Annotated in this window: 99 protein-coding genes (2 of these 99 cut by a window edge); 64 read left to right on the plus strand and 35 right to left on the minus strand. The window is 60.5% G+C overall.

What is annotated here, in order from left to right:
• The 4 genes in view from ACMUVN_RS21655 to ACMUVN_RS21670 are tightly spaced (at most 12 nt apart) and all read left to right on the plus strand, a layout consistent with a single transcriptional unit that may run on beyond the window.
• A protein-coding gene (locus ACMUVN_RS21655) for an ABC transporter permease (RefSeq protein WP_063473729.1) crosses the window boundary here: on the plus strand, nt 1-909 show its 3' portion. Its footprint begins 213 nt before the window's first position; only the last 909 of its 1,122 coding nucleotides appear in the window; its start codon lies off the left edge, out of view; it ends in the stop codon at nt 907-909.
• A 7-nt stretch (nt 910-916) separates the two neighbouring features.
• A complete protein-coding gene (locus tag ACMUVN_RS21660) occupies nt 917-2,638 on the plus strand; it encodes an ABC transporter ATP-binding protein (protein WP_063473728.1) in 1,722 nt (573 codons plus the stop codon).
• Complete coding sequence (locus ACMUVN_RS21665; RefSeq protein WP_063473727.1) at nt 2,635-3,852, plus strand: mandelate racemase/muconate lactonizing enzyme family protein; 1,218 nt, start codon at nt 2,635-2,637, stop codon at nt 3,850-3,852. Before ACMUVN_RS21660 ends, ACMUVN_RS21665 begins: the two co-directional genes overlap by 4 nt.
• Nucleotides 3,853-3,864: 12 nt before the next feature.
• Entirely contained in the window at nt 3,865-5,052 is a 1,188-nt protein-coding gene (locus tag ACMUVN_RS21670; protein ID WP_047619090.1) for a galactarate dehydratase, read from the plus strand.
• A gap of 95 nt (nt 5,053-5,147) precedes the next feature.
• Here the strand turns inward: ACMUVN_RS21670 and ACMUVN_RS21675 are convergent, their stop codons facing one another.
• The 7 genes from ACMUVN_RS21675 to ACMUVN_RS21705 all read right to left on the minus strand — a co-directional run bounded on the left by ACMUVN_RS21675 (nt 5,148) and on the right by ACMUVN_RS21705 (nt 12,779).
• Nucleotides 5,148-5,720, minus strand: coding sequence for an NADPH-dependent FMN reductase (locus ACMUVN_RS21675; RefSeq protein ID WP_047619086.1), 573 nt, complete (start codon nt 5,718-5,720; stop codon nt 5,148-5,150).
• Nucleotides 5,721-5,754: 34 nt separating this feature from the next.
• Nucleotides 5,755-6,420 (minus strand): nitroreductase, encoded by a 666-nt coding sequence (locus ACMUVN_RS21680; protein WP_063473766.1) that lies wholly within the window; start codon nt 6,418-6,420, stop codon nt 5,755-5,757.
• Nucleotides 6,421-6,814: 394 nt separating this feature from the next.
• The gene (locus ACMUVN_RS21685) at nt 6,815-7,168 is read right to left on the minus strand and encodes an ArsR/SmtB family transcription factor (RefSeq protein WP_047619082.1); all 354 of its coding nucleotides are present in this window, start codon (nt 7,166-7,168) and stop codon (nt 6,815-6,817) included.
• 263 nt (nt 7,169-7,431) lie between these two features.
• Nucleotides 7,432-8,124: a response regulator transcription factor gene (locus ACMUVN_RS21690; RefSeq protein WP_063473726.1), complete on the minus strand. Its 693-nt coding sequence runs from the start codon at nt 8,122-8,124 to the stop codon at nt 7,432-7,434.
• 1 nt (nt 8,125) lies between these two features.
• Nucleotides 8,126-8,503 carry a response regulator gene (locus tag ACMUVN_RS21695; protein ID WP_063473725.1) on the minus strand — a complete coding sequence of 126 codons (378 nt, stop codon included), beginning with the start codon at nt 8,501-8,503 and terminating at the stop codon, nt 8,126-8,128.
• Nucleotides 8,504-8,505: 2 nt separating this feature from the next.
• Complete coding sequence (locus tag ACMUVN_RS21700; RefSeq protein ID WP_132575478.1) at nt 8,506-9,147, minus strand: response regulator; 642 nt, start codon at nt 9,145-9,147, stop codon at nt 8,506-8,508.
• Nucleotides 9,144-12,779: a PAS domain-containing protein gene (locus tag ACMUVN_RS21705; RefSeq protein ID WP_132575502.1), complete on the minus strand. Its 3,636-nt coding sequence runs from the start codon at nt 12,777-12,779 to the stop codon at nt 9,144-9,146. The genes ACMUVN_RS21700 and ACMUVN_RS21705 overlap by 4 nt, the downstream gene beginning before the upstream one ends.
• A 406-nt stretch (nt 12,780-13,185) precedes the next feature.
• Between ACMUVN_RS21705 and ACMUVN_RS21710 the strand changes: the two genes are divergently transcribed.
• The 6 genes from ACMUVN_RS21710 (at nt 13,186) to repC (ending at nt 21,317) form a co-directional block, all read left to right on the plus strand.
• Complete coding sequence (locus tag ACMUVN_RS21710; RefSeq protein ID WP_132575476.1) at nt 13,186-13,938, plus strand: SDR family oxidoreductase; 753 nt, start codon at nt 13,186-13,188, stop codon at nt 13,936-13,938.
• 813 nt (nt 13,939-14,751) lie between these two features.
• Nucleotides 14,752-15,741, plus strand: coding sequence for a potassium channel beta subunit family protein (locus ACMUVN_RS21715; protein ID WP_183906016.1), 990 nt, complete (start codon nt 14,752-14,754; stop codon nt 15,739-15,741).
• Nucleotides 15,742-16,072: 331 nt separating this feature from the next.
• Entirely contained in the window at nt 16,073-17,386 is a 1,314-nt protein-coding gene (locus ACMUVN_RS21720; RefSeq protein ID WP_063473721.1) for a hypothetical protein, read from the plus strand.
• A gap of 273 nt (nt 17,387-17,659) precedes the next feature.
• Entirely contained in the window at nt 17,660-18,853 is a 1,194-nt protein-coding gene (gene repA / locus ACMUVN_RS21725) for a plasmid partitioning protein RepA (RefSeq protein WP_047619065.1), read from the plus strand.
• Between the two features lie 3 nt (nt 18,854-18,856).
• The gene (gene repB / locus ACMUVN_RS21730) at nt 18,857-19,858 is read left to right on the plus strand and encodes a plasmid partitioning protein RepB (protein ID WP_063473720.1); all 1,002 of its coding nucleotides are present in this window, start codon (nt 18,857-18,859) and stop codon (nt 19,856-19,858) included.
• Nucleotides 19,859-20,012: 154 nt separating this feature from the next.
• The gene (repC, locus tag ACMUVN_RS21735; RefSeq protein ID WP_132575474.1) at nt 20,013-21,317 is read left to right on the plus strand and encodes a plasmid replication protein RepC; all 1,305 of its coding nucleotides are present in this window, start codon (nt 20,013-20,015) and stop codon (nt 21,315-21,317) included.
• 177 nt (nt 21,318-21,494) lie between these two features.
• Here the strand turns inward: repC and ACMUVN_RS21740 are convergent, their stop codons facing one another.
• Nucleotides 21,495-23,489 carry a glycosyltransferase gene (locus tag ACMUVN_RS21740; protein ID WP_047619057.1) on the minus strand — a complete coding sequence of 665 codons (1,995 nt, stop codon included), beginning with the start codon at nt 23,487-23,489 and terminating at the stop codon, nt 21,495-21,497.
• Nucleotides 23,471-24,703, minus strand: coding sequence for an HlyD family secretion protein (locus ACMUVN_RS21745; RefSeq protein ID WP_047619055.1), 1,233 nt, complete (start codon nt 24,701-24,703; stop codon nt 23,471-23,473). The genes ACMUVN_RS21740 and ACMUVN_RS21745 overlap by 19 nt, the downstream gene beginning before the upstream one ends.
• A gap of 297 nt (nt 24,704-25,000) precedes the next feature.
• Between ACMUVN_RS21745 and ACMUVN_RS21750 the strand changes: the two genes are divergently transcribed.
• The 14 genes from ACMUVN_RS21750 (at nt 25,001) to ACMUVN_RS21815 (ending at nt 39,981) form a co-directional block, all read left to right on the plus strand.
• Nucleotides 25,001-27,298: a PBP1A family penicillin-binding protein gene (locus ACMUVN_RS21750; protein ID WP_132575472.1), complete on the plus strand. Its 2,298-nt coding sequence runs from the start codon at nt 25,001-25,003 to the stop codon at nt 27,296-27,298.
• 93 nt (nt 27,299-27,391) lie between these two features.
• The gene (locus ACMUVN_RS21755) at nt 27,392-28,276 is read left to right on the plus strand and encodes a dihydrodipicolinate synthase family protein (protein WP_414815442.1); all 885 of its coding nucleotides are present in this window, start codon (nt 27,392-27,394) and stop codon (nt 28,274-28,276) included.
• Nucleotides 28,277-28,283: 7 nt separating this feature from the next.
• Nucleotides 28,284-28,961 carry a GntR family transcriptional regulator gene (locus tag ACMUVN_RS21760; protein WP_174824481.1) on the plus strand — a complete coding sequence of 226 codons (678 nt, stop codon included), beginning with the start codon at nt 28,284-28,286 and terminating at the stop codon, nt 28,959-28,961.
• Nucleotides 28,962-29,016: 55 nt separating this feature from the next.
• Nucleotides 29,017-30,345 carry an ABC transporter substrate-binding protein gene (locus ACMUVN_RS21765; RefSeq protein WP_132575468.1) on the plus strand — a complete coding sequence of 443 codons (1,329 nt, stop codon included), beginning with the start codon at nt 29,017-29,019 and terminating at the stop codon, nt 30,343-30,345.
• Entirely contained in the window at nt 30,345-31,283 is a 939-nt protein-coding gene (locus ACMUVN_RS21770; RefSeq protein ID WP_132575466.1) for a carbohydrate ABC transporter permease, read from the plus strand. The genes ACMUVN_RS21765 and ACMUVN_RS21770 overlap by 1 nt, the downstream gene beginning before the upstream one ends.
• Entirely contained in the window at nt 31,283-32,098 is an 816-nt protein-coding gene (locus ACMUVN_RS21775) for a carbohydrate ABC transporter permease (RefSeq protein ID WP_027664817.1), read from the plus strand. The genes ACMUVN_RS21770 and ACMUVN_RS21775 overlap by 1 nt, the downstream gene beginning before the upstream one ends.
• Before the next feature lie 18 nt (nt 32,099-32,116).
• The gene (locus ACMUVN_RS21780; protein WP_047619043.1) at nt 32,117-33,103 is read left to right on the plus strand and encodes a sugar kinase; all 987 of its coding nucleotides are present in this window, start codon (nt 32,117-32,119) and stop codon (nt 33,101-33,103) included.
• A 305-nt stretch (nt 33,104-33,408) separates the two neighbouring features.
• Nucleotides 33,409-34,731, plus strand: coding sequence for a sn-glycerol-3-phosphate ABC transporter substrate-binding protein UgpB (gene ugpB, locus ACMUVN_RS21785; protein ID WP_028758677.1), 1,323 nt, complete (start codon nt 33,409-33,411; stop codon nt 34,729-34,731).
• A 65-nt stretch (nt 34,732-34,796) separates the two neighbouring features.
• Nucleotides 34,797-35,681 (plus strand): sn-glycerol-3-phosphate ABC transporter permease UgpA, encoded by an 885-nt coding sequence (gene ugpA / locus ACMUVN_RS21790; protein WP_048338469.1) that lies wholly within the window; start codon nt 34,797-34,799, stop codon nt 35,679-35,681.
• Nucleotides 35,682-35,693: 12 nt separating this feature from the next.
• Nucleotides 35,694-36,542: a sn-glycerol-3-phosphate ABC transporter permease UgpE gene (gene ugpE / locus ACMUVN_RS21795; protein WP_132575464.1), complete on the plus strand. Its 849-nt coding sequence runs from the start codon at nt 35,694-35,696 to the stop codon at nt 36,540-36,542.
• 1 nt (nt 36,543) lies between these two features.
• On the plus strand, nt 36,544-37,590 hold the full coding sequence (locus tag ACMUVN_RS21800; RefSeq protein ID WP_047619035.1) for a sn-glycerol-3-phosphate import ATP-binding protein UgpC: 1,047 nt from the start codon (nt 36,544-36,546) through the stop codon (nt 37,588-37,590).
• 55 nt (nt 37,591-37,645) lie between these two features.
• Nucleotides 37,646-38,395, plus strand: coding sequence for a glycerophosphoryl diester phosphodiesterase (locus ACMUVN_RS21805; protein WP_414815443.1), 750 nt, complete (start codon nt 37,646-37,648; stop codon nt 38,393-38,395).
• Nucleotides 38,396-38,404: 9 nt separating this feature from the next.
• The gene (locus ACMUVN_RS21810; protein ID WP_183906010.1) at nt 38,405-39,190 is read left to right on the plus strand and encodes a DeoR/GlpR family DNA-binding transcription regulator; all 786 of its coding nucleotides are present in this window, start codon (nt 38,405-38,407) and stop codon (nt 39,188-39,190) included.
• On the plus strand, nt 39,187-39,981 hold the full coding sequence (locus ACMUVN_RS21815) for an HAD-IIB family hydrolase (protein WP_414815444.1): 795 nt from the start codon (nt 39,187-39,189) through the stop codon (nt 39,979-39,981). Before ACMUVN_RS21810 ends, ACMUVN_RS21815 begins: the two co-directional genes overlap by 4 nt.
• A gap of 88 nt (nt 39,982-40,069) precedes the next feature.
• Here the strand turns inward: ACMUVN_RS21815 and ACMUVN_RS21820 are convergent, their stop codons facing one another.
• From ACMUVN_RS21820 to ACMUVN_RS21830, 3 genes are all read right to left on the minus strand, one after another.
• Nucleotides 40,070-40,915, minus strand: coding sequence for a carbohydrate ABC transporter permease (locus ACMUVN_RS21820; protein ID WP_028758670.1), 846 nt, complete (start codon nt 40,913-40,915; stop codon nt 40,070-40,072).
• A gap of 5 nt (nt 40,916-40,920) precedes the next feature.
• Nucleotides 40,921-41,859: a carbohydrate ABC transporter permease gene (locus ACMUVN_RS21825; protein WP_028758669.1), complete on the minus strand. Its 939-nt coding sequence runs from the start codon at nt 41,857-41,859 to the stop codon at nt 40,921-40,923.
• 89 nt (nt 41,860-41,948) lie between these two features.
• On the minus strand, nt 41,949-43,196 hold the full coding sequence (locus ACMUVN_RS21830; RefSeq protein ID WP_063473714.1) for an ABC transporter substrate-binding protein: 1,248 nt from the start codon (nt 43,194-43,196) through the stop codon (nt 41,949-41,951).
• Nucleotides 43,197-43,741: 545 nt separating this feature from the next.
• Between ACMUVN_RS21830 and ACMUVN_RS21835 the strand changes: the two genes are divergently transcribed.
• On the plus strand, nt 43,742-44,776 hold the full coding sequence (locus ACMUVN_RS21835) for a LacI family DNA-binding transcriptional regulator (RefSeq protein WP_414815445.1): 1,035 nt from the start codon (nt 43,742-43,744) through the stop codon (nt 44,774-44,776).
• 37 nt (nt 44,777-44,813) lie between these two features.
• Here the strand turns inward: ACMUVN_RS21835 and ACMUVN_RS21840 are convergent, their stop codons facing one another.
• Both ACMUVN_RS21840 and ACMUVN_RS21845 read right to left on the minus strand, forming a co-directional pair.
• Nucleotides 44,814-45,749 (minus strand): alpha/beta hydrolase, encoded by a 936-nt coding sequence (locus ACMUVN_RS21840; RefSeq protein ID WP_047619017.1) that lies wholly within the window; start codon nt 45,747-45,749, stop codon nt 44,814-44,816.
• The gene (locus tag ACMUVN_RS21845; protein ID WP_097543799.1) at nt 45,746-46,894 is read right to left on the minus strand and encodes a Gfo/Idh/MocA family protein; all 1,149 of its coding nucleotides are present in this window, start codon (nt 46,892-46,894) and stop codon (nt 45,746-45,748) included. The genes ACMUVN_RS21840 and ACMUVN_RS21845 overlap by 4 nt, the downstream gene beginning before the upstream one ends.
• A gap of 259 nt (nt 46,895-47,153) precedes the next feature.
• Here ACMUVN_RS21845 and ACMUVN_RS21850 point away from each other — a divergent pair, with 259 nt between their 5' ends.
• On the plus strand, nt 47,154-47,972 hold the full coding sequence (locus tag ACMUVN_RS21850; RefSeq protein ID WP_063473713.1) for a sugar phosphate isomerase/epimerase family protein: 819 nt from the start codon (nt 47,154-47,156) through the stop codon (nt 47,970-47,972).
• Nucleotides 47,973-48,064: 92 nt separating this feature from the next.
• On the opposite strand, the gene ACMUVN_RS21855 is transcribed toward ACMUVN_RS21850, so the two are convergent.
• On the minus strand, nt 48,065-48,826 hold the full coding sequence (locus ACMUVN_RS21855; protein ID WP_028758619.1) for a DeoR/GlpR family DNA-binding transcription regulator: 762 nt from the start codon (nt 48,824-48,826) through the stop codon (nt 48,065-48,067).
• 231 nt (nt 48,827-49,057) lie between these two features.
• On the opposite strand from ACMUVN_RS21855, the gene ACMUVN_RS21860 reads away from it, so the two are divergent.
• The 8 genes from ACMUVN_RS21860 (at nt 49,058) to ACMUVN_RS21895 (ending at nt 56,712) form a co-directional block, all read left to right on the plus strand.
• Nucleotides 49,058-49,858, plus strand: a complete 801-nt coding sequence (locus tag ACMUVN_RS21860) for a class I fructose-bisphosphate aldolase (RefSeq protein WP_047619009.1) — start codon at nt 49,058-49,060, stop codon at nt 49,856-49,858.
• Between the two features lie 3 nt (nt 49,859-49,861).
• The gene (locus ACMUVN_RS21865) at nt 49,862-50,803 is read left to right on the plus strand and encodes a PfkB family carbohydrate kinase (RefSeq protein ID WP_132575457.1); all 942 of its coding nucleotides are present in this window, start codon (nt 49,862-49,864) and stop codon (nt 50,801-50,803) included.
• 322 nt (nt 50,804-51,125) lie between these two features.
• Nucleotides 51,126-52,271 (plus strand): ABC transporter ATP-binding protein, encoded by a 1,146-nt coding sequence (locus tag ACMUVN_RS21870; RefSeq protein WP_063473711.1) that lies wholly within the window; start codon nt 51,126-51,128, stop codon nt 52,269-52,271.
• 27 nt (nt 52,272-52,298) lie between these two features.
• Entirely contained in the window at nt 52,299-53,375 is a 1,077-nt protein-coding gene (locus ACMUVN_RS21875; protein ID WP_097596094.1) for a Gfo/Idh/MocA family protein, read from the plus strand.
• On the plus strand, nt 53,375-54,220 hold the full coding sequence (locus ACMUVN_RS21880) for a sugar phosphate isomerase/epimerase family protein (RefSeq protein ID WP_063473709.1): 846 nt from the start codon (nt 53,375-53,377) through the stop codon (nt 54,218-54,220). The genes ACMUVN_RS21875 and ACMUVN_RS21880 overlap by 1 nt, the downstream gene beginning before the upstream one ends.
• Nucleotides 54,217-55,026 carry an alpha/beta fold hydrolase gene (locus ACMUVN_RS21885; protein ID WP_097543801.1) on the plus strand — a complete coding sequence of 270 codons (810 nt, stop codon included), beginning with the start codon at nt 54,217-54,219 and terminating at the stop codon, nt 55,024-55,026. Before ACMUVN_RS21880 ends, ACMUVN_RS21885 begins: the two co-directional genes overlap by 4 nt.
• Nucleotides 55,027-55,030: 4 nt before the next feature.
• Nucleotides 55,031-55,732: a ribulose-phosphate 3-epimerase gene (locus ACMUVN_RS21890; protein ID WP_097596093.1), complete on the plus strand. Its 702-nt coding sequence runs from the start codon at nt 55,031-55,033 to the stop codon at nt 55,730-55,732.
• A gap of 14 nt (nt 55,733-55,746) precedes the next feature.
• Entirely contained in the window at nt 55,747-56,712 is a 966-nt protein-coding gene (locus ACMUVN_RS21895; protein WP_097543803.1) for an ROK family protein, read from the plus strand.
• A 30-nt stretch (nt 56,713-56,742) separates the two neighbouring features.
• Here the strand turns inward: ACMUVN_RS21895 and ACMUVN_RS21900 are convergent, their stop codons facing one another.
• Nucleotides 56,743-57,756 (minus strand): substrate-binding domain-containing protein, encoded by a 1,014-nt coding sequence (locus tag ACMUVN_RS21900; protein WP_028758610.1) that lies wholly within the window; start codon nt 57,754-57,756, stop codon nt 56,743-56,745.
• Nucleotides 57,757-58,024: 268 nt separating this feature from the next.
• On the opposite strand from ACMUVN_RS21900, the gene ACMUVN_RS21905 reads away from it, so the two are divergent.
• The 6 genes from ACMUVN_RS21905 (at nt 58,025) to ACMUVN_RS21930 (ending at nt 64,259) form a co-directional block, all read left to right on the plus strand.
• A complete protein-coding gene (locus tag ACMUVN_RS21905; protein ID WP_028758609.1) occupies nt 58,025-59,287 on the plus strand; it encodes an ABC transporter substrate-binding protein in 1,263 nt (420 codons plus the stop codon).
• 69 nt (nt 59,288-59,356) lie between these two features.
• Nucleotides 59,357-60,343, plus strand: coding sequence for a carbohydrate ABC transporter permease (locus ACMUVN_RS21910; protein ID WP_028758608.1), 987 nt, complete (start codon nt 59,357-59,359; stop codon nt 60,341-60,343).
• Nucleotides 60,343-61,173: a carbohydrate ABC transporter permease gene (locus ACMUVN_RS21915; RefSeq protein ID WP_047618991.1), complete on the plus strand. Its 831-nt coding sequence runs from the start codon at nt 60,343-60,345 to the stop codon at nt 61,171-61,173. The genes ACMUVN_RS21910 and ACMUVN_RS21915 overlap by 1 nt, the downstream gene beginning before the upstream one ends.
• Before the next feature lie 11 nt (nt 61,174-61,184).
• A complete protein-coding gene (locus ACMUVN_RS21920) occupies nt 61,185-62,210 on the plus strand; it encodes an ABC transporter ATP-binding protein (protein WP_047618987.1) in 1,026 nt (341 codons plus the stop codon).
• A gap of 64 nt (nt 62,211-62,274) precedes the next feature.
• Complete coding sequence (locus ACMUVN_RS21925) at nt 62,275-63,060, plus strand: ThuA domain-containing protein (RefSeq protein ID WP_132575455.1); 786 nt, start codon at nt 62,275-62,277, stop codon at nt 63,058-63,060.
• Nucleotides 63,061-63,221: 161 nt separating this feature from the next.
• A complete protein-coding gene (locus ACMUVN_RS21930; protein ID WP_047619775.1) occupies nt 63,222-64,259 on the plus strand; it encodes a Gfo/Idh/MocA family protein in 1,038 nt (345 codons plus the stop codon).
• A gap of 142 nt (nt 64,260-64,401) precedes the next feature.
• On the opposite strand, the gene ACMUVN_RS21935 is transcribed toward ACMUVN_RS21930, so the two are convergent.
• The 5 genes from ACMUVN_RS21935 to ACMUVN_RS21955 all read right to left on the minus strand — a co-directional run bounded on the left by ACMUVN_RS21935 (nt 64,402) and on the right by ACMUVN_RS21955 (nt 69,577).
• Nucleotides 64,402-64,797, minus strand: a complete 396-nt coding sequence (locus ACMUVN_RS21935) for a DUF4112 domain-containing protein (protein ID WP_028758816.1) — start codon at nt 64,795-64,797, stop codon at nt 64,402-64,404.
• 171 nt (nt 64,798-64,968) lie between these two features.
• The gene (locus ACMUVN_RS21940; RefSeq protein WP_097545043.1) at nt 64,969-66,042 is read right to left on the minus strand and encodes an alcohol dehydrogenase family protein; all 1,074 of its coding nucleotides are present in this window, start codon (nt 66,040-66,042) and stop codon (nt 64,969-64,971) included.
• A gap of 13 nt (nt 66,043-66,055) precedes the next feature.
• Nucleotides 66,056-67,435, minus strand: a complete 1,380-nt coding sequence (locus ACMUVN_RS21945; RefSeq protein WP_097596209.1) for an aspartate aminotransferase family protein — start codon at nt 67,433-67,435, stop codon at nt 66,056-66,058.
• A 30-nt stretch (nt 67,436-67,465) separates the two neighbouring features.
• Complete coding sequence (locus ACMUVN_RS21950) at nt 67,466-68,962, minus strand: NAD-dependent succinate-semialdehyde dehydrogenase (RefSeq protein WP_097596210.1); 1,497 nt, start codon at nt 68,960-68,962, stop codon at nt 67,466-67,468.
• A 120-nt stretch (nt 68,963-69,082) separates the two neighbouring features.
• Nucleotides 69,083-69,577: an Lrp/AsnC family transcriptional regulator gene (locus tag ACMUVN_RS21955; RefSeq protein WP_063473700.1), complete on the minus strand. Its 495-nt coding sequence runs from the start codon at nt 69,575-69,577 to the stop codon at nt 69,083-69,085.
• Between the two features lie 101 nt (nt 69,578-69,678).
• Here ACMUVN_RS21955 and ACMUVN_RS21960 point away from each other — a divergent pair, with 101 nt between their 5' ends.
• The 10 genes from ACMUVN_RS21960 to doeB all read left to right on the plus strand — a co-directional run bounded on the left by ACMUVN_RS21960 (nt 69,679) and on the right by doeB (nt 79,358).
• The gene (locus ACMUVN_RS21960) at nt 69,679-71,064 is read left to right on the plus strand and encodes a PLP-dependent aminotransferase family protein (protein ID WP_063473764.1); all 1,386 of its coding nucleotides are present in this window, start codon (nt 69,679-69,681) and stop codon (nt 71,062-71,064) included.
• Nucleotides 71,065-71,186: 122 nt separating this feature from the next.
• Nucleotides 71,187-71,972, plus strand: coding sequence for an ectoine/hydroxyectoine ABC transporter ATP-binding protein EhuA (ehuA, locus tag ACMUVN_RS21965; RefSeq protein ID WP_047619687.1), 786 nt, complete (start codon nt 71,187-71,189; stop codon nt 71,970-71,972).
• Nucleotides 71,973-72,027: 55 nt separating this feature from the next.
• On the plus strand, nt 72,028-72,876 hold the full coding sequence (gene ehuB, locus ACMUVN_RS21970) for an ectoine/hydroxyectoine ABC transporter substrate-binding protein EhuB (RefSeq protein WP_047619777.1): 849 nt from the start codon (nt 72,028-72,030) through the stop codon (nt 72,874-72,876).
• A 152-nt stretch (nt 72,877-73,028) separates the two neighbouring features.
• Entirely contained in the window at nt 73,029-73,688 is a 660-nt protein-coding gene (gene ehuC, locus ACMUVN_RS21975) for an ectoine/hydroxyectoine ABC transporter permease subunit EhuC (RefSeq protein WP_047619689.1), read from the plus strand.
• A 4-nt stretch (nt 73,689-73,692) separates the two neighbouring features.
• Complete coding sequence (ehuD, locus tag ACMUVN_RS21980) at nt 73,693-74,352, plus strand: ectoine/hydroxyectoine ABC transporter permease subunit EhuD (protein ID WP_097545047.1); 660 nt, start codon at nt 73,693-73,695, stop codon at nt 74,350-74,352.
• A 2-nt stretch (nt 74,353-74,354) separates the two neighbouring features.
• Nucleotides 74,355-75,134, plus strand: a complete 780-nt coding sequence (gene eutA / locus ACMUVN_RS21985; RefSeq protein ID WP_097545049.1) for an ectoine utilization protein EutA — start codon at nt 74,355-74,357, stop codon at nt 75,132-75,134.
• Nucleotides 75,135-75,138: 4 nt separating this feature from the next.
• On the plus strand, nt 75,139-76,140 hold the full coding sequence (eutB, locus tag ACMUVN_RS21990; protein WP_097596212.1) for a hydroxyectoine utilization dehydratase EutB: 1,002 nt from the start codon (nt 75,139-75,141) through the stop codon (nt 76,138-76,140).
• The gene (eutC, locus tag ACMUVN_RS21995; RefSeq protein ID WP_097596213.1) at nt 76,137-77,129 is read left to right on the plus strand and encodes an ectoine utilization protein EutC; all 993 of its coding nucleotides are present in this window, start codon (nt 76,137-76,139) and stop codon (nt 77,127-77,129) included. The genes eutB and eutC overlap by 4 nt, the downstream gene beginning before the upstream one ends.
• A gap of 32 nt (nt 77,130-77,161) precedes the next feature.
• Nucleotides 77,162-78,343 carry an ectoine hydrolase DoeA gene (gene doeA / locus ACMUVN_RS22000; RefSeq protein WP_097596214.1) on the plus strand — a complete coding sequence of 394 codons (1,182 nt, stop codon included), beginning with the start codon at nt 77,162-77,164 and terminating at the stop codon, nt 78,341-78,343.
• 7 nt (nt 78,344-78,350) lie between these two features.
• The gene (gene doeB / locus ACMUVN_RS22005) at nt 78,351-79,358 is read left to right on the plus strand and encodes a N(2)-acetyl-L-2,4-diaminobutanoate deacetylase DoeB (RefSeq protein ID WP_097596215.1); all 1,008 of its coding nucleotides are present in this window, start codon (nt 78,351-78,353) and stop codon (nt 79,356-79,358) included.
• 37 nt (nt 79,359-79,395) lie between these two features.
• On the opposite strand, the gene ACMUVN_RS22010 is transcribed toward doeB, so the two are convergent.
• The 9 genes from ACMUVN_RS22010 to ACMUVN_RS22050 all read right to left on the minus strand — a co-directional run bounded on the left by ACMUVN_RS22010 (nt 79,396) and on the right by ACMUVN_RS22050 (nt 89,604).
• The gene (locus ACMUVN_RS22010) at nt 79,396-81,213 is read right to left on the minus strand and encodes a methyl-accepting chemotaxis protein (RefSeq protein ID WP_097596216.1); all 1,818 of its coding nucleotides are present in this window, start codon (nt 81,211-81,213) and stop codon (nt 79,396-79,398) included.
• Nucleotides 81,214-81,643: 430 nt separating this feature from the next.
• Nucleotides 81,644-81,892 carry a hypothetical protein gene (locus tag ACMUVN_RS22015; protein WP_047619707.1) on the minus strand — a complete coding sequence of 83 codons (249 nt, stop codon included), beginning with the start codon at nt 81,890-81,892 and terminating at the stop codon, nt 81,644-81,646.
• A gap of 188 nt (nt 81,893-82,080) precedes the next feature.
• A complete protein-coding gene (locus tag ACMUVN_RS22020; RefSeq protein ID WP_063473691.1) occupies nt 82,081-83,154 on the minus strand; it encodes a DUF5666 domain-containing protein in 1,074 nt (357 codons plus the stop codon).
• Nucleotides 83,151-84,044 carry a DUF6502 family protein gene (locus ACMUVN_RS22025; protein WP_132575453.1) on the minus strand — a complete coding sequence of 298 codons (894 nt, stop codon included), beginning with the start codon at nt 84,042-84,044 and terminating at the stop codon, nt 83,151-83,153. The genes ACMUVN_RS22020 and ACMUVN_RS22025 overlap by 4 nt, the downstream gene beginning before the upstream one ends.
• 153 nt (nt 84,045-84,197) lie before the next feature.
• Complete coding sequence (locus tag ACMUVN_RS22030; RefSeq protein WP_063473689.1) at nt 84,198-84,572, minus strand: hypothetical protein; 375 nt, start codon at nt 84,570-84,572, stop codon at nt 84,198-84,200.
• Nucleotides 84,573-84,582: 10 nt separating this feature from the next.
• Nucleotides 84,583-85,629 (minus strand): flagellar hook-associated family protein, encoded by a 1,047-nt coding sequence (locus ACMUVN_RS22035; RefSeq protein ID WP_132575451.1) that lies wholly within the window; start codon nt 85,627-85,629, stop codon nt 84,583-84,585.
• Nucleotides 85,630-85,631: 2 nt separating this feature from the next.
• A complete protein-coding gene (gene flgK, locus ACMUVN_RS22040; RefSeq protein ID WP_132575449.1) occupies nt 85,632-87,092 on the minus strand; it encodes a flagellar hook-associated protein FlgK in 1,461 nt (486 codons plus the stop codon).
• Nucleotides 87,093-87,105: 13 nt separating this feature from the next.
• A complete protein-coding gene (locus tag ACMUVN_RS22045) occupies nt 87,106-88,398 on the minus strand; it encodes a flagellar hook protein FlgE (protein WP_047619723.1) in 1,293 nt (430 codons plus the stop codon).
• 324 nt (nt 88,399-88,722) lie between these two features.
• Nucleotides 88,723-89,604, minus strand: a complete 882-nt coding sequence (locus ACMUVN_RS22050; RefSeq protein WP_132575447.1) for an EF-hand domain-containing protein — start codon at nt 89,602-89,604, stop codon at nt 88,723-88,725.
• Nucleotides 89,605-89,767: 163 nt separating this feature from the next.
• Between ACMUVN_RS22050 and ACMUVN_RS22055 the strand changes: the two genes are divergently transcribed.
• The 4 genes from ACMUVN_RS22055 (at nt 89,768) to ACMUVN_RS22070 (ending at nt 97,133) form a co-directional block, all read left to right on the plus strand.
• Nucleotides 89,768-90,415 (plus strand): TetR/AcrR family transcriptional regulator, encoded by a 648-nt coding sequence (locus ACMUVN_RS22055; protein WP_063473686.1) that lies wholly within the window; start codon nt 89,768-89,770, stop codon nt 90,413-90,415.
• Between the two features lie 208 nt (nt 90,416-90,623).
• A complete protein-coding gene (locus ACMUVN_RS22060) occupies nt 90,624-92,807 on the plus strand; it encodes a DUF1217 domain-containing protein (protein ID WP_132575445.1) in 2,184 nt (727 codons plus the stop codon).
• 219 nt (nt 92,808-93,026) lie between these two features.
• Nucleotides 93,027-94,814, plus strand: coding sequence for a PAS domain-containing methyl-accepting chemotaxis protein (locus tag ACMUVN_RS22065; RefSeq protein WP_132575443.1), 1,788 nt, complete (start codon nt 93,027-93,029; stop codon nt 94,812-94,814).
• A gap of 99 nt (nt 94,815-94,913) precedes the next feature.
• Nucleotides 94,914-97,133 carry an EAL domain-containing protein gene (locus ACMUVN_RS22070; RefSeq protein WP_063473683.1) on the plus strand — a complete coding sequence of 740 codons (2,220 nt, stop codon included), beginning with the start codon at nt 94,914-94,916 and terminating at the stop codon, nt 97,131-97,133.
• Between the two features lie 87 nt (nt 97,134-97,220).
• Here ACMUVN_RS22070 and ACMUVN_RS22075 read toward each other — a convergent pair whose 3' ends face one another.
• Nucleotides 97,221-97,658 (minus strand): MarR family winged helix-turn-helix transcriptional regulator, encoded by a 438-nt coding sequence (locus tag ACMUVN_RS22075; protein ID WP_047619733.1) that lies wholly within the window; start codon nt 97,656-97,658, stop codon nt 97,221-97,223.
• A 138-nt stretch (nt 97,659-97,796) separates the two neighbouring features.
• Entirely contained in the window at nt 97,797-99,095 is a 1,299-nt protein-coding gene (locus ACMUVN_RS22080; RefSeq protein WP_047619734.1) for an MFS transporter, read from the minus strand.
• Nucleotides 99,096-99,430: 335 nt separating this feature from the next.
• On the opposite strand from ACMUVN_RS22080, the gene ACMUVN_RS22085 reads away from it, so the two are divergent.
• Genes ACMUVN_RS22085 through ACMUVN_RS22105 form a run of 5 tightly spaced genes read left to right on the plus strand, consistent with a single transcriptional unit; the run spans nt 99,431 to nt 104,134 of the window.
• Nucleotides 99,431-99,934 carry a flavin reductase family protein gene (locus ACMUVN_RS22085; RefSeq protein WP_047619736.1) on the plus strand — a complete coding sequence of 168 codons (504 nt, stop codon included), beginning with the start codon at nt 99,431-99,433 and terminating at the stop codon, nt 99,932-99,934.
• 19 nt (nt 99,935-99,953) lie between these two features.
• Nucleotides 99,954-101,180 carry an acyl-CoA dehydrogenase family protein gene (locus ACMUVN_RS22090; RefSeq protein ID WP_052213517.1) on the plus strand — a complete coding sequence of 409 codons (1,227 nt, stop codon included), beginning with the start codon at nt 99,954-99,956 and terminating at the stop codon, nt 101,178-101,180.
• 23 nt (nt 101,181-101,203) lie between these two features.
• Nucleotides 101,204-102,178, plus strand: coding sequence for a gamma-resorcylate decarboxylase (gene tsdA, locus ACMUVN_RS22095; protein WP_132575441.1), 975 nt, complete (start codon nt 101,204-101,206; stop codon nt 102,176-102,178).
• Nucleotides 102,179-102,189: 11 nt separating this feature from the next.
• A complete protein-coding gene (locus ACMUVN_RS22100) occupies nt 102,190-103,077 on the plus strand; it encodes an intradiol ring-cleavage dioxygenase (RefSeq protein WP_047619783.1) in 888 nt (295 codons plus the stop codon).
• A gap of 1 nt (nt 103,078) precedes the next feature.
• Entirely contained in the window at nt 103,079-104,134 is a 1,056-nt protein-coding gene (locus tag ACMUVN_RS22105) for a maleylacetate reductase (RefSeq protein ID WP_048338505.1), read from the plus strand.
• Nucleotides 104,135-104,267: 133 nt separating this feature from the next.
• On the opposite strand, the gene ACMUVN_RS22110 is transcribed toward ACMUVN_RS22105, so the two are convergent.
• Nucleotides 104,268-107,243: an NAD(P)-dependent oxidoreductase gene (locus ACMUVN_RS22110; protein WP_132575439.1), complete on the minus strand. Its 2,976-nt coding sequence runs from the start codon at nt 107,241-107,243 to the stop codon at nt 104,268-104,270.
• 338 nt (nt 107,244-107,581) lie between these two features.
• On the opposite strand from ACMUVN_RS22110, the gene paoA reads away from it, so the two are divergent.
• The 5 genes from paoA to ACMUVN_RS22135 are packed head-to-tail and all read left to right on the plus strand — an operon-like array spanning nt 107,582 to nt 112,970.
• A complete protein-coding gene (gene paoA / locus ACMUVN_RS22115) occupies nt 107,582-108,229 on the plus strand; it encodes an aldehyde dehydrogenase iron-sulfur subunit PaoA (protein ID WP_088930320.1) in 648 nt (215 codons plus the stop codon).
• Nucleotides 108,226-109,176 (plus strand): FAD binding domain-containing protein, encoded by a 951-nt coding sequence (locus tag ACMUVN_RS22120; protein WP_063473679.1) that lies wholly within the window; start codon nt 108,226-108,228, stop codon nt 109,174-109,176. Before paoA ends, ACMUVN_RS22120 begins: the two co-directional genes overlap by 4 nt.
• A gap of 3 nt (nt 109,177-109,179) precedes the next feature.
• Nucleotides 109,180-111,378, plus strand: a complete 2,199-nt coding sequence (gene paoC / locus ACMUVN_RS22125) for an aldehyde oxidoreductase molybdenum-binding subunit PaoC (RefSeq protein WP_063473678.1) — start codon at nt 109,180-109,182, stop codon at nt 111,376-111,378.
• 55 nt (nt 111,379-111,433) lie between these two features.
• On the plus strand, nt 111,434-112,363 hold the full coding sequence (locus ACMUVN_RS22130) for an XdhC family protein (protein ID WP_132575437.1): 930 nt from the start codon (nt 111,434-111,436) through the stop codon (nt 112,361-112,363).
• Nucleotides 112,356-112,970, plus strand: coding sequence for an NTP transferase domain-containing protein (locus tag ACMUVN_RS22135; RefSeq protein WP_063473676.1), 615 nt, complete (start codon nt 112,356-112,358; stop codon nt 112,968-112,970). The genes ACMUVN_RS22130 and ACMUVN_RS22135 overlap by 8 nt, the downstream gene beginning before the upstream one ends.
• Nucleotides 112,971-113,290: 320 nt before the next feature.
• On the opposite strand, the gene fcl is transcribed toward ACMUVN_RS22135, so the two are convergent.
• Together fcl and gmd are read right to left on the minus strand one after the other, a co-directional pair.
• Entirely contained in the window at nt 113,291-114,361 is a 1,071-nt protein-coding gene (gene fcl / locus ACMUVN_RS22140; protein ID WP_047619745.1) for a GDP-L-fucose synthase, read from the minus strand.
• Nucleotides 114,354-115,343, minus strand: partial view of a GDP-mannose 4,6-dehydratase gene (gene gmd / locus ACMUVN_RS22145; RefSeq protein WP_047619747.1) — the 3' portion only. It continues 114 nt past the right edge of the window; the window shows 990 of its 1,104 coding nt (coding positions 115-1,104); its start codon lies off the right edge, out of view; the stop codon is at nt 114,354-114,356. Before gmd ends, fcl begins: the two co-directional genes overlap by 8 nt.

Consider the following 115,343-nt stretch of genomic DNA (forward strand, 5'->3'; position numbering starts at 1 on the left):
AAATTGCATCTGATCGATACTGCGAACGGTTTCTCCTTCGGCCCGCATTATTACCCGATGAAGCTGACTCGCGATCCGGAAACGCTGGCCGCTATCTTCAAGGAAGACACGACGAAGCGTGTCGACGTCCAGTTTTTCGGGCGCGGCTATGAATATTCCGTGTTCGGCCTGTTCAACACCAACATCCATCTGATCGCCTCGCCCGACAAGACGACGCCGCTGCTTCTCTTCGGTGCCGACAGGCTGGGGCGCGATGTCTTCAGCCGAACGGTACAGGGCTCGCAGATATCGTTGTCGATCGGCCTCGTTGGCGTATTCTTCTCACTGATTCTCGGCATCGTGCTCGGCGGCATCTCGGGATACTACGGCGGCCACATCGATTTCTTCCTGCAGCGGGTGATCGATTTCGTGCTGTCGCTGCCGACGATCCCGATCTGGCTGGCCATGGCCGCGGCCCTGCCGCAGGATTGGCCGGCGACGCTGCAATATATGATGATCACGATCATCCTGTCGCTGACCGGCTGGGCGCAGCTTGCCCGCGTCGTTCGCGGCCGCTTCCTGTCCCTGCGCACCGAAGAATTCGTCGCCGCCGCCAGGCTCGACGGCGTTCGCGAAAGACGCATCATCTTTCGCCACATGCTGCCGAGCTTCGCCAGCCACATCATTGCCTCGATCACGCTTGCGGTGCCGGCGATGATCCTTGCCGAAACCTCACTCTCCTTCCTGGGGCTTGGGCTGCAGCCGCCGACCATCTCCTGGGGCGTGCTGTTGCGCGAGGCCCAGAACATTCGCTCGATCGCCACGGCACCGTGGCTCTTCATGCCGGGCTGCGCCGTCGTCGTTGCCGTGATGGCGCTCAACCTTCTCGGCGATGGCCTGCGCGATGCAGCCGATCCCTACAACAAATGAGGCCGGCATGACCGATATCGTTCCCATTGCCGGCAAGCCGCTGCTGCAGGTGAAAAATCTGACCGTCGAATTCCCGCTGCGCACCGGCGTCTTTCGCGCCGTCAGCGATCTGTCCTTCACGATCGAGCCGGGCAAGACGCTCTGTGTCGTCGGCGAAAGCGGATCGGGAAAGTCGGTGACGGCGCGTTCGATCCTGCAGATCGTCGATGCGCCCGGCCGTATCTCCGGCGGATCGATCATCTTGAACGAACAGAACGGCGGCTCGATCGATCTGACCAGTCTCAATCCGCGTGGGCGCCAGATCCGGGCGATCCGCGGCCGCGACATCGCCATGATTTTCCAGGAGCCGATGTCGTCACTGTCGCCGATCCACACGGTCGGCAACCAGATCGTCGAGGCGCTTCGCCTTCACACCAGGATGAGCAAGGCAGAGGCGCGCGCCGAGGCCATATCGCTGCTCAAGCAGGTCGAGATTCCCTCGCCGGAAAAGGCGCTCGACCGATATGCCTTCCAATATTCCGGCGGCATGCGCCAGCGCGCGATGATAGCCATGGCGCTCGCCTGCAAACCGCAGCTCCTGATCGCCGACGAACCGACCACGGCCCTCGACGTGACGACACAGGCCGAAATTCTCGATCTGATCGCCCGGCTGCAGAAGGCCAAGGGCATGGCCGTTCTGTTCATCACCCATGACATGGGCGTCGTCGCGCAGATCGCCGACGATGTGCTCGTCATGCACAATGGCGTCGCCAAGGAATATGCGCCGGTCGAGCAAATCTTTCATGCACCGAAAGACGACTATACCCGCATGCTGATCGGCTCGGTGCTGAAGCTGGAAGCGAAGGCCGAAATTCGGCTGGAGCGCGCCCCGCTCGACACGACGGCGCCACCGATCCTCGAACTCCGCAATGTATCGATGGATTTCGGTGAAGTGAAAGCGCTGGACGATGTTTCCATTTCGCTTCTGCCGGGCGAGACGCTTGGGATCGTCGGCGAAAGCGGATCCGGGAAGACGACGATGGGCCGCTCGATCATGCGGCTGATTGATCCCACAGCAGGCGAAATCCTCTATCGCCGCGCCGACGGCGACATCATCGATCTGGCAACGGCAAAGGGTCAGACGCTCGCCGCCGCACGGCGGGAATTGCGGATGGTGTTTCAAGATCCTTTCGGCTCCCTCAACCCACGCATGACCGTCTCCCAGATCATCGGCGAGCCGCTGCTCGTCAATGGCGTGGCAAAGGGGCGGGCGCTGGACGAGCGCGTTTGCCACCTCATGGAGCAGGTCGGCCTAGACCCGAGGGCGCGCGAACGCTACCCGCACGCATTCTCCGGCGGCCAGCGCCAGCGCATCGGCATTGCCCGCGCCATCACACTCAATCCGCGTGTCATCGTTGCCGATGAGGCGACCTCGGCGCTCGACGTCTCCGTGCGCTCGCAGGTGCTCGATCTCCTGATGCGCCTGCAGGACGAACTCGGCCTCGCCTATATCTTCATCAGTCATGACATCGGCGTCATCCGCTACATGTGCGACCGTGTCGGCGTCATGTACAAAGGCCAACTCGTCGAAATCGGCGATGCGGAGAAAGTCTGCCGCACGCCCGAGCACGCCTATACGCAGGCGCTCATATCAGCCATCCCGCGCCCCGATCCGCGCGACCGCGATCATTCGCGGCGTTTCCGCTACGTCGCGCCGGAGATTCTGAAGAATGGGAGTTCTCTGCGATGAAAATCACCGGGATCCGCACGTTTCTCATGCATGCCGGTCAGCCCGATCCCTCCAAATGGGCCTCGGACGAGCGCTCCGGACATGGTGCGTCCAGACAGCTCGCCGGCACCCGGAACTGGCTCTTTCTGAAGATCGATACCGACGAGGGCATCACCGGTATTGGTGAATGCTCCGGCTGGCCGCGCGTCATCGAGACGGCGATCCATGATCTTGCACCCCTCCTTATCGGCGAGGATCCGGCCCATATCGAACGGCTGTGGCAGAAGATGCATATCGCCATGATGGGTCACGGCATGCTCGGGACGGTCGGCGGCGGTGCGATGACCGGCATCGACATGGCGCTCTGGGACATCAAGGGCAAGGCGCTCGGCGTGCCAGTCTGGATGCTGCTCGGCGGCAAGGTGCGTGATCGGATCCCGATCTATTCGCATGCGAATACGCCCGAGCGCGCGCTCGCCATCAAGGAGCGCGGCATCAAGGCGATCAAATGCGGCGGGGTTGCCGATCCCGTCCGCAAGGTTGCAGCTCTCCGCGACGCCGTCGGCGACGACATGGACATCGCCATCGATCTGCATGGGCCGCCATGGCTGACGCCAGCCGATGCCTGCCGGCTGGTGCGGGCGCTCGAACCTTACGAGCTGATGTGGGTCGAAGATCCGATCGCACCCGACAATATCGACGGCTACCGGCGCATCCGCGACGCAGCCCATGTGCCGCTCGCGGCTGGCGAGCGCTCGGCAACTATCTTCGGCGAGCGCGAGCTCATCGAGAAGGAACTGGTCGACGTGATCCAGCCGGATACCGGCCGGGCCGGCGGCATCACCCAGATGAAGAAGATCGCCGCCATGGCCGAGGCGCATCATATCCAGATGGCGCCGCATTCGGGCTCGCTCGGGCCGGTGGCCGAATATGCCGCCTTGCATCTGCTTGCGGCGATCCCGAACGCCCTCATTCTCGAGCGCCTTGACGACGACTGGGACGGCCGCCGCCAGACGATCGTGCCGCACCCTGTTCAGGTCGACGGCCTGATTGCGGTTCCCGACGGGCCGGGGCTCGGCTGCGATATCGACGAAGCATTCGTCGCTCGTTTTCCGAGCGGCGGCAATGTCTCCGTTCCCGTGCCGGAAGCTGCCGGCTCCTATAATCCCGGAACCTACAAAGAGCATCTCTACGTGCAGACGCGCGTCGCACGCCGCAGCTATTTCAATCGCTAGAAGGACAGAAAGATGAAGATCGACCGCATGCGGGTTTTCATGACCCGCGACAAGGACCGTCCCCGCGTGATCGTCGCGCTCGACACCGATGACGGGCTGACGGGCTGGGGTGAATGCTACAATCACGGCCCCGACAAGGCGCTGCCGCCGCTCCTGGATTATCTCTACGCATTTCTCTCCGGCCAGGACCCCACACGCGTCGATTATCTCGTCAATCTGTTGATCCAGCAAAGCCGGTTCCCGCCGGGCGCGCTTGGCCTTGCCGCGATCTCTGCGCTCGATCACTGCCTGTGGGATCTTGCGGCCAAGGCAGCAAATGTCCCAGTCTACAAGCTGCTGGGCGGCGAGGTGCGCGACCGCATCAAGGTCTATGCCGGCGTCTACACCGCACCGGACGCGCCGGCCGCCCGCGACGAATTCGATCGTCTGAAGGAAGAATGGGGTTTCACCGCCTTCAAGCTCAGCCCCTGGCGTATCGACATGCACGCCCATCGCTGGGGCAATGTGGTGAAAGCCTCGGCGGATTATTTCCGCTCGCTGCGCGAGACGGTCAACGACGAATACGAGATCGCCTTCGATGCCCATGCCAAGATTTTCGAGCCGGTCGCCGCAAGGCAACTCGGCAACGCGCTGGCCCCCTACGATCCCTTGTTTTTCGAGGAACCGCTGCGCCCTGAGAATATCGAGGCGTGGGGCGATCTGAAACAGGGGCTCAACTGCGTGCTTGCCACCGGCGAGTCGCTCTACAACAGAAACGAGTTCCTGCGGCTGCTGCAGGTCAAGGGCGCCGATCTCATCCAGCCCGATATCTGCGTCGTCGGCGGCATCAGCGAAATGCGCCGCATTGCCACACTCGCCGAAGCCTATTTCGTCGGGGTGGCGCCGCACAACCCGATGGGGCCGCTTGCGACGGCGGTCAACGTTCATTTTTCGGCCGCGGCGCAGAATTTCCGCATCCTCGAATACCGGCTGCCGAAGGGGCAGGCCTATGTCTATGGCGGCCTCGATATCGAGAAACGGCAGGGGGAAACCCGCTATGTCGTCGATCCCTATCTGCCGAAGGACGGCTATCTGGAATTGCGTCCCGACCGGCCGGGCTGGGGCGTCGAAATGGACGAGAAGGCGATGGAAGAGGAAGGCTACATCCACTGGCAGCGGCGCGTGCCGAAGCGACCGGACGGCTCCTACGCCTTCGCCTGAGGCATTGTGCGCTTTAAAAACCGGAGCTGGCCGCCCAGATGGACGTGGCCAGCTCCCGCAGTACAGGATACGCAATCGCTCATTCCAAGCGCCCTCTAGGCATCTCTAGGCAGCACTGAGCGAACCCTTGCGATGAAGACGTGGAAGTCCCGCATGAAAGTGCGAAGGAAATCGGCGGTGCTGTCTTTCGTGACCTCGCCGTCGTCGGTGATCAGCCCTGGTGTGAACTGGATGTAGGCTTCCGGGGCATTCATCTGCGGAGAGTTGCAGAAACTGAGCACACTGCGCAAATTCTGCTGGGCGACGGCTGTGCCGATCGCGCCCGGCGACGTGCCGATCACTGCTGACGGCTTGCGTGTGAACGAGTTGGTGCCGTAGGGGCGGCTCGCCCAGTCGATTGCGTTTTTCAGCCCGCCGGGTATGGATCGATTGTATTCCGGCGTGACGAACAGCACGGCGTCGACGGCCGCGATTGCCGCCTTGAATGCCTTGCCAGCCGGAGGGTAGTCGGCGTCATAGTCGTAGCTGTAGAGCGGCAGATCCTTGAAGGATATCTCCGACATTTCGAGTTCCGGCGGGGCCAACCGCACCAACGCCGTGGCGAGTTTGCGGTTGATCGAGCCCTTGGCGAGGCTGCCGATGAGATAGCCTACTTTATGCGTGGTCATGGCGTTCTCCCTCTTGTCCTTTGATCGCAAGTAACTAATCGCCGAGGAACGTGACCGTCTCGTCGAGCGGCGCGCGGCCCGTACGGGCGTAACTTACCGTGGGGTCCTCGTACCCGATCGACATGCCGCAGAAGAGGATGAGCCCGTCCGGGGGTGACAGGACCTCCGCGACCGTCTCGCGAACCTGCGACCACGCCATCTGCGGGCAACTGTGCAGACCTTCGGCGCGGAGCAGCAGCATGACGGTCTGCAGATACATGCCGACGTCGGCCCATTGGGGTAGGCCCAGGTCGCGATCGATGTAGCAGAACAGGGCGGCGGGCGCGCCGAAACAGTTCCAGTTGGCGATTGCTGCCCGCTGGCGCGCTTCCCAGTCCTCGCGTGCAATGCCGAGCGCGCTGTAGCGCTCCTTGCCGAAGGCGGATCGGCGCTCCCCGTAGGGGGACTTCAGTGCGGCCGGGTACATCTCGTACTGCCGTTTGTCCCAGGCGTCGCCATGGGCCACACGCTCGACGGCGGACGTCTTCAGCTCAGCCAGCGGCGCGCCGGTCATCACGTAGGTGTTCCACGGCTGGATGTTCGATCCTGACGGCGACCAAGCCGCGGCGGACAGCACCCGCTCCAGAACCCCCCTGTCCACAGGCGCGTCTTTGAACCCGCGCACCGACCGTCGGCTTTTGACTGCCTCATATACGTCCATGATCACCTCCGTCTGACCCAAACCCAGCATCGATGAGCATGGTCGGGCTGCCGTTCCGTTCCTGATGCGGTTCATTATCTCCATTCGCAATGGAGGCGTAATCACACCGTGGTCTAGGAGGGGTACATCAAACGTACATCGGGGATCGATGCGTTCGAGGGGCATGTAGGCGAAGCATGACAGGACTCCCGCGCCACGGCATCCCGGCCTTGGAATTGCGGCCCCTGAACGGCGGCTTGGCGCTTGCGCTCAAGCCGCAGTCGTCTTTTTCGAAACTGCGTTCTTCGCCGTGATGCCGCACCTCGATGCGGCGGCGCCGATCCTGAGTTGCCGACAGGATCATCCTCAGCAGAATTGGACACCAATCATGAGCCGCAAGAGCAACGCTTCGTCATCAGGTGCCTACGGCTCGGACACGTTCTACCGGGGAGCGATGGTAGGATCCGAAAATGTCGGCGAGCGTATCGAGCATCGCCTTGGCCGCGCCGGATTGAAGTGAATAATAGATCGTCTGTGCAGCCCTTCGCGTCTGCACGAGTTCCTGTTCTCGAAGAATGGCCAAATGCTGGGACGTCGAAGATTGGCTCAACCCCACCTCGTCGGCCAGGACGCTCACCGACATTTCTCCCTCGGCCAGCAGATGCAGCATATGAAGCCGTTTGGCATTCCCCATGGCCGACAGGAAGTTTGCTTCGTTGTCGAAGGCGGTGGTTTCAGGGGAAGGCGCGGTTGACGAGTGATTGTTCAAAGCGAGATCTCCATTAGGAACCAAAGCGGGGCACCAGGTCATATCCCCGAGCTTTAATTTAGGAATAACGCATGGGTGCGCGGCCGAAACCCCATTGCCGGCGCAAGATGGTCTTTTTCGGCGCAGATCGGATACGGCGCGCATCAAATGGACAGCGGCGGTATGTAATCTTCGAGGCCGGCATCCCGAGTTTTTGGAGGCGTGCTGCTAAAGCTGGAGCAATTCCAGCAAAACTGTGCAGCAGTGTTGCGTCTGGAATTGCGCTAGCGCGCGCCTGCCTGGCGCATTTGTGCGGGCAGAGTTTCCCAGGCCCGGATCAATTCGCCGATGGAGGCAGCCTCCATCTTGTGCATGACATTGCTGCGATGCAGCTTGACCGTCACTTCGCTGATGCCGAGATCGAAGGCGATCTGCTTGTTGAGGCGGCCGCGTGCCACTTCATGCAGAACCTCGCGCTCGCGCTGCGTCAGGGTCTCCAGGCGCTTGATATTGCGCTCGGCGATCGCGGCTTCCGCTCGCCGCTCGGCATCCGTCGCAATGGCAGCCGTAATGGCGTCGAGCAGCGTCTGGTCCCGCACGGGTTTGGTGAGAAAATCGACAGCGCCGGCCTTCATCGCCTGAACGGTCATCGGGATGTCGCCATGGCCGGTCACGAAGATGATCGGCTTGGCAATGCCGTTTTCGGCCAGATGACGCTGCAGGTGGAGGCCGCTTGCTCCAGGCATGCGCACATCGAGGATCAGGCAACCGGGGCTATCCAATATATCGGCGTCAAGCAATTCGCGGGTCGAGGCAAAACTGGTCGACCGGAAACCCGCCGACAGGATGAGCTCCGACAGCGCCTCACGAACGGACGCGTCGTCATCGACGATGATGACGAGTGGCTCTGTCTCTTCACATCTGCCCTGCAACGATAACGGCGCCGATCTCCGCAGCAACGGCTGGTCAACTCGCATGTCACCCTCCATCTGTCGATTTATGCAAAGCGCTGGCTATGGCTGCCAGCAGCGCCTGGGCATCAAAGGGCTTGCGGAAAAATCCGCCCACGCCTTGAGCGCGGCCCTGATCTGCTATCTCGTGGCGGCCCGTGATCAGGAATACCGGCAGCTCCGGACGCGACTTCCGCACCAAATCGCGAAGTTCGAAGCCGTCGATGCCAGGCATTCCGATATCGGTGATGAGCAGGTCGAGGTCCGACAGCCCGTTGATGAGCAACGAGCCCGCCGACGAAAAGCTGCGGGCCACATAACCCGCGGATTCCAGAAGGTCGCCCATCGATTCAAGCAACCTTGGATCGTCATCGACAATTGCCACGACGTGTCTTGTCTTGTTCATGTTCAATTCCCTCCCACTCGGCGCGAGTGGGTTATCGGTATTTCCAATCTCTCCGCGATCCGGACGAGATCGGCGAGCGACGCCGCCGCCATTTTCTGCATCACATTTCTTCTATGGATCTGCAGCGTGACTTCGCTGATCCCCAATTCGGCTGCCGCCTGCTTGTTGAGAAGACCGCTGACGACGAGCGGCAGCACCTCGCGCTCTCGCGGCGTCAGGTCGAGGTAGTGTCGTTTGAGCATGTCGAGTTCGGCGCGTTCCGATCTCTTTGTCCGATCCTCGGCGATCGCCGCGTGGACTGCCGCCATGAGGTCCGCATCGCTGAAGGGTTTGGTCAGGAAGTCCACCGCACCATGCTTGATCGCACGCACGGAGGAGGGAATGTCGCCATGTCCTGTGATGAAGACGATCGGCGGATGGTCCCTGTCAGCGATCTGTCTCTGCAGGTCGAGGCCGTTGATGTCAGGCAGTTCGATATCGAGAATAAGGCAGGCGGGCAGGTCAGGCTTGTCCGCTTTCACGTATTCGCAGGCCGATTCGAAGGGGATGGCGCGCATGCCGTGCGACTCCAGCAACTCGCCGAGCGCTTCCCGAATACGTCCATCGTCATCCACGATGAAGACAATATGGTCATCGGCTGTCATGACGCCGCCTTCGTTTCTATGGGCAAGGTAAAGATCAACGTCGCTCCGTGCGGATTGTTCTTCTCGGCCCACAATCGTCCACCATGAAGCTCGACGATCGAACGGCAGATCGCCAGCCCCATGCCCATGCCGTTTTCCTTGGTCGTGAAGAACGGCTCGAACATTTTCTCGGGAAACTCGATACCCTGGCCGCGATCGCTAATCTCGGTCTGGACGGCATTCCCCATATGGCGCGCGCGGATCTCGATCATCCTGTCGTCTGCAACGGCGTCCATCGCTTCCATGCCGTTGCGGATGAGATTGATCAGGACTTGCTGGATCTGGATGCGATCGATTGCAATGAGCGGAAGATTGCCGTCAACGTCGACACCGATGCGAACACGACGTCGCCAGGCCTCGTCGGTCATCAGGCTGCGCGCCTCGTCGATGATGCCGGAGATCGTCGTTTGGATCCTCCTGTCCGCGGACTGTTTGAATAAGGCGCGAATGCGGCTGACGACCTCGGCCGCCGAGTTGGCGTCCCGGATGATGCGCTCGACCGTCTTTTGCGCCCGCTCCATATTCGGCGGCTCAGCCGTGAGCCAGCGCTGGCAGGCATGCGAATTCGCCACGACGGCCGCCAGCGGCTGGTTCACCTCATGCGCGATCGAAGCCGAAAGCTCGGCGAGGCTCGCCGCCTGGCTCGCCCGGGCAAGGCCCTCTTGCGCCAGGCGCAGCTCGTCTTGCGCTCGTACCTCACCGTCGATATCGAGGCATATGACATTCCACTGAATGATCTCGCCTTCAGCGTTGCGCATCGGCGCCGCGCGTGTCTCGACCCAACGATATTCACCATCGAACCGCCGTAGGCGATGCCTGCGTGCATAGGGCTCGCCGGTGGCGAGCGAATGAGCATACTTTTCCTTGACTCCGGCCACCTCGTCGGGATGAACACCGGCGTCGAGTGTGCCGGCCAGCCGGGACTTTCCCGTTCCGTCCAGCTCTTCGAGCTTGTATCCGAGAAAGTCGCGAAGCTGAGGATTGCGATAGACCGGCTCTCCATCCGGAGCGGCGCAATCGATCATGGCCGGCAGCGTCTCGACGATCTGCCAGAGCGAGCGTTCACTCTCTCGCAGCGCTTCTTCAACGCGCAGCTGATCATCGATGTCATGCGAGAGACCGTACCATTGGACGATCCGCCCGTTTTCGTCCCGCAGCGGCTCGGCGCTGCCCTTCACCCAGCGATAGACGCCATCGGCGCGCCGCAGGCGATACTGTTTTGAGAAGCCCTCGCCGGTGACGAGGGAGTGGTTGAGCGCTTCGGCGAGGCTGGCGGCATCGTCGGGATGGACGGCGGCTTCGATGAGGGCTGCCAGCCGACTGACGCCGGGCTTTTCCATATCGGCGATGTCGAGACCGAGAAAATCGATTAGGCGCTGGTTGAAGAAGGTCGGAGTGCCTTCCGAATTGAGCCGCCAGAGCAGGCTGGGAACCATATCCACCAGTTGCGAAAGCTCCCGCTCCCGGTCGCGCAGCGCTTCCTGTGCACGCATCTCATCGTCAATGTCGACTGAGATCACGTACCATTGCATGATTGCGCCGCTTTGGTCCCGCAGCGGTTCGGCGCGGCCGTCGACCCAGCGATAGGCACCGTCGACGCGGCGCATGCGGTATTTTATCGAGAAGGGATCGCCGCTGGCGAGGGAACGATGAACCGTCTCCAGCAACCTCGATGCGTCATCGGGGTGGACGAGGGTGTGAATGACTGACGCGAGGCGGCTCATGCCAGGCCTGTCCATATCGCCCACGTCGAGACCGAAAAAGTCGATCAGACGTTTGTTGAAGAAGACCGGCTCGCCTTCCGGCGTCAAGCGCCTGATCTGTACCGGGACCATGTCGACGAGCTGCGAGAGCTCGCGCTCACGTTCACGTAACGCCTCCAGCGCACGCACCTCGTCGTCGATATCGAGAGAAACGCCATACCATTGCACGACCGTTCCGTCGTCATCGCGGCGGGGCTCGACCCGGCATTCCGCCCAGCGATAGACATCATCCTGTTCGCGCCAGCGAAATCGCATCGCGGAGCCGGAGCCGGTTTCGAAGCAGTTCCTGAGCGTACGCTGGATGTCGGGTGCGTCTTCTGGATGAATCAGCTGTTGCAGCAGATCGTCGATGCGCGGTTCACCGAGAGCGTCGAAATTGGCAATAACGGAGCGAAAATGATCCTGATACCGCTTGTTGAAATAGAACGATCCTCCCGTGGGCTCCACACTCCAGATGCGAACCGGCACGGCGTCTATGATCTGCTGAAGCTGTTGTTGGCTCCGCCGCACAGCCTCTTCGGCATGAACCTGATCGTCGATGTCGTGACACAGGCCGTACCACTGGACAATGCGCCCTGATTGATCCCTCATCGGTTCCGCGCGGCTCGACATCCAGCGATAGAGGCCGTCGGAGCGGCGCAGTCGATACCGCATGGCGAAGCTCGCGCCGGTAGCGAGGCAATGGCGAAGGGCATCTCCGAAACCCGCCGCATCCTCCGGGTGAACGGTGGCGTCCAGGACGGACTCCAGCCGGCTCATGTCGGGTTTGTCGAAATCAGCAACATCGAGACCGAGAAAATCGACCATCCGTTGGTTGAAGAAGGTCGGCTCGCCGTCGGGGGTTAGACGCCAGACGTGGCTCGGAACCATATCCACGAGCTGCGAGAGTTCCCGCTCCCGGTCGCGGAGCGTATCCAGGCTTTGGCGCAATGTGAGCACTGCCAACTGGTGTTGCCGGGATATGGCGGCCACAATGAGCGCCGAAAATGCCGAGATGGCCAGAAAAAGCTGCAGCATGACCTGCTTGTGCTTCTGGGCCTCGGGATCGCCGGCAAACTGGCTGGTGCCTGTTATCGTGAACAACGCCGTGATCAAGGCGAGGAGGACCAAGGATACGGCGGCGCCTTTGAATTCGAAGCGAACGGCGGCCCAAAGAAGAGGCGGCATGATAATGTATGCGAAGGGGAGGTAGCCGCTCAGCGAAAGAGCCGCAACGCCGAGAAAGATCAGCCCCAGGACGAAAGCTTCCACCCATTGCGCGGCTGAGAGTCGGGTCTTGCCGCGCCAGCTGTGAAATACGACCAACGCCAGCGGCGCTACGATCAGGACGCCGGTGGCGTCTCCGATCCACCAAAGAGGCCAAGCCGTTGCGAAGGATTGCGATTGTATGCCAAACCACGCCAGGGTCGCACTTCCCACGGTCGCGCTTGCGATGGGCGCAATCCCCGCGCCCAGTACGACGAACGCGAAAACTTCCTGCAAGGTTTCCAGCCGAACTGGCCGCTTCAAGATTCGGTTGACGAGCCATGCCCCGGCAACCGCTTCCAGGGCGTTACCGATGTAGATCAGAAAAGCCGCAGGCAGCGGACTGTGGAACCACAGCAAATTGCTGAACAGTTCGGCCAGGCAGCCTCCCAGCACCCACCAAGGCCAGCTGTAGGGAGAGGCGGCCACAAGTGTCGCAATGAAAAGGCCACTCGCCGGCCAGATGGAAATTCCGGTTCCAGGGACGATTGCGAGCGACTGGGCGAATCCGCAGGCCAGCACATAGGCTACGATGAAAAGGCCCAGGTGCAGGAATTGAGGGCGGTGCGACCAGACGCTCATTATCAGTTGCTCCTGCCGGACAGACAAAGCCACGGGATCGTCGGCGTTTTGTATTGTCGTTATTCTCGATTTCGGGGCTGGCGAGCGCATGCTCAGACCGTAACCCCGCCCCATTACAACCGCAACTCATGGAAACCCATGCATTGCGCGGGGATGTGGCCGCCGTGCCCGGAATCGGTAGTTCGGCGCGAACGAGCAATTGGAGACCTGTCCTGCCTTCTGGTGGGGCATCCTAAACCTTGGGGTGGTTTCGCTAGACGTACGGCTAAGGCGACCGGACCCCATGGACGATGGAGAGCGCCCGGCTTTCCAGTCATTGTCGGTCCGGTCGATTCCGAGACGTTGAAGACGATCCCTATCCGCGATCTCGTCGCCATTCGCGCGGTGCAATGCAACAAAGGATGCTGAGATGAAAATCACGGTAGCGGGAGCAACCGGTGTTGTCGGAACACGCCTCAGTGAAATCATGCGCCAGTCCGGCCACCAAGTCAGCGCCGCGTCGTTGTCGCTCGGCGTCGACACGGTTAGCGGAAAGGGCCTTGAAGCGGCCTTGGCGGGAACTGAAGTCATCGTTGACGTTACCAACGCCGCATCTTTCGGCGACAGTGCGGCGCTGGATTTTTTCAGGGCTTCGACCAGGAATTTGCTTGCCGCAGCGGCCGAGGCCGGTGTCAGGCACTATCTTGCACTTTCGGTCGTCGGCACGCCAAGTCTGGTCGAAAGCGACTATTTCCGCGCGAAAATGGTGCAGGAAAATCTCATCAGGGCTTCAAATCGACCCTATACGCTTCTCCGTTCCACACAGTTCTACGAGTTCATCAGCGGATTGATCGACACCGGTGCTGATGGTGATGTTTTCCGATTGTCTCCGGCGTTCATGAGGCCGGTGGCGGCCCGTGACGTCGCCGCATTGCTGGCGGAATTGTCAGTCGGAGCGCCGTTGAACGATATTGTTGAAATCGGCGGTCCGGATCAATTCGGTATCGATGAAATCGCCCGGATCTATCTCGCCGCGAATGAGGACGAGCGGCAGGTGGTGACAGACCCATCCGCCTCGTATTTCGGCGTCGAATTGACCGCCGGCGCGCTGCTTCCTGGCGCCGGCGCGCGCGTGGCGACCGAGAAGCTCTCCGACTGGCTCTACCAAGCGATGGCGGACTAGCGAGTCGATCATTTGATCGCGCGGTGGCACCCGATTCATATCCAAGACGCATTCCGTAGCGTGCAGGTCGGGTATCGGTCGAGGCCCTGGCGGCCAAGGGAATTGTCAAACTCGACGTGTGAGATGGCCGACCCCAGGGGGCGGTTAAAAGAAGGCGGTGGACCCTCATGTTGCCCACCGCCCACCTCCTCCCGGCGTCCGCCGCCACGGTCGGGAAGAGAACCAAATCTATCCGAACCAGGCCTTGGTTTGTATCTAAGCCGGCAAACAAAAGCGTAGTGTCGTTCACCAGTCACATAAGCATTTGTGAGGTGTGATTTGCCGCCAGGCGAATGTCATTGAAGTTGCTGCGGTCGCGGTCGCCGTTCCTGTGGATAAGCTGTGGATATCCAGTGGATGACACGATCGATCGGCGGCCGACAAAGCCCCCTATTCTAATCATATGTTGCCTATCCGTTCCGAATCTCTTCATCTTGCGTTGCTGCCGTCGACCTCCGCCGCAAACGTCGTCGACCGCACGCTACGGGCGCTCCGACATAAGTCGCGGAGCGCCCTTTCTCTTGCCGGAGGCTGGAACGCAGGCAAGAACCGTGGCGGCGGTTCCACCGCACCCGTGCTTCAGTCCAGGCGGGCAAACGCGGATCGTTTCACTGGATCGATCGTCTCGTCACAAAAGAGGCGATGCGAACCGATAGCTAAGCCTCGCATATCGTTGCTCATGCCATAGATTACGCGAATTGGCAGTCGATCAATCGTGCGACGCCGACGCCGGTGACAGGCCGGCACATGTTCATAACTTGCGGGAGCTGCATGATGGAATATCGACGTTTGGGAAAGTCGGGTCTGAAAGTGAGCGAGTTCTCTTTCGGTTCATGGGTCACTTTCGGCAAGCAGGTAAATGGAGGCGACGCCGTCGATCTCATGAAGCTTGCCTATGACAACGGGGTGAACTTCTTCGACAATGCCGAGGGATACGAAAGCGGCAAGTCCGAAATCGTCATGGGCGAGGCGCTCAGATCGCTGGGCTGGAGCCGTGACAGCTTCGTCGTCTCCAGCAAGGTCTTCTGGGGAGGGCAGAAACCGACACAGCGCGGCCTGTCGCGCAAGCATGTGACCGACGCCTGCCATGCCGCGCTCAAGCGGCTTCAGGTCGACTATCTCGACCTCTACTTCTGTCATCGCCCGGATATCGACACGCCCATCGAGGAAACAGTCCGGGCGATGCACGATCTCGTCGCCCAGGGCAAAGTGCTCTACTGGGGTACGTCGGAATGGTCGGCGCAACAATTGACGGAAGCCTATGCCGTCGCTCGGGACTTGCGCATCACTCCGCCGACGATGGAGCAGCCGCAATACAACATCTTCGAGCGCCAGAAGGTCGAGTCGGACTACCTCCCGCTCTACGAGTTGATCGGGCTTGGCACCACGATCTGGTCGCCACTCGCCTCGGGCGTCCTCACCGGCAAATACAATGACGGTGTGCCCGCCGACAGTCGCATGAACCTGCCTGGCTACGAATGGCTGAAGGAAAAGTGGTCCAGCGATGCCGGCCGCGCCCAGCTCCGACAAGTCGGCGAGCTCGCAAAGCTCGCGGACGAGATCGGAATATCGATCACGCATCTCGCCCTTTTGTGGTGCCTCGCCAACCGGAACGTCTCGACCGTCATTCTTGGCGCATCGCGCGCCAGCCAGCTGCAGGACAATCTCGCGGCCCTCTCACACAGGCAAAAGATGACGTCTGACGTGCTGGACCGGATCGACATGATCGCCGGCAACAAACCCGAAGAACCCCGTCGCTTCTAGGCGAAACAAATTTCTCTCGACGAGCCAAACCAAAACTCGTCGAGGGAAACTGCGGTTGGCCTACCGCAGCAGCACCGTGGTGGCCCCTCGGCGGTTGGCGTGCTTTCCGATTTTTGATCGGCGCTGAGCTGCGATAGAGCAACTGCCGCTATTGAGCGGCAATGACGGCCGTTATCGCCCTGTTTCTCCTGATAGCGCCCACTTCTTCGTAGGCTCACGAATATGATGTGGGTCGAAGCGTTCAAGAAACCTTCATGAAGCTCAGGGTTGAAATGGCCTCCCCCGGCTCCAAATCTCGTCGGCGGTCTTCGAAGCACGAGGGGAGGGGCACATGGGCAATGCGTATGTCGATCGGATAGGGCGGGCCAGGTCAGGTTTGGGCTTCATTGTCGTTCTTGCCTGCCTCCTGTCCTGCCTTCCGGCATTTGCCGCGCCCGCCGATATCGGCGGTTTGACGGTGACCCTGCCCGACGCCGCTTCCGGCTGGAGGAAGGCCGCCAAAGGCAATCTCTTCATGCTGCAGAAGGATTTTCCTGAAACGGATGACGACAAGCGCGGCAGTGCTCTGATCCAGATCACCAAGCCGCTCCCGGCCGCGCGCAATTCCCTGCAGGCCGGGATGAAGACCTTCGTCGCCACGCTGCCCGACATGGCGAAGGAAGATATCCTGATCAAACATTACGGGGTGACGGTGAACGGCCACGACATCCGCGTGGAAGAACGCTGCTGCGTCCATCAGAACAATGTCAGCATCAACCAGATCGTGGTCGGCATCGCCGGCGACAAGCGGCAGGCCTATCTGCAGCTCGTGCTGCTGAATGTAACCGGCGACAGAAGCAAAGGGGCGGAGGCTGATTTCGCGGCCCTCGTGCGCTCGGTGAAGCTCGATCCTTCCGACAGGGATTTCGACCTTGTTCCGGCGAGCGGCGATGGCGGGCTGGACGGCGTCTTCACCCATCTCGATACCGGCATCCGGCCGAATGTCTTCGGCGGCATGGATTTCTACTCGGACAGCACGATCAGCATGTTCGACCGGGAGGGCCGGTTCAGCACGGAGCTGCCGAAGGGCGGCCGGAGCATTGGCGAACATTGCAAGGAGACCCCGACTGATTGCGGTCTCTACAAGCTTGCCGGCGGCGGCTTCTTCTCCTCGGCCGGGTCGATCGAAATGCGCAGCGTCACCTCAGCCTACGGCACGATCGAAATCGAGACGAAACCATTCTCGAAAAAGGGTGAGGACCTGGTGATTTCAGACGCGGATTATCGCGCCGTGCCGCCATTTGATGAGGGCACGACGCTCGACGGCGAATGGGTTTCCACCTTTGCCTCGAGCGGCATGACTGCGACCTCATCGGGATCGGTGGCCTCCAGCCATACGCTGACGCTTCGTCGAAACGGCACCTTCGAACGCACGGGCTGGTCCGGCGCCTCGATGATGAACGAAATCGGCGGATCCCGATCGGGCGTCACCACATCCGGAAACCGGCCGGGCGCAAGCGGCCGCTATAAGCTTTCCGGCTATCGCCTCGACTTGACCGACGCCGACGGCAGGACGGAAAGCATGAGCATATTCGAACCGGACAAAGCATCCGACGGGCTTCTGGTGATCAACGGCAACAACTACCTCAAGGACGACGGGAGATAGCCAGGTAGCATCCAAGGTATTGAATAAATTAGATTTATAAGGCTAAGGCCTAAACTTCCCGGTCGGTTTGAAAGCCGCCAGGGCTGTCAGCCGTTTCGAGCCGTCGCCATGGCGCCAGCCGCCCGAAACCTGCCTGACCTAGCCAGCCGTCTCGATGGGTGAAATGAGCAGCTTGGTTAAGCATTTGTAAATTGGTAACGAATCGAGGCATATAGTAACTGCGCAACTGAAGCGCTTTCGTTCAAAATTGCGCAGTTACGTGGGAAAAAGATCATGCAGCCGAGTCTTGCTCTTCAGGACGATCAAGAGCATCTCCCGTCGCTTCTGGCAACAGATGCGAAGGAGTTATCCTATCAACTTCAGCAGCATCAGGCAAAAATCTTCCCCCCGCTGTCGCAAAAGACCATCAGAACATTTTCGCCGGCGGAAGCTGCGGCCTTCATCGGCATTGGCGAAGGCTATCTCCGCCAGGTGGCTGCCGATGGCCATGGCCCCGATCCGCTCGCAAACGGACGGCGGCTTTACAGTGCCCTGGATATGGATCGGATTCGCCGGGTCCTCGACGAGCGAAACGGCACGCCGAAATATGTGCCGGCCCGCAGGCCGGGCGAAAAGCTCCAGATCGTCTCCGTCATGAATTTCAAGGGCGGCTCGGGCAAGACCACCACGGCGGCCCACCTGGCGCAGTTCATGGCGCTCAGGGGCTACCGCGTGCTCGCCGTCGACCTCGATCCGCAGGCTTCCTTGTCCGCCTTGTTCGGCCATCAGCCGGAGTTCGACGTCGGAGAGGGCGAAACCATATATGGCGCGATCCGATATGAGGAGCCGCGTCCGATCGCCGACATCGTGCGCGCCACCTACACGCCCAATCTGCATCTGATTCCGGGCAATCTCGAGCTGATGGAATTCGAGCACGAGACACCGAAGGCGATGGCCTCGGGAACGGCGGAGACGATGTTCTTTGCCCGCATCGGCGAGGTCCTGACGGAGATCGAAAGCCTTTACGACATCGTCGTCATCGACTGCCCGCCACAGTTGGGATTCCTGACGATGTCGGCGCTCTGCGCGGCAACCTCGGTCCTGATCACGGTTCACCCGCAGATGCTGGATGTCATGTCGATGTCGCAGTTCCTGACGATGACGAGTGAGCTGATGTCGGTCGTGGAAAAGGCGGGTGGTCGCACCAGCTATGACTGGATGCGCTATCTCGTGACCCGTTTCGAGCCGAACGACGGGCCGCAAAGTCAGATGACCGGCTTCATGCGGGCGATCTTCGGCAATCGAATGCTTCACAATGCCATGGTGAAGTCGACGGCGGTCGCCGACGCCGGCGTCACCAAGCAGACTCTCTACGAGGTCGAGCGGTCGCAGTTCACACGCGGAACCTATGACCGGGCTCTGGAGTCCCTCAACCTCGTGAATGGCGAGATCGAAGCGCATATTCGCTCGACCTGGGGAAGGAAATAGGAGATGGCGCGCAAGAACCTCATCGAAATCTCCGCTCCGAACCCGGCAAGGGTGGAGGCAGTCGCGCCGCGCGACAATCGTCCGATCGCCGGATTCGTGCCGCAGGAGCGCAGTGCGGTGCCGGTCGGCGGCATCACCAAGACGCTCGGCAACATTACCGAGAAAATGGAGCGGGCGAGTGAACTGGAACGGCAGCTTGCCGCCGGCCAGACCATCGTCGAGCTCGATCCCGGCCTGATCGACGCTTCCTTCGTTAGCGATCGGTTGGCGATCGATGCGGCCGAACTCGCCCAGCTTGTCGAGCAGATCCGCGAGCATGGGCAGCAGGTTCCGATCCTTGTTCGTCCGCATCCCGAAACTAGGGGACGCTATCAGGTTGCCTACGGCCATCGTCGCCTGGCTGCCGCCCGAGAAATCGGCATCAGGGTGCGCGCGGTCGTCCGCGATCTTACTGACGGTCAGTTGGTCGTCAGCCAGGGTCAGGAAAACAGCGCTCGAACCAATCTCTCCTATATCGAGCGTGCGCTCTTCGCATCGCGGCTGGAGGAACGCAGCTTTGGCCGCGATGTCATCATGGCGGCTCTCGGCGTCGATAAGGCGGCGCTGTCGAGAATGCTGATCGTCATCCGGCAGGTCCCCCTGGCGCTCGTCAACGCCATCGGCGCGGCCCCCGATATCGGCCGTCGACGCTGGTTGGAGCTGGGCGAGCGGCTGGAAGGCGCCGACATCGAGAAGATCATCGCGGAGTTGTCCGCGGACGACGCTCGCAAAATCTCAAGCGACGAGCGGTTTCATCGGGCACTCGTTCTGGCAACGAAGAGGACGGCAGCGCCGAAGCCGGCGATCGCCAAAACCCTAGTCAGCGGCGTGCCGGTGGTGATCAAAAAGACAGCATCCGGTGCAACCTTCGTCTTCGACGGCAAGACCGCACCCGGTTTCGATCAATTCGTCCAGGAAAGGCTGAAGGGCCTGTTCCAGGAATTCAACAAGGACAGAGGAGCGTAACGCGCAAAAGAAAAAGGCCCCCAACGACGCCGTCGTGGAAGCCCTTCTCAGATCTTAAGCACATCGAGAATCGCATTTCCACGAATCACAGTCAAGCGTCTTAGGCACCAAATTGGTGGATGGTTTTCTTTTGCCTGAACGAAGGTGAAGGCAAATGGAGAGTGGATATGTGACGACGCCCTTTGGGCGGCGGCCGATGTCGCTTGGCATGCTGGCAAGCCAGCAACTGGCCGAGACCATCGAGCCGGGAATGAAGCGCAGCAAGTGGAAGCTGTTCAGGGCAATCTGCGAGGCGCGGCCGGCGCTCGGCGTGACCGATCGGGCGCTGACGGTGCTCGATGCGCTTCTGACTTTCTACCCTGACGACGAGATTTCCGAAGAAAAGGGCCTGATCGTCTTCCCGTCGAATGCGCAGCTTTCGCTGCGTGCCCGCGGCATGACGGCAGCCACCCTCAGGCGGCATCTTGCCGTCCTGGTCGAGGCCGGCCTGATCCTGCGCAAGGACAGTCCGAATGGAAAGCGCTATGCGCGCCGCGACAAAGCAGGTGCCGTCGGTGAGGCCTTCGGCTTCAGCGTCGCGCCGCTGCTCGCGCGTGCGGTTGAAATCGAAAACCTGGCCGCCCAGGCGGTCGCCGACCGGGAATTGCTCAGGGTGACCAGGGAACGCCTGACGGTGTGCCGGCGCGATATCTCCAAGCTGATCGCGACAGCCATCGAAGAGGAGGTCTCCGGTGACTGGGAGGGAATTTCGGCGATGTTCCGCACGCTCCTTGCCCGAATTCCGCGCGTTGCGACGGCCGAAGCACTGGCGCCGCTGCTCGACGAGATGGGACTACTGCGCGACGAGATCATCAACGCATTGGAAAGACGGATAAAAACACAAAAAATAGACGCCAATGAGTCTCAGATTGAGCGTCACAAACAGAATTCAAATCCCGACTCCACTTATGAACTTGAACCAAGCTTCGAAACGAAGCAGGGCGAAAGGGCGGTGGCCGATAATGAGCCGAACGCCGAAGCGCCGGACGAGCGAAGATTGAAACAACCGAAGCCTTCCGGCGGGATGGGCAACAAGGCGAAAGACACGGCAGATCCAGGGGCCGGGCATAGCCTGAAATCCTTCCCGCTTGGCCTCGTCCTCCAGGCCTGCCCTCAAATTCTCGACTACGGGCCGGGTGGAACGATCGGCAACTGGCGGGATCTGATGTCGGCTGCCGTCATCGTGCGCTCGATGCTCGGCGTCAGCCCCTCGGCCTATGAGGAAGCCTGCTCGGGCATGGGGCCGGAAAATGCCGCAACCGTGATCGCCTGCATCCTGGAAAGGGGAGGGCATATCAACTCGCCTGGCGGTTATCTCCGCGATCTGACCCGAAGAACCGAGAGGGGCGAATTTGCTATCGGCCCGATGCTGATGGCGCTGGTGCGGGCAAACAGTGGAGTGCGGCGACATGCCGGTTGATCGTAAGGAAGTTGCGGCTACGACAATGATCCGCAACGCTGACAAAGCGGCAACAAGGCAAAGAAAAACCCGCCGCTGAGGGCGGGTTTGGTTGGCGCCCCTTCGATGGAATAATCCGGCTCTGTTGCGGCAACGCTCGAGAGGACGCCGGCCGGACGATCCGAGGTTGACCGTCGACTACAACGTGCGCGTTCGCCCGAACGAACGCAGAAGAAGATTAAGAGAGACCGCGACTTTATCGATGTCGCGAATGTCCTGCGAATATTGACCAGTGTAGAGCTTCACGATCATGCTGTCGCGAGCAGAGCCAATGAGTTCGAAATACAGGTGGAGGTAGTAAGATTGCTTGTCACCGCCGCGACTTATGCTCCTGCGTCGTTGGGTGACCAGTCTGAGCTCAGATTTGAACGGAGCAAAGCCGGGCAGTTTAAGCACGACGGATTTGGATTGAAATCGGGACATGGTGGGGACCGCAACGACCGCCTTGTCCAAGGCCAAACTTACGATTTGGCCGGGTACATCGTCTACGATCGCGGGTTCATCGAGCTTGAAGGCATGAAACAAGCGTCGGGGTTTCTCAAAGCAGATGAGCGATGCGATGAGCAGCACGACGATATTGATACCTGACCACCAGGCCGCGACCGGCGAAAACTGGCCTTGTACATGCGCCGTTTCCGGGACGATGTTGACCAGCAGACCAAGGACGGTGATCATGATGATGCTTGCGATCCAGGCGAAGCTGTAGCGGTCGAACTGGTTCGACTCGTTGCCACTGCCCTTCGGCGTCACCCTGAACGGCTTGCCAAATGGTCTCACGAGACTGGAGACCACGGTAGGCAACATGCGGAATGTCGCAAAGGTCCCGACGGCGCTTGATATCACAGGCAGATAGCGCGTCGGCGTGATCCATAGCATAAGCAGAAAATACGCTGCCAGCAGCGGCACCTGATGAGACACATAATCGGCTATGTCAGTGAAATAGAGGGGGAGCAGGCCGAACCAGAGATAGACGATGGGGACGAGCAATATCATGAAGCGGACCAGATACTGCACCAGCCAGGACGCCGGCAGGAACATGATCCGTTGAAAGAGCGTCAATCCGGGGCCACGCAGCGGGCCATTATGCAGGTAAAGGGTTTGAATACCTCCCTGACACCACCGTTCGCGCTGCACAAAATAACCGGTTAGGTTTTCGGCAGCCAATCCCATCGACAGCCGCTCGTTCAGGTAGCGCGTTTTGTAGCCTTTGTTGAGCATTGAAAGAGTTGTCAGCAGGTCTTCTGTGATCGACTCCGTCGGGAATCCTCCTATTGCGTCAATGGACTTGCGGCGGGCAATCGAGCATGACCCGCAGCAGAAACTGACGTCCCAGGCGTCTCTGCTGGGCGCGATCTCGTCGAAGAACAAACGCTGCTCGTCCGGCCAGATATTCTCCAGGCCGAGGTTTGATTGCACCGGATCGGCGTTGAAGAAATGTTGAGGCGTCTGGACGATGCCGATGCTTTCGTCGCAAAAGAAGGGCAGCGTTCGGCGAAGGAAATGTCGATAGGGAACAAAATCGGCGTCGAAGACCGCAATAAACTCGCCCGAGCTGACCTTCAGCCCATTGTTCATATTGCCCGCTTTGGCGTGGTTGTTGTCGCCGCGCATGACGTGGATGACGTTCTTTTCTTCGCAATAGGCCTTCAGCCAGTCCCGGCGTTGATCGTCAAGCACGTACACATTCAATTTGTCGGGAGGATAATCCAGCGAGCGGGCGCCGATGATGGTTCGCTCGAGCACGTCGAGTGGCTCGTTATAGGTTGGAATGAAAACATCGACAGTCGGCAGCTCACGCTTGTCGCGCGCAAAGAAACCACGAGCCAGCCTGTCCGCTTCCGCGCTCCGGTCGACGTAGCGGCTCATCAATACCAGAAAAAGGATGACTTCGACGCACGCCAGAATCTCGACGACGAAGAGGATCCAAACCCAGTAGAAACTCGCACCGTTGTTGGGATAGGGAAGCACTGTCTCCGTCAAGCGCCAGAACATGTATCGCAATGCGACTGCAGCGACAAACGCGCAGGTCACCGCCCGTGTCCAGGTGTGACGGCGCGACCAATTGAACGGCCCCAGGCAAAAGAAGGCCAAAACGAGAAAGGTCGGAACCAGCGCTACAAGATACTGAACCACAGGCTTTTGACCCAGTTGGACACGTCGATGCCGTGCTTGGAAAACCTTACCTGCACTGTGCGCCCCACTTGGCAGGAGTTCGCAAAGTCGTCGTTCATGAAGGATGGATCAAGGCGAACCCGAATGCGGGCATTGCGCTGAGTCGACGGCGGCAAAGTGGCGGCAAAGGAATCGGTCTCGACCGAAGCCGAACTGCCTCTGACAGAAATGACCGTGCCCTTGAAGACATCGCTACGGCCGAACAAACGCACCTGCGCGACAAGTCCCGGATAGATCTCGTCATAATTGACCTCGGGAACAAGGATATCCACAAACAGCTCTCGACAGTCGAGGAGGCGCATCAACTCGTCATTCAGCACAACGTTCGAACCGCTGACGATACTCCTCGCCCAAACAACGCCGTCAAAGGGCGCTATCGCGGTTGCGGATTCAAGGCTGCTGACGCGATTTGCCTCTTTGACCAGCTGCTTTTGAACTTCGGTGGCTCGTGTTTCATTTTCCGCTATGCGCGAGTTCAAGTCGTTGATGCGAACGACTACCTCGTCTTCGCGCTGTCGCGAATAAGGCACGTCATTCTGCCCGTCGCCGAAGACAAAGATACCCTGGCGGACCGCATTGAGCCTTTGTTGCAATTGATCGACAGTCAGGTTGCTGATTTCGACCTCGCCGCCGGTCGCAGCGCCCGCGGCACGCGCGGCCTCAACCAGCTTCTGCGTGAGAATGCCTTTTGACTCGAGCTGCATCCGGCGGCTTAAGTCGACCTGGGCGACCAGATCCTGAGCTTGCGACACTTCGACTTTCTTCCGCAGGATTTCGACTTCGCGTTCGAGATTGGCAATGGTGGTCTGCTTGTAGACTTCCAATCTGGTAGACAATTCCTCGCGAAGCGCGGAGAGTTCCTCCCGTTCCTTTTTCAGTGCCGCGACGCGGTCGAGCGCCGTGTTGTGATCTGCCTCGAGCGACGCGAGGATTGCGCGATTGACGCGCGTATTTCTGATTTCTGCGAGGGATTGTCCCGCTTTGACCGGGCTGCCGACCTTGAGGGATTCTTCCGCAATTGTGCCATCGATTGGGGCATTAACGACCGCAAACCGCGCATTGACCGTGCCATCAAGGCTCGTAAAGCCGGTAATCGTCGGCAATGAAACGAGAGTCACCAGTGCCAGCAGCAGCAGGCCGACAACAATGCGTGTGATGCGATGGTTCCAGATCATGTTGGCATCCGAAGGTATCGCTTCTGCAGCATCCGCCCCAATCGAGCGGGGACAAACCGATGCAACTAATTCTTGTAATTTAGCGCATTGAAAAAAATAGACAAGTGATGGTCGTAAGCCTGAGGCAGAAGCAGGTCGGCTGTGGACGAAGTGCCGCATTGAAAGTCTACGGCGGCTGTTCGATCAGGGGCTTATTCCGGCCAAAACGCCTCGGAGCGATTGGGGCCTTTTGCGGTAGAACACGCAGCATCGCTCGGCTATAAAGTTCACGCCACGTTGGCCTTTTGGCGGTAACCGATGCCCAATCCTCCCGAATCCTCAGGCGAAAGCGTTGGCAAATCGAGCACGGGTGGCAATCAGCAAGCAGTTTCGGCAACGCAAGTGACCGCCTCGGATTCGCCGAGAACCACCCAGACCGACAGTCCGCAACTCCCTCACCGACCCTTCGTCCAAACTCGCCAGGCCGCGAGCAATCTGTTAGGTGCGCTGCGTCACGATTTGCAGGCAAGTCCTGTGCTGGCGAAGATCAAGTCGATGGCTTTGTTTTTGAGAACGAGGCTGACGAGGTCGATGCGGCTGGGAAGCACATCAGCTCTCACCAAATGGATGACGACTGCTCCGATCAAAGCCGGGCGCGGCATTCGCCATTGGCATAGCAAGCCGCGCGAAAGTCGCCGGCGCCGATGGCTTCCGGCGAACTGGTGGAAATTCGCTATGGGCTCGGCCTTGCTTGTGTGCCTCCTCATAGGCAGCGTGCTGGTGTGGGCACTAAAAGACGTGCCCTGGAGCGAGATTCGTGACGGAACGTTGAAGCCGATTGTTGTGCTGGAAACCGCTGACGGTGCGCCGCTCGTAAGGCAGGGACCTTATCAAGGGCCATATACGCAATACGACCAGTTCCCGTCCCATCTGATCGATGCCGTCCTTTCGATTGAGGACCGCCGGTTCATGGACCATTTCGGCGTCGATCCGAGAGGGATCGGGAGGGCGTTTCTCCGGAATTTAGAGGCTGGCTCGGTGGTGGAGGGGGGCAGCACCATCACCCAGCAACTCATCAAGCTGCAATACCTGGACAGCGATCGAACGATAAAGCGAAAGATACAGGAGGTTGTGATCGCAGTCTGGCTGGAGTGGAAGCTCGGCAAGCGGGAAATCCTGACGCGCTATCTCAACAGCGTCTATCTTGGCGCCGGCGCGACAGGCATGCCTGCCGCCGCGCGGATCTATTTCAACAAGGATATCGACGCCCTTAACTTGCCGGAATCGGCGATGCTGGCGGGGTTGCTGCGGGCTCCAAGTCAATGGAATCCCATCGACAATTTCGAAGGCGCCCGGCAGCGTAGCATGGTCGTTCTCGATGCGATGGCGACCAATGAAAAAATCACCGCGCCAGAGGCGGCGGAGGCCAAGGCGAGCTTTGCCAAGCTGCATCCAACGACGCCGACGCCGCGCTCGGGAAGCTGGTTTGCGGACTGGATTTCGCCGCAAGCGAGCGAAATCGCCGGCTCCTCGCCAGGTTCGACGTCGGTGCGAACCACGATGGTGCCGCAATTGCAGCAAATCGCCGAAAGGGTCGTGAAAGGAGCCTTGGACGGTGAAGGGAAGGCAGTCGGAGCATCGCAGGCCGCGTTGGTTGCGATGACGCCCGATGGCGCGGTCGTCGCGATGGTTGGCGGGCGCGACTACAAGGCAAGCCAGTTCAACCGCGCCGTCGCAGCGATGCGCCAGCCGGGTTCCACCTTCAAGCTATTCGTCTATTACGCAGCATTGAAGGCCGGGTTCACCTTGTCTGACCAGGTTCTGGACGCGCCAATTGACATCGATGGCTGGTCGCCAGAAAATTCCGGCGGCAACTATCGCGGTTGGGTAACGCTTGCCGAGGCGTTCGCGCGATCGCTCAATGCCGCTTCAGTCGCGCTTGCCGAAGAGGTTGGTTTAGACAATGTGATTGCCGCAGCGCGTGAACTCGGCATCGATGCACCACTCGCCAACACGCCGTCTTTGGCGCTTGGGACATCCGAAGTAAATCTGCTTAACCTCACCAGCGCCTATGCGTCCGTCCAACTCGGTAGGGCACCTGTCAAGCCCTGGGGCATCATCGACTTTCAAGCGGCAGGGCAGCCCAAGACATTTCGAGTTGGCTCACAATCAAAGCCGAACGTCGATCTTTCGCCCTACCAGTCCGATCTCCTCGGCCTCCTGCAGTTGGTGGTCGAGCGCGGTACTGGGCGTGGAGCGGACCCCGGCACGTTTGCGGCCGGCAAGACCGGCACGAGCCAGAACAATCGTGACGCCTGGTTCGTCGGCTTCACGGAAGCGCTTGTCGTCGGTGTCTGGGTTGGCAATGATGATGACGCGCCGATGAAGGGGGTGACGGGCGGCGCCCTGCCAGCGCATATTTGGCGGGATTTCATGCGCCAGGCGACGGCCGAACCTCCGCTGAATGGCGTGCGATCGACAGAAGCGGCAAGCGATGGTCAAGGCGCACCGCAGTCCTGTAACATCACCGCCTGCTCGCGCAGTTACCGCTCCTTCCGGCCGTCCGACTGTACCTATCAGCCATATTCCGGCGGCCGGCGGCTCTGCGAAAAGTGACGTGGCGCGCGTAACGAGGAGTCTGCAATCACCTCTTTACAGCTAACATGTCAGTCTGCTACATCTAATCTCAACAATCGGGAGGAAGCATATTTGACCCAGAAATTCGGCCTGTCAGTCGCTCTTGCCACGCCGTTTGACAGCAATGGCGATATTGTGATCGATGCGATGATCGTGCAGGCAAGGCGAAGCCTCGCTGCAGGATGTTCCAGCGTAACCCTGTTCGGAACGACGGGTGAAGGTTCCTCCATCGGAAGCCGGGAACGTGACCGCGTCCTCGCGTCTTTCCTCGATGCGGGGATCGCGGCAAAAAACATCATCGTCGGTGTGCTGGTCGATGCCGCCGAGGATGCGGCGATCCAGGCAGATCATGCTCTTTCCCAGGGCGTTCGTAATATTCTTCTTGCCCCGCCGTCCTATTTCAAGAATGTCAGCGACGACGGTGTCTTCCAGTGGTTTTCGGCCGTCTTCGCCATTCTGGGAGACAAGGCGCGGGACATCATCGTCTACAATCTTCCCTCGCTCACCATGGTCCCGCTGACCGTGTCGCTGATCGGACGGCTGCGGACCGCCTTCCCCAATATCGTGACAGGCGTCAAGGATTCTTCCGGCGACTGGCCGTATACCGAAAGCCTGCTCAAGGCGCATGGCGATCTCATTATCCTGGTGGGCGATGAACGGCATCTTGCCAGGGGCGTGCGGCTCGGCGGCCAGGGGGCGATCTCCGGCATGGCGAATTTTGTGCCCCGCGACGTCAAGCTGATGGCCGAAGAAGGCAAGGACGATCCCCGCATCGAGGGTTTTGTGGCCGAGCTGCTCAAATATCCTGTTGTCCCGGCCGTGAAAGCCATGATGGCGCACGTGGCGTCCGAAGAGATCTGGCTTGCGGTGCGCCCGCCGCTCGCTTCAATATCCGCCGAAGGGCAGGCGCAGCTCGCTCTTGCTTTCGATCGTCTTTTCCAGTCGAAAGCGGCATAGGTCAGACATGTTTCGGGAAGAGGCGATGGACGAAACGGACGAGCAGCCAACGCTGCGGGAAAAGGCGTATGCGAGCTTCACGCGCCATCTTCTTGCGCGTGACGTGCGTCCCGGCCAGTTCGTCTCCCAGCGCCGTCTCGTCGAGCTGACGGGACTGACGCTCGGCGCCATCCGTGAGCTCATCCCGAGGCTCGAAGCCGAAGGGCTGATCAAGACGGTCCCCCAGCGGGGTTTGCAGATTGCTCATATCGACCTCAACCTCATTCGCGAGGCCTTCCAGCTGCGCGTGTTCCTGGAGAAGGAGGCCGTCGCGCTTTTCACCCGCTCTGCGTCTGACGAGACGATCGCCGGGCTTTTGAAGCAGCATCGGGATATCGCCGATGCCATTCGAAGCGGCGATACATCGCACGAATTGGAAGTGCACGCGCAGGCCGTCGATTGGGGTATGCACGACGCCTTTATCGATGCCCTGGGAAATTCCATCATTTCGAACGCCTATCGGGTGAACTCGATCAAGATGCGCCTGATCAGTCAGGATCGTTTTCGCATCGAAGGTCACGTCGGACCTGTCATGGGCGAGCACCTGAAAGTGCTCGAGGCGATCGAACGACGATCGGCGGAGGACGCCGTCAACAGCCTTGTCGCACACATCAATCATGCAAGAGATCGTGCGCTCAGGATATAATCGGAAATAAACAGCCGGGGGTGAGGAGATCGCCGGCAAAAGGAGGAGGAATCACATGTCATCGTTTTTGAATCCGACGAGACGCGGCTTTCTGGCGGGCACAGCCGCTTTTGGGGCGAGCAGCATGCTCGGCATGCGGCTCGCATCGGCCGCCGTCTACTGGAAGCGTTTTGCCGGCACGACGCTCGAAGTCAACCTGGTCAAGAGCCCGCGCAGCGAAATACTGCTGAAGTACCTGTCCGAGTTCGAGGCGCTCACCGGCATCAAGGTCAATGCCGAAGCGACGCCCGAACAGCAGCAGCGCCAGAAGACGACGATCGAGCTCAGCTCCGGCAAGCCGAGTTTCGACGTCGTGCATATGAGCTACCATGTCCAGAAGCGGCAGTTCGAAAAGGGCGGCTGGCTTGCCGATATCAGCGGTTTCCTCAAGGACCCTTCGCTGACCGACCCGTCCCTGACGGAGGGCGATTTCGCCGAAGCCGGCCTCGCCTTCGCCAAGGACGCCGGAGGTGTTCTGCGCTCTCTTCCCTTTTCAGTCGATTACTGGATCATCTACTGGAACAAGGCGCTGTTCGAGAAGAAGGGGCTTGCTTACCCCTCGAGCTTCGAAGAGCTGGCAAGTGCTGCGGAGGCACTGACCGACGCTTCGACCAACACCTATGGCTTCGTTGCCCGCGGCCTGAAGAACGCCAATACGCCGGTCTGGACGTCGCTGCTGCTCGGCTATGGTTCGAGCCCGCTCGGCCCTGACGGCAAGCTGCGCACGACATCGCCGGAAGCGATCGATGCGGCCAAGCTTTACCAGAGACTGATGACCAAAACCGCCCCTCCCGGCGTCTCCGGCTTCAACTGGGCGGAGGCGCAGTCGGCCTTCCTGCAGGGCAAGATCGGCATGTGGCTTGATGGCGTCGGTTTTGCACCGCCGATCGAAAATCCGGAAAAGTCACGCGTCGTCGGCCAGGTCGGTTACGGCATCATGCCGAAAGGCCCGAAGGCACAGGCCGCAGGCACCTTCGGCGACGGCCTTGGTGTCGTCGCAGCAAGCCAGAAAAAGGAAGCAGCCTACCTCTTCTGCCAATGGGCGATTTCGCATGAAATGGGCGCCCGTCTGCTGCAGGCCGGCGCCGGCGTTCCTTTCCGCCAGTCCGTCCTCGAGGATGCGAAGGTCCGCGAAGGCGTCAAGATGCCGGGCGCATGGCTTGATGCCGTCGTCGGTTCGGGCAAGATCTCGCAGCTCGCGTTGCCGGTCATCATTCCGGTCACCGAGTTCCGCGACATCTATGGCGTCGGTCTCACCAACATGATCGGCGGCGCTGATCCCGAAACCGAACTGAAGGCAGCGACGGCACAGTTCGAACCCGTCCTGGCGAAAAGCGAGGGATAATGGCCTCGGCAAGCATCGAAACATCAGCAGCGGCCAAGGCGTCGAAAGGAAGGAGCAAACCGGATCGGTTTGCTCCCAACTACTGGCCCTTCGTCATCCCGGCGCTCATCGTCATATCGGCCGTGATCGTCTTTCCATGGGTGTTTACCGTGTGGATGAGCGTCAACAGCTGGACGCTCGGCCAAGCGCAGGTCTTTGCGGGGTGGGACAATTATGTGCGCCTCGCCGGTGACGTGCGCTTTTGGGAGTCGCTGTGGCATACGGTGCTCTATACGACGCTCTCCGTAGTGGTTCCCCTTTTTCTGGGAACGCTCGCCGCGCTGATCTTCGATGCTCAATTTCCGCTGCGCGGTCTCATCCGCGGCATATTCGTGATGCCGATGATGGCCACACCCGTCGCCATCGCACTCGTCTGGACGATGATGTTCCATCCGCAGCTCGGCGTTCTCAACTATCTCCTCTCCCTCATCGGCATCGGTCCCCAGGAGTGGATCTACAATCAGAGCAGCGTCATCCCGTCGCTGGTGCTGGTCGAGACCTGGCAATGGACGCCGCTTATCATGCTGATCGTGCTCGGCGGCCTGGCGGCGGTTCCGCGCGAACCTTATGAAAGTGCGGAGATCGACGGCGCCAATGTCTGGCAGAAATTCCGTTATCTGACGCTGCCGATGATCGCGCCTTTCCTGATGATCGCCGTGATCATCCGCAGCATCGATGCAGTGAAAAGTTTCGACATCATCTATGCCATGACCCAAGGCGGCCCCGGCACGGCGTCGGAAACGATCAACATCTATCTCTACAACACCGCTTTCGCCTATTACGACATCGGCTATGGCTCGGCGATGGCGGTTGTCTTCTTCATCCTCATCGTCCTGCTTTCTTTCGTCCTTATGATGCTCCGGCAGCGCGTGAACTGGTCCGACGGGGAGGCACGCTGATGAAGCGCAAGACGCTCGATCGCATCGGACTGCTGTTCGTCGCCCTGGTGATGATCTCGCCGGTCGTCCTGTTCTTCCTCTGGATGATCTCGCTGTCGCTGAAGTATGAAATCGACAACGGCGCCTATCCGCCGATCTTCATCCCGGAGCGCTTGGCCTGGTCGAACTATCTGAAAGTTTTCGAGGAGAACAATTTCTTCCTCTATCTCTGGAATTCGGTGCTGGTGACGGGTGCGGCCACGCTTCTGGCGCTGCTGATCGGCGTGCCCGCCGGATATGGCATCGCCCGGCTGAAGGCGGAGAAGTCCGCGATGGTCATCATGATCGCGCGCATGACACCGGGCCTTTCCTTCCTGATCCCGCTCTTCCTGCTGTTCCAATGGCTGAACCTGCTCGGCACGCTCTTGCCGCAGATCATCATCCATCTTGTGGTCACCGTGCCGATCGTCGTGTGGATCATGATCGGCTATTTCGAGACGACCCCGATGGAGCTGGAAGAGGCTGCAAGCATCGACGGCGCGACACCCTGGCAGGTTTTCCGCCTGGTCGCCTTGCCGATCGCAAGGCCGGGCATCGTCGTCGCCTTCATCCTGTCGGTCATTTTTTCCTGGAACAATTTCGTCTTCGGCATCGTGCTCGCCAGTCGCGAGACGCGCACGCTTCCGGTCGCGGTCTACAACATGCTCTCGTTCGAACAGGTCAGTTGGGGTCCGCTCGCGGCAGCCGCATTGATCGTCACCTTGCCGGTGCTGATCTTGACGGTGTTTGCGCAACGGCAGATCGTGGCAGGCCTGACGGCCGGAGCCGTCAAGTGAGCGGGTGAGACGACGGTTTTGACGACTTCTGCCTTCGACCCGCCTCCCGGTCAGGCGCGCCGCGTTTTGTGCGTCGGCGCGGCGGTTATGGATACGTTGTTTCGTGTGCGCTCGTTACCGACCGGCCAGGGCAAATTTCTGCCCTATGATATGCTGCAGATTGCCGAGGGCATGGCATCGAGCGCCGCCTTTGCCGTTGCCCGGCTTGGCGGCCATGCCAGCCTTTGGGGCGCGGTCGGCGATGACGCCACCGGCGACCGCATCATTGCCGACCTCGGCGAGAGCGGCATAGACACGAGCGGTATGGTGCGTGTGGCAGGCGCCCGCTCGGCCGTCTCGACGATCCTTGTCGATGATCAGGGCGAACGCTTGATCGTGCCTTTCTACGATGCTGGCCTGCACGAGACGGTCAAGCCGGTCACAAAACAGGACATTTCCTCCTTCGACGCGGTGCTGGTCGACGTCCGCTGGCCGAAGCTTGCGCTGCGGACGCTGTTGGCAGCGAGAGAGGCGGGCAAGCCGGCCATTCTCGATGGCGACGTTGCCGGCGATGGCGTGGTCGAGATGCTTGCGCCGGCGGCGAGCCACATCGTGTTCTCGCAACCAGCCGCTGAGCGGCTTGCGGGAACGGCCGACCCGGTGACAGTCGTCGGCCTGCTGAAGCAAAAGTTCGAGCATGCCTTCATCAGCGTCACGGCTGGCGAAAATGGCTGCTTCTGGTTCGATGACGCAACCGGCGAAGTCTGCCATCTTGCCGCTCCAAAGGTGAGAGCGGTCGATACGCTTGCAGCCGGGGATATCTTCCATGGCGCTTTCGTGTTGGCTATCGCGGAAGGCATGCCGATCGAAGAGACGATGCGCCTGTCGTCTATGGCGGCGGCGCTCAAGTGCCAGGTCTTCGGCGGTCGCACCGGCGCGCCGACCAGAGCCGAAGTCTGCAAGGTGCTTCAAGATTGGCGCCCGGCGGTGGCGACGATGAAAGTGATCACACCGGAAGAGTTGTGACAATCCAGGCAGCAACGTCGTTAATGGTGAACGCCATGGAGGTGTTCACTTGATCACGCTTGTGCTGCCACCCAAAGGCGACCAAGCCCATGCCGCCGGGTCACGGCCCTCAATCCCATATCCTCGGCCCGAGAACCGCCCACCTCGAACCTGATGCTGTCGCCAGCATTGCGCCAGTCCGCAGGTGATCGCCGGCCGCAAATGTTCATTTGAACATTTCATTCTTGCAAAGTGAACTTCGCCTGTTACCATCGGGCTCACGTTCGTAGCGGGAGGCTTCGGACCGACAACAAGTGGGAGTGAGGATGAACAAGATCGCTTTTTTCCTGTCCGCAGGATTGACCAGCCTATCGTTATCCGTTCCGGCAATGGCAGCCACGAAGATCCAGTGGTGGCACGCAATGGGCGGCGAGAATGGCGCGAAGCTTGAACAGATCGCCAAGGGGTTCAACGCATCTCAATCTGACTATGAGATCGTTCCGGTATTCAAGGGCACCTATGACGAGACGCTGACGGGCGCCATTGCTGCGTTCCGCGCCAACCAGCAGCCCGCAATCGTACAGGTCTATGAAGTTGGTACCGGCACCATGATGGCAGCACAGGGTGCGGTCTATCCCGTTTACCAGTTGATGAAGGACGAAGGTGAGGCCTGGGACCAGAGCAAATTCATTGCTCCGGTCGTCGGTTACTACTCTGACACCAGCGGCAACGTTCTGTCCTTGCCGTTCAATTCCTCGACGCCGATCCTGTATTACAACAAGGATATCTTCAAGAAAGCAGGGCTTGACCCGGAAACGCCGCCGAAAACATGGGCGGACGTTGAAGCCTTTTCGCGGACGATCATGAAGTCCGGCGCAGCTAAATGCGGTTTCACCAGCGCCTGGATCTCCTGGATCCAGACTGAGAACCTGAATGCCCTGCACGATAAGCCGTATTCTACCAAGGCCAACGGTTTTGGCGGCTTGGACGCAGAATTCACCTTCAACAATGATCTCACGATCCGCCATTGGGGCAATCTGAAGAAGTGGCAGGACGAGGGGCTCTTCAAATTTGGAGGACCTGGCGGCGGCGATAACGCTCCTCCGATGTTCTATTCTCAGGAATGCGCGATGTACATGAATTCGTCCGCCGGTCGGGCAGGGGTCATCAACAACGCAAAGGCTTTCAAGGTCGGTTTTGCGCCGCTTCCCTACTATGACGACGTTATTCCGCAGCCGCTCAACTCGATTATCGGCGGCGCCACTCTCTGGACACTGAAAGGTCGCCCGGAAGAGGAGTACAAAGGTGTCGCGAAGTTCTTCACCTACCTGCAGAAGCCGGAAGTCCAAGCCGATTGGCATCAGTTCTCGGGCTACCTGCCGATAACGGAGGCTGCCTATAAGCTGGGCCAGGATCAGGGCTATTACGAGAAGAACCCCGGAGCAGATATCGGCATCAAGCAACTGACGCGGGTGACACCCACCGACAATTCCAAGGGCATCCGTTTCGGCAACTACGTCCAGGTGCGTGGCATTATCGACGATGAGTTTGCGGCCTTGCTGGGCGGGAAGAAGACGGCGAAGGAAGCAGTTGATTCCGTGGTCGCAAGAGGCAACGAACAGCTTCGCGATTTCCAGTCCGCCAACTAATGGGCTCCGTGACGGGGGCTCGTGAAAGACCGGCCCCCGTTTCCCATCCGTCAGTGTGAGGGCCCATGCAAACCAAACGGACCGTATTTCCCAACAAGCTTTTGCCTTACCTGCTCATCGCTCCCCAAATTTTCGTGACCGTGGTATTTTTCCTTTGGCCTGCGGGAACTGCATTCTGGCAATCTTTCCTGCGTCAGGACGCTTTCGGTTTCAAAACGACCTTCGTCTGGTTTGAAAACTACCGTCGGCTCTTTGCCGATCCGATCTACATCAATGCCTTCGGCCACACGCTCATCTTCGCCATACTCGTGACGGTCCTATCAACGTCGATTGCGCTGCTCCTGGCTGCAGCGGCAATGCGCGTGTTGCGCACCTCTCGAATCTATTCGACCTTGCTCATTTGGCCCTATGCCGTCGCCCCCGCGATCGCCGGCATTCTTTGGTGGTTCATGTTCAATCCGTCGATCGGCATCGTCGCCTATATGTTGCGGGCAATGGGAATCAATTGGAATCATCTGATCAATCCCGACGATGCCATGGTCCTGATCGTGATCGCGGCGACGTGGAAGCAGATTTCCTATAATTTCTTGTTCTTCTTGGCTGCGCTGCAATCCGTCCCACGCTCGCTTCAGGAAGCCGGGGCCATCGACGGAGCCGGTCCGATGAAGCGTTTCTGGACGATCGTGTTCCCGCTGATCTCACCGACGACTTTCTATCTGATCGTCATCAATATCGTCTACGCGATGTTCGACACCTTCGGCATCGTTCATGCAACCACCCAAGGCGGACCGGCGCGCGCGACGGAAATCCTTGTCTACAAAGTCTATTTCGACGGGTTTATCGGGCTGAATTTGGGCTCGTCGGCGGCACAGTCGGTCATTCTCATGGTGATCGTCGTCGCTCTGACGGCCGTCCAATTCCGTTTTATCGAACGCCGCGTACAATATTGAGGAATTCCAAGGATGGTTGAGAATCGCCCCTTCCTAAATTTCCTGGCGCACCTTGTCCTCATCATTGGCGTGACGATCGTGGTGTTTCCGGTCTACGTGGCTTTCATTGCATCAAGCCATGGCCCAAACGACTTCTTGTCAGGCGTCGTGCCGCTGACACCAGGTGGCCACATCATCGAGAACTATTCGACGATGCTCTCATCCGGGATGACGAGCTCCGGGGCGCCGCCGATCGGGCCGATGATGATCAACTCGTTGATCATGGCGGTTGGCGTCGCCGTCGGCAAGATCGTCATCTCGATCCTTTCGGCCTTTGCCATCGTCTATTTCCGGTTTCCGTTCCGGACCCTGGCATTCTGGATGATCTTCATCACCCTGATGTTGCCGGTCGAGGTGCGTATCGTGCCGACCTACAAAGTCGTCGCCGATCTTGGAATGCTGAACAATTACAGCGGCCTCATCATCCCGCTGATCGCCTCGGCAACGGCAACCTTCCTGTTTCGTCAGTTCTTTCTGACCGTCCCTGACGAACTGATGGAGGCCGCCCGCGTCGATGGAGCGGGACCGATGAAGTTCTTCTGGGATATTCTGCTGCCGTTGTCGATCACCAATATCGCGGCGCTCTTCATCATCCTCTTCGTACTCGGCTGGAACCAGTATCTCTGGCCGCTCATCATAACGACCGACCAGAGCTTCTACACAGTCGTGATGGGAATCCAGCGCATGGCAGCGGTTGCCGATGCCGAGCCCCGCTGGAACCTCGTGATGGCAGCGGTCATTCTCGCCGCCCTGCCACCCGTCCTCGTCATCGTCGCCATGCAACGCCTTTTTGTCAAAGGCCTGGTCGAAACGGAGAAATGAAATGGCAACGATCAACATCATCGACGTCAAGAAGAATTATGGTACCGTTCCAGCTGTCAAAGGCATCAACCTATCCGTTGCAGACGGCGAACTCATCGTCCTCGTCGGCCCCTCGGGCTGTGGCAAATCCACCCTGCTTCGCATGATTGCCGGGTTGGAAACGATCAGCGAAGGCCAGGTCGAGATTGCGGGCCGCAATGTCAATAAGGCAGAGCCGGCCGATCGCGATATCGCCATGGTCTTTCAAAACTATGCGCTTTATCCGCATATGACGGTACGCGGAAATCTCGAATATGGTTTGAAAAATCGCGGCACCGAACGGGCCGAAATCAACCGTCGTGTGGCGGAAGCCGCCGAGATCCTCGAAATCGGACCGATGTTGGATCGTAAACCTCGCGAACTCTCCGGCGGGCAGCGCCAGCGGGTTGCGATGGGGCGCGCCATCGTTCGCGAGCCGGCCGCCTTCCTGTTCGATGAGCCGCTGTCCAATCTCGATGCCAAATTGCGCGTGCAGATGCGAGTTGAAATTCGTCGGCTGCAACGGCGTCTCAAGACGACCAGCATCTACGTCACCCATGACCAACTTGAAGCGATGACCCTCGCAGACCGATTGGTCGTCATGAACGGCGGACTTGTCGAACAGGTCGGAACGCCAGTGGCAGTCTACGACCGTCCGGCAAGCTTGTTTGTCGCAGGCTTCATCGGCTCGCCGCCGATGAATCTGGTACCGATCGACGTCCTCAGGGCGGCCGACGGCGCTGGGACCCTGGCATTGCCTGCCGGTACCGACATGGTCGGGCTCCGCCCGGACGCGTTACTTGTTGCCAGGCCGGCAGAGCCTTCCGTCCGTCTCAACGCAACCGTCGAGTTGCTCGAGCCAATCGGGGGAGAAAGCCATCTGCATGTGCGATTGGGGGGGGGCCAGCAGACGGTTGTCCTGACCGTACCGGGTCGTCCGGACTTTGCCGAGAATGCGAATATCGACATCTTTGCACGTGTTGACGCGATGCACCCTTTTAATAGCGATACGGGAAAACGCACAGATTGACTCCAGTTTATTATTTCTCCATCCAACCTTCGAAGAAGACGAAAGAGATGAGACGATGACGACCGTAGAGTCGCGATCCGGGCCGAGACGCGGTGAAGTTCAGGCACATCGAGGCGCCTCTGCCGTCGCGCCTGAAAATACGATTGTTGCCTTCCGAGCGGCCGCGGACCAGGGCGCGGAATGGGTCGAACTCGACGTTGCACTTCTTGCCGACGGTACGCCGGTCGTGATCCACGACGTTTCCATCGACCGCTGTTCCTCGTCAAAGGGAAATCTGGCCAACCTCAACGCGTCGGATCTCGCGAGAATCGACGCTGGCTCGTGGTTCAGCCCAAAATTCAAAGGCGAACCGCTGCCGACGCTGGCCCGTGTCGTTTCCGCCTTGGGCGAACTCGGTCTCAATGCCAACGTCGAGATCAAGCAGCATGCTCATCACAAATCACTCGACCAGTTGGTCAAAGTCGTTGATGAACATTTGAAGGGGCGGCCGGCGCACACCAAGATCATGATCTCGAGCTTTGATGCCGCTGCGCTGAAGGGAATGCACGAAGTCGATCCAAGCTACGAGCTCGCCATGCTGTGGAGCAACCTGCCCGCGGATTGGTTGGATATCCTTCGGTCAATTCCCGCAAAGACCATCCATCTCGACTACAAGGCTCTGAGTATCGGGTTTCTCGAGGAGGCCGTGCGTCGCGGCATCGCGGTGCGGGCATGGACTTGCAATGATCCCAAGCTGCTCGCGTCTTTCTGGGAGGTGGGTTTGACTGGGGTGATAACAGACGACCCCAGTGTCTACCTCACGTAAGGAGCGGCGATGGGGCAGCGGATCATATCGAGCCGACAACGTGAGATCCTTGCGCTGATCGAAACGGACGGTGTTCAGTACATCGAGGAACTGGCACGTCGGTACGATCTGACGACGCAGACGATCCGTCGCGATATCAATGCATTGTGCGATCTCGGGCACGCGCGCCGCTTCCACGGTGGCGTCGACCTGCCGGTCGAGGGCAGCAACATCTCGCTCAACGCTCGCGCCCAGCTCAACCGAAGGGCCAAGCGGCTTATCGCCAAGCGCGTCGCCGCCGACATAGGGGGCGACGCGACAGTGTTCCTCGGGATCGGCAGCACGGTTCGGTTCGTTGCCGAGGCGCTGCGTGATCACCAGGGCCTGACGGTGATTACCAACAACATCCACGTCGCCTTGAGCCTTTGCGATGCACCGAGTGTCGAGGTGCATTTGACGGGCGGCCTTTTGCGTCACGACGATCGCGACGTGGTGGGCACGGATGTGATCAGGTTCGTCGAAAAATTCTATGCGACTTACGCCGTCGTCGGCGCAGGCGCTCTAAGCCCGCTCAACGGTCTGATGGATTTCAGCTATAGCGAAGCCCAAATCACCAATGCCCTCCTTGAGAATTCACAAACGCAGATTCTGGCTGCAGACGTCAGCAAGTGGACGCGAAACGCTTCCGTGCGTGTGGCGCCATTCAGCAAACTCACCCGCTTTTATACGGATCGGCTGCCTGGCGAAGCGGCCGCCACCAATGCCCTCTCCGAGAGCGGCTTGGACGTGGTGACATGCAGCGAGGATATGGCATGAGCTATGTAGACCTTGCGCCATCAGCTCGTGAGTTACGGGACGTGCGCTACCTGTTCACCGACATCGACGATACCCTGACCACCGAAGGCAAGCTACTTCCGCAAACCTACCAAGCTCTCTGGGATCTCAGCCGGGCAGGCATTGCCGTCGTGCCGGTTACGGGCGGCTCCGCCGGTTGGTGCGAACACATCGTTCGTGCCTGGCCGGTGGCCGCGGTCGTCGGCGAAAGCGGCGCATATTGTGTCACCCGTAGGGACGGCGCAGTCGTCTTCGACTATTGGGAAGATGCCACCCTGCAGGCTGAGCGCCAACGCCTGCATCTCCAGTCAGTGAAAGAGCTGGTTTCGCGAAGGGGCAAGACGTTCAGAATTGCCCACGATCAGGTCTTCCGGCTGGCGGACGTCGCGATCGATATCCAGGGTTACGACCCGCATGAGGTCGAGGATCTCGCGTCCAGCATAAAAGCCATTGGCGGAACGGTTGCGATCAGCTCCATTCACATCAACACGTGGATCGGCAATTACGACAAGCGGTCGATGAGCGAACGCGTCTTAACCGAGATATTCGGTATCGACCCGGCTGAAACTCCCGCCGTTACCGCCTTCGTCGGCGACTCTCGAAACGATGCCCCGATGTTCGGCTTTATCCGCAACTCCTTCGGCGTCAACAATATCATTCCCGTCCTTCCGCAATTGCAGTACGCACCGAAGTGGGTCTCGTTGCAGCCCGCCGGCCTTGGTTTTGCTGATATTGCGAGAACGATCTTGCAAGCAGCAGCCGCAGGTGAATGAACGACGATCGACTTCGTGTCATGGCGGGGTGACGGCTCTAGAGAAATAATTCCGCGAAATCATACTGCGCAGCCGTGGCCACCAGCCGTCAGCTTTTGACCGAGCCGGCGGTCATGCCTGCCAGGAAATAGCGTTGGGCAACCAGGTAGAGTACCAGAAGGGGCAGGGAACCAAGCACGCTCATCGCCATCATCTCGTTCCATTCGAAGGCGTGCTGGCCCATCAGAAGCTGGATACCGATCGGAACGGTTCTGAGATCCATCGATTTCGTCAGCGTTAGCGCGAAGAGGAATTCGTTCCAGGCCAGCAGAAACGTGTAGACCGCCGTGGCGACGATCCCGGGGATGGAGACCGGAACGATGACGCGCCAGAGCGCCGTCCAGCTCGAGCCGCCGTCGACAAGGACGGCCTCGTCCAGCTCTTTCGGCAAGGTATTGAGATAGCCTGTCATTAGCAGGATGGCATAAGGCAGCGTGAAGACCATGTAGGTCAGGATCAGCGCCAGATAGGTATCGAAGATCCTGAAGGCGACCACCATGCCGAAATAGGGGATGAGAAGGGTGATCGGCGGAACGGTCTGGGTGCTGATGATGAAGATGTTCAAAGTGTTCTTGAAGCGGAACTGATAGCGGCTGAATCCGTAGGCGGTCAGGATGGCGATAACCAGGGTCAGGCAGGTGACGACGCCGGCGACGAAGTAGCTGTTGATGAAGAAGCGCACTTTCACCGGATCGTTGAAGATCGTCAGATAGGCGGCCACCGTAAAGTCATCCGGCAGCAGCCGCGGCGGAAGGGCGAAGATTTCCGTATTCGATTTCAGCGAACTGAAAAACATCCAGACGATCGGGAAGGTCGAAAAGACCAGGCCGATCGCCAGGCCGAGATAGGTCAGGATGGTCGGCAATGCCGAGCTTTTGAAGGAACGCTTTGCCATGGCGGTCACCTGCGCTGCTGGTGTTTGATGTAGAAGTAGGTGACGCTCATCGAAATGATGAGGATGATCATCGCGCTCGCCGAAGCCAGGGAAAACTCATACTGGGAGAAGGCGAGCTTGTAGGTGAAAGTCGAGAGCACTTCCGTCGAATAGATCGGACCGCCGCCCGTCGTCATCCATACGAGTGGAAAAACCTGCATCGTCCAGATGAAGTCGAGAAGCGCGATGCTGATGATGATCGGCATCAATTGCGGAATGGTGATGTACCAGAATTTTTCGAGTTCGTTGGCACCGTCGATACCGGCTGCCTCGTAAAGCTCCTTCGAAATGCCCTGGAGGCCGGCGAGCAGGCTGACCATGTAGAGCGGGTAACCCGCCCAGATGTTTGCGAAGGTCAATGCATGAATGGCGGTGCGCGTCGAAGAGAACCACTCGACCTTGAAGTTGATGATATGGAGCGCCATCAGCACGCTGTTGACGACGCCGTTCGGATCGAGCAGCAGGCGCCAGATGATGGCGATGATGACGGCGGTGAACAGCCAGGGCAGGATGAAGAGCACGCGCAGGATGCTGCGAATGAGCGGATCGACGCGGTTGGTGTTCAACAGCAGCGCGAAGGCCAGGCCGATGATGAAATGGAAGACGACGCTCATGATGGTAAAATAAAGCGTCTGGGCGACCGACTGCCAGAAGACCGGATTCTCGAAGATGGTCAGGTAGTTCTGGACGCCTGCGAACGCCGCATCCTTTTTCATGATGGCGCCGTCCATCAGCGAATATTTGAAGACCATCACCATCGGGAACAGCATCAGCAGAACAAGCAGCAGAGTGGCGGGCGACACGTAGAAATACGGCACCAGCTTCCTCAAGGTGCTGTAACGAAGCCATCCTTTTCTTGGCGCTTTGGCGTGCGCAGCGACCAGAGCCGGAGCGGAATGATTCATGAGCTGTGAGTTCCCATTCTGCCGAGATTTGACGACTTGCACCGGCAGCGCAATCTGGCGCTGCCGGTGATTCGTGAAAGCGACGTGCTTTAGAACTTCGCGAGCCAGGCCTTCTGGGTATTGGAAGCCGCGTCCTTGGCCGACTGCCCGCCGTCGAACATCTTCTGAACTTCGACGTTCATGTCGCGCATCAGCTCTTCGGCAACCGGAAGACCGACGAATTCATTGGCAGGATAGCCGCTCTGGAAGATTTTGAAAGCTTCGGCGAAGATCGGGTCCGATGCCACAAAATCCGGCTTGGCGTGGACATTGCCGGGGAAGGCGTTGGCAATCGAAACCAGACGGCCGTTGACGTCTGGGCTCATCAGATATTCCACAAGCTTCCAGGCTTCTTCCTTGTGCTGGCTGCCTTCGCTGATACCGATGCCCCAGGAGGCATAAGGCATGCCGCGCTTGCCGGTGTAGCCGTCAGTGGCCGGCAAGGCGGAGATGCCGAAGTTGAGCTTCGGATTGCGCTCGCGGATGAGGTTCACGTGGGCGAGCGAGTCGACCATCATGCCGACGCGGCCGTTGACGAATTCCTCGACCTTGTCCTGTTCCTTCTTGGCGAAAATGCCGGGCGAAATAACGCCTTCCTTGTTGAGGGACGCGATATAATCGAGCGTGCCGACGACAGCGTCATTTTCGAGATCCGGCTTGCCGTCCTTCAGCATCGAGGCGCCCGAGGCCCAGACCCAGGACATGACGTCGTTCTGGATTCCGCTCGGCGACTGCAGCGACAGCGGCAGGACCCAGCCATACTGGTTCTTCGGCGCATCGGTCATCTTCTTCGCGGCTTCAGCGAATTCCGTGCGTGTGGTCGGCAACTTGTCGACGCCGGATGCCTTGGCGATATCGAGGTTGACGAAGACGGGATAGACGAAGGAAGCGAGCGGGAACATCACGCTCTTGCCATCGACCTTGACGATATCGGTGATCTGGCTCTTGTCGTACTTCGCCTTGTCCATCAGTTCGTCCATGGAGGCGATTGCGCCCTGCTTGGCCAGCCCGTTTACCCAGGCGCCATCCAGGCCCACCACGTCGCTCAGCGTTCCGGAGGCGGCGCCGACGACGATCTGGTCACGCGTCGTGGCATAGGGGCCGCTGACCAGCGTCACCTTGATGCCGGGGTTGGCGGCCTCGAAATCGTTCATGATGCCGCGCAGCGCCCCGGACGGCATTTCGGGTTCCCACCATTGTATGAATTCGATGGTGGTGTCGGCAAACGCCGATGTGGCGCAGAGCGCCCATACCGCCACGGCAGCCCGCATCGTCACGCTGAATTTTCTGATATTCATGTGTGCCTCCCATAGATTTTCAGTTAATCGATCCTCCTCAAGATCGTAGGCAAAGTAGGTTCCCTGAGGCGCCTATCTGTCAATGAAGAACTGCGATCGAGAAAAGATGGGAGGCCCGTATTCATGGCGAGTTCGCACACAACTAATTGAAATATAATAACAAAATTATTCGTTATCGTCCGAATTTTTTCGGAGCATTTGTGTTGCTTGTGACGCTTTTTTTCTTTACTTTCGTAAACAAATGAAAGTTTGCCCAACAAAACGAAAAGCGGAGACGCCCGCCGTCCTCACCGCAAATTTTCGAATTCGGGGCCTGAAACAAGCGTTTTTGCAACCATGCGGCGCGAGCACCTGACGTCGCAAGAGAGGAGAATATTTCGTTTTTCGAAAGAGAGCCGGGTCCGCAGCGAAAAGTCATGCCGGCCTGCCCGTTGATTTTCCCCGATTCCGGAAAACGAAGACCACCCTGTACAAATTGCCGAATGCGTGTGATGCGACATCATTTTCGATTCAGCGCACCGTCGCGCCGCCGATTAAGGAACTGAATGGCCAAGAAAAGTTATAAATCGATGGACGATTTTGCGGCCGCCTCCGGCGTATCGCGTCCGACGCTGTCGAAATATTTCGATGATCCCTCGCAGATCAAGGAAGTGACCCGCAAGCGTATCGAGGCGGCTCTCAAGAAGTCGAACTTCGAGCCGAATCTTTTCGCGCGGCATCTCAATCGCAAGCGGACCAGGAATATCGGGATTCTGGTCCCGACCATGTCGGATCCCTTTTATGTGCAGGTCGTGTCGCTGATCGAGCTGGAGTTGCGCGAAAGGGGATTCTGGCCTGTCCAGATCTCCTCGCACACGCGGCCGGAGCTGGAGGCGGAGGCCGTGCGGACCTTGCTCTCGCTGAAGGTCGCGGGTGCGATCGTGGCGCCGCTGGGCGCCGGTTCGCGGCGTTCCGCGCTGGAAAGACTAAAGGATGCAATCCCCGTCGTTTGCTTCGACAATCCTGCCAGCGGTGACCTTCCCTATGTCGGCAACGACAACGCGCAAAGCATGGCAGCCATTGTGCAATATCTCTGCCGATCCGGTGAGCCGCCGATCTTCCTGGAAATTCCGCATATGACCGAAAATGCCGGCGAGCGGCAGGCGGGCTACCGCGCGACCATGGCGAGGGAAGGGCATTCCCCGCTCGTCATCGATTGCGACGCGCCGCCTTCCTGGGAGTTCGAGCGTCTCGGATACGAGCAGATGCAGAGGATGCTTGCGAATGGCGGACTTCCCGGCAAAACGCTCCTCTGCGCCAACGACCGGTTCGCCTTCGGCGCGATGGCGGCGGCATTCGCCTCGGGACTGAAAATCGGCCGGAACGAGGCTTGCGACGTGCGCATCGCCGGGCACGACGACCACCCGCTGAGCCGATATACCTGCCCGTCGCTGACGACGATGGCCCAGAACGCATCCGAGATCGCCGCGAAATCCGTGGAGCTTTTGCTCGCGCATATCGAGAGCGAGGATGACGGAACGACCCCCGCCACGAACAAGGTGATCCTTGAGGCAACGCTTGTCATGCGCGACTCGGCTTGAGATCCGGTCGGCTTGAGATCCGGCGAGGGTTACGGCCTCAGCGGGTAAGCGCGGGGTCCATGGTGCGCCACGCCATTGCAATGGCCTCAAGCGCCTCTTGCGCCTCCGGAATGGCCCGTCTCTTCGATACGAAGCCATGGATCTGTCCGGGCCAGGTCCGGCTTGTGGCCTGCGCTTCCCGGCTGAGCCGCTCGGCATAGCCTGCCCCTTCGTCGACCAGCACGTCGTGTCCGGCAAGGATCACGAAGGCCGGCGCCACACCGGCCAACGACATCGCGCTGAGCGGCGAAGCCCGCCAGTCCGACCTGCTCGCGGCTTCCGGCAGATAGTGGTCCCGGAACCATTTCATCGCCGCTGCCGTCAGGCCGAAACCCTCTGCGTAACGTGAGTAGCTGTCTGCGGCCTGCAACTGGTCGGTCACCGGATAGATCAGCACCTGGCCGATGACGGCCGGCACCTGTCCGTCCCGCGCCAGGAGGGCAACGACGGCGGCCAGATTGCCGCCGGCGCTATCGCCGCCGACGATAATGCGCGAGGGATCAATACCGAGTGCATCGGCCTGCTCCGTCATCCAAACAAGTGTGGCAGCGCAATCGTCGATCGCGGCCGGAAACGGATGTTCCGGTGCCAGGCGATAATCGGGTGAAACCACGACGGCGCCTGCCATATTGGCAAGCGTCCGGCAGATATCCTCATGGGTTTCCGGCGCGCCGATCACAAAGCCGCCACCATGGAGATAAAGCAGGGCCGGCGCCCCTTGGCGCGGCGCTGCTTGGCCGCGCCATATCTTCACCCTGATGGCGCCCACACGTCTTTCCAACATCTCTGCCACCTCTTCGAGTGGCCACTGGATGCCTGCGAAACTGTCCAGATATTGCTGCCGCGCCTGCGCCGGCGTGCAGCTTTCCACCGCCGTTTCCGGATCGCCAGGCCATGCCAGGGCGCGTTTGGCGGATTCGTCCAGTTGCGTCATGCGAGCAAGCTCCTTGCTTCGTCTTCCCGCAATTCTTTCGGCTGCGCGACGATACCCGCAATGGTCTGCGCGACGCCGGTTTCACCCGCACGCAGGATCGCTTCCATGACTTCGAGCACATGCAGGGCGAGATCGCCCGAAGCGCGTGGCGTGCGGCCTTCGATGATTGCGCGCGCGAGATCGGCAAGGCCAAGCATGCGGTAGTTGGCGCGATCAGGCGCGGCGATCGGCCAGTTGACGGCCCCGAAGAGTTCGCCTGATGTATCCGTTTCCTGCCAGGGAGCGCCACGGCTGGAGAGCGCGACGGAGCCGCCGAAATTGTCGGGGTCGGGCAGGCGCAGCGAGCCTTCGGTACCGTGGAGCTCGATCGGGTGGTTGGAGTGGCGGAAGACGTCCCAGGAGGTGCCGAAGGTGACGGTGGCGCCGCAATCGAATTCCAGCAGCGACAGCACGCTGGTCGGCGTGCCGACCTTGAACGTGGTGCCCTGTTTCGGCCCCTCGGCGGTGATGAGCCGTTCTTCCTGCCCGCTTGTGGCGACCGCCTGCACACGGCGGATCGGCCCCATGAGATTGACCATCATCGTCAGATAGTAAGGCCCCATATCCATGACCGGGCCGGCGCCGGCCTGGTAGTAAAAGCTGGGATCGGGATGCCAGTGCTCCATGCCGCGCCCCATCATGAAGGCCGTTCCCGTCACCGGCTTGCCGATGGCGCCGGCTTCCATCTGCCGCCGGGCATGGCGTCCGGCTGCCCCCAGGAACGTGTCCGGCGCCGAGCCGAGCATAAGGCCCTTGGTGGCGGCCGCATCCACCAGCCGGCGTCCTTCCGCGGCCGTGACGCCGAGCGGCTTCTCGGTGAAGACATGCTTGCCTGCCGACAGCGCCCGCATCGAAACGTCGAAATGCGCAGCCGGGATCGTCAGATTGAGGATGAGGTCGATGTCCTTGTCGTCAATGAGGCTATCGACGTCGGCCGCGCGCAGATTGAATTCCGCCGCGCGGCGCTTGGCGGCGTCGGCGTTAAGATCTGCACAGGCAATGATTTCGACGCCGCGGAACAGCGGCGCGTTGCGCATATAGGCGAGCGAAATGTTGCCGCATCCCACAACGCCGATCCTGAGTTTCATGCCATTGGTCTGTGTCATCGAGGAACCTGATTTTGCCGTTGCGGCTGCGGAGAGTTGAGGGTGCGTTACGTTTTAAGCGCAGGGAATAAATTATATTGACGCACGGTAACATTTGACCGTACGTAATGACAAGACACTGGGGTCGCAATCTCCGAAGAAGAGCCGCCCTTCCGGTTTTCGATCCGCACTCCCTGCGGAAGGGCTTTCGGCCGGCGAGGCGAAATGCCCCGAGGACTTCGGTATCGGCTGCTATCAACAAATAGGTCAGGACCAAGATATGAAAAATGCTGAGCTGCAGATCGGCTGCCAGACATTCACCTGGGAGATGCTCGGCGCAGGCTGGAGCGGCGGCCCGGACGATCTGGTGCGCGCCGTCGCCGATGGCGGATATACCGGCATCGAAATCACCGACACGATGATCGGTCACTACGCGCTCAATCCTGCCGATTTTGCCCGTACTCTGACAGACGCCGGTTTGACGCTGGTTTCCTTTGCCTTCGGCTCCGCCAGCGGCTTCACGGTGGCGGAAAAGATTGCCTCCGATCTCGACACGGCGCGGCGATGGGTCGATTTCGCGGCGAACTTTCCCGGTGCGATGGTCTCGATGGGATCGGCGACGGTCGTTTCGGATGGCCCGCGCGATGAGAAGTTCGCCATTGCGGCCGAGTGCTACAATCGTGCGACCGAGATTGGGCAGTCGGCCGGTGTCGCCGTTGCCGTCCATCCTTCCTCGCACCACAACACGCTCCTCTTCACCCGCGAGGACTATGACCGCCTGTTTGCTCTCTTGGATTCGCGCGTGGGCTGGGTGCCTGATACCGGCCATATCCTGCGTGGCGGCCAGCAGATCGGCGATACGCTGGCGGCCTACCGGGAGCGTATCCGCTACGTGCATCTGAAGGATGTCGACGCCGGTGGCGTCTGGGCGATGCTGGGCGACGGCGTCTGCGACGTGCCTGCCGTGATTTCGGCCGTTCGGGATGCGCCGAAGTTTACCGGCTGGATCGTGGTCGAGGAAGAATCGGACCACGCCGGAACCGATCCCGCCGCGGCGGTTCGCGTGAACCGCGAGACGCTTCGACGTCTCGGATTTTAGCCGGCCTCGTTTTCCCCGCTGTCGGCCTGAACCGTCGATCGGAGCCCAAGTCTCTGCTGGCGTTCTTACGCAGCGAAGAGGTGGACGGCAGGTCACGCGTAGCGGACCTCCACGCCGAGCTTGTCCAGCCGGTGGCGGATGCTGTGCGGCATGTTGCTGTCGGTGATGATCAGATCGACACGCGACAGCGAGAAGGCTTTCGAGGAGGCGCCGATGTCGAATTTGCTCGAATCCGCCACGAGGACGACACGCCGGGCCATGCGAACCAGGTTGCGCTTGGTCCGGGCGATGTCCTCGGAGACGTCGACGACATCGAAGGCCTGATCGATCGCGTGGGCACCGACAAAGGCCTGGTGGGCGACGAGGCCGCCGACCGCCTTGTCGGAGTCCGAAACGATCGTGCTCACGGTGCTCGGAAACACGCGGCCACCGATCATGTGCACGTCGAGCCCCGGCCGGTACATCAGATGTTGTGCGATGTTCATCGCCGTCGTCGCAACCACGACGTTGTTGACCGGCGGCATCTGCATGGCCACCTGCAGCAGCGTCGAGCCGCTGTCGAAGACGATCGACTGGTTGTCGATGATCTGTCGCGCAGCCATCTGGGCGATACGCCGTTTCGCATCGAAATTGCGCTGCATGCGTTCCTCGAAGGCCGCCGCCGGCGAGTCGGACGGCAGGGCGATCGCGCCGCCATGCGTTTTGATCAGCTGCTTCTTCGCGTCCATGATTTCGAGATCGGAGCGGATCGTCACTTCCGAGACCTCGAAGAATTCAGCCAGCTGGCGGGTGCGTGCCTGACCCACCCGCTGAAGTTCCAGCATGATCTGCTGCCGCCTCTGTTCTGCAAGCATATGTGATCCCGACTGTCGCTTTTTGCGACTATCTGACTTTTGAAAAACGAAAGCATGAGCTCTCAGCTCACGGCTTCTGCTGCAAAACTAGCCGTTGAACGACGAAAATGCACGTCAAAAATTCCCTCGCCACGTAAAAACGAAAGAAATCGAAATATTGAATGTTTGTTTGTTTTCGAGTTAGGTTCTCCAACAATTGAAAAACCAGCCATCACAAAGGGAAGTCTCGCCATGGGTCTCGGAACCAAAGTCCGCCTCGCACGCCTGTTCTCGAACCCCTCGGGTCATTTGTTCGGAGGCGCCGTCGATCATTTTGTCGGTTATGGCAATGTGCGTGAGGGCGGGCTTGCCGACCTGCCGGGCGCGCTCCGGCGCGTCATGGCGGGGGGGCCGGACTACATCAGCATCCAGCCTGGTGCGGCGCGTCACCTCTGGTCGGAATATGCCGGAAAGGCAGCGCTCGTCATTCAGGGCGGTTGCTTCACCGCCGACGACCGCATTCGCCAGCTCATTGCCACCCCGGAGGATGCCGTGCGCTATGGTGCGGACGCTCTGGCGGTCGCCATTCCCGTGCGCGGCGCCACCGAAGGAGAGTATATCCGCTGGCTCACCGATACGGTCAACGCCGCCGCCCGTTTCGAGATGCCGGTCGTCGCCCATGTCTATCCCCGTGATTTCTCCGACGGCGGCAAGATCGTGTTCACGCCGGATGAGATTGCCTATGCGGTGCGCATCGGCTTCGAGGCCGGCGTCGACGTGATCAAGGTCGGCTATACCGGCGATTTCGAGTCCTTCAGGGAGACCGTTGCGACCTGCCCGATTCCGGTGGTGATCGCCGGCGGCCCGAAGACCGATACGCTGCTCGGAGCGCTCGTCCAGACTTCCGAAGCGTTGCGCGCTGGCGCCAAAGGCGCGGTTGTCGGTCGCAACCTTTGGGGTCATGGCGATACGACCATGGCCGCGCGCGCCTTCAAGCTCGTCATTCATAAGGGGATGGCGCCGGAGGAGGCGCTGGCGGCGGCCGGTGCTTGAGGCGTGTCGCGCCCTTTCCAGGTTCTGGGCTTCGGCGCCCTGGCAATCGATGACATCATCTATGTCGATCGGGGGCTGACGGCCGGCAAGGGGAAGGTGACGAAACGCGCCACCGACCATGGCGGCAACGTGGCGACGGCCCTTGTTGCCGTCGCCCGGCTGGGCGGGCGCGCCGGCTTCATCGGCTGGCTCGGCGATAAGCCCGCGACTGATGTGGCCGGCAGCGAACTCGAGCGTGACGGCGTCGACATATCGCTGGCTCCCCGCCATGCGGATGCCGCTCCGATCCGCTCCGTGATCACGGTCGGTCCCGACGGCGACCGGTTCATTGCCTATGACGACGATGTGCTGCACGGCACGTCGGATGCGCTGCCCGACGATGTTCTGCTGCAGGCCCCGGTGCTGCTGATCGACGGTTATGCCACGCACTCGGAAAGCGTCGTGGCCCGCGCACGTGCCTTGGGCCTAGCCGTGATTGCCGATATCGAATGGACGGTCGGTGCCACGACGGATCGGATATTGGCTTTCGCTGACCATCTGGTGCTGCCGCTCGCCTTCGGGCAGGAATATACCGGCAAGCGTGATCCGACGATGATCCTGGACAAGCTCTGGTCTGCGGATCGGTCCGCTGTTGTCCTCACTGATGGCGAACGGGGGACCTACCTCCGCCAGAGTGGCGATGCCGTCCGGTGGCATGTGCCGGCTTATCCAGTACAAGCGGTCGATACCACAGGCGCCGGGGACTGTTTTCACGGGGCCTACGCTCTTGCCCTCGCGGAAGGGAAAAGCCCGCTGGATTGCGTTGCCTATGCTACGGCGGCTGCCGCCATTTCCGTGACCGCACGGGGAGGGCGCCGGGGCCTGCCGGACAACCGGACATGCCTGGCATGGATGGCGGCGGAGAATGCGCCGGTGCCGCTCGCTTTGCCCCAATGCCGGGAATGAGCGCGGGGTGCCTGATGTCGACGCTGGCCGATCGGTCGAGTGAAACCTCTCTGGTGGATAATTGATCGCACGGCGAGATCTCAACACCTGCAGCACGGCCATAAAAATTACGCGCGATAAAAAATAAAATCTCGCAACTAAACATCATAAATAGATATATTTTTCAGATATATATACCGAATTATCGGCACTTTCTGGCGAGTCATACCTCGATTCTTTTGTTGACTTTGAGGCGCAGTCCTGAGCCTTCTTGTCGAAAGGATCGGAGACGGCGGGGAGCGCCGTCTGAAGATGTGATCCGACTGGTACGGGAGGACGAGACGTGGCCGTGGTTGTACTGGACAAAATCTGCAAGACCTATGGCAACAGCTACCATGCGATCAAGGATCTGAGCCTGACGATCCATGACGGCGAGTTTCTGATCCTGGTCGGTCCGTCCGGATGCGGAAAATCGACTGCGCTGCGCATGATTGCCGGGCTCGAGGAAATCAGCAGCGGAACCCTGAGCATCGGCGGCCAGGACGTGGTGGATCTCGCGCCCAAGGACCGGGACATTGCCATGGTCTTTCAAAGCTATGCGCTTTACCCGCACATGACCGTGTTCGACAACATCGCTTTCTCGATGAAGCTGGCCGGAAAGAGCAAGGCCGAACGCACCAAGCGCGTGCATGAGATCGCCAAGATCCTGCAGCTGGAAGCCTTGTTGGGCAACAAGCCCGCACAGCTTTCCGGCGGCCAGCGCCAGCGTGTTGCGATGGGCCGCGCCATGGTCCGCGAGCCGGCGGCATTCCTCATGGACGAACCGCTCTCGAACCTCGATGCGAAGCTGCGCGTGCAGATGCGGGCGGAGATCGCCAGCCTGCAGCGACAGCTGGGCGTGACGACGATCTACGTGACGCATGACCAGACCGAAGCGCTGACCATGGGCGATCGGGTCGCGGTGCTGAAGGGCGGCGTGCTTCAGCAGGTGGATACGCCCAAGGCTTTGTATCACCGCCCGGTCAACGCCTTTGTCGCCGGTTTTATCGGCTCGCCATCGATGAACCTGTTCGAGGGGCGTCTGGAAGGCCGGCGAATTCATCTGCCGGGCTTCTCCATTCCCTTGACCGACGGCGCCTTCGAACGCGCGCCCGGTCTTTCCGCCTTCGAGGGAAATTCCGTGATCTTTGGAGTCAGGCCTGAGGATCTCTATGACAGCCGGTTGCCGTCCGGTGCTTCGTATCCGACGATCCCGGTGGTCGTGAAGTCGATCGAGGAGCTCGGCTCCGAGCTGATCGTGCATTTGAAGATCGACGCGGTCCGGATCGACTCGGGCGATCCCGATGCCGTCGAAGACCTGAGCGGGGCGGCCAACGCCGTCGCGCGGTTCGAAGCGGTCAGTGCGGTCGAGACAGGTCAATCGATCGATCTGGCAATCGACCCGGCGAAACTACACTTTTTCCATCCTCAAACGCATATGGCGCTCTGAAGTGACGAGCGAAAGAAGGGCTCATCGATGCCAGCAAAACAGGAACGACGTCTCCGCATCGGCGTATTGGGAGCGGGCCAGATTGCCCAGGCCGCGCACTTCGAGAGCTGCACCAAGGCGGCCAATGCCGACCTCTATGCGATTTGCGACGTTGCCGAGGATCTCCGCGAACGTATGGCAATCACCCACGGAGCGGAAAAAACCTATGACGACTACGACAGGATGCTGGCCGATCCCGACCTCGATGCCGTGATCATCGCCACCGCCGATGCGTTTCACGTCCCGGCCTCCATTCGCGCTCTTCAGGCGGGCAAGCATGTCCTGTGCGAGAAACCCGTCGGTGTCACCATTGAGGAATGCCTTGAACTGAAGGCCGCTGTCGAGACGTCCGGAAAGGTGTTTCAGGTCGGGCACATGAAGCGTTTCGACGCGGGGCTCCAGGCTGCCAAATCCTTCATCCGCGATGAAATGGGCGAGATGGTCGCTCTGAAAGCCTGGTATTGCGACAGCACGCACCGCTATCCGATGACCGATGCGGTCCAGCCCCTGATCGTCACCAGCGCCAATGCGAAAAAGCCCTCGGCCAATCCGAAAGCCGACCTGCGGCGCTACTACATGCTTGCGCACGGCTGCCATCTGATCGACACCGCACGTTATTTCGCCGGCGACATCGTTTCCGTCAACGCGCGCCTGTCCGAGCGCGCGGGCATCTGGTGCTGGTTCGTGGACGTGGAATTTGCCTCCGGCACGCTCGGCCATCTCGATCTCACCGTCCAGGTGCGCATGGACTGGCACGAAGGCTTCCAGATCTATGGCCGAAATGGCAGCATTTTGGGCAAGACTTATAACCCATGGTACTACAAGAGCAGCGAGGTGGACATTTTCCGCGAAGCGGACGGCGCCACTCATCGCGTTCTCGGCGCCGACGGCCATTTCTACCGCCGCCAGGTCGAAGGCTTCGCCCGCACCATTCTGGACGGCGCGGTGATGGAAGGCGCTGACATCGATGATGGCGTGGCATCCGTACGAGCCATGGTCGCCGTCGCGCGTTCGGCCGAAAGCGGCAAGGCGGTTGCGCTGGCTGACGTCACGGGCGGCGTGTGATGAAGCTCGGGATCTTCGCAAAGACCTTCGAGGGAACGGAGCCCTTGACCGTTTTGAATTCGGTCGCTGCGGCCGGGTTCACCTGCACCCAATACAATATGGCCTGTTCTGGCCTTCCGCCGATGCCGGAGATCATCACGCAAGCCCAGGCCCGCTCGGTCGCCGACGCTGCGCTGAGCAGCGGCGTCGAGATCGTTGCCGTTTCCGGCACCTTCAACATGATCCATCCGGATCCCGCCGTACGCGAGGCCGGCCTTCGCAATCTGGCGACATTGGCCGAGCGTTGCGCCGGCATGTCGACCGACCTGATTACGCTCTGCACCGGCACGCGCGACCCCATCGACCAGTGGAAGGCCCACGCCGACAACGACACGCCGGAGGCGTGGCGGGATCTCCTCGAAGCCATGGAGACGGCCATCGAGATTGCCGAGCGCTATGATGTGGACCTCGGCATCGAGCCCGAGCTTGCCAATGTCGTCAACTCGGCTGAGAAAGCCGATCGGCTGATCACGGCACTGACGAGCCCCCGCATCAAGATCGTGCTCGATCCGGCCAATCTCTTCGAGGTCGCGACGCTGGATGAGCAGCGGCGCATCGTGTCTTCCGCCATCGACCTCCTGGCCGATCGGATCGTCATGGCGCATGCGAAAGACCGCAATCCTGACGGTCGTTTCGCGACCGCCGGCAAGGGTGTCCTCGACTATGGGCATTATCTCGGCCGTCTCAAGGCGATCGGTTTTGACGGCAGTCTCGTCACGCATGGTCTTTCGGCCTCGGAGGCGGCCGGTGTGGCGGCCTTCCTGAAGAATAGCCTCGACGGTAATTCTGCGGAGGCAGGAAGATGAGACGAGGTCAACCGTTCGAAACCAGCGACGGGACCATTCTCAATGTGGATACGGCGGGCGAGGGCGTGTCCGTCATCTTCCAGCATGGCCTATGCGGAGATGCGGCGCAGACCGATGAGGTCTTTCCGCCCGACATGGGTTTCCGCCGGGTGACGATCGAAGCGCGCGGCCACGGCCAGTCCCAAGCCGGCAATCCGGAGCAAATGTCGATCGCGACCTTCTGCGATGATATCGCCGCCTATATCGAGAAAAACCTCGCATGGCCGGTCGTGATCGGCGGCATCTCGATGGGGGCTGCGATCGCCTTGCGGCTCGCAGTCAAACGGCCCGATCTTGTCAAGGCTCTGATCATTGCAAGGCCGGCCTGGCTGACGGCGTCGGCGCCGGAGAATATGGCGCCCAATGCTGAAGTCGGGCGGCTTGTGAAAACTCTGCCGCCGGGCGAGGCAAAGGCCGCATTCCTGGCCGGGCCGGTGGGCCTGCGGCTCGCCGCCGAGGCGCCGGACAATCTGGCCTCGCTTGCCGGTTTTTTCTCCCGCACGCCTTTGGATGTGACCGCCGAACTGCTCACCAGGATCTCAAATGACGGTCCTGATGTGACCGAAGAGGAAGTCCGCGGTCTCACTACGCCGACGCTCGTCATCGGCCATGAGCGGGACAGCATTCATCCTCTCGCCTATGCGCGCGCGCTTGCCGAGCGGATTGCCGGCGCGCGCTTCGCGCAGATCACCCCGAAGACTGAGAGCCGTCCGCAATATGTCGCGGACTTCCGGCTTGCCATGAGCAATTATCTGAAGGAGCTCTGAAACAATGACGACCCCCTCCAGGACCTGGATCGAAGACCTTCCGAAGGATCGCCTGATCGCGGAATTCTCCGTCTGGTCGGCCGATCTCGTGCATTTGGCGGATGATCTCGCGCGTGTCGATCCTCACGTCGACATTCTGCATATCGATGTCGCCGATGGCCATTTCGCGCCGGCCATGTTGTTTTTCCCCGACCTCGTTGCCGGGGTGCGCAAAGTCTCCGCGCGCCCGATCCATGTTCACCTGATGGTCGCCGACAGCATCATCCTGTCGCAGATCGAGCAATTCGCCGATGCGGGCAGCGACCTGATCAGTCTTCACGTTGAAAATGAAAGCGTCGCCGACCAGGCTCTCGATCTTCTCGACCGTCGCGGTGTCGCAGCCGGCATGGTTCTCAAGGTAGATACCCCCGTCGAGCGGGTCGAAAGATATGTTTCCCGGCTGAGTTTCGTGACATTGCTCGGCACGGCGATCGGCGTGAAGGGCCAGGGCCTCGACGAAAAGGCCGGCGCCCGGCTGCAACAGGCCAAGCAGATCATCGCCGGCTGCGGTGCGGCGCATCGGATCGTGCTTGCGGCCGACGGCGGTATTCGCGAGCACACCGTGCCTCTCCTGCGCCAGTCAGGTGCGGAGACGGTCGTTCTCGGCTCCCTGGCTTTCAATGCGCCATCGCTCGACGAGCGTATGGCATGGCTCCGCGCACTCTAACTCATGGTCTTCACATGCAGCAGGTTGCCATTGGAATCGACCTCGGTGGGACGCAGGTCCGCGCTGCCCTTGTCGATGAGCACGGCAGGATTCTGGCGCGCGCAGCCGAACCAACGGATGCGCTGGCGGGCCCCGACCGCGTGCTCGCCCAGATTTGTGGCCTGGCCGATGGTCTGCTCGCGGCATCGAACCCGGCTTCGGTGGTGGGCGTCGGAGTATCCGCTCCAGGCCCGCTCGATACGGTCACGGGCGTCGCCACCGATATCCCGACCCTCCCGGGCTTTGTCGACTTTCCGCTGAAGGCGGAGTTGCAGAAGCGGTTCCCGTTTGCAGTCGACCTCGAGAATGATGCTATTGCCGCTGCCATCGGCGAGTGGCAGTTCGGAATTGGCAAGGGATTTGATAATCTCGTCTATGTCACCGTCAGCACCGGCATTGGCGGCGGCGTTATTTCGGACGGTCGCGTGGTGCGCGGCCGCAAGGGCATGGCCGCCCATGTGGGGCACATGTCGGTCGTGCCGAATGGAGAGCTCTGCCCTTGCGGCAACAGGGGCTGCTTCGAGGCCTACGGATCCGGACCGGCTTTTGCACGACGCGCTCAAATAAGGGCGATGGAATCGAGCGGGACGACGATAGGCAGCGATGGCGGTGTCATCGACAGCCGCAGCATCTTCGCAGCCGCGAGAAATGGCGATCGTCTGGCAAATCAACTGGTTGACGAAGAAGCGGAAATTCTCGGCCGAGGCTTCACCAGCCTGATCCACATTTTCAGTCCGGATATCATTGTGATGGGAGGCGGGCTTTCCCACGAGTTCGACCGGCTCCAACCCGGCATTCAAGGCTACATCACACAATGGGCAATGCCGGCATTCAAAGATGTCAAGGTGATGCTGGCAGCATTGGATCAGAACTCGGGCCTCGTCGGCGCAGCGGCTCTGGCGTTTCTGACCGGCAAGGTACCTGCGATCGATCAGCTTTAGAGCCTTTCCGTATCGAGAGGTTGCTCTCCGTCAGGGCGGCGGGGTGGTACTTTCCCTCAGGATCAGTTCGACTGGCCACAATTCGTGAACCTCATCCACGGCACGTCCAGCGATAAGCTGTAGCGTTAGCTCAGCGCATCGCGTGCCCGCGGCACGCATGGACGATCGGGTTGTCGAGAGTGACGGTACCATGCTTTCTGCCGTCAGATAAGGGAAGACGTCGTCATGGGCGATGACCGACACATCCCGACCCACCGTCATCCCAAGCGAACGGACGGCACGGTAGACACCAAGCGCTGTCATCGTGGAACCGGCAACGATGGCGGTCGGCGCATTCGCGCTCTCCAGAAAAGAGCGGGCATGACGAAAGCCGCTCTCGTCGGAGAATTTATCGCAGACCATCAGGTTGGGATCGACGACGAGCCCACGCTCCTGATGGGCAATCCGAAAACCATGTTCGCGATGGATCGAATACGTCTTGCCCCGCAGGCCGTTGATCATGGCAATGCGCCGGTGCCCGAGATCGAACAGGTGTTCGGTGGCTCTACGCACGGCATTTTCATTATCGATATCGAGCCACGCGTGAACGTGCTCGGTCTCCGAGCGGCCGTGAACCAGGAAAGGCAGGCCCAAGCTGTTCAGCAACTCGATCCGCGGGTCCTTGGGGCGCGGCGAATGAATGATCACTGCATCCACTCGGCGACTTTCGACCAGGCGTCGGTAGGCCTGCATTTCGTCGTCATCATTGTGCGCGGTAATAGGCGTGATGAGAATATCGGTATCGGCCGTTTCCAAGCGCTGCGCCATCCCCGATATGAATTCAGCGAAATGGATTTCTCCCGAACGCCCCATCATGACGCCTATCGCCCCGGCTCTCCCGGTCTTTAGCCGCACGGCATTGATATCGGGGCGATAGCCAAGCCGCATTGCTTCGCCCGCAACCCGGGCGCGCGTGGCCTCGCTCACCTCGGGATAGCCGCTGAGCGCACGGCTGACCGTCGTCGGTGAGAGCCCAAGCTGCTTTGCAAATTCACGAAGTTTCATCGAATGTCTTCTTTGTCCCGGCAATCAATGGACGAAGCGTTGGCGATGCGCAACGGGCAAGTGCCAATCCGGCAAAAATTGAAATCGATTTCAATTTCTTGACATTGAATCTTTGCTCGCGAGGTCAAGAAGTACCTCTAATCGCTGTATATATGGCATTTTCCCATCATAATACAACTGAAGATCGACAATCGTAATGGCTTGACGCCTCTGCGGCCTTCTGCAATGGTCTGGTTGCCAAATCGATTTCAATTTCTGGGAGGAGATCATGAAAAAGTTTGCTTTAGCCTTGTCCGCACTCAGCGTCGCCATCGCTGCCGGCTCTGTCCGTGCCGCTGAAATTTCGTTTGCCGCAAATACCACCGGCAAAAACGTCGAATTCCTTCACAAGCAGCTTGCAATTTTTGAGAAGAATACCGGCAATCATGTCAAGCTCGTCACCATGCCGTCATCGAGCAGCGAGCAGTTTTCCCAATATCGCCTGTGGCTTGCTGCTGGAAACAAGGACGTCGATGTTTATCAGACCGATGTCATCTGGGCGCCGCAGCTTGCCGAGCAGTTCGTCGATCTGAAGGAGGCAGCCAAGGACGTGGTCGGCCAGTTCTTCCCGTCGATCATCGCGTCTCAGACTGTCAATGGCCGGCTTGTGGCGTTGCCGTTGTTTACCGATGCTCCGGCGCTGTTTTACCGAAAGGACCTGCTAGAGAAATATGGAAAACAGCCGCCGAAGACTTGGGACGAGATGGCTGCGACAGCCAAAGAGGTTCAGGATAAAGAACGCCAGGCCGGACAGAAGGACCTCTGGGGCTACGTCTTCCAGGGCAATTCCTACGAAGGGTTGACCTGCAACGGACTGGAATGGGTGAAGTCGTCCGGCGGCGGCCAGATCGTCGAGCCGGACGGGACCATCTCGATCAATAACGAGAAGGCGGCAGCAGCGCTCGAGCGGGCCAAGGGCTGGATCGGCACGATCTCACCGCCAGGGGTGCTCGCATATCAGGAAGAAGAATCGCGCGGCGTCTGGCAGACCGGCAACGCCGTCTTCATGCGCAACTGGCCGTATGCCTATTCTCTCGGAAATGGTGCCGACAGCGCGGTCAAGGGCAAGTTCGACGTGATGACGCTACCGGTTGCGGCCGTCGGCGATAAGCCGTCTTCGACACTTGGCGGCTGGAACCTGGCGGTTTCGAAATATTCCGAAAAGCAGGACGCAGCCATCGCGCTCGTAAAATTCCTGGCGTCGAAGGACGTGCAAAAGGCACGTGCCATCGAACTGTCCAATTTGCCGACCCTGACGGATCTTTATGACGACAAGGATGTTGCTGCCGCGCAGCCCTTCATGCCGAACTGGAAACCCATTTTCCAGGACGCCGTGCCACGCCCTTCGGCGACGGCCAAGGTGAAATACAACGAGGTGTCCTCGAAGTTCTGGACTGCAGTGCACAATACCTTGTCAGGCAGCGGCTCAGCTGCCGAGAACCTCGAGCTTCTCGAAGCCGACCTAACGACCCTCAAGGGCGACGCTTGGTGAGTATTCCGACCGGCGGCTGTCAGGCCGCCGGTCCGGTCTTCGGACGAGCTAGCGAGGGATAGTCGTTGCATGAGCGAAATCGTAGTTCCACAAGCAGTCAAGCCCAGGGTTTCCCATTTCAGATCCTCCACGGAGCTGCGGTCCGAGCGCATCCGATCGGCATGGATGTTTCTGGCGCCGACGCTGTTGATCTTGGCAATCGTCGCTGGCTGGCCGCTGTTCAGAACGATCTATTTCAGTTTTACGAATGCGTCGCTGAACGACCTTGGCAATGCGCAGTTCGTCGGCTTTGACAATTATTTGTCGTGGGTGACGCTGAAGAGCGGAAGGACCGTCTATCGCGGACTGCTTGCCGATCCGGTCTGGTGGAACGCCGTCTGGAACACTGCCAAGTTTACCGTCCTTTCGGTGGTAATCGAGACCGTGCTCGGACTGATCGTCGCCTTGGTGCTGAACGCACGGTTCGTCGGGCGTGGGATCGTACGGGCCGCAATCCTCATTCCTTGGGCGATCCCAACCATCGTCTCAGCAAAGATGTGGGCCTGGATGCTCAATGATCAGTTCGGCATCCTGAACGATATTCTGCTCGGCTTCGGTCTTATCAGTGAGAAGATTGCCTGGACCGCCAATCCGGAAACGGCGATGATCGCAGTGCTGATCGTCGATGTCTGGAAGACGACGCCCTTCATGGCGCTTCTGATTCTTGCGGGACTACAGATGGTTCCGGGAGACATCTATGAGGCTGCCAAGATCGATGGAGTCAATCCGGTCAAGGTTTTCTGGCGTCTGACGCTGCCGCTGATCCGACCGGCTATCATGGTTGCCGTGATCTTCCGGATGCTGGATGCGATGCGCATCTTCGACCTGATCTATGTTCTGACGCCCAACAATGCGCAGACGAAGACCATGTCGGTCATGGCGCGCGAGAACCTCTTCGACTTCGACAAGTTCGCCTACGGCGCCACCGCGTCAACGGTGCTTTTCCTCATCATTGCCTCCGTAACCGTCCTTTATATCTGGCTCGGTCGCGTCAAGCTCGGCGGGGAGGAACGTTGATGCTGCTTTCGATCGTCAAGAATACGCTCTTCTACCTGCTCGTCACAATCATCGTCATCATTGCGGTATTTCCGTTCTACTATGCGATCCTCACGAGCCTGAAGACCGGCACGGCCCTTTTCAAAGTCGATTATTGGCCGACCTCGATCTCCTTCGGCAACTACACGTCCGTGATGGGCCAGGGCGGTTTCGTCCGCAGTCTGGCGAATTCCGCGATGATCGCCTGCGTCGTGGTTTCAGCATCGCTGCTACTTTCGATCACCGCTTCGTTCGCTTTGGCCCGGGTACACTTCCGCGGGCGGGCACTGTTGATGTTGACCATCCTCTCGGTGTCGATGTTTCCGCAGATTGCCGTTCTTGCGGGCCTCTTCGAACTCATCCGCTGGATCGGCATCTTCAACACGCCCTTCGCGCTGATCTTTTCCTACATGATCTTCACGCTCCCCTTCACCGTCTGGGTGCTGACGACCTTCATGCGCGAATTGCCGATCGAGATCGAAGAGGCGGCGATCGTCGATGGCGCTTCACCTTGGGTCATCATCACCCAGGTGTTCATGCCGTTGATGTGGCCGGCGCTGGTGACGACCGGACTGCTCGCCTTCATCACCGCCTGGAACGAGTTTCTTTTTGCGCTGACGTTCACATCGTCGGATACGCAGCGAACCGTCCCGGTTGCGATCGCCCTGCTTTCGGGCAACAGCGAATTCGAGATCCCCTGGGGCAACATCATGGCGGCTTCAGTGATCGTCACCGTGCCGGTTGTCGTGCTTGTTTTGATATTCCAGCGCCGGATCATTTCGGGGCTGACCGCCGGCGGCGTCAAGGGTTGAGGGAGTAGGACATGGCAGAAATCCGACTGGAGAATATCCGCAAGAGCTTCGGCGCTTTCGAGGTGATCAAAGGCGTGACGATGGACATCCGCCGGGGCGAGTTCATGGTGTTCGTGGGGCCGTCGGGATGTGGCAAGTCCACGCTGCTGCGGCTTATCTCCGGGCTCGAGGACATCACCTCGGGAACCCTCTCCTTCGACAACAAGACGGTGAACCAGCACGCGCCGTCGAAGAGAGGGATCGCCATGGTGTTCCAGTCCTACGCGCTCTACCCGCATATGACGGTCTTCGACAACATGGCTTTCGGCATGAAACTTTCCGGGAGCACCAGAGGCGAATGCCGCCAGCGTGTCGAACAGGCCGCCGGTATGCTGCAGCTCTCACCCTACTTAGACCGCTTGCCGCGACAGCTTTCCGGCGGGCAGCGTCAGCGCGTCGCAATCGGCCGGGCGATCGTACGCGATCCCAAGGTCTTTCTCTTCGACGAGCCGCTGTCCAACCTCGATGCGGCGCTTCGAGTCGCGACGAGGCTGGAAATTGCGAAGCTTCATCGCAGCATGAACAACACGACGATGGTCTATGTGACCCATGACCAGGTCGAGGCCATGACACTCGCCGATCGGATCTGCGTGCTGAGGGACGGCGTCGTCGAGCAGATCGGCACGCCGCTGGAACTTTACGAAAGCCCAAATTCGGTCTTCGTTGCCGGCTTCATCGGTTCGCCGAAAATGAATTTCCTCTCGGGCGAACTGGCGCAAGCCTATGATAGCCATACGATTGGCGTGCGCGCCGAGCATGTTCGCATCACGCCCGAGTCGCCCGTTTGGAGCGGCACGGTCATCCATTCAGAAATCCTCGGCTCCGATAGCTTCGTCTATGTGGATATCGGGGCGGATGAGCCGCTCATCGTGCGGGAAGCCGGAGTCTCCCGCCATGCGCCCGGCCAAACGCTTGGCCTTACGCCGCTTGCCGGCCACATCCACCGTTTCGACCGGTCGGGCCGTTCGCTTGAGCGAGCCTCCATTCGGGCTGCCTGATGTTCCCAAGGTCGATGTTCTTCCCAGGACTCGATCCGTTTTTTAACTATGAGGAGAGAACGACGTGACCATTCGCACCGTTGTGTGGGGAGAGAATATCCACGAGAATACCAATGCCATCGTCCGGGGCATCTATCCCGAAGGCATGCACACGACGATCGCCAACGCGCTGAATACCGACCCCAGCATCTCGGCGACGACGGCGACGCTGCAGGAGCCGGAACACGGCCTCAGCGAAGCCCGCCTTGCCGAAACCGATGTCTTGACCTGGTGGGGCCACAAGGATCACGGCGCCGTCTCCGATGTCGTCGTCGAGCGTGTCGCCAAGCGCGTCTGGGAAGGCATGGGGCTGCTCGTGCTGCATTCCGGCCATTTCTCCAAGATCTTCAAGCGGCTGATGGGCACACCCTGCGCGCTGAAATGGCGCGAGGCGGGTGAGCGCGAGCGTCTGTGGACGATCAATCAGCGCCATCCGATCGCCGCCGGCATCGGCGAACATTTTGAACTCGAGAACGAAGAAATGTACGGCGAGCAGTTTTCGGTGCCGGAACCGCTCGAAACGGTGTTCATCTCCTGGTTCCAGGGCGGCGAAGTGTTCCGCTCGGGCCTGACCTGGCGCCGTGGCGCCGGCAACATCTTCTATTTCCGCCCCGGCCACGAGACCTATCCGACCTATCACGACGTCAATGTCCAGAAGGTGCTGATCAACGGCGTGAAGTGGGCCTATAACCCTGAGGGCTCGTTGACGGGTATCACCGACGCTCCAAATGTGCCGGTAGAAAAAGCACTGGAGCCGATCGTCGAACGCGGCCCGAAACTACACCAAGCCGGCGAAGCCGGTTACCGCTGAGGACCTGAAACACCTTCCTTGGGCGCGGACGCCACGCGTGCGTTCGGCCCGGGAAAACGCTGAGCTGACAGCCGTCGCTCACCATTTGGCAAGACCATCTGGCGCTCGTGAAAGACGACGGTTTGGTGCTGATGATTTCGATAAACGACTATGAGGACAAAATGCGCTTGATCATTCTCGGAACCGGAGGATGGGCAAACACCCATGCCATGAATTTTTCCGAAATCGCCGACGTAAAAATTGTTGCTGCTGTCGATACGGACGAGGTCCGGCTGCGGGCCTTTGCGCTCAGGCATGATATCCCACTTACTTTCACGTCACTTGATGACGCCCTTGCCTGGGGAGAGTTTGACGCCGTGACCAATGTCACGCCGGATCGCGCGCATTATTCCACGACAATGAAGATACTCGGCGCCGGCAAGCATGTCCTCTGCGAGAAGCCGCTGGCGGTTAACTACCGCGAAGCTAAAGAGATGGCCGACGCTGCTGCTGCGTCCGGCAAGGTTGCGATGGTAAACCTTACCTATCGCAATGTTGCGCCGCTGCAAGCAGCGCGCAAGATGGTGCTGGACGGACGCCTCGGCGCGATCCGCCACTTCGAAGCGTCCTATCTCCAGAGCTGGCTGGTCTCAAAGGCGTGGGGCGACTGGACCAAGGAATCGCAATGGCTGTGGCGGCTGTCGACAAAGCACGGATCCAATGGCGTGCTGGGCGATGTCGGTATTCATATTCTCGACTTCGCGGTTTTTGCCGCCGGAAGTGACGTCAAGGCAGCCGCATCGCATCTCAAGGTGTTCGACAAGAGCCCCGGAAATCGGATCGGGGAGTACGAGCTCGATGCAAATGACAGTTTCCTGATGATGGCTGAACTCGAAAACGGTGCCGCCGGTGTCATCCACGCAACGCGCTGGGCGACTGGTCATCTGAACGAATTGCGCCTGCGCCTGCATGGAGACAAGGGCGCGCTGGAGGTGGTGCACACGCCGGAAGGTTCGACGCTCAGGGCCTGTGAAGGTCCCGATGCCGACAAGGCAATCTGGCGTAAGATCGAGGTCGAACCGGTCATCACCAATTTCCAGCGATTTGCAAATGCCGTGCAAAAGGGGCAGCCGGATGAGCCTGGTTTCGGCCACGCCGCCAAGCTGCAATTCGTTCTTGATCACGCAGTGAAGACGGCAGGCGTTCTGGCTGAACTGTAAGCGAAGGCGCCGAGCTAGTGCCCACTTTTGCTGGTTGCTCGTCGTCTTAAGGCGACAGCACCGGCTGCGCGGCCTCGTTGGAACCAGCGCCGACAGCTCGCACAAATTCCTCGAAGGGGAAGTTGCAAAGGGACGTCGGCCGTCAGACTCGCCGGTTAAGCTCGTCTTCGCTAATCCCAAAGTGGTCGAGGATGATACCCACGTTTCGGCGATGAGACTTGAAATAGACGTCGAAGAGATCGCCGATCAGGGGAACCGTTCCGCCGGCGGCGTCGATCCCCAGATTGACGGCCATACGGGCGAGCTTATGGGTGGGAATACCGAGGCGTCTCGCCTCATCGATGATGAAAAGGCCGATCAGGGATCCGGCAATGTCGCCGACGGCCGGGATAAGGCCGAGAATTGAGTCCGCGCCGATACGCACGCCGATGACAGGCAATCGGACTGCGGTATCCATCAGCCGCGCTATGCTGACAGCGCGCCGAATTCGTCCAAGTTCGATAGACGTCAGGTGTTTCGCGCTGGCGGAAGCTGGCATCAGCAGCCTTTTGGCGCGCGCGATCGCTCCGCCCCCTCGAGTGGGGGCGTGGGAGCGATTTGGTCGCATCGCCGCGAAATAGTCCGACGCAACGAAGGGCCGGCGCCATCATGATTTTCCATTGCCGTGAAACGCTGCAAACCCGATAAGGTTCGCCCGCGAAAGCAAGGATCATCTCTCGTCGGGAACCACGACCAGTTTGCCGACGAAGTTCTTCGCCATGAAATCGGTCTGCGCGCGATGGAATTCCGACAGTGGATAGACGCCGCCGACGAGAGGCCGGATTTTCCGGCTTTCGATATAGCCGACGATCCGACGGAAGTCGGCGCGGCTGCCCTGGCTCGAGCCATGCAGTTCCAGCTGCTTCAGATACATGGTCCGCAAATCGAGCTGGACGACCGGGCCGGCGATGGCGCCAGCCGTCGAGTAGCGGCCTTCTGGACGCAGGATCTTCAGCAGGTCGTTGAACAGCGGTCCGCCGACGAGATCGGCGACCACATCGATCGGCTGGCCGTGGCTGGCGGCATGGACGGCTTCGACCAGGTCGCCCTTGCCGCGGGTCACCACCGCCTCGGCGCCGATATCGAGCATCGCCGCCTCCTTGCCGGGACCTGCGACGGCGATCGGGATCGCGCCGCGAGCGCGCGCGAGCTGGATGATCGCCGAGCCGACGCCGCCTGAAGCGCCGGTCACGAGCACGCTTTCGCCGGCCGACAGCCTTGCCCGTTCCAGCATGCGCTCGCCAGTCAGATAGGCGCAGCAGAAAGTGGCGAGTTCGATGTCGGTCAGATCGGTTGCGACGACATGGGCATTCTCAGCCGGCAGCGCCATATATTCGGCATAACCGCCGTCGCGGCCATGGCCCATGTAATCGATGTCGGCGAGGCTGTCGTCGTCCCGGTTGTAGATCGAAAAGTCGACCATGACGCGTTCACCGATACGTTTGGGATCAACGCCGGCGCCGACGGCGACGATATGACCGACCGTATCGGTGCCCTGGATGCGTGGAAACGTCAGCGTGTTGCCTTGCCTGCGCCACGTGGAGACCGCCGATGGATCGTCCTCTGTGCCGTAGGCGCCCTGGCGGACCCAGACGTCGGTATTGTTCATGCCGCAGGCCGTGACACGGATCAGAACCTCGCCATCGGCGGGCGTCGGGACGGGCACGTCCCTGTCATAGACGAGCTTGTCCAGACCGCCATGGTCGGTGAGCAAGACGGCTGCCATCTTTTCGGGGATCGTCATACCGATCTGCTCCTCAGATATTCTTGAAGACAGTTTCGATGGCGTCCGCTGCGGCCTTGACCACAATGTCGGCCTCCTCGCGCGTCAGGCAAAGCGGCGGGGCGAAGCCGAGGATATCGCCTTGCGGCATGGCGCGGCCGATGACGCCGCGTTCGAGCAGGGCGGATGCGACCTGAGGGCCGATCTTGCGGCCGGCATCGAAGAACGTGCTGTCGTCCTTGTCCTCGACGAATTCGATGGCCGCCATCAGCCCGTCACCGCGGACTTCGCCGACGTTGCGGTGGCCGCCGACCGCCTTTTCCAGTTCCGAACGGAAATAGGCGCCGGTCGTGCCGGCATTCTCGACAATGCCGAGTTCGTCGATCAGTTCGAGATTGGCAATGCCTGCCGCAGCACAGATCGGATGGGCGGAATAGGTCCAGCCGTGACCGATCGCCCCCAGTTGATCGGACCCCTGTATCAGGACTTGCCACATCTTGTTCGAGACGATCGTGCCCGAAAGGGGAGCGTAGGCCGAGGTCAGCCCCTTGGCGATGGTGATCAGGTCCGGCTTCATGCCGTAATGGTCCGAGCCGAACATCGTGCCGAGACGGCCGAAGCCGGTGACCACTTCATCCGCGACGAGCAGGATGTCATATTTGTCGAGCACGGCCTGGATCTTCTGCCAGTAGCCGTTCGGCGGCGGCACGATGCCGCCGGTGCCGAGGATGGGTTCGCCGATGAAGGCGGCGATCGTTTCCGGACCCTCGGCGATGATCATCTCCTCGAGCTTGTCGGCGCAATATTGCGAGAACTGCTCTTCGCTCATCGACCGGTCAGGGCGGCGGAAATAATAGGGCGCTTCGGTGTGCAGCACCGGTGCGCGCGGCAGGTCGAAGGCGTTGTGAAAGAGCGCCAGGCCGGTGAGGCTGCCGGTCATGACGCCGGAGCCGTGATAACCGCGCCAACGCGAGATGATCTTCTTCTTGTCCGGACGGCCGAGGATGTTGTTGTAGTACCAGATGAGCTTGATGTTGGTTTCGTTGGCATCCGAGCCCGACAGACCGAAATAGACGCGGCTCATGCCGGCGGGCGCGCGGTCGATGATCATCTTCGACAGCGTAATCGAAGCTTCCGTGCCGTGGCCGACATAGGCGTGGTAATAGGCGAGGTTCTTCGCCTGCTCGGCGATCGCGTCGGCGATCTTCTGGCGGCCGTAGCCGACATTGACGCAATAAAGGCCGGCAAAGGCGTCGAGGCTTTTGCGGCCCGTCGTGTCGGTGATGTAGACGCCTTCGCCGCCGGCGATGACACGGGTCGGCGTCTCGCCGCGGGCATGCGCGCCCATATGGGTCGATGGGTGGAAGAAATGATCGCGGTCCCAGGCGTTGAGTTCGTTGCTTCTGTCGAGCATGTCGTAGCCTCTTTCTTGAAATGGAGCGGCTCAGGCGGCCGTGTCGATGCAGAGATATTTGAGCTCGGTGAAGGCCTCGAGCCCGTGGCGGGAGCCCTCGCGGCCGAGGCCGGACTGCTTCCAGCCGCCGAAGGGAATGGGCCCGCCGGTGATCTTGACGCGGTTGATCGCCACCATGCCGTATTCCAGCGCGCGGCCGAGCCGCAGCTGGCGGGCGCCATTTTCCGTGACGGCATAGGCGACGAGACCATATTCGGTATCGTTGGCGCGGGCGATGACCTCTTCCTCCGTGTCGAAGGTGGCAACCGCCGCCACCGGCCCGAAGGTCTCCTCGCGCATGACCAGCGCATCCGCCGGCACATCGGTCAGCAGCGTCGGCTCGTAAAAGAGCCGGCCCGTCTTGTGGCGTTTGCCGCCGGTGACCAGCTGTGCGCCACGCGCCAGCGCGTCGGAGACCTGCTCCTCGACCTTGGCGACGGCGCGTTCATGCATCAGCGGCCCGATCTCGGCGCCATCCTCGAGCCCCGCACCGAGCTTCAGTTCGGCAATGCGGTCTGCAAAGGCTTTGGTGAAGGCATCGGCGATGCGCCGCTGGACGAAAATGCGGTTGGCGGCGAGGCAATCCTGGCCTGACGTGGCAAACTTGGCGTTGACGGCGATCTCGACCGCCTTTGATATGTCGGCGTCATCGAAGATGATCAGCGGGGCGTGGCCGCCGAGTTCCATCACCAGCCGCTTCAGGGTCGGCGCGCACTGGGCGGCGATCAGACGTCCGATGCCGGTGGAGCCAGTGAAGCTCATGGCACGCAGGCGGATGTCGGCGCACATCCGCCCGACGATCGTTGCGGCGTGGCCGGTGACGACATTGAAGACGCCGGCCGGAATACCGGCGCGTTCGCCGAGCTCGGCAAGGGCAAGTGCTGAAAGCGGCGTCTCGGAGGAGGGGTGAGCAACGACCGTGCAACCGGCGGCGAGCGCGGCCGCAGCCTTTCGGGTGAGCATGGCAGAGGGAAAATTCCAGGGCGTGACGATGCCGACGACGCCGAGCGCCTCGCGGCGAACGATCATTTCCGCGTCGGGCAGGTGGCTGGTGACGCTCTCGGCGTTCAGCCGCTTGCCTTCCTCGGCATACCATTCGACGAAGGAGGCGGCGTAATCGATCTCGCCGCGTGATTCCGCGAGCGGTTTGCCCTGTTCGAGCGTCATGATCAGGGCCAGATCCTCCCTGGCCGCGAGCATCAGCTCAAACCATTTGCGCAGGATCGCCGCGCGGCTCTGCGGCAGCATTGCGCGCCAGGCGGCGAAAGCTTGCGACGCTGCATCGATTGCCACCGCCGTCTCGTTTGCGCCAAGGCTTGCCACCCAGGCCAGCGTCGCCGACGAGGCGGGATCGGTGACCTCGAAGCTTTTCCCTGATTTGCCGGCGACCCATCGGCCGCCGACATAGGCCAGATCGCGCAGGAGATGACGGTCGGCGAGCCGAGCCAGCGCGTCATGGTAGGCGGGGCGGGCAAAAACAGCGCTCATGTCCAATCTCCTCGTGGCGGTTGACGTCAGTCTTCCACGGGAGCTGGCGAGAGATTGTCTGTTGGCGGATGCAAAAAGAGAGAGATGGTCTAAAGAACGGCGGCCTGGCAGAGAGATTGTCTACGACGCGGTCTCTTCGCCGGCCGCAGTGAACGAAGAGACCGGAAGGACTGTTTCGTCCTTCACCGTCTTGGTGACGATGTAGGTGAAGTAGCGGTCGATGCCGAGTTCGCGGTCGAGAAGCCCGTCGACCAGCCGCTGATAGGCGTCGATATCGGGTGCGATGATCTTCAAGATGTAATCGACGCCGCCGCCGACCGACCAGCAGGCGACGATCTCCGGGGTTGCGCTGATGGCGCGTTCGAAGCGTTCGAAATCCGCCTGGCGATGATTGGCGAGCGTCACTTCCATCATCACGCTGGCGACCGGCGCGATGCGCCGCGGAGCGATGCGTGCGTGATAACCGGTGATAACACCGGCCTTTTCGAGTTTGCGCAACCGCATCCAGCAGGGCGTCGGCGACAGTCCGGCCTTTTCGGCCAGCGCCAGCTTGGTGATGCGGCCGTCGCGCTGGACGGCGTCGAGAATGCGCAGGTCGATGGCGTCGAGCTTCATGGTGCTTTCTTTAGAAAGAAATCATTTCAAACGCAGGGAAAAGACAATGGAAGCGCATTTTGGCATTGTCAATTGAACTGATTTTCAGCAGTGTTGAAATCATGACAAAGTGGCGCCCCGATCCCTCGCAACTCCGCCGGCCGGCCTATCTCTCGATTGCCGAGCAGATCGCAAACGCGATCACTGACGGCAAGCTCTCCGACGGCACGCAATTGCCGCCGCACCGCAAGATGGCGGATGATCTGCATCTCTCGGTGCAGACGGTCAGCCGCGCCTATGACGAGCTGATCCGCCGGGGGCTGATATCAGGCGAGATTGGACGCGGCAGCTTCGTCCAGACGCGCCCGCGCGAGCCGGAACCGCCCTACCTGCCGGAACGGCTGGGCGAGCTGATCGATCTGTCGATCCTGAAACCGGTCTGCGAGCAGATCCATCTGGAAAGGCTGCGGCAGGCCTTCGGCTGGCTTTCGGAAAACCTGCCCTCCAGTTCGGCCCTTTCCTTCAGGCCGAACATGGTGTTTCCGCGCCACCGTACCGTCGCCACGGAATGGCTGGCGCGCTGCGGGCTGGAGATATCGCCGCTGAACATCAGCCTGACGAACGGTGCGACGTCGGGCATGACGGTGGCGCTGATGAGCGTTGCCCCGCCCGGCTCGACGATTGCGACCGAAGCGATCAGCCACCATACGCTGGTTCCGCTCGCCACCTATCTCGGTCTGCATCTCGAAGGGCTGGCGATCGATGAGGAGGGCATGATCCCCGAGGCGCTGGATGAAGCCTGTCGGAAGGGACCGATCCGGGCAATTTTCCTGCAGCCCTCGGTGATCAATCCGATGGCGGCGCTGATGAGCGCGGAGCGCAGGCAGGCGCTCGCCACCGTCGCCGCCAAACATGATATCGCAATCATCGAAAACGACATTCTCGGCCCGATGGTCGAGAACCGCGCGCCGCCGATGGCAGCCTTTGCGCCGGAACGGACACTGTACGTCACGAGTTTCACCAAGATCACCGTTCCGGGTCTGCGGATCGGCTATCTCACCGCGCCCGACCGCTATGTCGCCGCCGTCGCCAACCGGCATCTCGTGTCCAACTGGATGGCGACGCCTGCCATGGCCGAGATCGCCACCCGCTGGGTCAGCGACGGCACGGCAATGGAACTCGTCAACTGGCAGCGCCGTGCCCTTTTGAGCCGGCACGCGATCGCGGCGGAGATGTTGGCCGGGCTTCCCTACCGGGCGCATCCGCAAAGCCTGCACGTCTGGCTGCCGCTCTCCGGCAATCATACGGAGGACGGGTTCGTATCGCAGGCAAGGCTGCGCGGGGTGGCGATCGCGCCCGGCAAATCCTTCCATACCACCGATCAGGGCTGGACGCCGGCTGTGCGCATCTCGCTTGGTTCGACGACGGAAAGCGAGTTGCGGACCGGGCTTGGGATCGTCGCCTCATTGGCGCAAGGCAATCCGGAAGAGCTGCTGCTTGCGATCTGACGCAACTGCCTTGCGTTTGGGCATTCGCAGAATAATTGTCATGATATTATTTTACGAATTGACATGATTTTGATGGACGGTCATCGTTAGGACATTGCTTGTCTCAACAGGGAGAGACATGAATGCTTCCGCCCATCATCCGCATCGACAACATCGTCAAAAAATACGGCCCACTGACCGTACTCGACGGCCTGTCGATGAATGTCATGCCGGGCGAGAAGCTGGCGCTGATCGGGCCGTCGGGCTCCGGCAAGACGACGATCCTGCGCATTCTGATGACGCTGGAGACGATCAGCGGCGGCCATATCGAGGTCGACGGCGAACAGCTCTACCATATGCCCGGCAGCAGTGGGCTGGTGCCGGCCGATGAGCGGCATCTGCACCGCATGCGCGAAAAGATCGGCATGGTCTTTCAACATTTCAATCTGTTCCCGCACAAATGCGTGCTCGACAATGTGACGCTGGCGCCGATGCTGACCAAGGGCATCAAGCGGCCGCAGGCCGAAAAACGGGCTATGGAGCTTCTCGACATGGTCGGCCTGGCCGACAAGGCGAGAAGTGTCCCGGCGCAGCTTTCCGGCGGGCAGAAGCAGCGCGTTGCCATTGCCCGAGCGCTGGCGCTGTCGCCGAAGATCATGCTGTTCGACGAGGTGACCTCGGCGCTCGACCCGGAGCTGGTCGAGGAGGTGCTGAACGTCATGCGGCGGCTGGCGTCCGAGACCGATATGACCATGCTTCTCGTCACCCATGAAATGGGCTTTGCCCATGATTTCGCCGACCGTGTCCTGTTCTTCGACCGCGGCAAGATCGTCGAGGAAGGCAAGCCGGGCGACATCTTTCGCAATCCGACGCAGGAGAGGACGCAGACCTTCCTGCGCAAGATCATTGCGGCGGGGCACCGCGTCTGAGCTCAGACATTGCCCGCAAGAACAAACTCAAGGAAAATCAGAGGAGTTGGGAACGATGAAAGCAGGATATTTTTTGAGCGCCGCCAGCCTGTCGGTGCTTCTGGTTGCAGCAGCTGCCCCGGCCTCGGCTGCCGATGACAAGCTCGAGCAGCTGAAGGAGCAGGGCTTTGCGCGTATTGCCATTGCCAACGAACCGCCGTTCACCGCCGTCGGCGCCGATGGCAAGGTGTCCGGCGCCGCACCCGATGTGGCGCGCGCCATCTTCGAAAAGCTCGGCGTCAAGGAAGTCGTCGCCTCGATTTCGGAATATGGCGCGATGATCCCCGGCCTGCAGGCCGGCCGCCACGATGCGATCACCGCGGGCCTCTTCATGAAGCCCGAGCGTTGCGCCGCCGTCGCCTATTCCGAACCGATCCTCTGCGACGCCGAAGCTTTCGCTCTCAAGAAGGGCAATCCGCTGAAACTGACCAGCTACAAGGACATCGCCGACAATCCGGACGCCAAGATCGGCGCGCCGGGCGGCGGGACCGAGGAGAAGCTGGCGCTTGAGGCCGGCGTGCCGCGCGACCGCGTCATCGTTGTTCCGGATGGCCAGAGCGGCATCAAGATGCTGCAGGACGGCCGCATCGACGTCTACTCGCTGCCGGTCCTGTCGATCCATGACCTGATGGCCAAGGCGAACGATCCGAACCTCGAAACCGTCGCTCCGGTCGTCAATGCGCCGGTCTATTGCGATGGCGCTGCATTCCGCAAGCAGGACGTCGCCCTGCGCGACGCCTTCGACGTCGAGCTGAAGAAGCTGAAGGAATCGGGCGAATTCGCCAAGATCATCGAGCCCTACGGCTTCTCGGCCAAGGCCGCGATGTCGACGAGCCGCGAAAAGCTCTGCGCCGCGGCGAAGTAATCGTGGCAGCCGGCCATGCCATCGGCATGGCCGGGTTGTCCCCGAACGATCTCCTAAAGCGTGTTGCGCTTTAGGTCCTTGTTTTTACGCATGTCGTCATCGCAAAACCGCTGCACAGTTTTGCGCGGCATGCTCTAGGAAGTGAGTTGCCGATGTCGGTATGGTCCGGCTATCTGACACTGATCCTTGAGGGCGCCCTGGTGACGCTCGAACTGACGGTCATGGGGTCTGCGCTGGCACTGGTGATGGCCTTCCTGGCGGGCCTCGGCCGGCTGTCGCGCTTCTTCGCCGTGCGGGCTCTGGCGACGGCCTATATCGAATTCTTCCGCGGCACCTCGATCTTCGTCCAGCTTTTCTGGGTCTATTTTGTGCTGCCTTTTGCGGGTTTGACCCTGACGCCGCTGCAGGCGGGCGTGCTGGCGCTCGGGCTGAATGTCGGTGCCTATGCGGCGGAGGTGGTGCGCGGCGCCGTCAAGGCCGTCGGGCGCGAACAGTCGGAAGCCTGCATCGCGCTCAACCTGTCGCGATACCAGCGCATGCGCCACGTCATCCTGCCGCAGGCGCTGCCGCTGATGCTGCCGACCTTCTGCAACAATGCGATCGAACTTCTCAAAGGCACGGCCGTCGTGTCGCTGATCTCGCTGACGGATATGACGTTCCAGGCGCAGGTGGTGCGGGCGCAGACCGGCAATACGCTGGTGCCCTTCGCGACGATCCTCATCCTCTATTTTCTCATGGCCTCGGCGATCTCCGCGACGATGCGCTGGCTGGAGCGGCGTATGGCGCGCAGCCTCGACGGCATAAGGACCTGATCGGATGGAATGGGATTGGGACTTCGTCTGGCAGATCATGCCGACCCTTCTCGAAGGGTTCCAGATCACCATTCTCGCGACCATCCTCGGCGCTGCCGTCGCGATGATCGTCGGCCTGGCTCTTGCGATTGCCCGGCGATCACCGGTCGCCGGCGTGTCCCGCACGGTCGGCTTCGTCTCGGAATTCATCCGCGGCACGCCGCTGCTGGTGCAGCTCTATTTCATCTTCTACGTGCTGCCCGATATCGGCATTCGGCTGGCGCCGCTGGTCGCAGGCGTCATCGGTATGGGCATTCACTATGCGACCTATACCGCCGAGGTCTATCGCGCCGGCATCGAGAATGTGCCGCGCGGACAATGGGAGGCGGCCAAGGCCACAAATCTGACGACGCGCCAGGCATGGATCCACGTGGTCCTGCCGCAGGCGATCCCGCCGATGATCCCGGCACTCGCCAATTATTTCATCGCCATGTTCAAGGAGACGCCGCTGCTTTCGGCGATCACCGTGCTCGAACTGATGAACCAGGCCAAGAGCATCGCCAACAGCAACTACCGCTACATCGAACCGATGACGCTGGTCGGCGTCTTCTTCCTCGTCATCAGCCTGATCTCCGTAGTGGGATTGCGCTGGCTTGAGGAACGCTACGCCAGGATGGATGACTGACCATGACCGTAGAGATTGAGATCATCCCTGCCGGCAGGCTGCCGCGACTGGAGAATCGGCCGCTGGAAAAGCGCATCGGCCTGATCATCCTCGCGACCGACCACACGACGGAAGTCGACTTCCAGCGCATGGTCGCCAGCGATCGCCTCGGCGTCTATGTCAGCCGCATCCACTACGCCAATCCGGTCACGGCCGAAAACCTCCTGAGGATGCAGCCGTCGCTGACGCAAGGCGCGGCACTGATCCTGCCGGACGAGGCGCTCGATGCCATCGTCTATTCCTGCACCTCCGCCTCGGTGGTGATCGGCGATCGCAACATCGAGGCGGCGATCCATGCGGCCAAGCCCGGGATTCCCGTCGTGACGCCGACGGCGGCCGCCGTGAAAGGTCTGAAAGCGCTTGGCGCCAGACGGATCTCGGTGCTGACGCCCTATACGGTCGAGACCAGTCGGCCGATGGCGGACTATTTTTCGGATCTCGGTTTTGCGATTGACCGCTTCACCTGTCTCGGCCTGACCGATGATCGCGAGATGGCGCGGATCGCACCGGAGGAGATCCTTGCCTTTGCGCGCCAGGCGCTGGCGCCGCAATCGGACGCGCTGTTCATCTCCTGTACGGCGGTGCGCGCAGCCCAGGTCGCTGCCCGCATCGAAAGTGAGACCGGCAAGCCGGTGGTGACCAGCAATCTGGCGACGGCCTGGTCCTGTCTGAGGCTTTGCGGCGATGATCGGGCGCGGCCCGAACTCGGTCAGTTGATGACCAAGTCCTATTGGGAAGGCTGAGATCATGGTGAGCACCTTGCCCGTTTCGCTGGAGGACATCCGTGCGGCGGCGCGACGGATTGCCGGCCGCGTGACCACCACTCCGATGGTGCAGTCCGCGTCGCTTGGCGAATTGGCCGGCGTGCCAGTGCATCTCAAGCTCGAACATCATCAGACGACCGGCAGCTTCAAGCTCCGTGGGGCGACCAATGCGGTGCTGTCCTTGTCGCCGGCGCAGCGCTTACGTGGCGTCGTCGCAGCCTCGACCGGAAATCACGGCCGTGCGCTTGCCTATGCGGCAAAGGCCGAAGGTGCCGTTGCGACCATCTGCATGTCGCGGCTGGTGCCGGAGAACAAGGTTTCGGAGATCCGCCGTCTCGGCGCCGATGTCCGCATCGTCGGCGTATCGCAGGACGAGGCGCAGCAGGAAGTCGACCGGTTGGTCCGCGAGGAAGGGTTGGTGATGGTGCCGCCCTTCGACCATCCCGATGTCGTGGCCGGGCAGGGGACGCTGGGGCTTGAAATCATCGACGACTTGCCGGAGGCGGCGAGCGTGCTGGTGCCGCTCTCGGGCGGCGGCCTTGCGGCGGGGCTTGCGGCCGCGGTCAAAGCCATCAGTCCGACGACCAAAGTGATCGGCCTGACGATGGAGAAGGGTGCCGCGATGAAGGCAAGCCTCGATGCCGGGCAGCCGGTGCAGGTCGAGGAAGTGGCGAGCCTTGCCGACTCGCTCGGCGGCGGCATTGGTCTCGACAACCGCGTCACCTTTGCCATGTGCCGCGAACTTCTCGACGACGTCATCCTGCTGACCGAGACGGAAATCGCCGCCGGCATGCGCCATGCCTATGCCTGCGAACGCCAGGTCGTCGAAGGCGCGGGCGCGGTCGGTATCGCCGCGCTGCTTGCCGGAAAAATCAGGGGCGGCGGTCCCATCGTCGCGATCTTGTCCGGGGCGAATGTCGACATGGAGCAGCACCTGCGGGTGATCAACGGGACGCAGCCGCTCTACGGCGAGGAGGGGCCATGAGCCGGATGATCATTCTGACGGAAACGGAACTGAGGAAAGTCATCGGGCTTGACCGAGATGCGGTCGCCTGCATCGAGGAGGCTTTCGCAGCGCTTGCGACCAAGGCCGTCGCCATGCCCCCGATCCTGCGGCTCGACATTCCGGAATATCGGGGCGAAGTCGATGTGAAGACGGCCTATGTGCCCGGCATCGAGGGCTTCGCGATCAAGATCAGCCCCGGTTTCTTCGACAACCCCCAGATCGGCCTGCCGAGCACCAACGGCATGATGGTGCTGCTGTCGAGCCGGACCGGACTGGTGCAGGCACTGCTGCTGGACAACGGCTATCTCACCGACGTGCGCACCGCAGCAGCCGGCGCTGTCGCGGCGAAACATCTGTCGCGCCAAAATGCGTCCGTGGCCACGATCTTCGGCGCCGGTATGCAGGCGCGGCTGCAGCTCGAAGCGCTGACGCTGGTGCGGCCGATCCGCGAAGCAAGGATATGGGCGCGCGATGCCGCCAAGGCGCAAGCCACGGCTGCGGAATTGGCCGGAAAACTCGGCTTTCCCGTCATCGCGACATCGGACGCCAGGGGAGCAGTGACCGGCGCCGACCTCATCGTCACCACCACGCCGTCGGAAATGCCGATCATCAAGGCGGGGTGGCTGGAACCCGGACAGCATCTGACGGCGATGGGCTCGGATGCCGAACACAAGAACGAGATCGATCCGGCCGCCATCGCCGCTGCCGGCCTCTACGTCGCCGACAGCCTGAAGCAAACGCGGCGCCTCGGCGAGCTGCATCACGCAATCGATGCCGGCCTGGTCGCGGCCGATGCGGTCTTCACCGAACTCGGCCAGATCGTCGCCGGCCGGGCGCCGGGGCGGACGGATAACGACCAGATCACCATTGCGGACCTGACCGGGACCGGCATTCAGGACACCGCCATCGCCACCCTCGCCTTTGCCCGAGCCGGCGCGGCGAAGGCCGGGACCACGTTCGAAAGCTGACCGGCGCGGCGCCGGAAAAGAAGGGAAGAGACATGACCCAGCCCAACCTCAAATTCTCGCTCGGCGAATATGCCGCGCGGCTGGAAAAGACACGGCGTGCCATGGAAGCGAAGGGCGTCGACCTGCTGATCGTCAGCGACCCGTCGAACATGGCCTGGCTCACCGGCTATGATGGCTGGTCCTTCTATGTGCACCAGGCGGTGATCGTGCCGCCACAGGGAGAGCCGATCTGGTTCGGCCGCGGCCAGGATGCCAACGGCGCCAAGTTCACCGCCTATCTGAAGCATGACAACATCATTGGCTATCCCGATCACTATGTGCAATCGACCGAACGCCATCCGATGGATTATCTCTCGGGCATCCTCACCGAACGCGGCTTCGGCAAGCTGACGATCGGCGTCGAGATGGACAATTACTGGTTCTCGGCGGCGGCCTTCGCGGCGCTGCAGAAGCACCTGCCGAATGCGCGCTTCGTCGATACGACCGCCCTCGTCAACTGGCAGCGCGCGGTCAAGAGCGAGACCGAAATCAAGTATATGCGCAATGCCGCCCGCATCGTCGAGGCGATGCATGCCCGCATCTTCGACAAGATCGAGGTCGGCATGCGCAAATGCGATCTGGTCGCGGAAATCTATGATGCCGGCACCCGCGGCGTCGACGGCATCGGCGGCGATTATCCGGCGATCGTGCCGCTGCTGCCGTCCGGCGTCGAAGCATCCGCACCGCATCTGACCTGGGACGACCGGCCGATGAAGACGGGCGAGGGCACCTTCTTCGAGATTGCCGGCTGCTACAACCGCTATCACCTGCCGCTGTCGCGCACCGTCTTCCTCGGCAAGCCGACGCAGGCCTTTCTCGATGCCGAAAAGGCGACGCTGGAGGGCATGGAGGCCGGTCTTGCGGTCGCCAGACCCGGCAATAGCTGCGAGGATATCGCCAACGCCTTCTTCGCGGTGCTGAAAAAATACGGCATCGTCAAGGACAACCGCACCGGTTATCCGATTGGCCTTTCCTATCCGCCGGACTGGGGCGAGCGCACCATGAGCCTGCGACCGGGCGACCGGACGGAACTGAAGCCCGGCATGACCTTCCATTTCATGACCGGCCTCTGGCTCGACGACATGGGATTCGAGACGACCGAGAGCATCCTCATCACCGAGAGCGGTGTCGAGTGCTTCGCGAACGTGCCGCGCAGGCTGATGGTCAAGGATTGAGGCTGCGATGACAGAGATTGGCTTGCGACCGTCACCGATCAGCGCGACGGTCAATTTCGCCGCCGAGGGCGTCCAGCACGGCTTCCTGCGGCTGCCCTACAGCCGCGACGATTCCGCCTGGGGATCGGTGATGGTGCCGATAACGGTCATCAGGAACGGCAAGGGGCCAACGGCTCTTCTGACCGGCGGCAATCACGGCGACGAGTATGAAGGACCGATCACACTCTTCGATCTTGCCCGCACGCTGAAAGCTGAGGAGGTGAGCGGCACTGTCATCATCGTGCCGGCCATGAATTATCCGGCATTCCAGGCGGGAACCAGGACCTCGCCGATCGACAGGGGCAACATGAACCGCAGCTTCCCGGGCCGGCCGGACGGCACGGTGACGGAGAAGATTGCCGACTATTTCCAGCGGGTGCTTCTGCCGATGGCGGATCTCGTCCTCGACTTCCATTCCGGCGGCAAGACGCTCGATTTTCTGCCGTTCTGCGCGGCCCACATCCTGGCGAACAAGCAACAGGAGAAAAAGGCCTTCGAATTGGTGACGGCCTTTGCGGCCCCCTATTCGATGAAGATGCTTGAGATCGATGCGGTCGGCATGTACGACACCGCCGCCGAGGAGATGGGCAAGGTCTTCATCACCACGGAACTCGGCGGCGGCGGCACCGCCACGGCCAAAAGTGCGGCGATTGCCAAACGCGGCACCATCAACGTGCTGCGCCATGCGGGGATCGTCGCGGGCGCCGTCGAGACCGGCCCGACGAGCTGGCTCGATATGCCGGACGGCCGCTGTTTCTCTTTCGCAGAGGAGGGCGGGTTGATCGAGCCTGTCATTGACCTCGGTGAAGCCGTGGCCGAAGACGCCGTCGTCGCGCGCATCCATCCGATCGGCCGGACCGGAATGGCGCCCCGCGAGATCCGCGCCGGCATGAACGGCATTCTCTGTGCCCGGCATTTCCCGGGGCTGGTCAAAGCAGGCGACTGCGTTGCCGTCGTGGCGATCGTTACGGACTGAGGTGGGAAGGGCGGCCCTTCCCTTTGCCGCGGACGCGTCAGGCCGCTTTCTGCGATCTTGACGGGCTGGCGGCCGCGTCGATCTGAAAGCGGCTGACGACCCCTTCCAATGTCTGCGTCTGGCTGCCGAGCGCCCGGCAGGCCGAGGCGGTTTCGACGGCCATGGCGGCGTTGCGTTGGGTGACCTGATCCAGAGCGTTGACGGAGGCGTTGATCTCGCCGATCGCCACCGCCTGCTCGGAGGACACCGAGACGATGCGGGCGATCAGACCGGCAACCTGCTCGACCTGTCCTTCGATTTCCAGAAGCGCCTTGCCGGTGCGGTTGACGAGCTGCACCCCGGTGGAGACCTGAGACGAGGAGGTGGAAATCAGCGCTCTGATCTCCTTGGCGGCGTTGGCCGAGCGCATGGCGAGTTCGCGCACTTCCTGGGCAACGACGGCGAAACCCTTGCCCGCTTCGCCCGCGCGGGCCGCCTCGACCCCGGCATTGAGCGCCAGAAGATTGGTCTGGAAGGCGATTTCATCGATGACATTGACGATGTCGCCGATCTGGGAGGACGAACCTTCGATCCGTTCCATGGCGGCGATCGCTTCGCGAACGACGGCCGCCGAATGTTCGGCGCTGGTGCGGGTCTCGGTCATCATGCCGGTTGCCTTGCCGGCATGGTCGGAGGCGTCTTTCGCCTTGGCATTCATCTCGTCGAGCGCGGCTGTGGCCTCTTCGAGCATCGCGGCCTGCTGTTCCGTGCGCAAGGCAAGGCTGTCGGCGGCATCGGTGATGCCGGACGAGGAACTGCCCACTTGCTTGGAGGTCTGGGCGATCTCGGCCATCGAAGCGCAAAGCGCATCCATGCTGTCGTTGAACTTTGCGCGCAAAGTTTCGTAGGCCGTGGCGAAGGGCGTCGTGATGCGGCAATCGAGATTGCCGTTCGATAGCTGTTCCAGGCCGTATGTCAGTTGGGCGATCACCGTTTCGCGGATCTGTTCCTCAGCGGCCTTTTCGGCCAGCTGGCTGCGCTCGCGCTCGAATTCCGCGTCGCGAAGTGCGGTCTCGCGCTTCTGCGCGTCCTGCCGTTCGAGCGCATTGCGGCGGAATACCGCGACGGCCTTGGACATGGCGCCGATCTCGTCGGAACGGTTGGCATAGGGAACTTCGGTCGAAAAATCGCCTTCGGCGAGGTTGCCCATATAGGCCTTCATACCGTCGAGCGGCACGATGGCGCGACGGCGCAGGAGATAGAGGCCGATCAGCAGCAGGCCGAACGAGCCGAAACCCGCAGCACCGGCATAGATCGTCCAGGTGACGATTTCCGAAGCGGCATTGCGCTCCTCGCCCTTCAGGAAGGCGTCGGAATTGGCAACGAGTTTCTCGACCGCATCCTGATGCGAATGGAAGGCAACGCGCAACTGTTCGATCGCACCATGCGCCTTGTCTTCATCCTTGGCATTCAAGGCGGGGATGATCTCGCGGTTCATCACCCCCCAGAATGCATCGCCCTTGGCGATGACATCGTTTTCAAGCTCGTCCTTCAACGCCTGCGGCAGCCGGGTGGTTTTCCAATAGGCGCGGCGGTCGTCGTAAGCGGCCTTGAGATTGGCAATCTTGGCAAGATTGGTGTCTGTTAGTTCGGGAAATTTGCTCGCCTCGAAGGAGAGCATGTAGGATTCGACCACGAACAGCGGCGGCGGTAGAATATCGGCAATCAAATCCTTGCCGTAGACGACCTGCTCGTAAACCGGACCGTTGACCTTCAGCCGTTCGAGCGCCGATTGCTGCAATCCGATCGACATGAAAAGACCTACTGAAACGGCGACGCCGAACGCCACCAGACTGCGAGCGATGGTGAATGCCAAGACTGTCTCCAAATAACTTTTGGCCTCTCTACTTCGAGAGACCTGATCTACGTACGGCATTATTTGGCAAGAACACTGAAATATGGTTAATTCTTATGAGGTCGGAGCTTAGCCAGCTCTTTCAGGTCTGGGGCAACCGTCCAAAATTGGGTTGATAGGTTGAAGCGGTGGTATCAAACCATCACCAGCCATCATGATGGCTCAAGGCGACATCACCTTCATCGCGAAGGAGATCAGCTTGGCTGCCCTCAGCTTTCCGTACGAAGTGCAAAAAGCATGTGATCTTGCTCGCCGTGAAAACGGCTCGATAGCCGCCATAGCCGAGCGGACCGAAGCCCAAGGATTTCCTATCGCGGCGCCGGGGTTATCGCGGATAGCGTTGTCAAGCGGTTAGCTTCTGAATGGGTCGATCGACGCGCCGGTAAGCCTTTCAGGCCAATCGCATGAGCATTTCATTCAGGTCGCTGATCTGGCGGAGCAGTTCGACCAACTTGTCCGTATCATCTTGGCTGAGCCGGCCCGTTCCGGCGCTGCTCTGCCAAAGATGTTGAAATTGTTGGCTCGTCTGGCGCGCGCTGCTCATGATTTCGATGATTTGCGCGCGGTTTTCCCAGGTTGCAACGACGGTCGATTCGTTCATTTCCATCGACACGTCCGGTTCGCGTTCCAGCAAAAGCAATTCCTGATTCCTCTTGGCGACGGCGGGTTGGTTCGGCAGTCAGCAGCGATTGAAAATCAAACGATTGTCTGTCGGGTGTGGGGCGAACCCGATAGACAATCGGCAAGTCCTTCTTGGGAACCCAAATCAGGAATCGCAAGAGCAATAAATGGGAAATTTTCCCATATGTCAATCTGATTGATGGCGCGTTAGCGCGGAACTGGAGGATCCGTAGGCGGTGGACCGCGGCGCAAGGGGTCTTGCGGCGGCGGACCCCGCCTGTTCGGATCAGGATAATCTCCGCCAGGCCCGCCTCTGCCGAAAGACGGATGGCCACGCTCTGGCCCGTCTGGAGGACCATCCGGCGGGCGAGGACCAAAGCCGTCTGGGCCTTGCCTGTCCGCAAAGCCCGTCATTCTGCTTGAATCGCGAACGGTGACGTCGACAAATCCATGGCCATCGGGAGACATTCGCATCGAGCCGTAAGGCGCTGAGCCCCCAGGTCCTGCGCCAGCTCCGCCCTTTTCTGCGGGTTTGAAGGTCTCGACGTTGACGACACCTCGTTTCAGACCCGGCACCACAGGTTCGGCCTGAATGCGTATAATGACCGATCGATTGGCGTCCGTCCTGAGACGCACGACGGTTTGCTTGCCGACCAAATGTGCTTGCGCCTGCCCAAGCGAAAGGCCGCCGAGCAAGACGCGATTGCCGCTCCTTACGGGGACACCGCGAACATGGGCGCCATCGGAAACGGCGCGATGCTCGATGCGTCTGGCAATGATGGTGCCATCCGGTTTGCGGATGCCGAACACGGCGACCCGCTTGCCCTTTCGCAAGCCCTTCGTGACCAAACCGGTCGTGTCGACGGTTTGCGACAGGATGGTCATCCCGGTCTTACCCATCTCGTCGATGCGGCCCTGGACCTCGCTGACGATCGCGATGCGGGCAGCACGCTTTCCTGCCATCAGCACCCGGACGACATGACCGACCTTCATCGCGCTTGCAGGCGCGCGTCGTCCATCGATGTCGATCGGCGTCGTCGCACTGAACGGTATGTGGATGTTGTTGACGATGATGCTGCCAAAACCCTGGATGGTCCCGACGATGCCGGTTCCACCGATACCGTGGTCTTCGTTCTCTCCACCTCCAATGGAAAGACCGGAGCCTCCGATGCCATGATCGCCGGTGCCCGTCGGCTGCGCGGCTGTCATCGCTGGCATCAGAACCTGGAGCGCTATTCCGCCCAAGAGAAACTGTCTTCTCGAGATCGTTGACGGGCTCATGCGTCAGTCTCCGTCTCGGAAGCGGCTGCTGCCGGAGGAACTGCGTCACCCTCCTCGGTCATGACATAGACGCCCGTGATCCAGCGGCTGTTGCCGCCGGGATCGTCCTTGATGGCCTGATGGGCGATCTTGTTGAGCTTCAGGAGCAGCGCCATCCCTTCCTTGCGCCCAATCTCGTCGAGCCGGGCTGCCAGCGCTGGAGATATCCCGTCATAATGAACGGCGCGTTCGAAATAGGGAGGAGGGTCGTTCATCAGATTCATGACCGATGCCTGGACGTGGTCACGAAGGTTGCGGGTAAAATAATGCCGGCGGGCTTCGTCCCCGGCATTCGGGACGATCGATGAGAGGTTGAGCTGGATCCAACCGTTCTGATCGACAACGACAATGTCTCTGTCCAGCCAGTCGTCCAGGATCGAGCGAGGATGGACGTCCTTGGTGATGTCGCCCACCAGGCTTTCGAATGACGGACCGCCGTCGCTGGATGTGCGGGGCAGGGCGCTCGGCCTATCCTCCGCATCGCAATAGAGCGGATCGGCAAGCCATCTCGCAAGAATGCGGCTCGTCTGCGAAACACTCACGGTGAGAAAGGATGCCGTCAGGGCCTGTCCACGCAGCCGGTTGACGTCCTTGCGGTGGATGCCGGTCAGAAGCGAGATACGGCTATCCGTCTGCTGTTTGTTCGGCAGCGTAAATTCGTTCTCCGCAACCTCGATATAGAGGCGGCGAAGAATGGCCGAAAAGGCGGTGAAGTTGAAGCCGGAGGCGAGAGCGAGTTTGATCAGCGGGCGAAGCACGCGGACGAGCATGGCCTGCAAGGTCTCTTCGGAGAATGGAAGCTTCGCGCGCGGCTTTGACATCAACAATACACTCGGTCCCTGAAAGACCATTGCCGGCAGACTTCGACAGTCGCCCTCCATCTCCCTATGGCAAAGTCCAGACTGCCGCAACGGACAAGCCACATGCAAGACCAGCCTATGGCATGCTCCCGGGCGGCGCGGCCGTTGTCACGCCGCCTTCGAGACGAGATTTAGCGTGGTCCGTTAATGAGTTACCGGATGCGGCTCGGGTGAAAGCACCGCGCCATGGCGCCAGTCGATCAGCCGGTCGATACGTGCAATCTTGTGGAAAACCTCGAAGACATCGAATGACGCGCCTTTCTCGATATGGCCGGCCAAGAGCTCGCAAAGCTCGAATATTTCGGGCGGCGTGCCGGTCATCTCGACGCCGTCATCGGTGAAAACGCCTGATCGCGGCCATGCCCGCGGCTGTTGTTCGTCGAGTTTGCAGCCGACGAAAGGGATTGTATCGATGATGCCGGCAGCGAGCGCGAAGGCGGCTTCCGTCACGATTTCGGAGCAATCCGTGCTCGGCTGTTTGCTTAAGGCTGGTATCTGCAAGCGCTTGAACTCCTTCATGTCAGATCCGTCAGAGGTAATTGACCAAACTCAGCCCCTGGAGTTTCGAGACGAGCGTATAGGCCGTTTCCAGTTGCGTTTGCAGTTGGTTGACGAGTGTCGACGCCTCATAGACATCCACGCCCTGGAGATCGACGAGCTTTCCCTGAAGCAGGGTTGATTGAGCGTCGAGGGCGTCATTTGCCTTTTCGACCCGCTCCTGCGAGAGGCCGAGCTCGCTTTGCTGCGTGACGATGCCGGCCGTTGCCTGCGCCGCATAAGCGATAGCCTTGGATGCAACGGTGCTCTGCGCATCGGATGCGAGATCCTGACCGAAGAGGGACGACACGACGACGGATGCAAGCGCGAGATAACGCATGCCTTCCGAATTCGCGTTGGTGGACGAGGTGATGGTTTCCGATCCGCTGATCCGGCTTGTCATGTCGGTGCTCGAGGCAGTCGACCAGCCGTCTGCAGAGTCCGTCCAGGCGCTCTCGGAAAACATCGGCTCGACCGTGTCGGTGATGAATGTGCCGATTTCCTCGCCCGTCAGCTCGTTCACGTCTTTTCCGAGGCCGGTTGCATAGTCGCTCAGCGCCGTCACGATCGTATCCGAGACCGTGGAAGTTTGGTCGGTCAGGGGCTGGCTGTCGAGGTTTGTCCCGCCAAACAGGAACTCGCCGTTGACGGCCGTATTCGCCGTCGAGATCAGTTGCGAGACCGTGGAGCTCGCTGTCTGCAAGGCGACGGCGATACTCGTCGTATCCTGGCTCGCCTGAAGCGCGGTCAGGTTCGAAACCAGGCTGTCGCCGGCATCCTTGAGGTTTGAAAGGGCCGTCTGCGACGCGTCCATGCGCAATGCGACGACGGAATTGCTCGTTTGAAACGACGCGGCCTGGTTGATGGCGCTGGTGAGGTTGAGAGACTTTGCAGCGCCGGCACCAAGGGCCGTGCCGATATCGCTGTAGGTTCCCGTCGTTGCCTCTGTCGAAGCGCTCTGCAGCTTGGACTGGGACTGGCTGATGGTCAGCTTGAGAACGTTTTGCATCGCCGATGATGAGACAAAAGATGCTTTCATGACTAGCTCGCTATGTCGAGGAGCGACTTGAACATGTCGTCGATGACGTTCAGGATTTTCGTCGCCGCTTTGTAGGATTGTTCGATGTCGAGAAGCAGCGTCAGCTCCTCGTCGAGGTTCACGCCCGCTTCATTGGAATAAGCCTCGTCGGAGCGCGACAGGGCCGCCGAAGTGGTTTCGGAGGCAGTCGTCGCATCGCTGCGATATTGCTCGAGCCAGCCGATGGAGGCGCTGGCATAGTCCGTCAGGCTTTGCGTCGTGGAGAGGCCGGCATCGGAAGAGAAAGAGCGCTGTTCCGTCAATGCCTCGTACAGGGCGTCGAGATTGTCCGAGAAGCCGCTGTCTCCCGACGTATTGAGATCGGTGATGCCGCTGATCGTTCCGTCGCGCAGCTTCGTCGCATCGCCGCCCTCGCTCGTGACGACGGCTGTATTGACCGAGATGGTGGACGCGATCCCGGTGATATCGTCGGTGTCGGACGGCGTTGTCCCGGTTGCGCCCGACGCTGTCGTCCACACGAAAAGTCCGGGTGCGCTCGTGCTGCCGTCGGTTTCGGAGAAGATCTGGACGAGCGATTTGGCGATCTCGTCCAGCTGGGCCTGGAAGGTCGGGGCGACCTCGTCGCGAAGCTGCAGCAATGACTGCAGGCTGCCCGAGGCAGTGGTCGTTGATCCTTCGCCGGCGTCGAGCGCAACCCCGTCTATGTAGACGGAATTGCCCTCCGTTCCCGCGACATAGGTTGCTGTCGAGTTGAATGAGACGGTGCGCGGTACGGTCTCGAACAGCACGGTGCCATCCGAGGTGTAGAGCGCCATGTCGTTATTGCTGCGGACGACGGAATTGACGCCGACGATCGAGGAGATCTGCTTCAAGAGCTTTTCGCGCTCGTCGAGCGCCGAGGATGTATCCGCGCCGGTCGATGTCGCCAGTTTGACTGCGTTGTTTGCCGTCTCGAACTGCGACAGCAGCGTATTCAGCGTCGAGACCTGCGTGGCGATTTCCGCGTCGGCGTCGGTTCTGATCGACTGAACGCCGTCGCTTGCGGTATTCAGCGAATTGGCAAGATCCTGCGCGGCGGTGACGGCCGATTGTGCCGCGGTCGTGCTGCTCGGCGAGGTGCCGAACGTCTGGAGCGCCTGCTGGAATGCCGCGAGATAAGTGCTTGGCGAGGTCTCGTAGTCATTGCCGCCCACCAGCGACTTCAAGCTTTCAAGGCCGGTCAGAAGCGTTTGCTGGGCGCTGTCCTTGGAATTCGTCTGCAGGTACTGAGACAGAAGCGCGGTTTCCTGCGCCCGGCTGATGCTGACGACCTGCGCGCCGGAAAGGGATGTCGTGATCGACGCTTCCCGTCTCACATAGTCGGAGTTTCCTGCATTGGCGATGTTCGTCGAGACGACGCTGCTTTGCTGGCCGGTATTGTTGAAGATGCTTTGTGCGCTGTTTAAGGCGGAGGTGAGCGACATGCCGACGCCCTCCCTATCGTTTCAGATTGACGAGGACATCCATGATATCGGAGCCGGTCTGGAACACCTTCGAATTGGCGGTATAGCTGCGCTGCGCTTCGATCATCTCCGTCAGTTCGCCGGCGAGATCGACGTTCGAGCTTTCGAGAGCGCCGGACTGGATGGAGCCGAGGCCGTTGGTCTGCGGGAAGCCGGTGACCGTCACGCCGGACATTCCGTTGGCGGTGTAGACGTTGCCGCTGAGCAGCGTCAGATTGTCGGGGCTTGCGACCGTCGCGAGAGGAATCTGGTAGAGAGACTTCGTCGTGCCGTTGGCATAGGAGACCGACACCACACCATCGGTGCCGATCGAGACCGCACTGACAGCGCTCGCGGCCTGGCCGTCGGCCGAGCCCGTCGCCGAGAAGTCGGAGGCGAGCTGGGTGAAATCCGAATAGTCCATGGTGATCGTCTGTGCCGTCGTCGGATCGACGATATCCGTGTCGGTCGCCGAGGTGAGCTGTCCGTCGGCGTCGAAGGAGAGCGTCGCGACGCTGACGGCGTCGGAGGAGTAGGGGAAGGACGTGGTGCCGCCGGTGGTTGCGTCGGCATTGCGATAAACCGCGACCTCCCAGGTGCTTCCGGTGACCGCGCCGCTTGAATCCGTCGTCACACCGGTTTTGGTGAAATAGTAGTCGTATTGGACGGTAGCGCCGAGGCTGTCATAGGCAACCAGCGACATTTTCTGCGTGTCGTCGGTGACATCAGACGTGTTGGCGCTCGGCAAAGTCGTCGTATCGGTAACGACGGTCGCTTCGGAGTTCAGGTTGCCGCTGAAATAGGCGCTGCTCGAGGCAACTGCGCTCAATCCCGACTGGGACACGTTGACCGGCACCAGGCCGTCAAAACCGTTGACGACCACCGCCGGCACGCCGGAATCATAGGAATATCCCATCAGCGTGTAGCCGGCGCCGTTGACGAGATTGCCGTCGCTGTCGACAGAGAAGTCGCCGGCCCGGGTGAGCACCGGCGTGCCGTCGGCACCTTGCACGATGAAGAACCCGTCTCCCGAGATCGCCAGGTCGTAATCGGAGGTCGTGTAGGAGATGTCCCCCTGTTCGGAAATCGCCTGGCGCACGGATGTCTGAACGCCACCGGAATTGTAATTGCCCGACGAAGACGGCAGGACCAGCGACGAGAAGGACGTGGAAACGGCCTTGTAGCCGGTGGTGTTGGCATTGGCGATATTGTCGGAAACCGTGCTGAGCCGGTTTGCCTGGGCGCTCATGCCGGAGACGGCGGTTTTCATGCTTCCAAAAATGCTCATGGCTCGATCCTTTAAGGTTTGGGAACATGCCATGTGACGAAAGGCTTCCAGAGCCCGGATGGCGGGCGCACGACATCGCTGGCGCCGTGCAAAAGCCGACACCGGTCGATGATCTGATTGTCTGGACTGACCCCGTGATGGCGATAGGCGCTTCGGCTCATCCGCGCGCTGGTTATCCGTGCGCCTGTGACGGCGCACACTTCAACATTTCCATATTTCGGAAGCGACCCGACTGAAGGCTCTGCCGGCTCAACTGCCGGGTCGCTTTAAAACCGTCTCAGTGCAGATCCTCCAGCGACCGCAATGGCGACGGCTTAACGACCGTCAGCTCGTGGACTGTGCAGACAATGAACCGGTGCCCGACGTGTCGAGCAGACTAAAGAGCTGGCTCGCCTGGCTTTCGGTGACGTCGTCCGGCTTACCCGCCATGAATTCGTCCAGTGTCACGAGCCCGTCTCCATCCGTATCGAGATCGGAGAGCAGGGATGCAAACTGGTCATCGTCATCGTCACTGGACGACGGCGGCGGTCCTTCGGGACGTTCCGACTGCTGAGCGGACATGGCCTCGGTCAGCGTATCGACCGATAGCGAGCCGGCACCTTCGCTGTCGAAGCTGTCGAACAGCGTGCCGGCCTGCTCCTCGCTCACATCGGACGGCCGACCTGCAACGAATTCGGCTTTGCTTACCTGCCCGTCGCCGTCGGTATCGAGATCGGAGAGCAGGGATGCAAGATCGTCATCGTCGGAAGGTGGCGGGGGTGGCGGCCCCTCGGCACGTTCCGACTGCTGGGCGGACATGGCTTCGGTCAGCGCATCGACCGATAGCGAGCCGGCACCTTCGCTGTCGAAGCTGTCGAACAGCGTGCCGGCTTGATCCTCCGACACATCGGACGGCCGGGCTGCGACGAACTCGGCCTTGCTGACGTAGCCGTCGCCGTCGCTGTCCAGCTGCGCAACGTCCATGTCTGCGCCGCCGTCCTGCTGCTCGCTGAAAGCGGACTGATCGGCGAGGCCGTTCATCGTCAGCGACATCAACTGCGACATGAGTTTCTCAGCGCTGTTGGCCGCGTCTTCGCTGAGCTGCTGGGTTGTGGTTGATTTTTTTGCCGAAACCGTATTACAGGATAGGACGTCCTGGGACGCTGACGTCGAACTCTTGCTATAGGAATAGGAAGACATTGACGTTGCGGCGGAAATGGTCGTCATAAGCGCTCCATCGCTAGAGGGTGGGGATGCAACGCATTACAGAACTGATGAGTTCTCTAAATCGAAATTACTAATGCCACAACCGAAAAAATCGTCCCTCAGAAATCGTAGTCTCCTTTCTGCGGGCGTCGGCTTGTGCTTCGATGAGGCGGTCTAGATCATCATGGATGTTGCCGACGATCCCGCAGATGAGCCGCGCAAACGGGGCCGGCCGAAAGTCTCCAGCGATGATGACAAGCGCGTGCATATCGTCGAGATTGCCCGCCGCGTTTTTGTAAAATACGGCTACGCCGGAAGCACGACCGCGGTCGTCGCCACCGAGGCGGGTGTTTCGAAACAGACGCTCTACAAGCTGTTTCAGAGCAAGGAAGAGCTGTTTGCCGCCGTGGTCGGTGCTCATCGGCGCATGATGCTCGACCTGCCACGGCCTCCAGAAGATCTCTCGATCGCCGAGAGCCTTGAACGCATCTTCATGATCGACATGGATGAGGACAAGGATGCCGATCGTGCCGGTTTCCTGCAACTCGTCTTTCGCGAAGCGGGGCAGTTTCCCGAACTCGTCGACATTCTGCAGCGCGAAGGCATGCGTGCCAGCCGGCAGCAGCTTGCCGACTGGCTGAGCGACCGCAGGGCCGAAGGCAGGCTGTCGCTTGATGATCCGACCAGCGGAGCCCGCATGCTGATGGATATGATCTTCGGTGGCATGGGGCCGCCGGAAGGGCGTGCTCAGGCCTGGCCCGACCGGGCGGCACTGCTTGCCCATCTCCGGCGCTGCATTGCAATCTTTGCCGCGGGCGTCGGCGCCGCGTGACCCGATAAAGCCGCGATCCCTCGGCTTTCGACGTCCTGTTGCATTTTCGAAGAATTATAGTACCATGTGGTTCTATTAAATTGATTCGGCCGCATGAATGCGGTCCGTCAGCGCCATGAACGGCGGCAACATCTCAGCAAACATGAAAAGTTTCAACCGTGGCGGCCGGCAGGCTTTCGCGCGCGCATGCTCATGAAAGGGACAGGCGTTGGTTTCCACCTATGTGAGCTACCTCTCGGTCGCCAGAAATCTGAGCGCCAGTCTCTCGAGTGTGGCTTCACAGGCAACGGTTTCCCGCGACAGTGACTACTACAAGGAAAACATCGACAAGGTCACGACGGTCGATGAATTCATGGGCGATTACAAACTCTACTCCTATGCCATGAAGGCATACGGGCTAGAGGACATGACCTATGCCAAGGCCTTCATGAAGAAGGTGCTGGAAAGCGACCTCAGCGATTCATCGAGTTTCGCCAACACTTTGAGCGATAGCCGCTATGCCGAATTCGCCGCCGCCTTCAAATTCGGGGGCGAGACGAAGACGGCGCAGTCAGACGTGCAGCGGGACAATCTGCTCGATGCCTATGAGGAATCCTTCGACACCGAGGCGGACGACATCACGGATGAGACGGATTATTTCGAAGAGAATATCTCGTCGATCACCTCGGTCGATGATTTCCTGTCGAGCTCCAGACTGAAGAACTATGCGCTTACGGCCTTCGGCCTCAGCACCGAATACACGTCCAGCAGCTTCCTGAAGCAGGTTTTGACGAGCGATCTGGATGATGCCGACAGTTTCGTCAACCAGCTCGGCGACGACGTCTATGTCAGCCTGGCAAAGGCCTTCAACTTCAACGAGGATGGCTCGACCGACGGCGATGTGATGTCGGAAGACCAGATCTCGCTGGTGACGAGTGGCTATGCGGTGGCCTCGTCGACGACCGCGTCCACGGAAACCGGGGAGGCCTCCGACACCTATTTCGCTGCTGAAATTGGCAACATCACCTCCGTCGACCAATTGATGAGCGACGACAAGCTGGTCGGCTATCTCAGGATTGCCTACGGTCTTTCCGACGACGAATCCGACAGCTACATTTCGGCGGCCCTGAAAAGCGCCGACATCGCCGAAGCGATCGGCTTGTCCGACCTGCACGAGGCCTTCAATTTCGACGAGGACGGCGCGCTTGCCGATGGCGACACCGCCCAGACCTCGGACCAGACCGCCACGACCACGGCAGCCTTCGATGAAAATTATGAAGTGCTGGTCGCCAATACCAGCACGGAAGACGCCACCGACAACTATACGACGCGCATCGCCAGCGTCACCTCGATCGATGATTTCCTCGTGTCGAATGCCGATGACGACGATGACGACAACGACGATCTCCCCGAACTGTGGGAAATGGCGTTGCGCGCCTATGATATAGACCCCGACAGCGTTTCGAGAAGCGAGGTCCGGAAAATTCTCGAAAGCGATCCCACGGACTCGAAAAGCTATGTCAACAGCCTGAAGGACGACCGGTTCGTAGCCTTTCGCAAAGCATTCAACTTCGACGACAATGGCGACGTCACCGTTCCCTTGCAGGCCATGTCGGAATCCGTCGTCGACGACTACGCCGCCTATTACAAGCAGAACAAGATCCGATACCTTGAAGGCGACGAGCTGACCGAGGCGACCGACGCGGCGAATGACGAGATCACCTATTTTCGCGAGCAGATGGCGACGATCACGACGGCCAGCGAATTCCTGGCCGACGATCGCCTGGTTAGCTTCGCGCTTGAGGCGAAGGGGCTCGATCCGGACGATGTCACGTCGGACGAACTGAAGAAGATGTTCTCTTCCGATCTCGACGACGAAGATAGTTATGTCAACAAGCAGGACGACAATCGTTTCGCCGAACTCGTCGGCTCGTTCAATTTCGATCAGGACGGCAATATTTCCGCCGATCCGACCGGGACCGTGCAGCAGCGCGGCGACGTGCTGGAAACGATCGACTCCTATGTCAGGCTGACGCTCGAAGACGATCAGGGCGACAGCAACACCGGCGTGCGCCTTGCCCTCTATTTCGAACGCAAGGCGCCGGAGATCTCGAACGCCTATGATATTCTGGGCGACAGCGCGCTCTTCGAGTTCTTTACGACGACCTTCAACCTGTCCAGTTACGTCTCGAATATGGACGTCGAGAAGCAAGCCGAGATGGTCAACAATTTCATCGACATGGAGGATCTGTCGGATCCTGACAAAGTCGACGATCTGATCCAACGCTTCACCGCCATGTATGACATGGCCAACGGTACGGGCACCACGTCGTCAGCCCTTTCGATCCTGACCGGCTCGTCGACAATAAGCGCTGACACGCTGCTTGCGGTGGCGCAGTTGAAAAGCAGCTGAGCGGCCCGCAGTGCGCCGTTCCCGGGGAGGCTGCATCGCTGCCCGCGGCAGGGCGGGCCGCCGGCTGTCTTTGCCCCCGGATGCGCCTGATGAATGCAGCGCTGGTTGAAAATAAATTATACTGCACGTCACATTCATAATTAAATCCCCGTTAATGAGCATGAGCGAATATTCGCAAAATGGCTGGATCGACAGCGATGAATCTAGGAGGATTTGCGAGTGAATATTCTTGATCGTGGTGCAAATGCTGTCGCTGTTCTGGCGGCTCTATCGAATTCGCAAGCCATGATCGAGTTTGATTTGTCGGGCAAAATCCTCACCGCAAACGAAAACTTCTGCAGGGCGCTTGGTTACGAGTTGAGGGAGATCGTCCGAAAACATCACAGCATGTTTGTCGAAACTGCCTATGCATCCTCGGCAGAATACAAGGCTTTCTGGACGAAGCTGTCAGCAGGAAAATTCGATCAACGACAGTATAAACGGCTCGGCAAAGGCGGGCGCGAGGTCTGGATCGAAGCGTCCTACAATCCGGTGTTCCGTCGCGGGAAGCCGGTCAAGGTCATCAAGATTGCAACCGATATCACCGCGCAGAAGCTGATATCTGCCGAGCATGCGGGCAAGATCGACGCATTGTCCCGGGCTCAGGCGATCATCGAATTCACGCCGGCCGGCGAAATCCTGACCGCAAACGACAATTTCCTGACCGCTCTTGGTTATTCGCTTGCCGAAATCCAGGGCAAGCATCACTCGATGTTCTGCGAAGGCGACTATTCCAAGTCGGAGGCCTACAAGGAATTCTGGCGGAAACTTGCGGGCGGCCAACTGGTTGCCGACGAATTCATGCGTGTGGGCAAGGGCGGACGGAAGGTTTACATCCAGGCTTCCTATAATCCGATCTTCGACCTGAACGGCAAAGTGTTCAAAGTCGTGAAGTTCGCAACCGATGTCACTGCGCGTGTCGAGAATGTCGAACAGCTCGCCCGTTGCCTGACGAATTTTGCAGATGGCGACCTGTCGCAGACGATCCAGAAGCCTTTCATTCCTTCGCTGGAACGGCTGCGCACCGACTTCAACAGCGCTTCGGAAAAGTTGAAGGACGCGATGGCAACGGTGGCCGAAAATGCCAAGGCGATCTCGGCCGGTTCCAACGAAATCCGCACCGCCGCCGACGACCTGGCAAAGCGTACCGAGCAGCAAGCGGCATCCGTCGAAGAGACGGCGGCCGCCCTTGAGGAAATCACGACGACGGTCAAGGATTCGAGCCGCCGCGCCGAGGAGGCCGGTCAACTCGTCTCCCGCACCAAAGACCATGCGGAACATTCCGGCCAGGTGGTTCGTGATGCGATCGGAGCGATGGACCAGATCGAAACCTCGTCGCGCGAAATTTCCAATATCATCGGCGTCATCGATGAGATTGCCTTCCAGACGAACCTCTTGGCGCTCAATGCCGGCGTAGAGGCGGCACGGGCAGGGGAGGCCGGCAAGGGTTTTGCGGTCGTTGCTCAGGAGGTCCGGGAGTTGGCGCAGCGGTCGGCGAAAGCTGCAAAGGAGATAAAGAGCCTGATTACAGCCTCCGGTTCTCACGTCGCAAAGGGCGTCGCCCTCGTCACGAATGCCGGATCCGCGCTTCAGGAAATCGCCAGTCAGGTTCACGACATCAACACCAATGTCACGGCGATCGTGGAGGCGGCGCGCGAGCAATCGACGGCGCTCGGCGAGATCAACCAGGCCATCAACACCGTCGACCAGGGAACGCAGCAGAATGCCGCGATGGTCGAGGAACAGACGGCTGCGAGCCATGGCCTCGCACGCGAGGCCGCCGCACTTTTCAAGCTTCTTGAACAGTTCCGTTTCGACGATGCTCCGAGATCGAGACTTTCATCCACGCAGGCGGATCGTCATGTGCCCGCACCGACGGCTTTGAAAGTTGTTCGTACCTCGCCCGCCGCGTCCGTCCAGCGCGGGTCGGCGGCCGCCGCGCTGAAGTCTGATTGGGAAGAATTCTGATCAACCCAGAAAATTGCTGTCGGCGGCAAGTTCGTCCGCTTCCATGATCCATGAAGGGTCTCACTCCGCGTCACGCAGCACTGCGAGGAGTAAGGTCGCATGTCCCTTACCGAAGATGAAAGATTGAACCTTCTCCACGAGGCAAGCATTCTCGATACACCGCCGACGACAGAGTTCGACGCTATCGTCCGTCTGGCCTGCAATATATTCAACATGCCGATGGCATTGGTTTCGTTCGTCGACGAGCAGCGGCAGTGGTTCAAGGCCCAGCAAGGCTTCACTTTGAAAGAGACGTCACGCGAGCATTCCTTTTGCGGACATGTTGTGGAAACAGGGTTGCCGCTCGTCGTTGAAGATGCCGGGAAAGATTCCCGCTTTTGGGAAAACACATTCGTGAACGAGTGTTCCGTCCAATTCTACGCGGGCGTTCCGCTTTTGGAAGGGGAGACCTGCTACGGCAGTTTTTGTGTCCTCGATACGAAGACCCGCCGTTTCGGCGATCGGGATATCGAACAGCTCCGTAACTTGGCAAGCGTCATCGTGGGCCTGATTCGGGAGCATCGTCAGCAAAGCCAGCTGAAAGAGCAGCAACGTGAACTGGAGTTGAAGCAGGCTCGGTTCGAACAGACCGAGCGCTCTGCCAAAGTCGGTGGCTTTGAGATGGATCTCAACACCGGTACGATCATCTGGTCGGACCAGATTTATCGCACTGTCGGATTGCCGGTCGGTAAACGAATGACCTCGGAGGAGGTGATCGGCTGCTATGCTCCGGAAGAGCGCGACGGCGTCAGTCGCAGGATTCGCGGTCTCCTGAATGGCTCGGAGATCGGCGTTGACAAAGAGTATCGCATCATAACGCCAGAAGGCGAAGAACGATGGATTCGCGTGGTCAGCGATATCGAACACCTGCACGGTGAGCCAAAACGTTTGTTCGGCATCGTTCAGGATGTTTCCGAAAAAGTGCGCTACGAGCAACGCTTGCTGCAGGCGGCAAATGCCGATCCCCTGACCGGGCTTGCCAACCGGGCGGCATACAATGCTCACATGGCGAGGCTCACAGCGACGGATGCCGCCTCCATTGGTTTGCTGCTGGTCGACGTCGATCGCCTGAAGCAGGTGAACGATATCCTGGGCCATGCGACCGGTGACCTGCTGCTGAAAGGCGTGGCATCTCGTCTGGACGAGCGCTTGGGAAAGCGCGGAAAGGTCTTTCGCCTCGGCGGCGACGAATTCTCGGTTGTTCTGGACGCACCCGCAAACGCGCGGGTAATGCGTTCACTCGCGCGACACCTGATTGAATATATCGGCCGCCCTCTGGAGGTCGCGGGATCAACGATAAATCCCACGATAACCGTGGGAGGCGCGATTTCGGAAGGTGAAATGGATGCGGCGACGCTTTCGCAAAACGCAGACTTCGCCCTGTATCACGCCAAGGAAACACGGCGTGGAAGCTACGTTCAATATGAGCCCAGCCTGCGTTCGAGGATAGCCCATCGCATTCAGATCGTCCGAGAGGTGGAGTTGGCGCTTACCGAGCATCGAATGGTGCCGCATTATCAGCCAATCGTGAGCTGCGCCGACGGTCAGGTATGGGCGTTTGAAGCGCTGGTGAGAATGCAACGTCCCGATGGATCAGTCGTATCGGCGGCGCAATTTCATGAAGCCTTCACGGACTCGAGTGTTTCCCATCACATTACGACATGCATGCTCGATCATGTCGCGACCGATATCTGCAAATGGATGGACCGGGGGCTGAGTTTCGGACGGGTTGGCATCAATGTCAGCGCCTCTGATTTCATGAGGGGTGACCTGGAAAGCCGCATCGTTGGTGCGTTCGCGTCGAGAGGCATTCCGCTCGATAAGCTCGTGCTCGAAGTGACGGAAACCGTCTTCCTGCAGGGCTTGGAAGACACTGTTGCAACAACGCTGCAACGTTTGCGGAAAAGAGGCTTGGCCGTGGCGCTCGATGATTTCGGGACGGGCTATGCATCGCTGACACATTTGCGGAGCCTGCCCGTCGATATCATCAAAATCGACAAGAGCTTCATCGACACCATGCTCGTGGATGAATCGAGCCTCGCAATCGTAGAACTGGTGCTCAACCTGGCGCGGAAGCTCGACATGAAGGTCACGGCGGAGGGCGTCGAAAGCCATCGGCAGGCGATGTGCTTGCTGGAAATGGGCTGCACCACCCTCCAGGGCTATTTGTTTAACAAGCCGATGGACCGCGAACACGTGGGCAGCTACCTATCTGCATCAAAACCACATTGTACGGAGAATTCAGGAGAATCGCGGACGGGTCTGCTGCTCTTCGGATAGTCATCAAGATGGCGTGTCGAAGGTGGTGCGGGGCCTTCCCCGCGCTCCTTTGCGCCATCGGGACGGGCCTGCGTCCACATCAGCAGATCAGCGTGCTTCGAGCTTGTCCAGGTTGGTATGGATGATCTTCAGCGCCGATTTCAGCCAGGCCACCTCCGCCTCGCTGAACGTCTCGACGCCGACCGCCTCGAATTCTGCTGCGAGCGGCATCAATTTCTGCACCAGCGCATCGCCCGAGGGGGTCAGCGCAATCGAAACCGTGCGGCCGTCGTCGGGCCGGGTGCGCGACACCAGTTCTTTCTTCTTCATCACAGTGACCAGGCGCGACAGGGTGGAGAGCTCGACCGTAACCATGGGGCTCAGATCTGTCAGCCTTTGCGGTCCCTCCTGCTTCAGGATCGCAAGGACGCGGTACATGGGCAAGGTAACGTCAAAATCGTGCAGCCGCTCCGAAAAAAGCTCCCCCATGCGCACGCCGACGCGATTGAGAAGGTAGGGAAAGGATCCGGTAAATCGATAGGACATTTTCGCTCACAACTATTGCATCCGCACTGAATAGCCTTAGGCGAGAGCATGTGCAATCAAAAGTCGCGTTCGTCAGGACAAATGAAAGCCGGCCTCATCGAGGCCGGCCATGGTCGCGGGCGTGCTTGCCTTAGCTAGTCAGTGCACGACGACGTCTCCCTTTTCGGTCGTGCCATGGAGGAAGGTGAGGGCCGTCAAAGCGCAGCCGACCACGGCCGCTATGGCGAAGATGTAGAAGTTCCACTCCGGTGCGAGCCCCCGCTGCAGCACTGCGCCGCCGATCAGCGGCCCGGCCATGCCACCAAGGCGGCCGACCGCGAGCGAAAATCCGAGCCCGGTTCCGCGGATCTGGACTGGATAGAAGCGGCCAACCAGAACATTCGAGAGGATCTGGGTGCCGATCGTTCCAGCGCCGGCAAGAGCGACAAGCGCGTACATGAAAACACCCTGCTTCAGTGTGAGCATGTAGATCGCCCCAGCGCCGATGGCGAACAGCACGGCGACAGTCATCTTCACATGGCCCCTATCGGCAATCCGGCCGGCAATGACGATACCGATGGCGGCGCCGACATTGAGCATGATTGCAAACAGCAGCGCCGAACTGATGTCGTAGCCCATTTTGTTCATGATGGTCGGCAGCCAGTTCACCATGCCGAAAGTCAGCAACAGAGAGCAGAAGTGAATCGCCCAGGCATTCAGCGTCAGCGCAAGCCGCCCTTCCGCAAACAGCGCCCGTACGCCCTGTTTTTCCGAAGTTGTCGGCTGGTGCGGAACCCGTTCCAGGCCAAAGCTGTCGCAAACCGCGTCGGCCTCGGCGCGGCGGCCCTTGGCGGCGAGCCAGTCGGGCGATTCGGGCAGTGATTTGATCAGGAACGGCAGTGCCAGCAAAGGCGCGCCGCCAATGATCATCAGGGGGCGCCAGCCGTAATGCTCAAGAAGAAGCATGCCGAGAATGCCGGAAAGGATGCCGCCCAGCAGATAGCCCATGAAGGACAGGGAGTTGGCCAGCGCCTTCCGTTTGGCGGGCGAAAATTCGAGAATGAGCGCGGTTACGGTCGGCAGAAGTGCGCCGAGCCCGAGCCCGCTCAGGAAACGCGTGGCTGCGAAGACCGGGAAGTTCGGAGCAAGCCCGCTGGCGATCATCATGAAGGAAAAACTGGCGAGGCTGCCGAGAACGACTTTTTTCCGGCCGATGCGATCGGCGAGCGTCCCGGCGATTGCCGCACCCAGCAGCATGCCGAACAGGGTCAAGGCGGCGGCACGGCCGACGAGGGATGGATCCAGCGCCCATTCCGCCTGTTTGAGTAGCGCTGGTGCGATTACCCCATAGACGACCAGGTCATAGCCGTCGAACAATATCATGAAGCCGCACATGGCAATGACACTTGCCGTCGTTTTGGTCTGCGCCACCATGGCGCTCATTTCCTGCGAAGACATGGCTCCTCCTCCGTGATCTCGCTTTGAAAAAGGCTTCAGCTGTCCTGGAGCCTAGAAAATCAAAGATTACCTCCGTCGTCATCGGGCTTCTGAACGGCGCGCTAGGCACGCTGCCCGATAATCCTCTCCCACCCGACGCGTAAGACAATAGAATATTGCAAATGCAAATATTGCAATAGAAAATATGGTGCGATCAAAATTATCTTCGGCAGGCGGTGGGAACGCATCTGCAGGTTATCCAATCGCAGCTCTCGTCATCACGAACGGAAAATTATTTGCGTTGACAATAATTGCAAATGCAAATAAATGATGGAAATCGGAATGGGAGAGAGATCATGCAGATTTTATCCGATGGAGTGGTCGGCGCGAATTTTCGTGCCGCAATGCGCAAATTTCCAGCGACAGTGACCGTGATCACGGCGGTGAAGGACGGTGTCGACCATGGCATGACGGTCACGGCGGTCACCTCCGTTTCCATGGATCCGCCCTCGCTTGTGGTCTGTCTCAACAACAGGACCCTGCTGCACGAAATGCTGCTTTGTCAGCCGGATTTCGCGGTGAATGTCCTCAGTCACGCGCAGCGGCCGCTGTCTGAGGCATTCGCCGGCAAAGTCGAGCCGCATGCGCGCTTCGGACTGGCGAACTGGCGGCGGCACGAAGCCGGAATGCAGCTCCTCGACGGCGCCAACGCCAATGTCGTCTGCCGCCGCATGGCTGCCGTGCCCTATGGCACTCACACACTTTTCATCGGGCAGGTCGTTCACGCGACCGTCGACCCCAACACCATACCGCTCATCTACGAGGACGCCCGCTACTGCGTCTCGCAGCCGGCGGCTTGATCCCGCCAAGGAGGAGAATATGAAGCTTGAGATCATCGAAGGCGGTGCCGATAATATCGCACGCCCCATTCGCGGCGCTGTACTGAAGGACCGCATCCTGCCGCTCCTGCCGGCCTTCAAGGACCGTGCGCAGGCAACCGAAAAGGCACGCCGGGTACCGGCGGAAAACATCGCAGCTCTTCGCGCTGCCGGTTATTTCGATGCGGTCAAGCCGGCCGCTTATGGTGGCGCGCCCGGGCCTTTCGCCGATCTCGTCGACGCCAATCTCGAACTGGCCTCGGCCTGTGCCTCGACCGGCTGGGTCGCGGGTCTTCTTGCAGCCCATCAATGGCTGCTCGCAATGTTTCCGAAGGCCGCGCAGGATGACGTCTGGGGCAAAAATCCGGATGCGCTTCTCTGCGGCTCCTATGCGCCCGCCTCCTTGGCCGAGGCCACCGAAGACGGTTATCGGCTGAACGGCCGCTGGGCTTTTGCCAGCGGCTGCGAGAATGCCGACTGGTCGCTCTGCGCCGCCGTCCTGCCCGCTGAAGGTGCCAGCAAGCCGGTTCCGGCCTTCCTGCTGGTGCCTGCGACGCAGTATGAAATCGAAGACACATGGGATGTCGCGGGACTGGCGGGCACCGGCTCCAAGACCCTCATTCTCGCCAATGTCGTTGTGCCGAAGCATCGCGTGCTCACTTTCCCGGAGGCCACCAGCGGCCGGACGCCGGGCGCCGGCCTCTATGCCGACAAGGGCCTTTTCAACATGCCGCTTCTCACCGGCATTCCGTCCTGCCTCGCTTCCGCCGCTGTCGGCGCCGCGAAAGGCGCGTTGGAAAGCTATGTCGCATCAACAGGTAGCCGTGTGACCCGGGGGGCGGTCGCGGGCGGCAACAGCCGCATGGCAGAATTTGCGACAATCCAGCTCAGGGTGGCGGATGCCGCTGCCAGCGTCGACGCAGCCCGCGAGATCCTGCTCCGGGATGTGGCGCGCGCCGAGGAGCTGGCGGGTTCAGGACGAGAATTCACCATCGAGGACAGATTGCTCAGCCGGCGCGGCCAGTCCTTTGCCGTCACCCTGGCGCTCCGGGCCGTCGAAGCCCTGAACGCTTCCACCGGCGGACTTGGCCTCAACATGGACAATCCGGTTCAGCGCGCCTGGCGCGACGCCAACGCCGTCGGCCGTCATATCAGCATGAACTGGGACGCCGTCGGCACGATGGTCGGCCAGCACATGCTCGGCCTCGAGCCCAAGGGTCAATATTAAAACGAGAAAGTTGGAGGAGAAACATGCAAGGCAAGATCGCGCTCGAAGAGCATTTCGCCATTCCCGAGACGCTGATGGATTCGGCGGGTTTCGTCCCGGGAGACTACTGGACAGAGCTTCAGTCCCGATTGCTCGACATTCAGGACAAACGACTGAAGCTGATGGATGCGCACGGGATCGAGACCATGATCCTGTCGCTCAACGCACCGGCCGTCCAGGCAATCGCCGAAACCGGACGGGCCATAGATATTGCCCGCCGCGCCAACGATGCGCTGGCCGAAGAATGCGCCAAACGTCCCGACCGCTTTCGCGCCTTTGCGGCCCTGCCGCTCCAGGATCCCGAGGCCGCCGCACGGGAGCTGGAACGGTGCGTGAAGGACATGGGCTTCGTCGGAGCCCTGGTCAACGGCTTCAGCCAGCGCGCCGATACCAATGCGCTGCTCTATTACGACCTGCCGCAATATCGCGCCTTCTGGGCGACGGTCGCCGCGCTCGATGTGCCCTTCTATCTGCACCCGCGCAATCCGCTGGCTGAGGACAGCCGCATCTATGAGGGCCACCCCTGGCTGATGGGGCCGACCTGGGCCTTCGCCCAGGAGACGGCGGTCCACGCGTTGCGCCTCATGGGATCGGGACTTTTCGACGAACACCCGAACCTCCGTATCATCCTCGGCCATATGGGCGAAGGTCTGCCCTACATGATGTGGCGCATCGACAATCGTAACGCCTGGGTCAAGGTGCCGCCGAAATATCCGGCCAAACGCCGCATCGCCGACTATTTCAACGAGAATTTCTACATCACGACTTCAGGCAATTTCCGCACCCAGACGCTGATCGATGCCATGCTGGAAATCGGCGCCGACCGGATCCTGTTTTCGACCGATTGGCCGTTCGAGAATATCGATCATGCCGCCGATTGGTTCGACACCACGACGATTGCGGAGGCGGACAGGGTGAAAATCGGCCGGACAAATGCCAAACTGCTCTTCGGCATTTGATGGAGGGTGAGATGGCTGCGACGAAGTACCCGCTTTTCACCGAAGAAAACTCGGTCGAGGCCGTCAATGCGCGCATGGGCGGGGATATCGATCCCCGCCTGCGTGAGATCATGTCGGTTCTCGTGCGGCATCTCCATGCTGCAGTGAAAGAGATCGAGCCGACTCATGAGGAATGGCTGACGGCGATCGACTTTCTCACCAGAACTGGCCAGATGTGCAATGAATGGCGGCAGGAATACATTCTGCTCTCAGATGTGCTGGGTGTTTCGATGCTGGTCGATGCGATCAACCATCGCCGGCCTTCCGGCGCGACGGAAAACACCATTCTCGGTCCGTTCTACGTGCCGGAAGCACCGCGTTATGCACGGGGAGCGAATATCTGCCTCGACGGCAAGGGCGAGCCGCTCGTGGTCGGCGGCTTCGTCAGGGATACCGCTGGCAATCCGATCGAGCACGCATTGATCGACGTCTGGCAGACCAATGACGACGGCTTCTATGACGTCCAGCAAAAGGGCACGCAGCCGGACTGGAACCTGCGTGGTGTCTTCACGACGGACGGCGAGGGCAGCTATCGGTTCCGCTCCGTCAAGCCGCGCTATTATCCCATCCCCGACGACGGGCCGGTGGGCAAGCTTCTGGGCCGCCTGGGCCGGCATCCGAACCGCGCGGCGCATATCCATTTCATCGTCAGCGCCGAGGGGTATGATCCCGTTGTCACCCATATCTTCCCCCCTGATTGCCAATATCTGGATCAGGATGCGGTGTTCGGAGTGAAGGAGAGTCTCATCGCCGATTTCCGGACGCAGCAGGAGGACGCCGTGGGCGAGGACGAGGGCCTCAAGGCGCCTTATTGGCAGGTGGACTGGGATTTCGTGCTGACAAAAAGGGCTGAGATCTGAGATGGAGGACTTCGTCTATACCGGATTGGCAACGCGCGTGATTTTCGGCACCGGCACGCTCAAACAGCTTGCCGATGAGGCCAAGCGGCTCGGCATGTCCCGGCCGCTGGTCCTCTCCACGCCGCATCAGGTGAGCGAAGCGGAAAGAGTGGCGGGCCTGATCGGACCCCAGGCCGCGGTCTTTTCCGGCGCCGTCATGCATACTCCCGTCGAGGTGACGATGGAGGCGATGAAGGTCGCTGCGGAAGCCGGCGCCGACGGCGTGATCGCGATTGGCGGCGGCTCGACCACCGGTCTTTCCAAAGCGATCGCGCTTCGCACGGATTTGCCGCAGCTCATCGTGCCCACGACCTATGCAGGGTCGGAAATGACACCCATTCTCGGACAGACCGAAAATGGCAGCAAGACAACGCTTCGGGACAATCGCGTGCTGCCGGAAACGGTGATCTATGATGTCTCGCTGACATTGGGGCTGCCAGTGGGTCTATCTGCGGTCAGCGGCCTCAACGCGATCGCGCATGCGGTTGAAGCGCTCTATGCTCGCGACCGCAATCCGGTGACCGATCTGATGGCAGAGGACGGGATCCGCGCCCTGGCGCGGGCATTGCCGCGTATCGGCCGCGATGGCCTGGATGTGGAGGCCCGCTCGGATGCTCTCTACGGCGCATGGCTCTGCGGCATCAGCCTGGGTTGCGTCGGCATGGCGCTCCATCACAAGCTTTGCCACACGCTGGGCGGCATGTTCGACCTGCCGCATGCCGAAACCCACAGCGTGATCCTGCCTTACGTGATGCGGTATAATATGCAGGCCGCTCCCGATGCGGCCCAGAAGGTCGCGCGGGCACTCCGAGCGGACAATGCCGCAACCGGGCTTCGCAACCTCGCACAGGAGATCGGGGCACCCCTGTCACTTGCGCAGATCGGAATGCCGGCCGAAGGCATAGGGACGGCGGCCATCGAGGCAACTTCCAATCCCTATTGGAACCCGGCGCCCGTCACCGAACCGGCCATTCGCGCGCTGTTGACGGACGCATTCGACGGCGTTTGGCCCGACTGACTGTTTTCGGGCTGCGCGATAGCTGTCGATCCTCAAATGTGGAGCGTCAAAGGACCGAAATCATGCCGCCATGGCAACACGGCGGCATCAGAGCGACATCAAAGACCGGCGGCGCTGGTTGGCCGCCAGCAAGTTAGTCCTCCGCCGGACCGTAGAGCCCGAGTTGGTCGAGCAGCGCCCGCTGCCGGTCGGCGCTTTCGACGAGCAGGACGGTGTAGCGATCGATGAGCCGGCTGCGATGGCAGGGATCCGAAACGGCCGAGAGCCCGCCCAGGATCGCCGCGACCTTCATCGAGGTCTGCTGCAACTCGTTGAGGATCTCCGTCTTGCCGCCGGCCTCCGCGACTGCCTGCTTCGTTACCCGGCCGATGCCTGCCGGCGTGCGGCTGCCGGCCGACACGTAACCCTCCGGCAGGTCGCCCTTGAGATTGGTGACCGATTTGAAGCGGATGACGTCGAAGATCTGGTCGACCGCCTGCTTGGCGCCGTTCACCCGTGAGGGATGGTCGGTGTCGGCGGCGGCGTGCGGCAGCAGTTCCAGCTTGCCCTTATGGCGCTCTTCGAGTGGCAGGTAAGGAAGTATCGGCCCGCTGAGCTTGCCGGTCGCGGCGTCCTTGAAGAGGTCGGCGTCGATCGCCGCATGAGCAATCTTGCCCGACGACAGGGCCTCGTCGAGCGCGGCGACATCGACGACCTCGCCCCGATCGTAGTTGACCAGCACCGCGCCATCCTTCATAGCGCCGAGCACCTTCGCATCGACAGTGCCGGCGTTGGAATAGACGCCGGTTGACCCGTCCAGGCGGCCGAGACCGATATGGACGGAGAGTATGTCGGCGCCGCTCGCCGCTTCAACCGGAGTCTTGGCGTAGTCGAAGCCTTCCGCCTCAATCCAGCGCTGGTGATGCTGGCGGGCGTAGATCGCCACCTTCATGCCGAAAGCCTTGGCGAGCTTGGCGACTTCGCGGCCGATATTGCCATAGCCGAGAATGGCGATTTTCCGGCCTTCGAGCTTGGCGGTCGGAAAATCCTTGAGCTGGCGGCCTGTATCGAAGTCGCCCCCGGCGACCATCCGATGCAGCCTGTCGACCGGCAGATCGGGCACGACCTTCAGGATCGCCTTGATCGCCATCTGAGCGGTCGCCCGGCTGTTGATGCCCGGCGTATTCATCAGCGGCGCGTTGCCGCCCTCGCCATTGCCGCCACCCCAGGAGGCCGAGCCCATATTGCCGGTGCCTGCACCGATGCGCACGCCGCCGAGCGGAAATACGGAGGCTTTTGGGATGAAGGTCGCGGCTGCGATCAGCGCGTCGTACTGGCCCCTGTCGGTTTGCGGCAGGATCTCTGCCTCCGTGCTCAGGTTTGGCTGATAGAAGAAATGGACGCGGCCCTTCTCGAGCGTCGATCGGTCGCCCAGCGCCCCGAGGTGGAAGACGCCACCCTTTTCCTCGATATATGCCTTGATCTCGCTGTGATCCGGCTGCCCCCCGGCGTCGAAGCGCAGGCCGACCAGGTCGGCGATCAGCACGGTATAGGCGCGCGCCGGATCCTCCTTGCGGGCCGCTGCACCAGCGCCGGCAGGCGCCTCGAACGTGACGCCCTCCTTCGCCAATTCCTCTTCGAGAACGACGATCTTGGCGCGCAGATAGGCGTATTGCAGATTCTCCAGCAGTGCGACGACATCTTCCGGCTCGCGGATGCCGCCAACCCAGGCGCGGTAGTCGCCGGGTGTACCCGGGAAAGCATTGACGTAGCGGGCCGCGTCGAGGCCGGGCTCGTATTCGCCGTTCGGATGGGTCATGCCCTCATAGCCGAGCAGTTGTTTCGATCGCGCGATGATGCGGGCATGGATGTCGGCATCGGCGATGCCGTCATCCTCGACCTTCAGAAGCGTCACCGCCGCGCCGCGGCGCTCGGCATCGGTGACGGTTAGCGACAGAAGCGGATGCGACTTGACCCAGTCGTCGATCACGTTGCGATTGGCGGCAGAGCGGCGATTGAGCTCGACGACGGAGCCGACCCGGGCCTCCGACTGCAACAGGCCGAAGGTGGTCTCGGCAAAAGCGAGCGCGCTGTAGGTGTTGATGACGCCGCCGAGCATGCGGTCTTCGGCAGCATCGTAGAACGGCCCTGCATCGACGGAGCGCTTCGCCGAAAACGGCCGCCTCGGATCGATCGGCGGTGCGATCTTCAACTGGCGTGGGATCGCCCAGGCCGGATCCTGCTGGTTCTTCTCGATCAATGCCAAAGCATGCGGCGTGAAGGAGGCGACGAAATAGCCGGAAACCCCGCCGATCGCCTTCTGGAAGGGCATGAACAGGCAGCACTTCGCCATGACGGCGCTGACCAGTTCGGGCTCCCACGGCATGGCGCCGAGCATCGAGGTGGCATCGAACACCGCATGGCGATTTGCCGGATCGCCGTCGAGCCAGTTCAAAAGTTCGCGGATCTCACGGCTGGTATAGGCATTGGCGCCGGTCGTTTCGTGACCGACGCCGACGAAGATCGAAACGCCTAGGGCTGACAGCTCCGCTGCCGTCGGGATCACGCCTTCGGAGGCGGCAAAATGAATGCGGCTCTCGCAGCCCTTTTCGGCGAAGCGCTGCATCTCGATCAACTGCGTGGCCCAAGACTGGCGGAAGAAACCGGCGGCCCTGGAGGGATCGCTCTCTGGCCGCGGCGTATCGACATAGACATGCTGGGTCGCGTCGTTGGCGTTCATCAGATGCTGGATGCAGACCGTATAGCCGCTGTGGCCGCCGCCGAGTCCCACTGCCATGCGGTTCGTCTTCGGAAAGCCGAAATAGCGATGGATCGCCCGCATCATGTCGGTCAGGATTTTGTCTGCGGGATAGCCGCGATGCATGCTCCGGGAAATCTCGGCGGTCGTAAAGCCGCCGATGTCGTTACCCCTGTCATCGAACTTGCGATAGGTCTTCTCGATCCACGCGTCGAAGGCCGCGCTCCGAAGACGGCTGTCCACTTCGTCGGTGGTCGCATCCGTGATCGGACCGACGCCGAAGAACGGGTTGGAAGGCCGCTTCGGTGCGCCCGATCCGGTCAATTCGAGCGCCTTCAGTCGCTGTTCCTGCATCTGCGCGATATTCATCATTGTTTGCCTATCTGTGCTTGAGGCGGGGCATGGTGCCGATAATGAAGCGAACGCCTGGGAAAGATGATGGCATATGCGTCGAACAGCAGGCGGAATGCGTCATCCATACGCCTGCGTGACGTAATGCGACGAATAAGGGCGAGGGCATGGTCGGTAACCCCGCAAATCACATTCGAAGCTGATTTGAAGATGACCATGGACTGGGCTTTGGGTGACTATGGCTCACGCATTCATGAACCAGATTGATAACCGTATGCAACGGAAAGGGCCTAATCAAAGGACGGAGTTGCACTACCTCTGCTGACGGCGTCGACCCGCGCCTATGTCCAACGAGCAAGGTGGAACAGTTCATGCCAAGCCAGACACAACTGGAACTTTCCCGTCGAGATTTGCTTATCTCGTCGGCCGCAACGGTCGCGGTCACCGGAGCCGTCACTCCCGCGGCGGCACAGTCCCCAGGAAATGAAATGGCGCATACATCGAAAGTTTCCTTCACGGTCAACGGCGAAAGACGTGATCTTGAGGTCGACAACAGAACTTCGCTGCTCGATGCGCTGCGCGAGCACCTGCATCTCACAGGCACGAAAAAGGGATGCGATCACGGTCAATGCGGCGCCTGCACCGTCATGGTCGACGGCCACCGGATCAACTCCTGTCTGACGTTGGCGGTCATGCACGAAGGCGATCGGATCACTACCATCGAAGGTCTCGGCCAACCCGGAAATCTTCATCCGATGCAGGTTGCGTTCGTGAAGCATGACGGGTTTCAGTGCGGCTACTGCACGCCAGGACAGATCTGTTCCTCCGTGGCGGTGCTCGAGGAGATCAAGGCCAACATACCAAGCCACGTCACCGGCGACCTTACGGCACAGGCGGTCGTCACTCCCGTCGAGATCCGCGAACGCATGAGCGGCAATATCTGTCGATGCGGCGCCTACTCCAACATTCTCGATGCCATTTCGGAAGTCGCGGGGATAAAAGCATGAGAGCCTTCACCTATGAACGCGCCTCGTCGGTCGAGGCCGCGGCCAAGGCGGTCGCCTCCAATGCCGAAACAAAATTCATCGCCGGCGGCACCAACCTCCTCGACCTGATGAAGCTCGAGATCGAGACACCGACGCATCTGATCGACATCAACGGTCTCGGCCTCGACAGGATCGAATCCACCCCTGAGGGCGGGCTGCGCATCGGAGCCTTGGTCCGCAACACCGACCTTGCCGCCCATGAGACCGTTCGCCGTGACTATGGCTTGCTCTCCAGGGCGCTCGTTGCGGGCGCCTCCGGGCAGTTGCGCAACAAGGCGACGACGGCCGGCAACCTCCTGCAGCGCACGCGCTGTCCCTATTTTTATGACCCGAACCAGCCGTGCAACAAGCGGCAGCCGGGCAGCGGCTGTTCCGCTATCGGCGGTTTCAGCCGTCAGCATGCGGTGGTCGGCGTGAGCGAGAGCTGTATCGCCACGCATCCGAGCGACATGGCCATCGCGATGCGGGCGCTCGATGCCGTCATCGAGACGGTAAAGGCGGACGGCAGCCGCCGCTCGGTACCTATTGCCGACTTTCATCGGCTGCCCGGCGACACGCCTGATATCGAGACTGTTCTCGAGCGTGGCGAATTCATCACCGCGGTCCTGCTGCCGCCGCCGATCGGCGGCAAGCACATCTATCGCAAGGTCCGCGACCGCGCCTCCTATGCCTTCGCGCTGGTCTCGGTCGGCGCCGTTATCCAGTCGGACGGCACAGGACGCATCGCCGTCGGTGGCGTCGCTCACAAGCCGTGGCGCATCGAGGCAGCTGAAGCTGAATTGCCGAAAGGTGCGCGGGCGGCGGCGGGCGTTCTTCTTGCCGATGCCCATCCTACAGAACAGAACCGTTTCAAGGTCGACCTGGTCGAGCGCACGCTCGGCGCGGTCATCGCCGAAGCAAGGGGGTGAGCCATGCAGTTCGACACACCAGCGACAACCAACCCGATCGACAATCTGAAGGTCGTCGGCCAGCCGATCCACCGCATCGACGGTCAGCTCAAGACGACCGGCCGGGCGATGTACGCCTATGAGTGGCATGACCCGAACATGCGCTACGCCTATGGCTATCCCGTCGGCTCCGCCATCGCCAAGGGCCGCATCACGTCGATGGATGTCTCCGCCGCCAAGAGGTCTCCCGGGGTGCTTGCTGTCGTGACGACGCTCGACATCGGCGAGCGGAAGAAGGGCAAGTTCAACACCGCCAAGCTTTTCGGCGGCGACGAGGTTCAGCACTATCACCAGGCAATCGCGGTCGTCGTCGCCGAAACCTTCGAACAGGCGCGCGCCGCAGCCGCGCTGGTCAAGGTCGACTATGCCGAGGAAAAGGGTGTATTCGACCTCGGTGAGGCAAAGGTCTCAGCGGTCAAGCCGGATGAATCGCAGCAGCCCGATACCGCGACCGGCGATTTCGAGACTGCCTTCAGCGCAGCTCCCGTCACTCTGGACGAGACTTACACCACGCCCGACCAATCGCATGCGATGATGGAGCCGCATGCATCGATCGCCGCCTGGAACGGCGATGAGGTGACGGTCTGGACATCAAGCCAGATGATCGATTGGTGGCGGTCCGATCTTGCAACGACACTCGACATCGACAAGGAGAAGATCCACCTGATGTCGCCCTTCATCGGCGGCGGCTTCGGTGGCAAGCTGTTTCTGCGGGCGGATGCCGTGCTTGCCGTTGTCGGCGCGCGTGCGATTGGACGCCCCGTCAAGGTTGCCTTGCCGCGCCCGTTCATGATGAACAACACGACCCACCGGCCGGCGACGATCCAGCGAATTCGCATTGGAACCGAGCGTGACGGCAAGATAACCGCCATTGCCCACGAAAGCTGGTCCGGGGACCTTCCCGGCGGAGGCCTGGAGACCGCCGTCAACCAGACCCGTCTTCTCTACGCCGGCGCGAACCGGATGACGGCGATGCGGCTGGCGACGCTTCACCTCCCCGAGGGCAACGCCATGCGCGCTCCCGGCGAGGCGCCGGGACTGATGGCGCTCGAAATCGCCATCGACGAGATTGCCGAAAAAGTTGGTATGGATCCTGTTCAGTTCCGGATCGTCAACGACACGCAGATCGATCCCGAGAAACCGCAGCGGCCTTTTTCCCAGCGCAATCTCATCGGCTGTCTCAGGCTCGGTGCGGAGCGGTTTGGTTGGAGTGAACGGGGAAGGCCGGGTTCCAAACGGGACGGCAACTGGCTGGTCGGCATGGGTGTTGCCGCTGCCTTCCGCAACAACCTCGTGCTTCCCTCCGGCGCTCGGGTAAAGCTCGACCGGGAAGGCGTCGTGACGGTTGAAACCGACATGACCGACATCGGGACGGGCAGCTATACGATCATCGCGCAGACGGCCGCCGAAATGATGGGGGTTACGATCGACAAGGTCGCTGTCCAATTGGGCGACTCGCGTTTTCCTGTTTCGGCGGGCTCCGGCGGACAGTTCGGCGCCAATTCTTCCACCTCGGGCGTCTACGCAGCCTGTGTCAAGCTGCGTGAGGCCGTCGCCAAAAAGCTCGGCTTCAACTCAGGAGACATCGTCTTCGAGAATGGAGAGGTCCGCTCGGGCGATCGTTCAGTGCCTCTTGCCGAGGCCACCGGTCCAGATGGTCTTGTCGGCGAGGACACGATCACATGGGGCGATCTCACCGACACGCATCAGCAATCGACGTTCGGAGCGCATTTCGTGGAGGTTGGCGTCGACATCGCCACCGGTGAAAGCCGCATTCGCAGGATGCTCGCAGTCTGCGCGGCGGGCCGCATCCTCAACCCGATCACCGCCCGCAGCCAGGTCATCGGCGCAATGACGATGGGGGCCGGCGGAGCGCTCTCCGAGGAACTCGTGGTCGATACCCGTCGCGGCTTCTTCGTCAACCACGATCTCGCCAGCTACGAAGTGGCGGTGCATGCCGATATTCCGCACCAGGAGGTGATCTTCATGGACGAGACCGATCCGATGTCGTCGCCGATGAAAGCCAAGGGCGTCGGCGAGCTTGGCCTTTGCGGCGTCGCGGCAGCGATCGCCAACGCCGTCTACAACGCGACCGGCGTGAGGGTCCGGCATTATCCGCTCACGCTCGACAAGCTGATCGGCGGCCTGCCGGACGTGGCCTGATGATTTCGACGGCGGTCTCGAAGTGGGCTCGCCGTCGCTTCCTGTAGGATTGTCCATGAATCAGATAATCGCGCCGATAATGGCGCCAATTCCCGTCAGAGCCTCGTCCAGCGACGATCCTGCGGAACTGCTTCGCTTCGCAATAGACGCCCATGGTGTTGGTGCGGCAGTACTCGCCACCCTGGTCGAAATCCGGGGCGGGGCCGCGCGCGCGCTCGGCGCGCATGTGGCGGTTGCCGCAGACGGGCGCTTCTGCGGCTATGTCTCCGGCGGATGCGTCGAAGCCGCAGTCGCTTCCGAAGCGCTTCTGGCAATGGCGGAAGGACACGACCGCACGGTGAAGTTCGGCGAAGGCTCGCCCTTCTTCGACATCGTCCTTCCTTGCGGCGGAGGAATCTCCGTTGCGATCCATGTTCTAAGGGAAGTGGGCGCTTTGCAGCATGTTCTGGATCGTCTTCGACGAAGGCAGGCCGCCGGCCTTGTATATTCGCCGGCGCGGCAGACGATCGAACCGGTCGACCCACCGCCACGGGCATGCTGGCTTGGGCGAGAATTCGTGGGCGTCTATCGTCCGCGCACCCGCGTCGTTCTTTCCGGGCAGACGATCGACGCACAGGCCGTCGCGCGACTGGCCGAGGCTTCCAGCTACGACGTAATCGTCCGGGAGCAGGGCGAGAAGGGCAGGGTCGCAGCCGACACCATCGATCCTTTCACGGCCGTTGTACTCCTGCATCATGACCTCGACGCCGAAGCCGCCATTCTCGAGACCGCGCTTGCCTCGCCCGGCTTCTACATCGGCGCGCTCGGGAGCACCCGGACGCATCGCCGGCGCATCGAGCGGCTGACGGCCATGGCTTTCGCAGAGGACGACATCCGCCGTATCAAAGCGCCGATCGGACTGTTCGGCCCGACACGGGATGCAACGTCGCTGGCGCTATCGGTGCTGGCGGATATCGCTGCGGCAAGACTGGTGGCTTTTGCTTAAGGCGTCGGTGGCGATCGTCATTCTCGCCGCCGGCCGGGCAAGCCGGATGGGCGAGGGCGGAAAACACAAGCTGCTGGCCGAGTTCGACGGCGTTTCGCTCGTGCGGCGGACAGCATTGACCGCGTTCGGGTCGGACGCAGCCTCTGTCGTCGTTGTCACGGGCCATCGCCGGCGCGAGATCGAGGCCGCGCTCGCTGGGATTGATCTCACTCTCGTCGATAATCCCGATTATGCGGATGGCATGGCGAGCTCGCTCGTCGCGGGGGTGTCATCAAGGCACGCTCACAGTGCCGACGGCATTCTCGTCATGCTGGCCGATATGCCCGGCATTTCGACCGCCCACCTCGATGCCTTGATTGTCGCCTTTCGCAATGCGGGCGGCCAAGCCGTCGTGCGCGCCGTCTCGCGCGGCAAGCCCGGCAATCCTGTCATTCTGCCGCGTTCTCTCCATCCCGCGATCCTGCGACTTGAAGGCGACGTCGGTGCGCGCGGTATCATCGCCACGTCAGGCCTGCCCGTGCTCGATGTCGAAGTTGGCGACGCAGCTTGCCTCGACGTCGACACGCCGGACGATATCGGGGCTGCCGGCGGCACGATAAAGAACTAAAGCGCGGGGATCTGCTCCGGGCAGCTGAACGGCGCGGCTGTGGCCAGGCCTGCCGACTTTACCGCAGCGAGTGTCGTCCGACAGTCGAGCCGAAGGCAATCTCGCGGATCGATCCGACGTGGGACTATCTGCGCAATAGCGCGACCAGCGATATCGGCATCTCAACCGCGAAAAAATCCATCACCGCACCGATAATCACAGCCCACACGACGATCAGGAAAATGAGCGCTGCGATCCTGATTTCTACTGGTTGCACTATTCGTTCCGCCCCAGCATATGCCTCCCCCGAGACAAAACCTTGTTATCCCTCGCCAAATCCGCTAGCGCGAGGGATGATGTGCGACCGTGGAGAGCGTGGGCGCGTGCAGCGCCGAAGTCTTGGCTTTCTCAAAGCTGATGTCGCTTTGACCGATCAAGTCGCCGGACGCAGCGCCGTTGCTGCGTTCGAGATAATGGCCAGCAAGGAAGGAGCGGTAGGCGTCTGCGATACCCTCCTGCAGGCCGATCTTAGGAGACCAGCCGAGCGCGCGAAGCTTGTCGACGTTCAAGAGTTTACGTGGCGTGCCATCTGGCTTGGTGAGATCGCACGTGATCTTGCCTTCGAAACCGACGACCTTGGAGACGAGATATCCCAATTCGAGGATGGTAATGTCTTCGCCAGAACCCACGTTCACATGACTTTCGGCGGAATAGGTCTTCATGAGATGGACGCAGGCGTCGGCGCAATCGTCAACATGCAGGAATTCGCGCCGCGGCGTGCCAGTACCCCAGATGCATATCTCTTGCTGCTGGTTGATCTTGGCCTCATGCGCCTTGCGTATGAGCGCCGGCATGACATGGCTTGACCCCAAGTCAAAATTGTCCTCTGGACCATAAAGATTGGTAGGCATGCCCGAGATGAAATCTCTACCGTGCTGGTTGCGATAGGCCTGGCAGAGTTTCAATCCGGCAATTTTGGCGATCGCATACCACTCATTCGTGGGCTCGAGCGATCCTGTCAGAAGTGAGTCCTCAACGATCGGCTGATCGGCGAATTTCGGATAGATGCAGGACGATCCCAGAAACATCAGTTTTTCGACCTGAGCCTTATGGGCTGCATGGATGATGTTCGCCTGGAGAATCAAGTTGTCGTAAAGGAAGTCGGCCGGATAGGTGGCGTTCGCGAGAATGCCGCCGACCCTCGCAGCAGCCAGGAAGACAGCGTCGGGACGATTCTTACTCATCCAGGTCTCCACCTGCTCTTGCCGTCTGAGATCGACCTCGGCGCGGGTGGCCGTCAAAATCTCGCAGCCCTCGGAAGCGAGACGCCGCACGATCGCAGAGCCCACCATGCCGCGGTGGCCCGCGACATAGACCCTTTTTCCGGCAAGGCCGTAGATCACCTCAGGCATAGGCAAAACCTTTCGTGACACCGACCGACGGGACATTTCGTGCCATGACTTTCAAATCTTCGCGAACCATCTCCGTCACCAGCTGATCAAGACTGGTCTCATGTTTCCAGCCAAGCTTTGTGTGCGCCTTCGTCGGATCGCCAATCAGAAGATCAACCTCAGTCGGACGGAAGTAAGCTGGATCGATCTCCACCACACACTGGCCCGAGGTCTTGTCGTATCCCTTTTCTTCAACCCCGTTCCCACGCCAATCAATCGGCATGCCCACCTTGGCAAAGGCCTTGTCGACAAAGGAACGAACCGAGTGCGTTTCGCCGGTCGCAAGCACATAGTCCTCCGGTTCGTCCTGTTGCAGCATCAGCCACATGCCGCGAACATATTCTCGTGCGTGTCCCCAGTCGCGCTTGGCATCCAAATTGCCGAGATAGAGCCTTTCCTGCAGTCCAAGATGGATCGCGGCCGCCGCCCGGGTGATTTTACGCGTCACGAATGTTTCGCCGCGGATCGGGCTTTCATGATTGAACAGAATGCCGTTCGAGGCGTGCATGCCGTATGCCTCGCGATAATTGACCACTATCCAATAGGCGTAGAGCTTGGCCGCCGCGTAGGGTGATCGAGGGTAGAACGGTGTCGTTTCACTCTGCGGGACTTCCTGGACTTTGCCGTAGAGTTCTGAGGTGGACGCTTGATAGAAGCGGGTCTTCTTGGTCAACCCCAGGAGTCGAATAGCTTCAAGTAGCCGAAGGGTGCCGGTTCCATCGGCGTTGGCCGTATATTCCGGCGTCTCGAAAGAGACTTGAACGTGGCTCTGTGCGGCGAGATTATAGATCTCGTCCGGCTGCGTTTCCTGAACGACACGGATGAGATTCGTTGAATCCGTCATGTCCCCGAAATGCAGAATAAACCGAGGATTCTCGACATGGGGATCCTCGTATAGATGCTCGATGCGGCTGGTGTTGAAGGACGATGAGCGTCGCTTGAG

This window comes from Rhizobium sp. IY2, assembly GCF_047532935.1.
Classification (GTDB): domain Bacteria; phylum Pseudomonadota; class Alphaproteobacteria; order Rhizobiales; family Rhizobiaceae; genus Rhizobium; species Rhizobium anhuiense.

Coding starts and splice junctions, on each gene's coding strand:
- ACMUVN_RS21660 (WP_063473728.1), top strand. CDS start 917: ATGACCGATATCGTTCCCATTGCCGGCAAGCCGCTGCTGCAGGTGAAA.
- ACMUVN_RS21665 (WP_063473727.1), top strand. CDS start 2,635: ATGAAAATCACCGGGATCCGCACGTTTCTCATGCATGCCGGTCAGCCC.
- ACMUVN_RS21670 (WP_047619090.1), top strand. CDS start 3,865: ATGAAGATCGACCGCATGCGGGTTTTCATGACCCGCGACAAGGACCGT.
- ACMUVN_RS21675 (WP_047619086.1), bottom strand. CDS start 5,720: ATGACCACGCATAAAGTAGGCTATCTCATCGGCAGCCTCGCCAAGGGC.
- ACMUVN_RS21680 (WP_063473766.1), bottom strand. CDS start 6,420: ATGGACGTATATGAGGCAGTCAAAAGCCGACGGTCGGTGCGCGGGTTC.
- ACMUVN_RS21690 (WP_063473726.1), bottom strand. CDS start 8,124: ATGCGAGTTGACCAGCCGTTGCTGCGGAGATCGGCGCCGTTATCGTTG.
- ACMUVN_RS21695 (WP_063473725.1), bottom strand. CDS start 8,503: ATGAACAAGACAAGACACGTCGTGGCAATTGTCGATGACGATCCAAGG.
- ACMUVN_RS21700 (WP_132575478.1), bottom strand. CDS start 9,147: ATGACAGCCGATGACCATATTGTCTTCATCGTGGATGACGATGGACGT.
- ACMUVN_RS21710 (WP_132575476.1), top strand. CDS start 13,186: ATGAAAATCACGGTAGCGGGAGCAACCGGTGTTGTCGGAACACGCCTC.
- ACMUVN_RS21715 (WP_183906016.1), top strand. CDS start 14,752: ATGGAATATCGACGTTTGGGAAAGTCGGGTCTGAAAGTGAGCGAGTTC.
- ACMUVN_RS21720 (WP_063473721.1), top strand. CDS start 16,073: ATGGGCAATGCGTATGTCGATCGGATAGGGCGGGCCAGGTCAGGTTTG.
- repA (WP_047619065.1), top strand. CDS start 17,660: ATGCAGCCGAGTCTTGCTCTTCAGGACGATCAAGAGCATCTCCCGTCG.
- repB (WP_063473720.1), top strand. CDS start 18,857: ATGGCGCGCAAGAACCTCATCGAAATCTCCGCTCCGAACCCGGCAAGG.
- repC (WP_132575474.1), top strand. CDS start 20,013: ATGGAGAGTGGATATGTGACGACGCCCTTTGGGCGGCGGCCGATGTCG.
- ACMUVN_RS21745 (WP_047619055.1), bottom strand. CDS start 24,703: ATGATCTGGAACCATCGCATCACACGCATTGTTGTCGGCCTGCTGCTG.
- ACMUVN_RS21750 (WP_132575472.1), top strand. CDS start 25,001: ATGCCCAATCCTCCCGAATCCTCAGGCGAAAGCGTTGGCAAATCGAGC.
- ACMUVN_RS21760 (WP_174824481.1), top strand. CDS start 28,284: ATGTTTCGGGAAGAGGCGATGGACGAAACGGACGAGCAGCCAACGCTG.
- ACMUVN_RS21765 (WP_132575468.1), top strand. CDS start 29,017: ATGTCATCGTTTTTGAATCCGACGAGACGCGGCTTTCTGGCGGGCACA.
- ACMUVN_RS21770 (WP_132575466.1), top strand. CDS start 30,345: ATGGCCTCGGCAAGCATCGAAACATCAGCAGCGGCCAAGGCGTCGAAA.
- ACMUVN_RS21775 (WP_027664817.1), top strand. CDS start 31,283: ATGAAGCGCAAGACGCTCGATCGCATCGGACTGCTGTTCGTCGCCCTG.
- ugpB (WP_028758677.1), top strand. CDS start 33,409: ATGAACAAGATCGCTTTTTTCCTGTCCGCAGGATTGACCAGCCTATCG.
- ugpA (WP_048338469.1), top strand. CDS start 34,797: ATGCAAACCAAACGGACCGTATTTCCCAACAAGCTTTTGCCTTACCTG.
- ugpE (WP_132575464.1), top strand. CDS start 35,694: ATGGTTGAGAATCGCCCCTTCCTAAATTTCCTGGCGCACCTTGTCCTC.
- ACMUVN_RS21800 (WP_047619035.1), top strand. CDS start 36,544: ATGGCAACGATCAACATCATCGACGTCAAGAAGAATTATGGTACCGTT.
- ACMUVN_RS21805 (WP_414815443.1), top strand. CDS start 37,646: ATGACGACCGTAGAGTCGCGATCCGGGCCGAGACGCGGTGAAGTTCAG.
- ACMUVN_RS21810 (WP_183906010.1), top strand. CDS start 38,405: ATGGGGCAGCGGATCATATCGAGCCGACAACGTGAGATCCTTGCGCTG.
- ACMUVN_RS21815 (WP_414815444.1), top strand. CDS start 39,187: ATGAGCTATGTAGACCTTGCGCCATCAGCTCGTGAGTTACGGGACGTG.
- ACMUVN_RS21820 (WP_028758670.1), bottom strand. CDS start 40,915: ATGGCAAAGCGTTCCTTCAAAAGCTCGGCATTGCCGACCATCCTGACC.
- ACMUVN_RS21825 (WP_028758669.1), bottom strand. CDS start 41,859: ATGAATCATTCCGCTCCGGCTCTGGTCGCTGCGCACGCCAAAGCGCCA.
- ACMUVN_RS21830 (WP_063473714.1), bottom strand. CDS start 43,196: ATGAATATCAGAAAATTCAGCGTGACGATGCGGGCTGCCGTGGCGGTA.
- ACMUVN_RS21835 (WP_414815445.1), top strand. CDS start 43,742: ATGGCCAAGAAAAGTTATAAATCGATGGACGATTTTGCGGCCGCCTCC.
- ACMUVN_RS21840 (WP_047619017.1), bottom strand. CDS start 45,749: ATGACGCAACTGGACGAATCCGCCAAACGCGCCCTGGCATGGCCTGGC.
- ACMUVN_RS21845 (WP_097543799.1), bottom strand. CDS start 46,894: ATGACACAGACCAATGGCATGAAACTCAGGATCGGCGTTGTGGGATGC.
- ACMUVN_RS21850 (WP_063473713.1), top strand. CDS start 47,154: ATGAAAAATGCTGAGCTGCAGATCGGCTGCCAGACATTCACCTGGGAG.
- ACMUVN_RS21855 (WP_028758619.1), bottom strand. CDS start 48,826: ATGCTTGCAGAACAGAGGCGGCAGCAGATCATGCTGGAACTTCAGCGG.
- ACMUVN_RS21860 (WP_047619009.1), top strand. CDS start 49,058: ATGGGTCTCGGAACCAAAGTCCGCCTCGCACGCCTGTTCTCGAACCCC.
- ACMUVN_RS21875 (WP_097596094.1), top strand. CDS start 52,299: ATGCCAGCAAAACAGGAACGACGTCTCCGCATCGGCGTATTGGGAGCG.
- ACMUVN_RS21880 (WP_063473709.1), top strand. CDS start 53,375: ATGAAGCTCGGGATCTTCGCAAAGACCTTCGAGGGAACGGAGCCCTTG.
- ACMUVN_RS21885 (WP_097543801.1), top strand. CDS start 54,217: ATGAGACGAGGTCAACCGTTCGAAACCAGCGACGGGACCATTCTCAAT.
- ACMUVN_RS21890 (WP_097596093.1), top strand. CDS start 55,031: ATGACGACCCCCTCCAGGACCTGGATCGAAGACCTTCCGAAGGATCGC.
- ACMUVN_RS21895 (WP_097543803.1), top strand. CDS start 55,747: ATGCAGCAGGTTGCCATTGGAATCGACCTCGGTGGGACGCAGGTCCGC.
- ACMUVN_RS21900 (WP_028758610.1), bottom strand. CDS start 57,756: ATGAAACTTCGTGAATTTGCAAAGCAGCTTGGGCTCTCACCGACGACG.
- ACMUVN_RS21905 (WP_028758609.1), top strand. CDS start 58,025: ATGAAAAAGTTTGCTTTAGCCTTGTCCGCACTCAGCGTCGCCATCGCT.
- ACMUVN_RS21910 (WP_028758608.1), top strand. CDS start 59,357: ATGAGCGAAATCGTAGTTCCACAAGCAGTCAAGCCCAGGGTTTCCCAT.
- ACMUVN_RS21915 (WP_047618991.1), top strand. CDS start 60,343: ATGCTGCTTTCGATCGTCAAGAATACGCTCTTCTACCTGCTCGTCACA.
- ACMUVN_RS21920 (WP_047618987.1), top strand. CDS start 61,185: ATGGCAGAAATCCGACTGGAGAATATCCGCAAGAGCTTCGGCGCTTTC.
- ACMUVN_RS21930 (WP_047619775.1), top strand. CDS start 63,222: ATGCGCTTGATCATTCTCGGAACCGGAGGATGGGCAAACACCCATGCC.
- ACMUVN_RS21935 (WP_028758816.1), bottom strand. CDS start 64,797: ATGCCAGCTTCCGCCAGCGCGAAACACCTGACGTCTATCGAACTTGGA.
- ACMUVN_RS21940 (WP_097545043.1), bottom strand. CDS start 66,042: ATGACGATCCCCGAAAAGATGGCAGCCGTCTTGCTCACCGACCATGGC.
- ACMUVN_RS21945 (WP_097596209.1), bottom strand. CDS start 67,435: ATGCTCGACAGAAGCAACGAACTCAACGCCTGGGACCGCGATCATTTC.
- ACMUVN_RS21950 (WP_097596210.1), bottom strand. CDS start 68,962: ATGAGCGCTGTTTTTGCCCGCCCCGCCTACCATGACGCGCTGGCTCGG.
- ACMUVN_RS21955 (WP_063473700.1), bottom strand. CDS start 69,577: ATGAAGCTCGACGCCATCGACCTGCGCATTCTCGACGCCGTCCAGCGC.
- ACMUVN_RS21960 (WP_063473764.1), top strand. CDS start 69,679: ATGACAAAGTGGCGCCCCGATCCCTCGCAACTCCGCCGGCCGGCCTAT.
- ehuA (WP_047619687.1), top strand. CDS start 71,187: ATGCTTCCGCCCATCATCCGCATCGACAACATCGTCAAAAAATACGGC.
- ehuB (WP_047619777.1), top strand. CDS start 72,028: ATGAAAGCAGGATATTTTTTGAGCGCCGCCAGCCTGTCGGTGCTTCTG.
- ehuC (WP_047619689.1), top strand. CDS start 73,029: ATGTCGGTATGGTCCGGCTATCTGACACTGATCCTTGAGGGCGCCCTG.
- ehuD (WP_097545047.1), top strand. CDS start 73,693: ATGGAATGGGATTGGGACTTCGTCTGGCAGATCATGCCGACCCTTCTC.
- eutA (WP_097545049.1), top strand. CDS start 74,355: ATGACCGTAGAGATTGAGATCATCCCTGCCGGCAGGCTGCCGCGACTG.
- eutB (WP_097596212.1), top strand. CDS start 75,139: ATGGTGAGCACCTTGCCCGTTTCGCTGGAGGACATCCGTGCGGCGGCG.
- eutC (WP_097596213.1), top strand. CDS start 76,137: ATGAGCCGGATGATCATTCTGACGGAAACGGAACTGAGGAAAGTCATC.
- doeA (WP_097596214.1), top strand. CDS start 77,162: ATGACCCAGCCCAACCTCAAATTCTCGCTCGGCGAATATGCCGCGCGG.
- doeB (WP_097596215.1), top strand. CDS start 78,351: ATGACAGAGATTGGCTTGCGACCGTCACCGATCAGCGCGACGGTCAAT.
- ACMUVN_RS22020 (WP_063473691.1), bottom strand. CDS start 83,154: ATGAGCCCGTCAACGATCTCGAGAAGACAGTTTCTCTTGGGCGGAATA.
- ACMUVN_RS22025 (WP_132575453.1), bottom strand. CDS start 84,044: ATGGTCTTTCAGGGACCGAGTGTATTGTTGATGTCAAAGCCGCGCGCG.
- ACMUVN_RS22030 (WP_063473689.1), bottom strand. CDS start 84,572: ATGAAGGAGTTCAAGCGCTTGCAGATACCAGCCTTAAGCAAACAGCCG.
- ACMUVN_RS22035 (WP_132575451.1), bottom strand. CDS start 85,629: ATGAAAGCATCTTTTGTCTCATCATCGGCGATGCAAAACGTTCTCAAG.
- flgK (WP_132575449.1), bottom strand. CDS start 87,092: ATGTCGCTCACCTCCGCCTTAAACAGCGCACAAAGCATCTTCAACAAT.
- ACMUVN_RS22045 (WP_047619723.1), bottom strand. CDS start 88,398: ATGAGCATTTTTGGAAGCATGAAAACCGCCGTCTCCGGCATGAGCGCC.
- ACMUVN_RS22050 (WP_132575447.1), bottom strand. CDS start 89,604: ATGACGACCATTTCCGCCGCAACGTCAATGTCTTCCTATTCCTATAGC.
- ACMUVN_RS22055 (WP_063473686.1), top strand. CDS start 89,768: ATGGATGTTGCCGACGATCCCGCAGATGAGCCGCGCAAACGGGGCCGG.
- ACMUVN_RS22070 (WP_063473683.1), top strand. CDS start 94,914: ATGTCCCTTACCGAAGATGAAAGATTGAACCTTCTCCACGAGGCAAGC.
- ACMUVN_RS22075 (WP_047619733.1), bottom strand. CDS start 97,658: ATGTCCTATCGATTTACCGGATCCTTTCCCTACCTTCTCAATCGCGTC.
- ACMUVN_RS22080 (WP_047619734.1), bottom strand. CDS start 99,095: ATGTCTTCGCAGGAAATGAGCGCCATGGTGGCGCAGACCAAAACGACG.
- ACMUVN_RS22085 (WP_047619736.1), top strand. CDS start 99,431: ATGCAGATTTTATCCGATGGAGTGGTCGGCGCGAATTTTCGTGCCGCA.
- ACMUVN_RS22090 (WP_052213517.1), top strand. CDS start 99,954: ATGAAGCTTGAGATCATCGAAGGCGGTGCCGATAATATCGCACGCCCC.
- tsdA (WP_132575441.1), top strand. CDS start 101,204: ATGCAAGGCAAGATCGCGCTCGAAGAGCATTTCGCCATTCCCGAGACG.
- ACMUVN_RS22100 (WP_047619783.1), top strand. CDS start 102,190: ATGGCTGCGACGAAGTACCCGCTTTTCACCGAAGAAAACTCGGTCGAG.
- ACMUVN_RS22105 (WP_048338505.1), top strand. CDS start 103,079: ATGGAGGACTTCGTCTATACCGGATTGGCAACGCGCGTGATTTTCGGC.
- ACMUVN_RS22110 (WP_132575439.1), bottom strand. CDS start 107,243: ATGATGAATATCGCGCAGATGCAGGAACAGCGACTGAAGGCGCTCGAA.
- ACMUVN_RS22120 (WP_063473679.1), top strand. CDS start 108,226: ATGAGAGCCTTCACCTATGAACGCGCCTCGTCGGTCGAGGCCGCGGCC.
- paoC (WP_063473678.1), top strand. CDS start 109,180: ATGCAGTTCGACACACCAGCGACAACCAACCCGATCGACAATCTGAAG.
- ACMUVN_RS22130 (WP_132575437.1), top strand. CDS start 111,434: ATGAATCAGATAATCGCGCCGATAATGGCGCCAATTCCCGTCAGAGCC.
- fcl (WP_047619745.1), bottom strand. CDS start 114,361: ATGCCTGAGGTGATCTACGGCCTTGCCGGAAAAAGGGTCTATGTCGCG.